95 protein-coding genes, 5 tRNA genes and 2 pseudogenes (1 of these 102 cut by a window edge) are annotated in these 115,343 nt (G+C 33.9%); 39 read left to right on the top strand and 63 right to left on the bottom strand.

Annotated features, from left to right (window positions below):
- Positions 1–88 precede the first annotated feature (88 nt).
- The 5 genes from BK054_RS08430 to BK054_RS08410 all read right to left on the bottom strand — a co-directional run bounded on the left by BK054_RS08430 (position 89) and on the right by BK054_RS08410 (position 4,713).
- A complete protein-coding gene (locus tag BK054_RS08430; protein WP_016650189.1) occupies positions 89–619 on the bottom strand; it encodes a YceI family protein in 531 nt (176 codons plus the stop codon).
- Positions 620–740: 121 nt separating this feature from the next.
- Complete coding sequence (locus BK054_RS08425; RefSeq protein WP_016650188.1) at positions 741–1,586, bottom strand: DUF3806 domain-containing protein; 846 nt, start codon at positions 1,584–1,586, stop codon at positions 741–743.
- 106 nt (positions 1,587–1,692) lie between these two features.
- Positions 1,693–2,745, bottom strand: coding sequence for a serine hydrolase domain-containing protein (locus tag BK054_RS08420; RefSeq protein WP_058699293.1), 1,053 nt, complete (start codon positions 2,743–2,745; stop codon positions 1,693–1,695).
- A gap of 104 nt (positions 2,746–2,849) precedes the next feature.
- Positions 2,850–3,791: a DUF3806 domain-containing protein gene (locus BK054_RS08415; protein WP_058700023.1), complete on the bottom strand. Its 942-nt coding sequence runs from the start codon at positions 3,789–3,791 to the stop codon at positions 2,850–2,852.
- 397 nt (positions 3,792–4,188) lie between these two features.
- Complete coding sequence (locus tag BK054_RS08410; RefSeq protein WP_006257295.1) at positions 4,189–4,713, bottom strand: RNA methyltransferase; 525 nt, start codon at positions 4,711–4,713, stop codon at positions 4,189–4,191.
- 232 nt (positions 4,714–4,945) lie between these two features.
- On the opposite strand from BK054_RS08410, the gene BK054_RS08405 reads away from it, so the two are divergent.
- The 7 genes from BK054_RS08405 (at position 4,946) to BK054_RS08375 (ending at position 9,668) form a co-directional block, all read left to right on the top strand.
- Positions 4,946–5,233 carry a hypothetical protein gene (locus BK054_RS08405; RefSeq protein ID WP_016650185.1) on the top strand — a complete coding sequence of 96 codons (288 nt, stop codon included), beginning with the start codon at positions 4,946–4,948 and terminating at the stop codon, positions 5,231–5,233.
- A gap of 164 nt (positions 5,234–5,397) precedes the next feature.
- Positions 5,398–5,916 (top strand): FUSC family protein, encoded by a 519-nt coding sequence (locus BK054_RS08400; RefSeq protein WP_058699292.1) that lies wholly within the window; start codon positions 5,398–5,400, stop codon positions 5,914–5,916.
- A 71-nt stretch (positions 5,917–5,987) separates the two neighbouring features.
- The gene (gene mutS / locus BK054_RS08395) at positions 5,988–8,585 is read left to right on the top strand and encodes a DNA mismatch repair protein MutS (protein ID WP_058699291.1); all 2,598 of its coding nucleotides are present in this window, start codon (positions 5,988–5,990) and stop codon (positions 8,583–8,585) included.
- A gap of 202 nt (positions 8,586–8,787) precedes the next feature.
- Positions 8,788–8,860 (top strand) — tRNA-Gly (locus tag BK054_RS08390).
- Between the two features lie 9 nt (positions 8,861–8,869).
- A tRNA-Leu gene (locus BK054_RS08385) sits at positions 8,870–8,955 on the top strand.
- Positions 8,956–9,063: 108 nt separating this feature from the next.
- On the top strand, positions 9,064–9,435 hold the full coding sequence (locus BK054_RS08380; protein WP_058699290.1) for a hypothetical protein: 372 nt from the start codon (positions 9,064–9,066) through the stop codon (positions 9,433–9,435).
- A gap of 147 nt (positions 9,436–9,582) precedes the next feature.
- A tRNA-Leu gene (locus BK054_RS08375) sits at positions 9,583–9,668 on the top strand.
- 89 nt (positions 9,669–9,757) lie between these two features.
- On the opposite strand, the gene BK054_RS08370 is transcribed toward BK054_RS08375, so the two are convergent.
- On the bottom strand, positions 9,758–10,744 hold the full coding sequence (locus tag BK054_RS08370; RefSeq protein WP_006262830.1) for a transposase: 987 nt from the start codon (positions 10,742–10,744) through the stop codon (positions 9,758–9,760).
- Entirely contained in the window at positions 10,731–11,084 is a 354-nt protein-coding gene (locus tag BK054_RS08365; protein WP_006260368.1) for a hypothetical protein, read from the bottom strand. The genes BK054_RS08370 and BK054_RS08365 overlap by 14 nt, the downstream gene beginning before the upstream one ends.
- Before the next feature lie 381 nt (positions 11,085–11,465).
- Here BK054_RS08365 and BK054_RS08360 point away from each other — a divergent pair.
- A tRNA-Leu gene (locus BK054_RS08360) sits at positions 11,466–11,551 on the top strand.
- Between the two features lie 341 nt (positions 11,552–11,892).
- A tRNA-Leu gene (locus BK054_RS08355) sits at positions 11,893–11,978 on the top strand.
- A gap of 742 nt (positions 11,979–12,720) precedes the next feature.
- Here BK054_RS08355 and BK054_RS18575 read toward each other — a convergent pair.
- Positions 12,721–13,503 (bottom strand): annotated as a pseudogene (locus tag BK054_RS18575) (recombinase family protein); the annotation flags it as partial.
- 61 nt (positions 13,504–13,564) lie between these two features.
- A complete protein-coding gene (locus BK054_RS18290) occupies positions 13,565–13,726 on the bottom strand; it encodes a hypothetical protein (protein ID WP_156860092.1) in 162 nt (53 codons plus the stop codon).
- A gap of 206 nt (positions 13,727–13,932) precedes the next feature.
- On the opposite strand from BK054_RS18290, the gene BK054_RS08350 reads away from it, so the two are divergent.
- The 3 genes and pseudogenes from BK054_RS08350 (at position 13,933) to BK054_RS18440 (ending at position 14,740) form a co-directional block, all read left to right on the top strand.
- Positions 13,933–14,331: a helix-turn-helix domain-containing protein gene (locus tag BK054_RS08350; RefSeq protein WP_071307215.1), complete on the top strand. Its 399-nt coding sequence runs from the start codon at positions 13,933–13,935 to the stop codon at positions 14,329–14,331.
- An 84-nt stretch (positions 14,332–14,415) separates the two neighbouring features.
- A pseudogene (locus tag BK054_RS18835) lies at positions 14,416–14,535 on the top strand (DUF6922 domain-containing protein); the annotation flags it as partial.
- A gap of 25 nt (positions 14,536–14,560) precedes the next feature.
- Positions 14,561–14,740, top strand: coding sequence for a hypothetical protein (locus BK054_RS18440; RefSeq protein ID WP_198032309.1), 180 nt, complete (start codon positions 14,561–14,563; stop codon positions 14,738–14,740).
- A gap of 56 nt (positions 14,741–14,796) precedes the next feature.
- On the opposite strand, the gene BK054_RS08345 is transcribed toward BK054_RS18440, so the two are convergent.
- A complete protein-coding gene (locus BK054_RS08345; RefSeq protein ID WP_071307214.1) occupies positions 14,797–15,339 on the bottom strand; it encodes a hypothetical protein in 543 nt (180 codons plus the stop codon).
- Positions 15,340–15,565: 226 nt separating this feature from the next.
- Here BK054_RS08345 and BK054_RS08340 point away from each other — a divergent pair, with 226 nt between their 5' ends.
- The 3 genes from BK054_RS08340 (at position 15,566) to BK054_RS08330 (ending at position 19,405) form a co-directional block, all read left to right on the top strand.
- Positions 15,566–17,200, top strand: coding sequence for a hypothetical protein (locus tag BK054_RS08340; protein WP_071307213.1), 1,635 nt, complete (start codon positions 15,566–15,568; stop codon positions 17,198–17,200).
- Between the two features lie 22 nt (positions 17,201–17,222).
- Positions 17,223–18,755, top strand: coding sequence for a hypothetical protein (locus BK054_RS08335; protein ID WP_071307212.1), 1,533 nt, complete (start codon positions 17,223–17,225; stop codon positions 18,753–18,755).
- 179 nt (positions 18,756–18,934) lie between these two features.
- Positions 18,935–19,405 (top strand): RadC family protein, encoded by a 471-nt coding sequence (locus BK054_RS08330; protein ID WP_071307211.1) that lies wholly within the window; start codon positions 18,935–18,937, stop codon positions 19,403–19,405.
- Positions 19,406–19,484: 79 nt separating this feature from the next.
- On the opposite strand, the gene BK054_RS08325 is transcribed toward BK054_RS08330, so the two are convergent.
- Positions 19,485–19,772, bottom strand: a complete 288-nt coding sequence (locus tag BK054_RS08325) for a DUF3408 domain-containing protein (protein WP_071307210.1) — start codon at positions 19,770–19,772, stop codon at positions 19,485–19,487.
- Complete coding sequence (locus tag BK054_RS08320; protein ID WP_083387844.1) at positions 19,772–20,206, bottom strand: DUF3408 domain-containing protein; 435 nt, start codon at positions 20,204–20,206, stop codon at positions 19,772–19,774. Before BK054_RS08320 ends, BK054_RS08325 begins: the two co-directional genes overlap by 1 nt.
- A 758-nt stretch (positions 20,207–20,964) precedes the next feature.
- On the opposite strand from BK054_RS08320, the gene BK054_RS08315 reads away from it, so the two are divergent.
- The 7 genes from BK054_RS08315 (at position 20,965) to BK054_RS08285 (ending at position 32,170) form a co-directional block, all read left to right on the top strand.
- Positions 20,965–21,951: a helix-turn-helix transcriptional regulator gene (locus BK054_RS08315; RefSeq protein WP_071307209.1), complete on the top strand. Its 987-nt coding sequence runs from the start codon at positions 20,965–20,967 to the stop codon at positions 21,949–21,951.
- Between the two features lie 213 nt (positions 21,952–22,164).
- Positions 22,165–23,727, top strand: coding sequence for a class I SAM-dependent DNA methyltransferase (locus tag BK054_RS08310; protein ID WP_071307208.1), 1,563 nt, complete (start codon positions 22,165–22,167; stop codon positions 23,725–23,727).
- Positions 23,727–24,830, top strand: coding sequence for a restriction endonuclease subunit S (locus BK054_RS08305; protein ID WP_071307207.1), 1,104 nt, complete (start codon positions 23,727–23,729; stop codon positions 24,828–24,830). Before BK054_RS08310 ends, BK054_RS08305 begins: the two co-directional genes overlap by 1 nt.
- A gap of 39 nt (positions 24,831–24,869) precedes the next feature.
- Positions 24,870–26,204 carry a hypothetical protein gene (locus tag BK054_RS08300; RefSeq protein WP_071307206.1) on the top strand — a complete coding sequence of 445 codons (1,335 nt, stop codon included), beginning with the start codon at positions 24,870–24,872 and terminating at the stop codon, positions 26,202–26,204.
- 151 nt (positions 26,205–26,355) lie between these two features.
- The gene (locus BK054_RS08295; RefSeq protein ID WP_071307205.1) at positions 26,356–29,814 is read left to right on the top strand and encodes a DEAD/DEAH box helicase family protein; all 3,459 of its coding nucleotides are present in this window, start codon (positions 26,356–26,358) and stop codon (positions 29,812–29,814) included.
- A gap of 330 nt (positions 29,815–30,144) precedes the next feature.
- A complete protein-coding gene (locus tag BK054_RS08290) occupies positions 30,145–31,227 on the top strand; it encodes a nucleotidyltransferase domain-containing protein (protein ID WP_071307204.1) in 1,083 nt (360 codons plus the stop codon).
- A 1-nt stretch (position 31,228) separates the two neighbouring features.
- Positions 31,229–32,170, top strand: coding sequence for an STING domain-containing protein (locus tag BK054_RS08285; RefSeq protein WP_071307203.1), 942 nt, complete (start codon positions 31,229–31,231; stop codon positions 32,168–32,170).
- A 447-nt stretch (positions 32,171–32,617) separates the two neighbouring features.
- On the opposite strand, the gene BK054_RS08280 is transcribed toward BK054_RS08285, so the two are convergent.
- Genes BK054_RS08280 through BK054_RS08270 form a run of 3 tightly spaced genes read right to left on the bottom strand, consistent with a single transcriptional unit; the run spans position 32,618 to position 36,613 of the window.
- A complete protein-coding gene (locus BK054_RS08280) occupies positions 32,618–34,213 on the bottom strand; it encodes a hypothetical protein (protein ID WP_006257301.1) in 1,596 nt (531 codons plus the stop codon).
- Entirely contained in the window at positions 34,203–35,276 is a 1,074-nt protein-coding gene (locus tag BK054_RS08275; protein WP_006257304.1) for an HlyD family secretion protein, read from the bottom strand. Before BK054_RS08275 ends, BK054_RS08280 begins: the two co-directional genes overlap by 11 nt.
- Positions 35,276–36,613 (bottom strand): TolC family protein, encoded by a 1,338-nt coding sequence (locus tag BK054_RS08270; protein WP_058699282.1) that lies wholly within the window; start codon positions 36,611–36,613, stop codon positions 35,276–35,278. Before BK054_RS08270 ends, BK054_RS08275 begins: the two co-directional genes overlap by 1 nt.
- Before the next feature lie 130 nt (positions 36,614–36,743).
- Here BK054_RS08270 and BK054_RS08265 point away from each other — a divergent pair, with 130 nt between their 5' ends.
- Entirely contained in the window at positions 36,744–37,532 is a 789-nt protein-coding gene (locus tag BK054_RS08265) for a helix-turn-helix domain-containing protein (protein WP_006257307.1), read from the top strand.
- Between the two features lie 490 nt (positions 37,533–38,022).
- Here BK054_RS08265 and BK054_RS08260 read toward each other — a convergent pair whose 3' ends face one another.
- Positions 38,023–38,955, bottom strand: a complete 933-nt coding sequence (locus BK054_RS08260) for a hypothetical protein (protein ID WP_058699281.1) — start codon at positions 38,953–38,955, stop codon at positions 38,023–38,025.
- Positions 38,956–39,217: 262 nt separating this feature from the next.
- Here BK054_RS08260 and BK054_RS08255 point away from each other — a divergent pair, with 262 nt between their 5' ends.
- From BK054_RS08255 to BK054_RS08240, 4 genes are all read left to right on the top strand, one after another.
- Positions 39,218–39,532 carry a hypothetical protein gene (locus BK054_RS08255; protein WP_058699280.1) on the top strand — a complete coding sequence of 105 codons (315 nt, stop codon included), beginning with the start codon at positions 39,218–39,220 and terminating at the stop codon, positions 39,530–39,532.
- A gap of 34 nt (positions 39,533–39,566) precedes the next feature.
- Positions 39,567–41,306 (top strand): tetratricopeptide repeat-containing sensor histidine kinase, encoded by a 1,740-nt coding sequence (locus BK054_RS08250; protein WP_058699279.1) that lies wholly within the window; start codon positions 39,567–39,569, stop codon positions 41,304–41,306.
- Positions 41,299–41,970: a response regulator gene (locus BK054_RS08245; protein ID WP_071307202.1), complete on the top strand. Its 672-nt coding sequence runs from the start codon at positions 41,299–41,301 to the stop codon at positions 41,968–41,970. The genes BK054_RS08250 and BK054_RS08245 overlap by 8 nt, the downstream gene beginning before the upstream one ends.
- Before the next feature lie 147 nt (positions 41,971–42,117).
- Positions 42,118–42,456, top strand: coding sequence for a hypothetical protein (locus BK054_RS08240; protein ID WP_006260559.1), 339 nt, complete (start codon positions 42,118–42,120; stop codon positions 42,454–42,456).
- 31 nt (positions 42,457–42,487) lie between these two features.
- Here the strand turns inward: BK054_RS08240 and clpX are convergent, their stop codons facing one another.
- From clpX to BK054_RS08170, 14 genes are all read right to left on the bottom strand, one after another.
- A complete protein-coding gene (gene clpX / locus BK054_RS08235; protein ID WP_006257314.1) occupies positions 42,488–43,729 on the bottom strand; it encodes an ATP-dependent Clp protease ATP-binding subunit ClpX in 1,242 nt (413 codons plus the stop codon).
- 3 nt (positions 43,730–43,732) lie between these two features.
- On the bottom strand, positions 43,733–44,392 hold the full coding sequence (gene clpP / locus BK054_RS08230) for an ATP-dependent Clp endopeptidase proteolytic subunit ClpP (RefSeq protein WP_006257315.1): 660 nt from the start codon (positions 44,390–44,392) through the stop codon (positions 43,733–43,735).
- A gap of 93 nt (positions 44,393–44,485) precedes the next feature.
- Positions 44,486–45,808, bottom strand: coding sequence for a trigger factor (gene tig / locus BK054_RS08225; protein ID WP_006257316.1), 1,323 nt, complete (start codon positions 45,806–45,808; stop codon positions 44,486–44,488).
- A gap of 97 nt (positions 45,809–45,905) precedes the next feature.
- Entirely contained in the window at positions 45,906–46,262 is a 357-nt protein-coding gene (locus BK054_RS08220; protein ID WP_006257317.1) for a phage holin family protein, read from the bottom strand.
- A 32-nt stretch (positions 46,263–46,294) separates the two neighbouring features.
- Positions 46,295–47,923: a hypothetical protein gene (locus tag BK054_RS08215; RefSeq protein WP_058699278.1), complete on the bottom strand. Its 1,629-nt coding sequence runs from the start codon at positions 47,921–47,923 to the stop codon at positions 46,295–46,297.
- 18 nt (positions 47,924–47,941) lie between these two features.
- On the bottom strand, positions 47,942–49,195 hold the full coding sequence (locus BK054_RS08210; protein ID WP_025125372.1) for an OmpP1/FadL family transporter: 1,254 nt from the start codon (positions 49,193–49,195) through the stop codon (positions 47,942–47,944).
- A 321-nt stretch (positions 49,196–49,516) separates the two neighbouring features.
- Positions 49,517–50,296: a glutamate racemase gene (gene murI / locus BK054_RS08205; protein ID WP_058699277.1), complete on the bottom strand. Its 780-nt coding sequence runs from the start codon at positions 50,294–50,296 to the stop codon at positions 49,517–49,519.
- Positions 50,297–50,365: 69 nt separating this feature from the next.
- Positions 50,366–50,881, bottom strand: coding sequence for an OmpH family outer membrane protein (locus tag BK054_RS08200; protein ID WP_006257321.1), 516 nt, complete (start codon positions 50,879–50,881; stop codon positions 50,366–50,368).
- 35 nt (positions 50,882–50,916) lie between these two features.
- Positions 50,917–52,176: an OmpH family outer membrane protein gene (locus BK054_RS08195; RefSeq protein ID WP_058699276.1), complete on the bottom strand. Its 1,260-nt coding sequence runs from the start codon at positions 52,174–52,176 to the stop codon at positions 50,917–50,919.
- A gap of 32 nt (positions 52,177–52,208) precedes the next feature.
- Positions 52,209–54,875, bottom strand: a complete 2,667-nt coding sequence (locus BK054_RS08190) for an outer membrane protein assembly factor (protein ID WP_006257323.1) — start codon at positions 54,873–54,875, stop codon at positions 52,209–52,211.
- Positions 54,876–54,887: 12 nt separating this feature from the next.
- Positions 54,888–55,628, bottom strand: a complete 741-nt coding sequence (locus BK054_RS08185; protein ID WP_006257324.1) for an isoprenyl transferase — start codon at positions 55,626–55,628, stop codon at positions 54,888–54,890.
- A complete protein-coding gene (locus BK054_RS08180) occupies positions 55,629–56,342 on the bottom strand; it encodes a DUF6089 family protein (protein ID WP_016650181.1) in 714 nt (237 codons plus the stop codon).
- A gap of 138 nt (positions 56,343–56,480) precedes the next feature.
- Positions 56,481–57,368: an NAD kinase gene (locus BK054_RS08175; RefSeq protein ID WP_006262819.1), complete on the bottom strand. Its 888-nt coding sequence runs from the start codon at positions 57,366–57,368 to the stop codon at positions 56,481–56,483.
- A gap of 1 nt (position 57,369) precedes the next feature.
- Complete coding sequence (locus BK054_RS08170; protein WP_058699274.1) at positions 57,370–58,038, bottom strand: CBS domain-containing protein; 669 nt, start codon at positions 58,036–58,038, stop codon at positions 57,370–57,372.
- Between the two features lie 94 nt (positions 58,039–58,132).
- Between BK054_RS08170 and BK054_RS08165 the strand changes: the two genes are divergently transcribed.
- Positions 58,133–58,846, top strand: coding sequence for a pyridoxine 5'-phosphate synthase (locus BK054_RS08165; protein WP_006262816.1), 714 nt, complete (start codon positions 58,133–58,135; stop codon positions 58,844–58,846).
- Positions 58,846–59,616, top strand: coding sequence for an alpha/beta fold hydrolase (locus tag BK054_RS08160; protein ID WP_006257331.1), 771 nt, complete (start codon positions 58,846–58,848; stop codon positions 59,614–59,616). Before BK054_RS08165 ends, BK054_RS08160 begins: the two co-directional genes overlap by 1 nt.
- Positions 59,617–59,828: 212 nt before the next feature.
- On the opposite strand, the gene BK054_RS08155 is transcribed toward BK054_RS08160, so the two are convergent.
- From BK054_RS08155 to BK054_RS08145, 3 genes are read right to left on the bottom strand one after another with little or no spacing between them, the layout of a single operon-like run.
- On the bottom strand, positions 59,829–60,338 hold the full coding sequence (locus BK054_RS08155; protein WP_006257332.1) for a gamma carbonic anhydrase family protein: 510 nt from the start codon (positions 60,336–60,338) through the stop codon (positions 59,829–59,831).
- A gap of 49 nt (positions 60,339–60,387) precedes the next feature.
- Positions 60,388–61,392 carry a type IX secretion system membrane protein PorP/SprF gene (locus tag BK054_RS08150; RefSeq protein ID WP_041888913.1) on the bottom strand — a complete coding sequence of 335 codons (1,005 nt, stop codon included), beginning with the start codon at positions 61,390–61,392 and terminating at the stop codon, positions 60,388–60,390.
- A 7-nt stretch (positions 61,393–61,399) separates the two neighbouring features.
- Positions 61,400–64,024: a T9SS type B sorting domain-containing protein gene (locus BK054_RS08145; protein WP_232234353.1), complete on the bottom strand. Its 2,625-nt coding sequence runs from the start codon at positions 64,022–64,024 to the stop codon at positions 61,400–61,402.
- Between the two features lie 114 nt (positions 64,025–64,138).
- Here BK054_RS08145 and BK054_RS08140 point away from each other — a divergent pair, with 114 nt between their 5' ends.
- Complete coding sequence (locus tag BK054_RS08140) at positions 64,139–65,038, top strand: NifU family protein (RefSeq protein WP_006257335.1); 900 nt, start codon at positions 64,139–64,141, stop codon at positions 65,036–65,038.
- A gap of 175 nt (positions 65,039–65,213) precedes the next feature.
- Here BK054_RS08140 and BK054_RS08135 read toward each other — a convergent pair whose 3' ends face one another.
- Positions 65,214–67,493 (bottom strand): inorganic phosphate transporter, encoded by a 2,280-nt coding sequence (locus BK054_RS08135; protein WP_016650176.1) that lies wholly within the window; start codon positions 67,491–67,493, stop codon positions 65,214–65,216.
- A 152-nt stretch (positions 67,494–67,645) separates the two neighbouring features.
- On the opposite strand from BK054_RS08135, the gene BK054_RS08130 reads away from it, so the two are divergent.
- Together BK054_RS08130 and BK054_RS08125 are read left to right on the top strand one after the other, a co-directional pair.
- Positions 67,646–69,649 (top strand): thioredoxin domain-containing protein, encoded by a 2,004-nt coding sequence (locus tag BK054_RS08130; protein WP_058699273.1) that lies wholly within the window; start codon positions 67,646–67,648, stop codon positions 69,647–69,649.
- Positions 69,650–69,652: 3 nt separating this feature from the next.
- Positions 69,653–70,420 carry a mechanosensitive ion channel family protein gene (locus BK054_RS08125; protein WP_006257338.1) on the top strand — a complete coding sequence of 256 codons (768 nt, stop codon included), beginning with the start codon at positions 69,653–69,655 and terminating at the stop codon, positions 70,418–70,420.
- A gap of 64 nt (positions 70,421–70,484) precedes the next feature.
- On the opposite strand, the gene tsaB is transcribed toward BK054_RS08125, so the two are convergent.
- The 27 genes from tsaB to BK054_RS07990 all read right to left on the bottom strand — a co-directional run bounded on the left by tsaB (position 70,485) and on the right by BK054_RS07990 (position 105,409).
- A complete protein-coding gene (tsaB, locus tag BK054_RS08120; RefSeq protein WP_058699272.1) occupies positions 70,485–71,156 on the bottom strand; it encodes a tRNA (adenosine(37)-N6)-threonylcarbamoyltransferase complex dimerization subunit type 1 TsaB in 672 nt (223 codons plus the stop codon).
- A 2-nt stretch (positions 71,157–71,158) separates the two neighbouring features.
- The gene (locus tag BK054_RS08115) at positions 71,159–72,409 is read right to left on the bottom strand and encodes an efflux RND transporter periplasmic adaptor subunit (RefSeq protein WP_058699271.1); all 1,251 of its coding nucleotides are present in this window, start codon (positions 72,407–72,409) and stop codon (positions 71,159–71,161) included.
- 4 nt (positions 72,410–72,413) lie between these two features.
- Positions 72,414–73,793 carry a TolC family protein gene (locus BK054_RS08110; protein ID WP_232234352.1) on the bottom strand — a complete coding sequence of 460 codons (1,380 nt, stop codon included), beginning with the start codon at positions 73,791–73,793 and terminating at the stop codon, positions 72,414–72,416.
- Between the two features lie 146 nt (positions 73,794–73,939).
- Positions 73,940–74,173, bottom strand: a complete 234-nt coding sequence (locus BK054_RS08105) for a hypothetical protein (protein WP_006257342.1) — start codon at positions 74,171–74,173, stop codon at positions 73,940–73,942.
- 12 nt (positions 74,174–74,185) lie between these two features.
- Positions 74,186–74,725 (bottom strand): DUF420 domain-containing protein, encoded by a 540-nt coding sequence (locus BK054_RS08100; protein WP_025125382.1) that lies wholly within the window; start codon positions 74,723–74,725, stop codon positions 74,186–74,188.
- A gap of 10 nt (positions 74,726–74,735) precedes the next feature.
- The gene (locus BK054_RS08095) at positions 74,736–75,359 is read right to left on the bottom strand and encodes an SCO family protein (RefSeq protein ID WP_006266309.1); all 624 of its coding nucleotides are present in this window, start codon (positions 75,357–75,359) and stop codon (positions 74,736–74,738) included.
- 1 nt (position 75,360) lies between these two features.
- Positions 75,361–75,981, bottom strand: a complete 621-nt coding sequence (locus BK054_RS08090) for a hypothetical protein (RefSeq protein WP_006262808.1) — start codon at positions 75,979–75,981, stop codon at positions 75,361–75,363.
- 116 nt (positions 75,982–76,097) lie between these two features.
- Positions 76,098–76,454, bottom strand: a complete 357-nt coding sequence (locus BK054_RS08085) for a cytochrome C oxidase subunit IV family protein (RefSeq protein WP_006257346.1) — start codon at positions 76,452–76,454, stop codon at positions 76,098–76,100.
- A gap of 18 nt (positions 76,455–76,472) precedes the next feature.
- Entirely contained in the window at positions 76,473–77,453 is a 981-nt protein-coding gene (locus BK054_RS08080; RefSeq protein ID WP_006257347.1) for a cytochrome c oxidase subunit 3, read from the bottom strand.
- Positions 77,454–77,497: 44 nt separating this feature from the next.
- Positions 77,498–78,079, bottom strand: coding sequence for a heme-copper oxidase subunit III (locus BK054_RS08075; RefSeq protein ID WP_006257348.1), 582 nt, complete (start codon positions 78,077–78,079; stop codon positions 77,498–77,500).
- A gap of 6 nt (positions 78,080–78,085) precedes the next feature.
- Positions 78,086–79,000: a heme o synthase gene (gene cyoE / locus BK054_RS08070; RefSeq protein ID WP_006257349.1), complete on the bottom strand. Its 915-nt coding sequence runs from the start codon at positions 78,998–79,000 to the stop codon at positions 78,086–78,088.
- Between the two features lie 952 nt (positions 79,001–79,952).
- Positions 79,953–80,699, bottom strand: a complete 747-nt coding sequence (gene deoC / locus BK054_RS08065; protein ID WP_006262806.1) for a deoxyribose-phosphate aldolase — start codon at positions 80,697–80,699, stop codon at positions 79,953–79,955.
- Positions 80,700–80,756: 57 nt separating this feature from the next.
- Positions 80,757–81,137: a VanZ family protein gene (locus BK054_RS08060; RefSeq protein ID WP_041888888.1), complete on the bottom strand. Its 381-nt coding sequence runs from the start codon at positions 81,135–81,137 to the stop codon at positions 80,757–80,759.
- Positions 81,127–81,507, bottom strand: a complete 381-nt coding sequence (gene gcvH / locus BK054_RS08055) for a glycine cleavage system protein GcvH (RefSeq protein ID WP_006257352.1) — start codon at positions 81,505–81,507, stop codon at positions 81,127–81,129. Before gcvH ends, BK054_RS08060 begins: the two co-directional genes overlap by 11 nt.
- Before the next feature lie 57 nt (positions 81,508–81,564).
- Positions 81,565–89,064, bottom strand: a complete 7,500-nt coding sequence (gene sprA / locus BK054_RS08050; protein ID WP_058699270.1) for a cell surface protein SprA — start codon at positions 89,062–89,064, stop codon at positions 81,565–81,567.
- A 3-nt stretch (positions 89,065–89,067) separates the two neighbouring features.
- A complete protein-coding gene (gene ruvA / locus BK054_RS08045; protein ID WP_006257354.1) occupies positions 89,068–89,649 on the bottom strand; it encodes a Holliday junction branch migration protein RuvA in 582 nt (193 codons plus the stop codon).
- A 95-nt stretch (positions 89,650–89,744) separates the two neighbouring features.
- Entirely contained in the window at positions 89,745–92,024 is a 2,280-nt protein-coding gene (locus BK054_RS08040; protein ID WP_058699269.1) for an NADP-dependent malic enzyme, read from the bottom strand.
- 64 nt (positions 92,025–92,088) lie between these two features.
- Positions 92,089–93,015, bottom strand: a complete 927-nt coding sequence (queG, locus tag BK054_RS08035; protein ID WP_058699268.1) for a tRNA epoxyqueuosine(34) reductase QueG — start codon at positions 93,013–93,015, stop codon at positions 92,089–92,091.
- Positions 93,016–93,034: 19 nt separating this feature from the next.
- Positions 93,035–94,063, bottom strand: a complete 1,029-nt coding sequence (gene ruvB, locus BK054_RS08030; RefSeq protein WP_006262802.1) for a Holliday junction branch migration DNA helicase RuvB — start codon at positions 94,061–94,063, stop codon at positions 93,035–93,037.
- A gap of 90 nt (positions 94,064–94,153) precedes the next feature.
- Positions 94,154–95,956 (bottom strand): cbb3-type cytochrome c oxidase subunit I, encoded by a 1,803-nt coding sequence (locus BK054_RS08025; RefSeq protein WP_006266304.1) that lies wholly within the window; start codon positions 95,954–95,956, stop codon positions 94,154–94,156.
- 29 nt (positions 95,957–95,985) lie between these two features.
- A complete protein-coding gene (locus BK054_RS08020) occupies positions 95,986–97,152 on the bottom strand; it encodes a cytochrome c oxidase subunit II (RefSeq protein WP_006257359.1) in 1,167 nt (388 codons plus the stop codon).
- Positions 97,153–97,169: 17 nt separating this feature from the next.
- Positions 97,170–98,483, bottom strand: a complete 1,314-nt coding sequence (locus tag BK054_RS08015) for a hypothetical protein (RefSeq protein ID WP_006257360.1) — start codon at positions 98,481–98,483, stop codon at positions 97,170–97,172.
- 31 nt (positions 98,484–98,514) lie between these two features.
- Entirely contained in the window at positions 98,515–99,063 is a 549-nt protein-coding gene (locus BK054_RS08010) for a c-type cytochrome (RefSeq protein ID WP_025125387.1), read from the bottom strand.
- A gap of 1 nt (position 99,064) precedes the next feature.
- Complete coding sequence (locus tag BK054_RS08005; RefSeq protein ID WP_006257362.1) at positions 99,065–99,592, bottom strand: DUF3341 domain-containing protein; 528 nt, start codon at positions 99,590–99,592, stop codon at positions 99,065–99,067.
- A 6-nt stretch (positions 99,593–99,598) separates the two neighbouring features.
- The gene (nrfD, locus tag BK054_RS08000; RefSeq protein ID WP_006257363.1) at positions 99,599–101,008 is read right to left on the bottom strand and encodes an NrfD/PsrC family molybdoenzyme membrane anchor subunit; all 1,410 of its coding nucleotides are present in this window, start codon (positions 101,006–101,008) and stop codon (positions 99,599–99,601) included.
- Positions 101,009–101,046: 38 nt separating this feature from the next.
- Positions 101,047–104,100, bottom strand: a complete 3,054-nt coding sequence (locus tag BK054_RS07995) for a TAT-variant-translocated molybdopterin oxidoreductase (RefSeq protein WP_006257364.1) — start codon at positions 104,098–104,100, stop codon at positions 101,047–101,049.
- A 34-nt stretch (positions 104,101–104,134) separates the two neighbouring features.
- Positions 104,135–105,409: a cytochrome c3 family protein gene (locus BK054_RS07990; protein ID WP_058699267.1), complete on the bottom strand. Its 1,275-nt coding sequence runs from the start codon at positions 105,407–105,409 to the stop codon at positions 104,135–104,137.
- Between the two features lie 217 nt (positions 105,410–105,626).
- On the opposite strand from BK054_RS07990, the gene BK054_RS07985 reads away from it, so the two are divergent.
- Positions 105,627–106,007, top strand: coding sequence for an SPOR domain-containing protein (locus tag BK054_RS07985; protein ID WP_006257366.1), 381 nt, complete (start codon positions 105,627–105,629; stop codon positions 106,005–106,007).
- Between the two features lie 141 nt (positions 106,008–106,148).
- Here BK054_RS07985 and leuS read toward each other — a convergent pair whose 3' ends face one another.
- Positions 106,149–108,962 carry a leucine--tRNA ligase gene (gene leuS, locus BK054_RS07980; protein ID WP_006257368.1) on the bottom strand — a complete coding sequence of 938 codons (2,814 nt, stop codon included), beginning with the start codon at positions 108,960–108,962 and terminating at the stop codon, positions 106,149–106,151.
- A 244-nt stretch (positions 108,963–109,206) separates the two neighbouring features.
- On the opposite strand from leuS, the gene BK054_RS07975 reads away from it, so the two are divergent.
- Genes BK054_RS07975 through truB form a run of 4 tightly spaced genes read left to right on the top strand, consistent with a single transcriptional unit; the run spans position 109,207 to position 111,873 of the window.
- Positions 109,207–110,088 carry a cell division protein FtsX gene (locus BK054_RS07975; RefSeq protein WP_006257369.1) on the top strand — a complete coding sequence of 294 codons (882 nt, stop codon included), beginning with the start codon at positions 109,207–109,209 and terminating at the stop codon, positions 110,086–110,088.
- A gap of 2 nt (positions 110,089–110,090) precedes the next feature.
- On the top strand, positions 110,091–110,333 hold the full coding sequence (locus tag BK054_RS07970) for a DUF3098 domain-containing protein (protein ID WP_006257370.1): 243 nt from the start codon (positions 110,091–110,093) through the stop codon (positions 110,331–110,333).
- 14 nt (positions 110,334–110,347) lie between these two features.
- A complete protein-coding gene (locus BK054_RS07965; protein ID WP_058699266.1) occupies positions 110,348–111,154 on the top strand; it encodes an undecaprenyl-diphosphate phosphatase in 807 nt (268 codons plus the stop codon).
- 2 nt (positions 111,155–111,156) lie between these two features.
- Positions 111,157–111,873: a tRNA pseudouridine(55) synthase TruB gene (truB, locus tag BK054_RS07960; RefSeq protein ID WP_058699265.1), complete on the top strand. Its 717-nt coding sequence runs from the start codon at positions 111,157–111,159 to the stop codon at positions 111,871–111,873.
- 181 nt (positions 111,874–112,054) lie between these two features.
- Here the strand turns inward: truB and BK054_RS07955 are convergent, their stop codons facing one another.
- Entirely contained in the window at positions 112,055–112,927 is an 873-nt protein-coding gene (locus BK054_RS07955) for an AraC family transcriptional regulator (RefSeq protein ID WP_058699264.1), read from the bottom strand.
- Between the two features lie 124 nt (positions 112,928–113,051).
- Between BK054_RS07955 and BK054_RS07950 the strand changes: the two genes are divergently transcribed.
- Entirely contained in the window at positions 113,052–114,101 is a 1,050-nt protein-coding gene (locus BK054_RS07950) for an MBL fold metallo-hydrolase (protein ID WP_006266294.1), read from the top strand.
- Positions 114,102–115,153: 1,052 nt separating this feature from the next.
- A protein-coding gene (locus BK054_RS07945) for a DUF6266 family protein (protein ID WP_058699263.1) crosses the window boundary here: on the top strand, positions 115,154–115,343 show its beginning. The gene runs 869 nt beyond the window's last position; 190 of the gene's 1,059 nt are visible here — the first part of the coding sequence; it begins with the start codon at positions 115,154–115,156; its stop codon lies off the right edge, out of view.

Here is a 115,343-nt window from a genome sequence, read left to right as displayed (position 1 = left end):
TTCTCAAATACAAAAAAAGCCTTCAAAGAGATCTCTTTTGAAGGCTTTTGCACTTGTATATTAAAAATTTACATCTATGAAGACATCATTAAACTTTAGCGAACTGTACTTCAGCGAATAACTTAATATCCTCACCTACTAACACTCCACCTGTTTCTAAACCAGCATTCCAAGTCAGTCCAAACTCTTTACGGTTAATCTTAGATTCTAAAGACAGTCCTATCTTAGTATTTCCCCATGGGTCTACTAGTACTCCACTATATTCCGCATTAAATGCCACCTCTTTTGTCTCTCCTTTTATCGTTAGCATACCAGTCACTACATAGTAGTTATCTGTTTTCTTCTGAATAGAAGTAGAAGTAAACACGATATCTTGATAAAGTTCTGTTTCGAAGAAATCTGCACTTTTTAGGTGAGTATCTCTATCTGCATTATTTGTATCTATAGAAGCTACCTTAGCTGTAAATGATATTTCTGAAGTTTCGAATGTTGCATCTACATTCTTAATTGTTGATGTGAAGTCATTAAACTTACCTGATACATTCGTAAACATCATGTGTTTTACTTTAAATCCTATTTCAGAATGTGTAGGGTCGATATTCCAAACTGTATTTGTCATAATAATTCTATTTTTTAAGGTTATAACCACTGTCTTATCAGTAGCGTTTTGTATGAGACAAATGTATAACCATATACACCCTCATACACTTAACCTAAATTAAGAACGTATATAACTACATTTATTCTTCCTCGAACTGATCTTCTACAGATTGAAATATTTTATCTAATAATCGAGGGATTTGGATATGTTCTCCTGCTTCTAGACGAGAGACTACTAAGCTAATCGGAAAAATAACGACCTCTGTATCCTTATACTGTAAGGCGTACTCATAACCTAGGTCACCTTCTACACCTACCCATTCAAAATCGATATAATAATAACGAAGTAACGCCCCGAATAACAATCCTAACTTACCTAGATATTCTTTATCCTTTAGATCAAAGCACTGCTCATCGAATAACCACTGAAGTATGTCCAACGCCTTACCAGAATCAAATACGGATTTTAACTCATATTGATTGGCTCCTAAGAGCGTACTTACACTAGACTCTATAAACTCGAGCTCTTCAGGAGTCAAGGCTTGACTACTATGATCTTCGTTAAGGACTATTCCTACATATTCTATCATCTGTACTGCCTCTTCTAGATAGTCTCTTGCTAACTCAGAATTTACATCTGACTGACTGATGAATAACTGTAGCTCAAAGCGTACATTGTTATACAATACAGAATACTCATAGATATGTAGATCTTCTAGCTCTAGCTCTGTCATATAATAGAACTTATCTCCTACTTCCTTTACCTCCTCTTCTATATGACTCGCTTCAGTAGTAAAGTCTTCTAACACCTGCTCGAAGTCAAAGTCCTCTCCTCCTACTGTCCTTATATCATACACAGAGATATAAGGTAGATAGCTCACTCCGTCTTTAGTCAAGATAAATCCTCCATAATCTGCTAACTCTACATCATACTCATCAGGTATTACCAATACTAACTTCTCTACTCCTAAATCTATATATTGCATACGCTTTACTTATTATCCTTAGATAAATATACCTTTTTTATTGTAGTCACAAAAGTTATATTATCATCTTATAAAAAAAGCTAACCATTACGTTAGCTTGTCTATTTTAGTCTTCTTCTTTCAGTATTTTATAGCCGTTAGGGTACAGCATATTCACTATCCCCTTAAACACCTGATCAGGTACCTGCTGAGCATTACTGCTATAAGCGATAGATACTTCATCATCGGGATTATATACTAGCATCGTATGCGTCCCTAGTGTGTCTCCACCATGCCCGTAAAAACTTACATTATCATAAACTAAATGCATTATACCTCTACCAAATTTACCTTCTATCTTTTGGGGCAACATTGATTCTAACGAGGCTGATGTAATTACTTTACCATGAAATAAATTATAAATAAAGATATTCAACTCTTTAGTCGTCGTGGTCAAATCTCCCACCCCTATAATATTCATCGGGTTGATGTCTATCATTTCTGCCCATTGTCCGTGTTTGAATTGATATGGTTTATGTACATAGATAGGCATCAATTTAGCAGAATATGTACTTTCTAACCTCAATGGATTCACGATATACTGATTGACTAATAAATGATAAGGTTTATCAGTCACCTCTTCTATTATTTTAGTCAATAGATAATAAGCCGAATTAGAATATGCTCGATCTGTATCAGGAGTGAACTTCACTCCTTGTTCTTTAATCAAGTTTAATATCTCCTGTTCTGTCACTTTCTCTGTCACCCACACTTCTCCATTTTTGACTACATAGCTCCCTAGTCCACTACTGTGATCTAGCAGATTCTTAATCGTGATACGATCAGCATTGGGCATATCTGGATAGAAGTCAGATAACTTAGTGGTCAACTCTAATTTGCCCTCTTCGATTAACTTAAATATAATCACAGCAGTATAAAGCTTAGTCACCGATCCTATCTGATACATCTTATTCTCATCAGACGAGGTATCGGGTAAATTCTCTTGTCCAAAGTTTTTATGATAGACTTCTACTCCTTTTTTAAAAATAGAGAGGCTGCCTGCTTCTGTATTATTCTTAGACAATTCGTTTAAATAATGATCTAACTTATATCCTTTTATTTCTTGTCCAAATACAACAGAAGATAACATCATCACAAATAATAGTATCTTGGTGTTCATCCTAATCGTTTTAATGTATTATCATTAATTAGTAGCTATCACACTACGACTGTTACAGTTATATATAAGTCAAAAGAAAGTCAATCTCTTGATGACTATTCTTATTAATAATTATACTCTAGTCGGGTGTACCCTTTATCACGCTCTATACCAGTCTCTATATGCTGTACCACTTCCTCCATTAAGGCTATAACATTGATCTCTACCTCATCTTCTATGCGCTTAGTAATCATCGTAATCGGAAAACATTGCAAGGCGTAATCTTGATACTGTAACGCCAACTCTCTGCCATACTGATCATGTACCACTATCCAATGAAAATCACTGTATCTATACTGAAAACAAGCTCCGAACAAGATACCTAGTGCCTGATGATATTCATAATCATTCACGGCATACTCTCTTAGATTCAGTATCTCCTGTAACTTCGTTATAGCGTCACCACTCTCGTGATAAGCCTGAAGGTCTTCTGACTCTATACCTAATACTTTAGCCGACGCTGTCTCTAGATGTACTAGGTCATCATACTTAGGTTCTAGTAATGGAAACTGTAGAGAAGATAGACTATCTATACTTCTGATCATCTCCTCTATCTCTTCTAGATAGACAGCTACCTCATCACTCCCTCTATCCTCCTTATTTACAATCAATGATGCTATGACAATATCATCACCATACATCACCTCGAATATATGCATATACAGCTCCTCCTGATCTTCATTATCATAAGAGAAATAACTTTTTCCTTTATACGTCACTGCCTCTGTATTCCTCTGATGAGCTTTATCCTTAAAGTCTTGAAGAAGGGCTTTCTGTGTCACTCCCTCAGCTCTCGTAAAAGAGATAACACTAAATCTAATCAGAGGTTCGTCATCATGTTCCCCTCTATATAGTATCACAGTACTATCCCCATCATTACAACTATAATAATGACTCGGCCCTTTTACAATGGTCTGTCCACTTCCTATTTCGAATACCTTCATTATTTCTCTTTTATTTATCTCAAAGATATTATTTAGTCCATTACTATAACGTGATAATATCATTAAATTATACATATTACCCTGCCCTCATTTGGTTATTTTGGCTACTTATGACCATGCTTTCTCTAGCTTATTATCATTCTTAAGTCAATGAAATTCAATATTTATACAAATGTTGTTCGGATACAGTTTTGCTATCCTTCGGTAAAAAGGTGTTTTTCCGAGCAAAACCAATGCTTTACCCAAATACTACCCGAACGATTCTAGTTAAAAACAAAATAAACAACTATATATCAACCAATTAATATAAATCATATTCTCCATACAAGGGCAATAACTCCATGATCACTCATTATCTCCACTAGAGGGCATTATAGGTCAATAATTTCTGTTATATAGACATAAAAAAAAGCTACTTCGTATAGAAGTAGCTCTTCGCTATATAAATATTGATAAGATATTACATCTGTTGGAATAAGTCCCAGATTACAATCCCTGCACTCACAGAGATATTTAAAGAATGCTTCGTACCTAGCTGCGGAATCTCGATCACTCCATCACTTAAGTTTACCACCTCTTGATTAACTCCTTTTACCTCATTACCGAATACTAATGCATATTTCGCTCCTTCTGTCACCTTAAAGTCATTTAGCATCACGCTATTCTCTACTTGCTCTACAGACTGTACAGATACACCACTCTCTTTTAATGACTTCACTACTTCTACTACATCCTTAGCATATTCCCACTCTACAGTTTCGGTAGCTCCTAGAGCTGTTTTGTGTATTTCTTTATTTGGAGGGGTAGCGGTGATACCACATAGATATACTTTCTCAACTAAAAAAGCATCGCACGTTCTGAATACAGACCCAATATTATGTAAACTTCTTACATCATCTAAAACTACAATAATAGGTGTTTTCTCAGAAGCTTTAAACTCTTCTACATTTTTACGATCCAATTCGCTATTGGCTAATTTACGCATGACTTAAAAATTTTAGCAAAAATACTATTTATCAAATGGATTACTCTCATCTAGGTTTTATTTTTAACTAATTATACCTTAATCAATATTATTACACACAATAAAAAAGCAATAGTATTCAAATATAACACACTCGATATTACACTTTTAAAACAAAGATTGCATCAAGTAGTGCTCCCTTTCTTCCTATACAATGGCTAACTTTGTTATAAACCAACAAAGCCACACCACCATGACTAAAAAACTACTCAATCAGCTGGCTCTGCTCACCATACTAAACAATATTGTCTTTGTGGTGATATATCAAGGGTCCCTTATTGCTGACTTTGCTCAGAGCCCTCAATACATACATTTGGTCGAATTGGCATGGATACTATGTCTAACAGGGCTTATTATCTTCCCTACAATTATCTGTACGTTATTAGAATCAAAACAAATCAGTGTTCAAAAATTCCCAATATTAGCTATTGCTCTATCCTTTATCTCTATTATATTTTTTGCATTTGCTAGTATTCCATAATTTTAAACTTGATATAGACTGAAATCTGTAATAGTTTTATTTCACATTGTTTTTGACGATTTTTTAACACTATTACATTCTTTTCATCTGTATAAAAAACAGAAACAAGATATTATTGCAATATCAAATGAGAGTTCCTACCTTTGCACACTCATAAAAAATCTATGGTAAGAACTCTCATAACTAGAATTATAACATCCCCAGTCATTATCTATACAACCAGATGCTTTATCGGGTTTTATATCGGATACCTGCTATTCTTAAAATATCCGAACTATGAAATCCTGTGGACTTTAATCTCGATTATGCTAGTTATCTCACCAGAAGGTCAGAATTCTAAAAAGCTATCTGTAGAACGATTTAAGTCAAATCTAGTGGGGTCTGCTGTCGGTTTAGTTTGTTTAGAAATCCATCCTAACCCTGATTTCTATATTGGTTTATTAGGTGTGTTCCTAACAATCATGACCTGCTACCTATTCAAGATATTAAATATGGCTCGCGTAGCCTTAGTAGCCCTTATCATTATACTTGTACAGCCACATACGGCTAGCTCAGTAGAGGCTACTCCCCTGTTTAGATGCTTAGCAGTGACCTTAGGGTGTGTGATCGGTCTGACGATAACAGTACTTACCTCTATGATCATACGCAGGCTAAAAAGATATTATGGCATACCGCTCTCTTAGAAGTTCATTAAGCAAATAGCGTTTGTAAAATGTATCTGTTATATTTGTAATTTGAAACACAAAACTACATTATGACTGCTAAAGCGAAAGCACCTAAGGAAACTCCATTAATGAAACAATACAACGATATAAAAGCCAAGTATCCTGATGCTTGTCTATTATTTCGCGTAGGAGATTTTTACGAGACATTCGGTGAAGACGCTGTCAGAGCATCTAAAATATTGGGCATTACATTAACCAAACGAAGTGCAGGTACAGCTAGTGAAACAGAATTAGCAGGTTTTCCTCATCACTCGATTAATGTTTACCTACCTAAGTTAGTCAAAGCTGGACTAAGAGTAGCTATCTGTGACCAGCTAGAAGACCCTAAAACAACTAAAACTATTGTCAAAAGAGGCGTTACTGAGTTAGTAACACCTGGTGTTGCCTTAAACGATGAAGTGTTACATTCTAAATCTAACAACTTCTTATGTGCAATACACTTTGCTAAAAAGACAATCGGTATATCATTCTTAGATGTTTCTACAGGAGAGTTTTTGACCACTGAAGGAGATCAAGATTATATAGATAAACTACTACAGAACTTTGCCCCTAGTGAGATTCTAGTACAGAAGAGTAATAAGACACACTTCTTACAGAACTACGGGACTACTTATAATCTATTCTTACTAGATGACTGGGTATTCAAGACTGACTTTGCATTTGAGTCTTTGACTACTCATTTTAAAACTAATTCCCTAAAAGGTTTTGGGGTAGAAGATTTAGTAGAAGGGACGATAGCCTGTGGAGCGATACTATATTACCTATCAGAGACACAGCACACTAGACTAGAGCATATCTCTAATATACAGCGTATCGCTGAAGATGCGTATGTGTGGATGGATCGTTTTACGATCAGAAACTTAGAGCTATACAACAGTGCTAACCTGAATGCGATAACGTTATTAGATGTGATAGATAAGACCTTATCTCCTATGGGAGGTCGTCTACTGAAGCGTTGGCTAGCATTACCACTGAAGGATACTAAGAAGATTACGGATAGACATAATATCGTAGAGATACTAAAAGAGAACAGTGAACTCCTAACACTCTTCCAAACCCAAATAAAGAAGATATCTGACTTAGAACGATTAATCTCTAAGATCGCTACTGGTAAGGTATCTCCTAGAGAGCTAATCTATCTGAACGATTCTCTAGATGCTATTATTCCGATCAAGGAGACTGCCCAAAAAAGTAGTAATGATTCTCTAAAACAAATGGGGAATACACTACATGGGTGTGAGCTACTTAGAGAAAAGATCAGAGGTACCATCAATGAAGATGCTCCTGTAGCGATAGCAAAAGGAAATGCAATAGCAGAGGGTGTACACCCAGAGTTAGACGAACTGCGCAAGATCTCTACTTCTGGTAAGGAACTGCTAGAGGCTATGGAGATCAGAGAGAGTGAGAAGACAGGTATTCCATCGCTTAAAATATCGTTTAACAACGTATTCGGGTACTATATAGAGGTTCGTAATACGCATAAAAACAAAGTACCTGCAGAGTGGATTAGAAAGCAGACGCTAGTGAATGCAGAACGTTATATCACGGAGGAGTTAAAAGAATACGAAACTAAAATACTAGGTGCAGAAGAGAAAATCTATAAGCTAGAGAACGAATTGTTCGAACAGTTCGTAGCTTGGTGCGCCCAATATATCAAACCTGTACAGCTAAATGCTAATCTTATCGCACAGCTAGACTGTCTGAGCTCTTTCGCTCAACAGGCTCTTGAGAATAACTATGTAAGACCACTGATAGATGACTCTTATGAACTAGATATAAAAGATGGTCGTCACCCTGTGATCGAGAAACAACTAGCGTATGACACACCTTATATCACGAATGATGTCTATCTAAACAATAAGGAACAACAAATCATCATGATCACTGGACCTAATATGTCTGGTAAGTCTGCTATCCTTAGACAGACAGCACTTATCGTGTTGTTAGCTCAGATGGGAAGTTTCGTTCCAGCTAGAGAAGTACGCATGGGGCCAGTAGATAAGATATTCACACGTGTGGGGGCATCAGATAATATCTCGATGGGAGAATCAACTTTCATGGTGGAGATGAACGAGACAGCCTCTATCTTAAATAATATCTCTGATAGAAGCTTAGTTCTATTAGACGAAATCGGAAGAGGTACTAGTACCTACGATGGTATCTCTATAGCCTGGGCTATCGCAGAGTACCTACACCAGCATCCTGGCAAGCCTAAGACCCTATTCGCTACTCACTATCACGAGCTCAATGATATGTCTCAGAACTTCGACGGAATAAAGAACTATAACGTCTCTGTCAAAGAACTTAAAGACAATGTGCTATTCTTGAGAAAACTAGTTCCTGGTGGTAGTGCACACAGTTTTGGTATTCATGTGGCGAAGATGGCAGGTATGCCTACTACAGTTCTAAAACGCGCTGAAAAGATGCTAAAACAACTAGAAAAAGGACATGCTAAAGATCAACAACCACTGAAAGCAGTAGAAAATGATCTACAACTAAGTTTCTTTAATCTAGATGATCCTCTATTAGAAGAATTAAAAGAAGATATCCTTGCTATAGATGTCAATAATATCACGCCAATAGAAGCGATTATGAAGATAAATGAATTAAAGAAAAAACTAAAATAATATGAAGAAGGAAGCTCGAATGAGCTTCCTTTCTCTTTTTTGGTAAAAACCTTTGTAAAAAGGCATGAACACAGGCTTTGTAAATCAATGAGTTAAAAAATATCTTTGTTTTTTAGCTGCTTTTTATTTGGATAAACAAAAAAACGTTCTATATTTGCACTCGCAATACAGAAGTAAAGCGAAGTTCTTAAAAAAACATTATGCGAAAATAGCTCAGTTGGTAGAGCGCAACCTTGCCAAGGTTGAGGTCGCGGGTTCGAACCCCGTTTTTCGCTCTATATCACGCTCGAGTGGTGGAAGTGGTAGACACGCTGGACTTAAAATCCAGTGAGCAGTAATGTTCGTGCGGGTTCAAGTCCCGCCTCGAGTACATAATCCCAAGTTAACGCTTGGGATTTTTTTTTGCCCCTTTAGAAATGTCATCCCCTTAGATATTTCTACAAAAAGTAAATTTCTTTAATTTTGTTTCTTAATTGATATGAGTGCATTCGTAATTAGTTTAAAAGATAACGGAAAGTATAAGTACACTTTTGAACACAGAAGAGGTAAAACATTAATGACAAGTGTAGAGTATCCTAGTGTAGAAGCTATTCATTCTACTATATCGTTCCTTAGAACCAACTATGATTCTCTAAACTTCATTAAGTTTAAAACCCCATCAGGTAAGTCTTACTTCAGACTCGCAATAGACAAAAAGATCTATGCCAACAGTAGAAGATTTAATACCGAACTAAGATTCGAAAAGGCAATGGAGGAGATTAAGTCAAACTTTGCTAACGCTGAAATACTAGATTTATCTCTAGATATCTTTGGAAGTTTTCCTTCAGACGATATATTTGACGCAGAGTAAGTATAATCTAGTTATTATAAAAAACTGATTTACAAGACTCCATAGAATAGTTTTAAAAAAACTAAAAAAGTCTTTTTATTTAATGGAAAAACATTCTATATTTGCCATCGCAATCACGAAAAAACGTGTGCAGTCAATGCCAATTGAGCTCGAGTGGTGGAAGTGGTAGACACGCTGGACTTAAAATCCAGTGGGTAGTAATGCCCGTGCGGGTTCAAGTCCCGCCTCGAGTACAAAGAATCCCAAGCTAACGCTTGGGATTTTTTTTGTTATTAAAGTTATATTTATCAACTAGATCAGGATCAGTGACAAAAGTTGGGGACTAGGCAAAAAGTCTAGTTAATCTAAAAAGGAAAAACTTCTTATCTCTAACACCTCTATACATCATACGGAAGTATTTAATTTTGGCATTAAATGATTCCGCAGAAGCATTTGTACTTCTATTAATAAAGTAATTGATGATTTCGTTATAGTGTACATTAAACGTCTTTAAAACAGTACTAAAGTGTTTGAGTGAAGCTTTTTCAATATCATTAAACCAATGAGCTAGCTTAGTCATAGCTATTTCTTTATCTATTTGTAGATTATATATCTGTCTAAGGTTATTAGCAAGTAGATAGGCTTGTTTAATCTCTGGGTATAATTCAAATAGTATCTTAGCTCTTTCTTGTTGGTCAGATGTCCAATTAATTTGGTTTTTATAAAGTAGAGAACGTGAGCGAACTAAAAGTTGCTTCTTAGTATCTCCATTACTAAGTATTTCAGGATTATATATAATGCCTTCTTCCTTAGCCTTTAAAACAGCAGTGTTCTCAGCGTCAAGCTCAGCCCATCTATATTTTATTCTAATATCTTGTACAGCTTCACTTACAAGCTTTTGTACATGAAAACGATCAATTACTTGCACAGCTTTAGGGAAGCACTTCTTAGCTATCTGTTTCATAGCCCCTGCCATATCTAAAGTAATCTCGGTAACTTTATCTCTAAGTTTTTTAGGTAGTTTAGATAGATGCTTTATTACAGTATCTGATTTTGTTCCTTTAACTATCGCTACAATGGTCTTTTTCTGACCTTTACCTGCTTTAGAAGTCAGTATAGTGTACAATTCTCCCATAGATAAACATACTTCATCTATGGAGAGTTGTTCAGTTATATTTTCTGGGTAGAGTAGCCAGTCTTGTGCATGTTCTTGTTGATCCCATTGTTTGAAACCACTAGTTTTATGTTTGTATTGGCGTTGAAACTTTTCACCTTTAACTCCAAATAATTCACCAATAGCCTTACAGCTAAGTACTTTAGTATCGGCCAATTTTTTTTAAGAACTCCGAGAACTCTGTAGTCATTCGTGTTCCTTCTGCGATGATATTCCAATCACGTGATATAATTTCTCCTGTTTGTTTATCTGTCCAACGACGACGTTGTACGTGTAGTTTAACTGATTTACCTCGTAACGGGAAGTCTTCAATAGTAATCATACTATGGAAACCTTTAGAAATAAGCTGTCTTTCAGCACATTGATTTCCGTAATCATTCTTCTCTTCAAAGTAGATATGTAGTTTGGTCTCTAATTCTTCTACTTTAGTAATATTGAAGTGTTCTACTAAGTAAGTAGGTAAGATTAGTTTTAGTATTTCTTGGCTATCCATCATAGCACAAAGATATTATTTTACACTTTCCTCCCCAACTTTTAACGTTGATCCCTAGATCATCTTATAACCTCCCTTCTACTAGCATCAATCTAAAAGTTGTTACTCTGCTTATGTGAAATATAGCCCAAGTAATATTTTTAATGAAAAAGAAAAAATTGTAGACATCATTTCAAATCAAACTAGTCATTCAAGTTGCGAAAAGGCATTAGCAAAATACATATATTAAAAACTCATTAAACTTACAGTAAATGAGTTAGAAGAATGGAAAAACAAAGTAGAATAATTTTCAGTAAAAAACACTCTATTTTTCTTGCACACTAAAAAACAATACTCTATTTTTGCACTCGCAATACAGAAATAGTATCGCAGTCTACAGAAGACGCTCGAGTGGTGGAAGTGGTAGACACGCTGGACTTAAAATCCAGTGGGTAGTAATGCCCGTGCGGGTTCAAGTCCCGCCTCGAGTACAGAGAATCCCAAGCTAACGCTTGGGATTTTTTATTTTATATACCCTGATCTCAATATCGACATCCGATAGAAAACGCAATACTACAATAGTATTGATTTCATAGAGCGAACACTCTTTCGCCTTACTAATTCCAATACATCAGTAATCATGATTAGAATTCAATTTCTGTTTATTAAATTATTTTCAAAAAGAACACTTAATAACCATCTATTAATCAACAAATAAGAATATTTTAATCTTTTTTATTTATAAAAACATCTTTTATTAGTTGTATAGTAAAAAATAATATTCTACATTTGCACTCGCAATACAGAAGTAGTATTGCAGTCTACAGAAGACGCTCGAGTGGTGGAAGTGGTAGACACGCTGGACTTAAAATCCAGTGGGTAGTAATGCCCGTGCGGGTTCAAGTCCCGCCTCGAGTACTAAACGGGAGAATTGAATTTTTTGTTCATTTCTCCCGTTTTCATTTTCAGCTATTTCATTATTTATCAACAGGATAGACCTTACTAAAACATTAATTCTATCGGTTCGATAAATTTCCCCATCAAAAACTACTTTCTCAGGAAAGATTGAACCTATTATTCTCCTTTTCATTGATATATCTGCCTGAGCGTAGAGTGTGCCTATGTTTGCAACTACTTCTATTGCTTTGTTCAATATTTTATTAATGTCAATCTTTACCTTGCTATTCTCTTTCATTAATTGTGTTTCTAACACTTCAAGTTCTGCTTTATTCGATTTTTTGATTTCAAGGTAATCCTCATCGTCAAGTGTTCCACTTAATAATTTTGTCCTTGCCATACTAAGTTGAACGTTTAGTCTTTCTATCTCATTTAGCAGTGTTTTCTTTTGATCAATTGGATTCTTTAATATCTTGTTATAGGTATCTAACAAATGTTTCTTTAAACGGGTTAAAAATGCTTCGTTTAATTGTAATTGATATAATCCCTCTTCAAATAATAAGTTTGCCTTGCTTGCACTATGTCTAAACCCACATGAGCCTATACAGTGATAGTAATAATAACTGTTATTTCTACCCTTTGACAAACTACCTGTTAAGTTTCTACTACACTTAGGGCAAACTAAAAATCCTCTTAGTGGCAAATTCTCATCTGATAGTACTTTTGTGTTTGGTAGTTCCTTTCTTACTTTCCCATCTAACACCTCTTGAACTTTATCAAACAATTCTGTTGTAATTAGTGCTTCGTGTAGTCCATCGACAAAGTGAGCTTCTTCGTCTTTGTGCTTAGGTATAAATATCTTACCACAATATAAAGGATTGCGAATCGCTACGTGAAAAGCACTCTTACTAAGACTACGAGGGCTAAACTTATTCATCTCTAAGCGTATCTGATTAGCGGCTAATAATCCCTTGGCGATTTCTTCAAAAGCCCAGACTAACGCTTTAGCTTCTAATTCCTTTACAGCAATATACTTTGTTCCATCTTCTTTACTCCTGTTTATATATCCAAAGGGAGCTTTACCCATCAATCTTCCTTCTCTCTTAGCTCTTCTCATACCGTGATATACATTAAGTGCTCTACGGTCATTCTCTACCTCTGGAGCCGCTAAATAAATCGCAAGCATTATTTTATTTTCGGGAATTGATAAATCTAAGGGTTGTTCTATAGCTTGTAATTCGATACCTAATTTGGTTAGTTCACTTAGCATTTGATACGCATCACCAGCGTTACGACTAAACCGATCCCACTTGGTAAATAACAACAAGTTCGTTTTATTGCTTCGCTTACGCAATTCTTTCATTAATGCAATCCAAGAGGGACGATTAAAACTTTTAGCTGAATGATCCTCTAAGATAACCTTGCCTACTTGAATATCGTTTGATTGGCAAAAGCGTCGAAGTCGCTCTTCTTGATCTCTTTGAGAATAACCTTTATCAGCTTGTTCATCCGTTGAAACACGGATATACAAATCTGCTATTTTCATAGGTTAATTATTTAATTTAACACAATTGTTTTGGTTGGAAGCGTATAAATATACAAATAACTTACTCTATATCAAAGTATTCCTTAAACACAAAGCGTGTTAATGTGTACATAAACTCCAATACAATAGCGGTTTCTTCTTCTGTTAAATCTATTCCCTCTTTCTTAAAGTAATTCCTCCCCTCTTCTATTGGAATTTTTGGAATTTCAAGTTTCATTGTCATAATATTGTCTTTTACTGAAAAATAGCCAGTGTATTATCTCAGTAAGATTATTTGGCAATCATTGGTTGTACTTGGTGTTATACTGTATCATTATTTCAACGATGCGAATTAAATTTCTATTCTTACAGGATATTTTATAACTTTACCTTTCAATCTTTTTTAATCTTTGGCTTTCTTTTGAGCCTTCTTAATTCTGCTAATCAATTATGGAACATAAAATACATCAAGGAAGAAACATAAAGCGTTTTAGAGAAATGCTTGGAATCAAGCAAGAGGTTCTTGCTTTTGATTTAGGAGATGATTGGAATCAAAAAAAGATATCTGTTTTAGAACAGAAAGAGGTAATTGATAATTCGCTGTTACAACAGATTTCTAAGGTACTTAAGATACCTGTTGAAGCAATTGAGAATTTTGATGAAGAGCAGGCGATTAATATTATTTCTAGCACATTTAATGATAATGCTGTTGGAGTTATCGTTAACAATAATAATCCTCTTGATGCAATTGTACAGCTACACAATGAAAAGATTGCCTTGTATGAGCGTATGCTTAAAGAGAAAGATGAAATGATGAATCGTTTAGAAAAGTTGATTCAAAGTAAGTAGATAAAACTTAATTATACTATAAAAGCTTAACCTTATGTTTAGGTTTTTGTCTTTTATTACCTTTAAAATCAGTATATTTAACGTATAAAAAAAGAACAGAAACTAACTGATATTTCATCTTTAAAAACTCAATTATTTTGGGATACTGATATTAATAAGCTTGATTATCAAAAAGCATATATTCCAATTATAGCACGAGTAATTGAACGTGGAGATCAAAGTGAAATAGATGAAATCGTTCGACTATATGGCAGAGAAAAGGTACTTCTTACAATATGCAAGGAGATTAAGTTTTTACCTAATTACGCTATTGAAAGAGCTATTAGATTTTTTCCAGACCTTCGAAAAGAAGATATGCTTTGTTATCAAAACAGAAAAGACGAATCTTATCATTGGATATAAACAATAAAAAAAGGTAGAATTACTATGGATGGTATTCTACCTTTTCTCTTTTTAGATAGATATTTATCTATAACTGGCTGTATCTCGTATTTGTATTAACAAGCAAGCTTCTAATAATCTGTGAAAAACGAGCATTGATACCTCACTATCATACTCTTTGTTAGATGCATTATTAGCCATTGTTGCTAAAACCAAATTGAAAAAAGAGTTCGTTATGCTATCTAATGTGAACTGCTCAAAAACACTTTTAAAGACTAAGTAAGGATCCTTAAACTCTTGTTCACTTATGTATTTCATTTCTTGTAGCTCTTCTTCAGATATTGTAGAAACAGTAAGTTCTTTCTCTATAAACACATTAGGGTTCAAAAAGATTCGGTAGCTTGCTTTAAACAAGGATTGTAAAACGGTTAAATCGAAAATAACTTCCGACACCTTTGCCTTATCATACATTTTATCACTAAGTAAATACCAACAATAATTGCGAATCTGTTCTTGAAAATAATCTATATGAGCAAGATCAGTTAACCAGTCTAATAGTTCATAAGGACACTCTATATCTTCTTTTGTCCATAAATGAGATTCTAAAGTAAAATCGTACGCTTTCATAATTCATGATTTTTAAGTTCTTCTAAAACTACCTTACTGTAAATCAGTAAACTATTCCTATAAACAGGTAAATTATCCATTTAAAAAAATAGGTAATGTAATTGAATAATGATAAATCCTGAGATTCCTAATAAAAACACAATCGAATATAATACCCTATAACCGAATAGATTACAGTAAATCAAGGTAAGAACTTGCAGTTGTTAACCTTAAACACTGTAAGCTTATGAAAACTAAATTAGAAATCAACGAATTACAAGGTATTCCTCTTGTCGTTCAAGAGAAACTACTCTATGAAATAAACAATGGGAATGTTGAATTAATTTTTGCAACAAGACCGCATTTCTCAGCAATCAAGCAAATAACGGTTGTTCTAAATAAGGATATACCAGATGCTAAAAAACAAGAGCTACAAGAATCTTCGTGGGCTAAAGAAGTGTTTGAACAGTTTGATGTAGTTGTAACGTTTTGTAAACACATTGTATTCCCTTTTGAAAGTGATTTTCACTTTACTTATTTATCTCTCTATCTAAACCCACAGTTTATAATCTATTCTCGCAAAGAAAGTAGTTGGGGAAGCTTATTGCAGAACTTTTATACTTTCTCTAGTAGAAGACAACTTATACAACTTGATAATTGGGTATTGGAGATAAAGCAAAAACACGATGATTACAAAAGTCGCTTTATTGATTCTCTTGTTAAACAGAAGCAATTTCAAGCTGTATTGATTATGTATGTGCATATTATACGCCTTTACCTTCACAGCGTTCAAAGCATGCTGTTTCCCAAAAGTGCTTTAATCTTTAATTCAGATGTAGAGTTATTGGAATCAATAGAAAATAATTACCCAGAACTAAGTCTAATCTTTATTAATAATGAAATTGATAAAGTGTATCTGTGCAATCTATTAAATATTGATAGCAATAGCGAGAGGACAATTGAAGAAAATGATCTTGCTAAAGTTGAAAGTCTATGTACTGTTATATGTGAACAATTCGAGAAAGGAGTCAATAACTTTTTTACTCCAAGAATTGAGTATCTGCTAAGTGATTTAAAGGGAAAGCAAATTTTCTCTAAAGTCGAATATGAACAGTTTATGTTAAATGCTGTGGTTAAAAGACTTCTTCAAAGCTATCGTATTGACTTAATCTATTTGATTGAAAGTAAAATTTCTAATGACTCTATAGAATTCCTCTTGTTTATAGTCGGTACTGATATCAAGATTCAAATGGAACAGCATATGTCAACCTTAATCAGAAATCACTTTAATCAACGAGTTGAAATCACTTGCCTATTACATAAAACCACTTGGACAGAACGTCATGGCATAAAGTTCTTGCCTTTTATCTATAAGCACATCACAGATGATAATGTCGTATACAGTAGAACTAAAAAGAAGCATTCTAAGTTTATTCTTCCTGTTTTTGAACTACCCGAAGATACTGATAGTTCTATTTGGCAAAAGGACTTTTGGAAACTATGTCAAGATAACTTAGAGAGTCAATGGTTACAAATGGATTTGTTCAGTTGTTCTACTTATCAAATCGGACACGTTGTACAGCTAGGAAGTATTTTCAAGCAATTATGCCTTTCATTCTTATATAAGAAGCTAAACTATGTCCCACATTTTGCTAGTCCTCGTTACTTGTGGAAACTTGTGCAATGGGCAGATAGAGACTATAGTAATCATTTAATGAGTACAGAACAATCAGAAGCTCTTTTCTATTTTCTAAATACAAAACTGCCTTACTTCCCAAGACGATCTACCTCTGTTAATACTCCTACACAAGAGCAGTATCTAAATACGCTACACATTTGTAATCACTTCTACAATCAAATCAAAGAATTATATACCAACTAATAACCGTTAAATATTTAAAATTATGGAAACTAAATTTCAATTATTACAAGAACAGAAGTTCCCTGAGAACCTCGAAAAGAAGCTAATAAACAGTGTAATAGATAAACATGTTACTACTATTTGGTATGGTGGTGTTTATACTTCATCCTATAACCTTGAAGTATTCTGGCTTCGCGTAAAAGACAAAGAAAAAGCCACTAAGGTATTTAGTAAAGAGTATACTAAAGAACTCTTAGAAGACAGTAATTTTCATATTGTTCTATTAGATGACAAAGATTTTGAATTACAAGATAAAGCAGGAAGAGCATTTATCAAATTATGTTTAGGTGATACTCTTTTACTCTACAAAGATGATAATATAGAATTGCCAAGCAGTTATTGTTATTCATCTGATGTAGAAAGCTTTAAGAAAAAATACATAGAAACCTATAATCTTTTATCATCTTATAGCAATAGTATGAATAAAGATGAAGAGTTTGGTGTTACTTATTTCTATTTAAAATTCTTTGAACATGATTTAGGTGTCATTGAAACAATGCTCTTCGGAACTATTAATGTACACTATAATCTTACAGAGAGATTGTTATTACTCGAAAGAGTCTTCCCTCAGATAAAAACACTATTTGTGAAAGACAAAGAGAACTTATTCTATATAATAGAAGCAATCGATAGAGATCCTGAATCAGCGCGATTTGATGATTGGGCATTGGCACTCGAGAAAGTTCAAGCGAAGTTACACACAATGGTTATTCAACTGCTTGATAAGTTTGAGTTTGACTCAAGACCTTATAAAATAAAGCCTAAGATAAAAGTAAAAAAGAAAAAGACATTCAAATATATAGACCAGCTATTACCTCTGACTAACACTAAAGGAGTGGAGGAAATCTATAAATTTCATGAAACCGTAACTTTTGAAAATGAAAGGGCAATTACACATTTCTACCTTTTAGTACTAACTACCAAAGAAGATGCTGAGGAAATACAAAAGGTTATTGATACTTTTAGTTGTAAAAATGACGATCTTAAATTTACAATTATTTCGCATACAAGACTCTTTATTCAAGAGTACAGTTTTGAAAACATACATTTTTTTGAAGATGTAGTCAAAGAGGAAAACATAATCTACTCAAACGGGTATTATCCTTCCATTCATTGGATGGACAACTATGATTGCGATTATGGAGAGAGTATATTTAGACTCAAATATCCACTTTCAAAGATTAATAAGTTTATTAAGAAAAAGATTCTTCATGCTAAAAAGCAAAGTTTTATCTCGACTAATAAACTACATAGGTGTCTATATATAAAACTACAGGTGTACATACTCGTTCACACAACCTATTTACCTCATACTTCAAATCTAAATACTTTACTCAGTTTAGCTTTGTATGCAGACAATGATAATGCACCTAAATTAAATGTGTTAATTAATCAACTAGATTCCTTTTTGCTTACTTATACTCAGAAGAATATCCAGCAGAAAGACAATAATTTAATTTTAGATAACTCTACTATTGATTCATTAAAGCAGTTCTTTGATTTTATAGATGCATAAAGTAAATGGGGGATATTTTTATTAAAAAATTGCACAAAGTTAGGCAATGCCTAGCGGTTCGCTAGCAAGAAATTCCCCCATAAATGCTTGACTAAAGTCTTCGCTTTATTGCGTTGCTTCTTGCGCTCGCTAAACCATTACCAATTGTGGCTCCATAATTAATTTAAAAATTTAATATTATGGAAACTACAGTTTTAAACACAGAATGGCTTATCGCATCAGAAGTAGAATTGATTTACAAATCAAAAGTAAAGGCTTCACAAAGACCTCAGATTACATCTTCTTATAGTGCATATCAAGTTGCATTAAAGGCTTGGGATAGTAATAAGATTGAATTATTAGAACAGTTTAAAGTACTTATGCTTTCAAACAACAATAAAGTACTTGGAGTATTAGAAGCTTCCACAGGAGGAATAACAGGAACAATAGTAGATTTACGAATCATCTTCTCAGCTCTATTAAAAGCGAATGCTACAGCGTTCATTATAGTTCATAATCATCCTTCAGGGAAATTAGCTCCAAGTAATGCAGATAGACAAATTACGAGAAAGATTAAAGAAGCAAGTAAGATACTTGATATTACGCTTTTAGATCATTTAATTATAACAGCGGAGAGTTACTACTCTTTTGCAGATGAAGGCATCTTATAAGGTGCCTTTGTTTTTTTTAAGAAGTAAAACTGTAAAGGTGCTTTTACAGTTTTACTTCTTTATTGTTTTATTGAAATGCTTAAAAAATAGGTTTATTCTTTTCATTAAAGCTTGTGGTTATCTCTTGTTCGAATTCGTTGAAGTGATGCTCTAATAGATTATTTAGATAAGTATAGACAGACACCTTATTTTCGCCTATTACTTGAACTATACGGTTTAACTTCTTATGGAACTCTGGGCGAATATAGACCGTTTTGCCATCTTTTGCTTTAGTAGATACTTCTTTTAAAAAAGTATCTACATAATTCTCTATACTCTTAGTCTTTTGTACTTGAGCTGATTCTCTTAATTGATTAAGTTTTTCCATTATAAAATAGGTTTGAATTTGTCATTAAAATATTGGGTAATCTCAGAGTTATACTGCTGTAGATGCTGTTTTAAGATATTGTCTAAATAAGAGTAAAGCGTAGTTTTTTCTTCTTTAGCCAGTTGAGTTATACGAAGTAATACTTCGTGATACTCAGGTCGGATATAAACAACCTTTCCTGCTCTTGATGAAGGAAATTCATTAATTAGAAAAAGCTCTTGGTATTTAGTAGTTGCTATTTCTTTCTTTGGCTTCTTCTCTTTGACTTTTGGTACTTCTTCATGGATTAGAGGTTCTTCTTTTTCTTCTACGATAGGCTTAGCTTGTTCTACAGACTTAACTTCTATATCACCACTCATGATATTCATTAAATAGTCTTCATCGAGTAACTCATTTTGACTGTCTTTTTTTGATGGTTGGTTTACTGTTCCCATATTGTACTTTTTTAAAGGTTTACATTTTACATTATGGATAGTTGTAAGCTTTAGCTTATTGGAAATATTATACTAATACGTTTTTACACCAAGAGCATTTTAAAACAGCTTTAAGACGCTATTTCAAAGACAATTATAAAACTTACCTTACTATCTTACAGCAAAGAAAGTATATATACAGTTTGAAAATTTTAAATGGAATTTTAAGGTTGCACTTGGCACTTTAGTGTCAAATAGTAAGTGATTTCTTAATATGAAATCACTGTGGATTTTACTTTGTAAAATTGGTAGATTTAGTAATCGAAAGATTAACAGCAAGTTATGTTTTGAGGCACTCGAAATTGAGATTCGGGCTTTCAAAACCACTTGCTCTTGCAGAGAGCTGGAAAACTACTCCGAAGTCGTTAGTTTTTAGTTGAAATAATAGATAAACTCAAAATATTTAGTGGTTTACGGATTTCCGTAATAAGATTAAAGAAAACCTTAATTGATTTGAATATAATATAGTAATACTTTTTTCATAGTAAGAAACTAAAGAGTTGTTTTATTTACAACCTGTTTTATTTTAATTAAAGAGAAATTTCAACCTTAATTACGCAGGTCTCAAAAATATCACAAATTGAAGAAAAAAATATTAGATGAAAGTTTTGAGCTAGATATAAAAAATAAGAATTCTATAAACTTAAGGCTTGAATAACGACATCTTATATTCCATTTAAATTTTACATTAGGTATATTTACATCAAACATTTTTAGTAATGGCAGTAAACAAAAACGCTTTAATTAGATACAAAACATTAGATAAATGCTTTTCAAATAGATATCGTCAATTTTATATTCAAGATTTAATCAATGAATGCTCAAATGTGCTTTCTGAATACTATGGTGAAGATTTTAGTGTTTCAAGACGACAAATTTTTGACGACATTACTTTTATGAAAAGTGACGCTGGTTATCAAGCTCCCATTGTTTCAGTTAAAGAGGGGAGAAAAGTATTTTATAGATATGATAATTTAACTTTCTCTATTCTTCATAAACCATTAACAAATGAAGAGCAAATGGCATTAGAAAATACCGTAGAACTTTTATCTCGTATTAAAGGTATACCTGGTTTAATTGCATTAGAAAGTTTACAAACAAAATTGATTGATGTAAAAAACAATCATATAGCTGATAGAAACATTATTTCATTTGAAGAAAATGAGTTTTTAGTGGGATTAGAATATTTAGTGCCTTTATATAATTACATTAAAAATGAACAAACTTTAAATATCAACTATCAAGCATTTACATACAATGAGCAACATACATACTTAATATCTCCCTATCATCTTAAACAGTACAACAATAGATGGTTTTTATTTGGATGGAATCATGAAAGTAAATTTCTTCAGAATTTAGCACTAGATCGTATTAAATCACTTGCACTAACAACTGAAAAACATCAAGATTTATTGATCGATTTCGACGAATATTTTGAGGATATAGTTGGTGTAACCAATGATAACACCAAAGAAGTATTTGATATAAAAATACAATTGTCAGAAAGTATCATACCTTATATCAAATCGAAACCAATACATGGTTCACAAAAAATAAATCAAAATATCTTACAATTAAAGGTAAAATTGAATTATGAATTAATTAGTTTAATTTTTTCATACGCTGAAAATATGAAAGTTATAGAACCTCAAGAATTAGTTGATATATTAAATGATAAAATGAATAAAATGCTCAATAAGTAATAGTGTACTTCAGCTGCACAGTTTATATTTATATTTGCTAAAAAAACAAAGCAACTTGTAAGCAGTAAGAAATTTAATTTATGAATTTCCTTTTGTGACCAATTCAGAAAATGCTATTTAAGGCTATTAATAATAACCCCTTTATTCAGGCAATGATAACTTTTCACTAATCAATTAAATAATACCTAATTTTACGGTCTTAATAAAACAATCATGATAACAGGAGAACTTAAATCTCAAATAGATAAAATATGGAACGACTTCTGGACAGGAGGTATTTCCAACCCATTAACGGTAATCGAACAATTTACTTACCTTATTTTTCTAAAACAGTTAGACGATAAGCAAATCTTAATTGAAAAAGAAATTGCCTTATTAGGTTCTTCTGTTAAAAAGAACATCTATACCGAGGCACAAGCTTCTTTACGTTGGAATTATTTCAAAGACAAAGATCCCGAAATAATGTTCAATATTTTTACACGTCCAAATCCAGAGTTAGATAATATCACAGCTTTCGATTTTATGAAAACTATAGGTGCGGATGGTGGTAAATTTTCAGAATACATGAAAGGTGCAACCTTTATGATTGCAACCCCTAAATTGTTAGACAAAGTGGTTCAACAAATCGACAAATTACCGCTCGATAAAAAAGATACCAAAGGAGATTTGTACGAATACATGTTGTCAAAAATTGCAGAAGCTGGCACCAATGGGCAATTCCGTACACCTCGTCATGTCATTCGTATGATGGTGGAGTTGATGCAACCTACAAAAGAAGATACCATTTGTGATCCTGCCATGGGAACTGCTGGTTTCTTGGTAAATGCAAGTCAATATTTGCACGAGGTACACAACGATTGGTTTTTAGATAAAGAATTCCGCGACCATTACAACGCCAAAATGTTCAACGGGATCGAGATAGATCCATCCATGATGCGTATTGCTACCATGAATTTACAATTGCATGGCATCGATAATCCTATTGCGATAAACGGAAGTGCATTAGCAGAAAGCAACGAACTTACCAATCAGTATTCGTTAATCTTAGCCAATCCACCTTTTAAAGGAGCGTTAGATTATGATGAAGTCGAAAAAAGTTTGTTGCAAACCACCAAAACCAAGAAAACGGAATTGCTTTTTCTTTCCCTTATTCTGCGTATGCTAAAATTAGGTGGTCGGGCAGCGGTTATTGTACCAGATGGCGTTTTATTCGGTAGTTCTACAGCACATAAAAACATTCGTAAAGAGTTGGTAGAAAACCAACAATTACAAGGAGTTATTTCTATGCCGAGTGGTGTTTTCAAACCATATGCAGGGGTAAGTACTGCTATTTTGTTATTTACTAAAACCAATTCGGGTGGTACAGATAACGTTTGGTTTTATGATATGAAAGCCGATGGCTATAGTTTGGACGATAAACGCAATCTATTAATTTCTGAAGAGACTTTAACACAAATTTTCTCGGAACCAGAAAATGTTTTAGACGAAGTAACAGGTAAATCTGATATTCCTTCTATTTTATTAGATTGGAAAAAGCTTTCTACTCAAAACTCAGAACTCAAAACTCAAGACTTTGCAGATCGTACCCAACAATCGTTCTTAGTGCCTAAAGCCGAAATTGTTGCCAACGCTTATGACCTAAGCATTAACCGATACAAAGAACTAATCTACGAAGAAGTACACTACGATGTACCAAAAGACATTATCACTGCCATAAAAGTCTTAGATGTCAAACGCCAAGCCGCTATTGTAGAACTGGAAAAACTATTGGGATAATGATAAATGTAAAATTAGGTGAGTTAATGAATATTAAAACAGGTAAATTAGATGTTAATGCTGAAAATCCTAATGGACGATATCCTTTTTTTACCTGTTCAAAGAATCATACTTATATTGATGATTATGCCTTTGATGGTGAAAGTATTTTAGTTGCAGGAAATGGGGATTTAAATGTTAAGTATTACAATGGAAAATTTAATGCATACCAAAGAACATATGTAATTCAACCAAAAGATAATTTGTTTGGTAAATATTTATATTATTTTTTAGATAATTATATTTATAAATTAAGAGAACAAGCTATTGGTGGAGTAATTAAGTATATAAAACTTGGAAATCTTACAGATGCAGAAATCCCGCTTCCTCCACTTGCCGAGCAAAAAGCCATTGTAGCCAAGCTGGACAAAGCCCAAGAAATTCTCCGTTACAACGAAGAAATTATTGCAAAATACGATGCCCTTACACAATCTTTGTTTTTAGAGATGTTCGGCGATCCCGTGAAAAACGAAAAAGGATGGGAGAAAGTGAAGTTAGGAGATTTAGGAGATTTTAAAAATGGTTTAAATTATACAAAATCAGAAAATGGAATAACATTAAAAGTTTTAGGGGTTGGTGATTTTAAAAATTATTGGAAAATAGATAATTTAGAAAATCTTTCTTTCGTTGAAATGAATATTATGCCTAATAAAGATTTTGCTTTGCAAAATGAAGATTTAATCTTTGTACGTTCAAATGGAAATAAAGATTTAGTAGGTAGATGTTTGGTTATTTACCCTAAAGAAGAAACAATTTCTTACAGTGGTTTTTGTATTAGATTTAGAAAGAATACATCTAGACTAAATGTTATTTATTTAGTACAATTATTACAGAGAACTGAATTTAAGAAACATATTTTTAAAAATGGACGTGGAGCAAATATTCAAAATATAAATCAAGAACTTTTGAATAATGTTGAAATCCAACTTCCTACAATCCAACTTCAAAACCAATTTGCAGAACGTGTTGCAGCAATAGAAGTACAAAAACAACTGGCGCAAGAATCTCTAGCCAAAAGCCAAGAATTGTTCCAAAGTTTGCTAAAGGAGAGCTTTAAGAATTAAAATACTCTAAAATACACGTTATCCTAATAAACATAAAATATGGAGACAAAGACAATTAATGAAATTAAAAGCTACAGAGATCAGATCAGAGAGAAGCAAAAGACTATTGATAAGTCGCTTTACGCATCTAAATATGGATCAGAAAGTGAATATTCTGGTAAAAGTATTTATTTAGGATTAGATTCATTACTTATTGATATTTCTTATCTCCTAAAAGCGCACAATCAATTTATTAAAATATCAACTCATTCTGAACGACAAAGTATTACAAATATTCTAGCTAATATTAATTCATATTTTGACAGACCTTCATCATTAGCGACATATATTGATCAATTAAAAGTAGCTATTAGGGTATATAATGTTGATAAAAATAAAGAACGTTGGGAATTATTTCAAGAGGTTAATAAAAATCTTTTAGAACAACGAAATGAGTTTATAGAAATTTTAGAAAACATTAATAAAACAGATAAAGACATTACTGAAACTAAAAATTCTATAGATTTAAAAGTTGAAGAATTTGAAAAAAAATATTCTGAGTTAGAAAATAAAATTGAAGAAGTAGAAAATACAAATAGAGAAATACAATCTAATGCTCAAAAACTTAAAGAAGTTAATGAAGAATTAGAATCGATGAAAAACGAATCAGAAGAGAAATTAAATACTATTTCTGATAGTTTGTTAGAGGTAAAGAATAATGAAAAAATCATAGATTCATTTGCTCAAAAAGTACATGAAAGAGATAATCGATTAGGTGAATTACAACAATTAACAGACGAAAACACCATTAAGTTGAATGAATATGAAACTGAAAGAAAAGCTATTTTGAATGAAGCTAAAAAATTAATAGAAGATGCAAAAACAGCCTTGCATTATTCTACTGCATCTGGTTTAAGTGCATCATTTGATACACAACATACAAATGCTAAGAATTGGAAATACTCAGTTTTGTGGATAATAGGTGCAGTCTTATTCGTAAGTACAGCCATTGCTCTTGGTGTTTGGATCGCTTGGGAACCAACAAATGATTTACATTTAGTTATTGGTAGAATAGCAATCATCCCATTGCCTATAATAGCAGCTATTTTTTGTGCAAATCAATATGTAAAACAAAAAAATATTATTGAAGATTATGCTTATAAAATGGTTTTAGCAAAGTCGATTGTAGGTTTTTCTGAACAGCTAAAAAAGGATCCTTCAGAAGATAAAGGTGAATATATTCATTATATAAAAGTAGCATTAGAAGAGATTCATAAAGATCCATTACGTAAAAGAAATCTAACTTCATCTAATCCTAAAGTTGTAGAAAAAATAGAAAGTATTTCGATTAAGGATGTTTTAGATTTACTTAAAGTTACTAAAGGTTCAGAATAATTAAATAAACTATTAACGGTTAAAATTCTCTATCAACAAAACATCAGGAAATGAATGATAAATGTTGATATAAAAGAAATTTTAATTCTTAATTTTTCGTTTTTGAAATGTTAAATTATAATTGTATTTTGGTCAAAATACTTATGAATACATGAATACTAATTTTACTTTTTTACAAGCTGAGTTTCCAGAGCTTTACATCGAAATGATCGAAGCAGAAAAATTTACGTTTACTGCTCCTCGACATGCTGCGGTGTTGTGTAGAATCGTATTAGAAAAATCTTTGTTTTGGTTGTATAAAAACGATGAAGATTTAGAATTGCCTTATGATACAAAATTAGCATCATTACTTCATGCCGATTCGTTTAAGCAAATCATCAAGCCTTTCATGTTTTCAGAGTTAGATGTGGTAAGACGCATTGGTAACGAAGCTGCACATGGTAAAAAAGTAAGAGCATTAGAGGCATTAAATGCGTTAAAAAATACGTTCCGATTTCTTTCGTGGTTAAGTAAATATTACAGCGAAACAAATCCAGATATCCCTGTTTTTGACGAACGTTTCATTCCGTATGGTGGCGAAAAAGACAAATCTGCAAAGCAATTAGAAGCTTTAGTTGCAGAAAATGATAAAAAACGTAGGGAAGCAGAGAAAGTTTTAAAAAGAAATGAACTTTTAGCTGAAGAAAACGAAGCACTAAAAGCACAATTAGGAGAGCAACTTCGTATCATTTCTGAGCGTAAACAAGAGCGTACAGAAGAATATAAAAATATCGAGCCTGTACCCGAATTAACTTCGGAACAAGAAACCCGAAAACAACTCATAGATCTATTATTAAAAGAAGCCGGTTGGAATAACTTTCAACAAGGTAGAGATGTTGAATTTGAAGTTTCGGACATTCCACTTTCTACAAATCCATCAGGTAAAGGTTTTGTAGATTATGTGTTGTGGGATGATAATGGTAAACCTTTAGCGGTTGTAGAAGCCAAAAGTACCTTATACGATGCCACAAAAGGAAAACACCAAGCCGTTTTGTATGCCGATGCTTTGGAAGTAAAGTTTAGTCAGCGCCCTTTAATTTTTTACAGCAATGGGTATAAAACCTATTTATGGGATGACCATTTTTACCCTTCAAGAGAAGTGTATGGTTTTTATACCAAAGAAGAATTGCAAGTTCTCATTCGTCGCCGATTAGAGCGTACCGATCTACGTAATTTTAAAATCAACCAACAAATTGCAGGTCGTCCGTATCAATTGCAAGCTATACAACGTATAGCAGAAGAAATGGTAACGATTAATCAAAACAAGTTAAGTGGTCGCCATCGTAAGGCTTTATTGGTAATGGCAACAGGTAGTGGTAAAACACGAACAGCAGCAGCAATGGTAGATATGTTCACCAAATGCAATTGGGCAAAGCGCATTTTGTTTTTAGCCGACCGTAATGCGTTGGTAACGCAAGCCAAAAATGCGTTCAAAGAATATTTACCACATCTTTCGGCAATAGATTTAACCAAAGAAAAAGAAGATACCGAAGCTCGTGTAGTTTTTTCTACCTATCCAACAATTCTCAACAGAATAGACGATACCAAAAATGATGACCAAAAATTGTTTAGCATCGGTCATTTTGATGTGATTATTATTGATGAGGCTCACCGTTCGGTGTATCAAAAATACAAAGCCATTTTCGATTATTTCGATGCCATTTTAATTGGTTTAACGGCTACACCTAAAAAGGATGTTGACAAAAACACCTATCAACTTTTCGAAATTGAAGACGATAATCCTACTTTTGCTTATGAATTAGATGCCGCTGTACAAGCAGGTTATTTAGTACCACCAAAAGCATTTACGGTTCCTGTTAAATTTCCGAGAGAAGGCTTAAAATACAGTGAATTATCAGAAAAAGATAAAAATCATTTCGAAGAATTATTTGGTATTACCACAGGCGAAAACGCTGAATTAGATCAAATTGAAATTCCAAAAAGCAAGATCAATAGTTTTTTATTTAATAAAAAAACAGTCGATTTAGTTTTAGAGTATTTAATGAATCACGGACTAAAAATTGAATCGGGTGATAAATTAGGTAAAACCATAATTTTCGCAAAAAATCATAAACATGCTAAGTTTATTGAAGAACGATTTAATAAGAATTATCCCGAATATGGTGGCTCTTTTTTACAAGTTATTGATAATTATTCAGACAAGACTCAAGACTTATTAGAACGTTTTTGCTTTGATAAAGGAAAAGAAAAAGACCCTCAAATTGCTGTTTCCGTTGATATGATGGATACAGGAGTTGATGCACCTAGAGTTTTGAATTTGGTGTTTTTTAAAGAAATTAAATCGTATGCTAAATATTGGCAAATGATTGGTAGAGGAACACGCTTATGTCCTAATATTTTTGGAATTGGACAAGACAAAGAATATTTTTTGATTTTTGATATTTGTGCTAATTTTGAGTTTTTTGAAGATAAACCAGAAGGATTTAGTTCTAAAACAACAAAACCTTTACAACAACGCTTATTTGAAGTACAGTTAGAAATTATTTTCACAATTCAAATCAATGCAAAAGCATCAGACGATGAAAAAGATTTGGAACAAATGTATATCGATCAATTACACGCTAAAATAGAATCGTTAGATGAAGCTCGTTTTGAAGTACGTAAAAATTGGGAGTATGTAAAAAAATATAAAAATAAAGAAAACTGGTATAACCTAAATAACTCAGCAATACTTGAAATTCAAAATCATTTGTCACATTTGATTTCCTATGCTGATGATCGGGACGAGATGGCTAAGAAATTTGATTTGATTATTTATCAACTTGAATTAGCCATATTGAATAATGAAAAAAAACAGCAAAGTATCATTGTAAACATTGCAAATATTGGAAATTCTTTGAAAAAGAAAATCAATATTCCAGCGATTAAGCAAAGAGAAACTATAATTAATAATGTAACCAATGATCAATTCTGGGCAACGATCACATTAGCTCGATTAGAAAATTTACGTGTAGAACTACGTGATTTGTTGCAATTTTTAAAAGATGAAGAAAAAGAAACACCTATTTATTCAAACTTTGAAGATTTCTTAGACGAACTAAGCGTAAAAGAGTATGATTTATTATCTAGTTATACTACGTTACAAAGTTATAAAGACCGTGTAGAAAGCTTTATTCGGAAAAATAAAAATCATTTGGTAATTGATAAATTGTATAAAAACATACCAATTACAGAAGTTGAACTAAAGCTTCTAGAAGAATTTTTGAACGAAGAAAAGTTTACCGTTTCTCAAATTGAAAAAGAATACAATGGTATTGCATTAGGGGTTTTTGTACGCAAAATTTTAGGATTAGATGTCGAAGTTGCAAATAAACATTTTGCACAATTTATTCAAGAAGAAAATCTGAATGCCAATCAAATGCTTTTCATACAAAAAATTATTGATTATCTTTCTAAAAATGGTGTTTTAGATAAATCCATGCTCACGCAACCTCCTTTTACAGACTATAGTGACCAAGGTGTTATGGGTGTTTTTAAAGACACCTCTAAAATTGTCAAAATAATTCAACTTATTGAAAAAGTAAATAATAACGCTCAACTAGTTTCTTAAAAAAATCCCTATAAAGGGATTTTTTTAATTTAAGCATGTTTTAAATACTGTGCAGTTGCACTGCACTTGTTGATTGTAAATTTGTATTATAATTAAATAAGCCCACTATTTGTAGGTTGTATTCATTATTTTTTAGAAGTAGTCAATTATTAATTAAAAAAGTACCTAAATCAAGACTAAGTTGAAATTCAGTTTAATAATTTGATACTGATTAAATTGATTTTGAATATTAACCATTCATTATTTAAGTTTTTAATAGTATAGCGACATAGTTTGGCATCATAGCGTAATATTTTAGTAAAAATCATTTATAACATTTATAAAAACTATATGGCAAAGAATTATTCTTTTTTAGTAGACCGAGTTAAATCAAGGTCAAATCCAGAAAATCTATCTTACACAAAATTGTTTGGTGAAGATTTTAACAGAGATTATTTAAATGTATCTGGGAACAAAATCTTAGAGTACATAAAACTATCAATGCAAGGTGTAGGTAAAGAATACACTGATAAAAGTTTTCAAGCTGGTGATGCGGTCAAAACTCATTTATCATCCGTACTATCGTCAGTTAATTATGAGTATCAAGGATCAGTAATGACCAACACGCATATTAAAGGAAACAGTGATATCGATTTATTAGTGATATCTAACAGATCGTATTTTTTTGATTATGATATTAAATCAAAATACGAGGAAACAATTAGGTATTTTAATCTAAATGAAAGTCAAAAACAACGAGTTAATGAACATTTAAATGCAACTTCCTATTCAGGTAATACATTACAAGATTTGCGAAATAATCGTATCAATTCTGAGACTAAATTAGAATCTGTTTATACAATCTTTAATAATGAAAAACCGAAATGTATTCAGATAACAAACCAAAATGTACATCGAGATGTAGATATTGTATTTGCTTCTTGGCATAAAACATTTGAAGGTCTTAAAGAAGCAAACAATAAAAAGAATAAGATTAAAATTTATGATTACCATCAGCATGAATTAGGTAGAGTCGAATCTCCTTTTATTAGTATTGATTTAATTAATACCAAAGACGCTTATGTAAATGGGAGATTAAAGAAAATGATTCGTTTCATTAAAACGATTAAAGCCGATAGTGAAGTTGATATCAATCTATCAAGCTTTGATATCAATGCTATTTGTTTCAATATTCCTATTGATAAATACCAAGATAAAATCTACTCCGAGTTAGTAAAAGTCATCTACGATGAATTCTGCAAAATAATTACTGATGAAAATTACAGAAATTCTATTAAGTCTGTTGATGGTAGTGAATTTATATTTTACGGCAAGGAAGATAAACTACTAAGGATAAGCCAAATTGTATCAGAAATTGATTATTTAAGAAAAGAGTTAGAAAAAAACACATTAATAACTAGAATTTATAGCTAATATGAAACCAAGAATATTTATAGGAAGTTCGTCAGAAGGATTAAAAATTGCTGAATACATTAAACATAAATTGTCGGAAGAAGAATTCGATGTTTTTATTTGGACAGATGATATTTTTAAAGCCAATAATAGTGTTTTAGAAACTTTGCTTAAAGAAGCTAGTTTATTTGATTTTGGCTTAATGATAGCAACAAAAGATGATTATACTACAAAGAAGGATATCGAATTCCAAACTCCTAGAGATAATGTTGTTTTCGAATTTGGTTTATTTCTTGGAAGATTAGGTGTTAATAGAGCTTTCGTATTACAAGAAAAAGGTTCTGAATTGCCATCGGATTTGTATGGTATAACTGTTCCTAGGTTTGATTTGACAGATAATTTTGAAAATAACTACACGCTAAACAAAGAAATAGATAAAATTATAAGTTCTATCAAAGAAAAGATTCATTTAGGCGAATTAGGACTTCTACCATCTACTGTTTTAGCAATCGGATATTTTGAGAATTTGGTAAATATTATCTGCGAATCACTAAATATGTTACCTAAATTGGAAGTTAGTGGTAAAGAATATAAAAAATTTAAATTCACTATTGTCATTCCTAAAGATTTAGATGCTAATATCAAAAAGAGAGCTAAAATTTATTTTAAACAAAAAAGTCTAATTGAAATTGAAATACCTACATCGTCAAGAAATTATCCAATACATATTCAATTTGATGAAAACTCTACAGATGATATTTTGCATTTATATGATATGCCTACAACTATAGGAGGTATAGATAAAGCTATTGAAATGTTTATGAGAAAAGGTCATATTGGAAAGACTGATCAACAAAAGTTATTAGAAGAAAGAGAGTTGAGAAATTTTAAAACAACCCTAGAAAATTTAATCGCTACCGATGCATTCGCAAAAGAAATGGTAGAAGTAATTATAGAAGAATAAATCTTATTAATCGTATTACTTTTGTATTAAATGGGATAAAACTTACGTAATCTGTTAAGAAAACCATTGATTTGCAGATGCTAAACCAGTTATTCAATGCAGAGTTTTAGAGTAAACTACAATGAAATTTCAGAAGTAATAGTAATATAAATTCTATATTTGCTTTATAATTAAATGATTCTAATCATAGTTTGAAACTTTCGTAATAAGGTGCTCACAACAATATAAGACCTACACCTAAAATCAAGGTGTAGGTTTTTCTATTTAATATCATTCTTAAAACAATTCCTGAAAACGTTCGACATCTTCAAGAAAATTGTTCGATATTTGTCCCCTCGGGAGTACAAAAAAATCCTAAGTTAACGCTTAGGATTTTTTTTTTGACCATAACTAAAAAGCAGAAGAGTACTAGACGACTCTCCTACTTTTTTGAAAAAAAATATAAAACTAAAAGGGTGAAACACTTTTTGATTTTAAGTAAACCCATGTTTTACTTAAATAAGGCGTGAAGAGTACTAAGATTATAATCACTAATAAAAGTAAACTAAGTATCTCGAAATAATCCATTGCATACCTCAACTCTATTTGTTTGCTAAGATCAGATAACATTATCTTTTCACTTGCTTTCTCAGCTATAGAACTGGGCATACCTCTACTTTTTAACTTCATAGTATTCTGAGTAAGCTTAGTCTCTAGTATAGGATTAGCTATATTTAAATAATCTGAGAAACGACTTAAATGACGATTAGAACTGTACAAACTATAATAATTCATAATCGCTATACTACATGTATAACCAAAGTAGCGTACACCTAAACATACAGCTGCTGCAGAAGCACTAAGTGATACAGGTACTGAAGTAACACAATAAACTATAATAGGCACCATTAACACTCCTACTCCTAAACCTTGACAAAACAAAAGAAGATAATAATCATCTGGATTAGCACTAGGGGCAAACTGCATATACATCCCCACGTGAAACAAAAACAGCGCAATAAATCCTAGACTCCATATAAAGCGCATAGGGCGACGATTAATCAACCAAACACATGCAAGTATCACTCCTGTCACAAGTCCTATTAGATTAAAGCTATTTAGATAAGAAAGGTGTCTCGGGTCTAAATGAAGTGAGTTAATAAAATGTGTATTTGTAATCCCTGATGCAAAACGACAGATATAAAGAATAAACAATAAGAATAACCCTATCTTAAAGTTGCGGTACTTCCATACATGCCAATTAATATAAGGTCTCTTCAGATGCTTTTGTCTCCATACAAAGAAGAATAAGGTAATCAAGATCGTCAATCCTATTAAACGAATATCGCGATCAGCAAACCAATAATACTGTTGCCCATAAATAGTAAGATATCCGAACAGTACTACCACTACAGCAAATAACACAAAGCTCTCCCAATCTAAGCTATACAATGGCAACTTACGCTGGAGACGTACAAAGCGCATAGTCAGCATAATTAATATTAACCCTGGTATAAAAGAAAAAGAAGCTATCTTATACAAAAAGGAATAATCGTACTGATCAACTAAATCTGAAGTAATTAATTGATTAAAGGGTGTTGCACAAATCAAAATACCGTAGAAGCACGAGAAGCTAATCTCCCTAGCTTTAGAACTATCTAAACGGACATATAATGTAGAAATAGATAGATTAACTGTACTAGCAAATAACATTCCTTGTAAAAAGCGAACAGGAAAAACAATGCATAGCGCTTGTACATTATACAGTACTATACAGCCTACTATCTGTAATACATTAAATAGAATAAAGTATTCTTTAGTCGCTAAATACGTAAAGAAACGTCGTTCTAAACTATAAAAAGAGACAAAACCTGCATACAATAGAGATACAGAAAACTGAATGTCTCGTGGATCACATCCAAAGTATCCTGCAGCTGCTGTAGCATTAGCAGCTGGCAGAAAAAACAAGACAATACTCGGCATTAAAAGTACAAAAAGAATGACGTGTATCATCCACTCTGGAATCCAATCAACGAATAACTGAGACGCTTCGTTATTTTGCATTAGATTGTTTTTTAGCTATAAAAACATTGACATTCATCCCCGCTTTTAATAATTCTTCCGAATCAGCAGGTGATATTATTTCTATACGTACAGGAATACGCTGTACAATCTTTACAAAGTTACCTGTGGCATTATCTGGTGGTAATAAAGAAAAACTAGAACCTGTAGCTGGGGCTATAGAAATAACCTTTCCTATAAACTGCCTATCAGGATAGGCATCTGCGACTACCTCTACCTGATGCCCTATCTGTATATTGCGTATTTGTGTTTCTTTAAAATTAGCAATAATCCACTTCGGTGTTTCATCATTAACGATATAGGTAAGCACCTGACCTACAGAAATCATCTGACCTAAGTCAATGCTCCTCTTCCCCATTCTCCCTCTATAAGGCGCAGTGATAACGGTATAACCTACAGTCAGATTCTTATACTTCTCAAGTTCTTGTAATCGAGTAATCTCTTTTAACAAAACTTGTTTCTGTGCTTCAATATCTGCTATACTAGCTGTAGCAGCTCGAGCGTGCTCTACACTAGTATTATAATCACTCTGTCCTATATTTAATTGTGCCTGCTTCTCCTCTAGCATTTGTGCAGTAGCTGCATCTTCTTCATAGAGTTTCTTATATCGCTGATAATCCAACTCCTGTTGATGATATTTAGATTCCCTCCCTTGAATTTGGCTCTTTGCGGCGGCGGCTGTTTGAGACAATGTATATTGACGAGCGTCTAATTCCTTTATCAATGCATACTGTTTCGCTATCTCAGCAGAAGTAGTCGCTTGATCATAAGTGTACTCTCGATTATCCACCACTAATAGGGTATCTCCTTTATTCACTATTTGATTCTCCTCAAAGCGCACTTCTGTTAAGAAACCTCCTACTCTAGAAATAACAGGATTAATATACTCTTGTACTTGAGCATCATTGGTTTGTTCATATTTCCAATACATCCATAGTGTGTGAATTCCCCAAAGACTTCCTATCAAAATAATAATAGAAGCTAGATAGCGCGTAATACGTGTGATTAGGCGATCTGTAATTTTAATACGAGTTTTAATATCCATTATAATAAGCCTTTAGCGAATTGAAGAGTATAGTATTTATAAATGCTGTCTAACTTGGCAGCTTCTAGTTCAAATTGTGTTTGTAAATGTTGTACATCAGCATCTAATAAATCTGTAAGCAAAGAGATTTTATTAAAATAAGTACTCTTAGTAATACGTGCATTCTCTGCCGCATGTTCTTTATTCTTCGTACATACCTCTATCTGTACCAATGATTCTTGATATCTTAAATATGCTTGTTGTACCTCTTCTTTTATTTGATCTTGTACATATTGATGTTGTAACTCCTCTTTCTCATGTTCTAAAGCACGACTGCGAACCTTGTGTACATTCTGATATAAATTAGAAATAGGAAATGATACCTGTACTCCAATAGTCCCTAAACTGTACCAACTAGGATTATACGGATACAAGAATATCTGTGGATTAGCCATAGTGAAGTTTCCTATTAAGCCAATACTAGGTTTAGTATTAGCTTTCACCTTTTTCTGTTCGATTTCACTTAATACCAAGCTCTCCTCTGACAGCAGGTGTTTAAACCCATGTTCTAAGGCAATATCTAAAGCCTCATCATAAGATTCTAAGAATAACTCTTCATTGAAGGAATCTTGTGGTTTAATAAAATCTGTATCCTTACGCCCTGTCAATATAACCAGCTTTTGGTTTTCTATAGAGAGATCATTTTGGAGTTGTACTAAGGTCATTTCTCTCTTCGAGATTTCCATAGTCGCACGAAGAACATCACTTTTTAACACTACTCCATTCTTATATAAATGTTCTATTTCGATTAACTGCTCTTTATGTTCGGCAATATCTTGTGTAATCACTTTTTTAAAACGAGTTAGCTTCGCTAAAGCCAAATAACTCTTGATCGCCTCTAACCGAACTTCTGATTTAGTCATATCTGCCTCAATATTCGCTTTAGCTTCTAAAGTTTTTCGCTCTTCTATTTCTAGATTTTGTCTATTGCCACTATATAGATTTAAGTACATAGACACTCCAGTATTATAGAGCGTATGTATCACATCATGTTGTTCGGGTTTATTAAATATTCCATTTGTATAGACAGGGATATTACTTGCCTTTTCTACTTTACCGAAGGCATTAAACACAGGATATCTACTGATGCGTGCATCATCCGTATTCTCTTTTCTAATCTGTAGTTCTTTGGCTTGAATCAAGCTTCTTTTACTACCAAGATCTGTTTGTTCCCAAATCTCTTGAATACTGAGTTGTATTGTATCCTTGTTGGAAATTGATAGAGTAGTACTCTGACAATACCCCATAGTAACACAGCTGGTGAGTACAGCTAATAAGTGGAAATCCCCAAGTTTCATACGTTGTTTTTAAAATCGGACAAAAGTAAAATGAGTACGATATATCTTGTATTTCTTAAATAGTCATTTTTTTATTCAAAACAGACAAAATCATTATATACTTTTGCGCTCATTAAAAAGAAACACTACAATGAAGATCATCGATTCCTTAGAGTTTATCGATAGTATAGAAGAAGGCGTATTTATCAATCATGAGAAATCGACAAAAAGATATCCTTTACATCAACATCAAAAAGGACAACTCACATATGTAGAAGGAGGGATAACTTATGTGACTGTAGACAATGTCACTTATGTTGTACCAGCGAAGTACTTCTTTTGGATCCCTGAGGGAGTACCACATATATTGAGATTAAGTAACTCTGCTACTGTTCTTCACTCCTTGTATTTTTATATCTCTGATGATGATAAAGATCCTTTTTATACTACACTAGGGATATATGCCGCTTCAGATCTATTAATAGAGATGATAGCTTATACGGTGTGTTGGCATGATAAGATGGTCAATCAAGACACGCCTAATTTTGTTTTTCTACAAGCTTTAAAAAATATTCTACCCACTTTTATCAATAAGAATATACAGTTACAACTTCCATTTAGTGATAATCCACGCATTACTAAGATAACAGACTATCTAGACAGTAGTTTTGGACTTCCATTAACATTGACTGATATCAGTAACAAGTTTAATATGAGTGAACGCTCTGTATCACGCCTCTTCCAAGCTGAATTACAAATCTCCTTCTTACAATACTTAAAAGCATTGCGTATCGTGAAAGCCATAGAACTACTGATGAAGACTGAGCACTCTGTCAGCGAAATAGCCAATACAGTAGGATATGTTACGCTAGGAGCGTTTAGTAATGCCTTCTGTGAGTTTACAGGAACACGTCCATTAGAGATGAGAAAGAATAAATAGTGATTCTACTATACTGTGTTTTTACTTACTTTAGAGTATTCAATCCTTATGAATAGGTTAAAGCAGAAATAAAAATTAAATTCTTTAAATAAATACACACGTTTTAATTTCGTTGTTAATGAATAGGAAAAGAGCGTTTCGCTTGCACTTCTTAGGGGATTGCTAGCACATTCCTAGGGGTTTCCTTGCCTAGAAGGTGCTTTTGTCGAAGGAATGTGCAAGAACCCCTCAAGCAATCCCCTAGCAGATCAAAACAAAACTATCTTTAACTCATCAATAAACACTGATCAGAAATAGAATTTTAAGTACTTTATTTTAAATTCGGTAATGAGAGATTTTATTATTCCGTTGTTTAAAATACTTTTATTTCACTTCTTCTGTACTTACAAAAAGCTAATTATTAATCAAACTTAGGTGATTATGTATCGGAATAATCGGAATCTACAATAAAAAGAGGTTAGACAGTCTTTAGTGATGTCTAACCTCTTTTTTATTTACACTTAGAGTAGATGTATTTATTTAGATGATATTGCGTGATTGGTCTTAAAGACTTACCAGAGATAGGATGTACCCCTGTTCCTGGGTTATTAAAATAATCATGTTTTCCCTCTCCAGTCTTGACAAACCATACCTTCGGTTTTCCTTTCCTAAAAAACTCGGTATCACAATCAACACTTATTTGTTTAAAATTCTTCAGTATGCTTTTATCATAAGGGACAGGCTCATTACTTACCCCTGCAAAACTCTTTATTGTAGCCTCACCACAGTCATAAGCCACATATCTATCTCCTTCCCACTTCATACATTCATCATTTGATAACATACTACTCACTAAACTACCAACACCTAATAAGCCTATTATAATCACTGTGACAATTAATAGATTGCGCTTAAGTTTATTCTTCGCTGTAGTAGTAGGCAGAGATTCTGCAAATGATTGAACAGGTGGTATATGATCTTCAATAGTTTTCTCTTCTACTGCTTCTCTTTTCTCTTCAACAATAATTGAATCTGTTTGTTCATCAGCTATAATCTCCTCTTCTATATCTACACTACTCTTTCTAAACTTGCCATAAGGCCGTAGTTCATAATCATACATTAAGGCCACCATTTCTAGTACAGCATGGTTCTTAGATGTATCAGTTTTTTTGCCTAAAAAACTCTGAATAGGTTTAAACCATCCTAATTCAAATCTATTAATACTCTTAACAATATCATTTAGCTCTGTGCTATCACCTCTAAAAAAATCTTTAAGAATTATTTTATCGTCAGGAGATAAATCTTCTTTACACAGTCCAATACAATAATTTCTCAATTGTGCAGGTGATGGAGATAACAGAACTGTGTACTGAGGTAAATCTTGAACTTTATTAATATGTTTTTTTAAACTATCTGTATAGTCATTAATCGTTAGTAAGGTCATAATTATAATTCAATGTAAAACGGAATTATCAGAATCATCGGAATCATCAGATTTACAACACATTGTACCCTAAAAGTCGCCTTTCCTTTGCTGTGTCGAAAATCAGATACGTGTTGTGATGTTTCAAAAGTACAAAACATTTATATGGGTTGTTTACTCGTGATACTAAAATAACAAGGAAGCCATTTTATGTCACTTAAACAACTCGCTTCCCTCAGCACCACATCTCTTTTTCAGGACTTAACTTTTTAATTACTAAACAATGAAAAAAACAGTAAAAGTAGCAATGCTATTAGGCGTAATCACATTATCAATGGTAAGCTGTGATAAAGATGATAACCAACTTCAAATGAAGAAAGAGGTTAAAGTGAATGGAGTGGATCAGGAGATGGATCATGACTGGGGACATCCACCTATTAAACCTCCTAAAACAAATAGTTTAAATATTGAACAAGAAGTAGATCATGACTGGGGACATCCACCTATTAAACCTCCTAAAACAAATAGTTTAAATATTGAACAAGAGGTAGATCATGACTGGGGACATCCACCTATTAAACCTCCTAAGATTCAATAATAATTTATTGAATAAATAGTACTAAATTCGAAGAATGAAAAGACAAATTCTTACTTTTTATTCTTCGAATATTGCTTTACTAGTAATAATTACATTACTCTTAACATCATGTTTTAAAAAAAACAATGATGTTAAGAGTAATGATAATATAACTTTAGGATACTATCATCAGCATCTTGGAGATAGTTTATATACTAAAAATCAATTAAATAATGCTTTCAAATCTTATTTAACATCCAACAATCATTTTAGTTTAGCAAAGAAAAAAGAAAGCATTACTTACAACAATCTACGCATAACTACAATATATTTAATTATTGGTGACCCAAATAGTGCTCAAGAATTAATTACTCAAGAACTATTTGATATCAAAAATAAAGACGAATCTTTTAAAACATATATTTATAATACATTAGGAATCTGTAACGCTGAATTAGAAGATTATTCAAACTCTATAAAATATTTTGATAACTCATTAAAATTCACCAATTCACCTGATTCTAAAAATATTATTTTAAACAATATCGCATCTAATTATATTAGTTTAAAAGAATACACTAAAGCAATTGATATTCTACAAGACATTCTTTCTTCTAATGTATTTAAAGAAATGCCGTTAGAGCAAGCACGAGTACTTAATAACTTAGGAAAAGCTCTTTACTTACAAGACAAATCACAAGGATTAAAAGAATTAGAAGAAGCCTTAGCTATAAGACTAAACGATATCAATCAAAATGACATCTATAGAAGCTATATCAACCTAGCAGAATATTATACCTTAAACAATAATTATCACTCTGCACACAACTATGCCTTAAAAGCTTATGAAATTACCACAACTAATAAAAATAAAAAAGACAAACTACAAGCTCTTGAATACCTCATCAAGTCTAGTACAGAAAGTCCCTCTAAGTATTATGCCGATTATATAGACCTTTCTAAAGAAATCGCCACTGAGACTCAGCAAGCGAAGAATCAATTCGCTAAAATACGTTATGACTTTGAACAACATGAACAAGAGAACATTAAGCTAAAACTTGATTTACAACACAGTGAACTAGTATCTGCTAGAAGTAAAAATGCTCTTTATATAAGCCTCCTTTGTTTATTAGCAGGTGGAGTGATTACATCTTTTATTTACAGAAGAATAAAACATCGTCATAGAATAGATAAGATTCAACAGTCTTACTTAACAGAAACTAAAATTGCTAAAAAGATACACGACGAATTAGCGAATGATGTATTCAATGCATTAACGTATACACAGAACTTTAATCTTGAAACTCCAGAAACAAAGAATCATTTACTATCTGATTTGGAGTCTATCTATAAAAAAGCAAGAAATATTTCTCTGCAACATAGCTCTATTGCAACGGATGAAACCTTTGTTACCCATTTGACTAATTTATTCAATGAATACACTACTGCCAACTGCCAGATTATCATCTCAGGACTTGACAACTTTGATTTTTCTCTACTTGATAAGAATCAAAAGATAACCATCTATCGAGTAATACAAGAATTATTAGTCAATATGAAGAAACATAGTATGGCCACTATAGTAGTATTCAAATTCAGTGAAGATAAAAAATACTTTAAAATATTCTATTCTGATAACGGCGTAGGAATCTTACAGGAAGATATTAAATCAAAAAATGGGCTTTCAAATGTGGAAAACCGTATTACTAATATTGAAGGAACATTTATATTTGATTCTACTAATAAACTGGGTGTAAAGTATAATATCCAATTACCGAAAAAAAATTATGTTTAAAAAGATATTAGTTGTCGAGGATTATGATAGTATCAATATTGGTATTGTACAAGCCCTAAGTGACAACATTCCGCAGGTCGAAGTATACAGTACTAAATACTGTGATGATGCTTGGCTAAAAATTCAAGGTGCTAAGAACAATAACTCACCGTTTGATTTAATCATCTCTGACTTGTCTTTTCAAGAAGACTATAGAGAAACTAAACTAAAGGGAGGAGCAGACTTAATCAAATTAATACGTGAACAAGATGACAATCTTAAAATCATTGTCTATTCTATAGAAAACAGATTTATAGAAGTAAGTGAATTAATAGATGCTTTAAAAGTCAATGCTTATATCAGCAAAGGGAGAAATAGTATTAAAGAACTACTAGCGGCTATCACCTATATCCAACAAGAGGAAAAACCTTATCTATCACCAGATATCAAGGATGTAAAAGATAATCCTGTCACACTAGTACTTCAAGAGGAAGATTTAACTATTCTCCGTCTACTAGCAGAAGGGTACTCTCAAAGTGAAATGAGCCATAAGTTTAAAGAAGATAATTTATCGATAGCAAGTACAAGTAGTATCGAAAAGAGAATAAGCCGTTTAAGAGTTTCTTTTAATGCTAAAAACACAACACACCTTATTGGTATTGTAAAAGATATGGGGATTATTTAAACCCGGACTCTCCTCCATTAGCCAAATACTGAAGTAAACTCTAGTATTCATAAATATTTTTGACATAAATATTCACTAAATGAGGTTTTCCGTAATACACTGTCATTTATAGCCAGTACTTTTACCTTCCATAAATCATGCTGTATTATGCAAAAATATGTTTATCTATTAGTTATCTCTTTCTTTCTTCTTTTTTCTGGTTGTAATGAAGGGCGATATACAGTAATGGAGCCTACAGAAGAAGATAAAGCTTACCAAGTAGAAATAGACTCTATACTGACTATTTACAGTCAACATGCTTCTATCTACTCAGAAATATACCCGAAAGCGCTATATGGTAATAAAGAGGCCTTAAAAAGATACTCTGATCTCATGTTAGATATTAATGTATTAGATAATAAATTAAATCTATTAATTAATCAGAACAGAATAACATCCAACCAACTTAAGAAATATATGAAATTGAGAAAACAATTTACTCAATAAAAAAAGCAGGAAGATCTTTCCTGCTTTTTTATTATGATGCAACTTCTAATCGTTGCAATAAGTTTTTATTTAATGCCTGAGCCGTGTAGTCTTTATCTACATTTAACTCTTTTACTCCATCTTGGCTAGGTAACTCGTACATAGCGTCTGTTAGAATAGCCTCACATAACGATCTCAATCCTCTAGCACCTAACTTATACTCTAGTGCTTTATCCACAATATAATCTAATGCCTCATCAGTAATAGAGAACTTAATACCATCCATTTCGAATAGCTTTTCATATTGTTTTATTAGAGCATTTTTAGGTTCCGTAAGAATTGCACGCAATGTCGTCTTATCTAATGGATCCATATGCGTTAATACAGGCAACCTTCCAATAATCTCAGGGATTAATCCATAGTCCTTAATGTCCTTTGGAATAATATACTGCATTAGGTTAGTACGATCTACTTGATCTCCTTCTACTGTAGACTTATATCCTACAGCTTGCATATTTAATCGTTTAGAAATAAGTCTTTCAATTCCGTCAAAAGCTCCTCCTGCTACGAAAAGAATATTCTTTGTGTTTACTTCAATAAACTTCTGATCTGGATGCTTTCTTCCTCCTTTAGGTGGTACATTTACTATACTTCCTTCTAGAAGCTTTAATAAAGCCTGCTGAACTCCTTCTCCTGACACATCACGTGTTATAGATGGGTTATCACTCTTACGCGCGATTTTATCTATCTCATCTATAAAGATGATACCACGTTCTGCTTTTTCTACATCGTAATCTGCAGCTTGTAAAAGTTTAGTAAGAATACCTTCTACGTCTTCTCCTACATAACCAGCCTCTGTTAATACTGTCGCATCTACAATAGCTAATGGTACATTCAACATTCTAGCAATTGTTTTTGCTACTAATGTTTTACCTGTACCTGTCTGTCCCACCATCAAGATATTACTCTTTTCGATTTCGATATCTTGATCATCTCCATTCATTTCTTGCAGAAGACGTTTATAGTGATTATAAACAGCTACAGACATTACTTTCTTAGTTTGATCTTGTCCTATGACATACTCATCTAAGAATGCTCTTATTTCCATTGGTTTCTTAAGTAATAAATCACTTGACAAATCACTTAAATGTTTTGACTGTTGTTCTTCTAATACTATACCATAAGCTTGCTCTACACAACGGTCACAAATATGAGCATCTATACCAGCAATTAGAATATTTGTATCAGATTTAGCACGCCCACAGAATGAACATGACATTTCTTCTTTAGCCATAAATTATTTTCTAATTAAAACCTCATCAATCATTCCATATTCTTTAGCCTCTTGTGCAATCATCCAGTAGTCACGATCACTATCATGATGTACTTTCTCCATAGATTGTCCAGAGTGCTTAGAGATGATTTCGTATAATTCATCTTTTAATTTTAATATCTCACGAGCTGTAATTTCGATATCAGAAGCCTGTCCTTGTGCTCCTCCTAATGGTTGGTGAATCATCACTCGTGAATGTGGTAATGCAGAACGTTTTCCTGCAGCTCCAGCACATAATAACACAGCTCCCATTGATGCTGCCATACCTGTACAAATCGTTGCTACATCAGGTTTGATTAACTGCATTGTATCATAGATACCTAATCCAGCATAAACACCTCCTCCAGGAGAGTTCACATAGATACTAATGTCTTTCTCGTTATCTACACTTTCTAAGAATAATAACTGCGCCTGTATAATATTCGCTACATAATCATCAATAGCTGTTCCCATAAAGATAATTCTATCCATCATTAATCGTGAGAACACATCCATAGAAGCAACGTTCATCTGTCTTTCTTCTATAATGTAAGGAGTCATACTACTAACGATTTTATCGTAGTACATACTATTTATTCCTTGGTGCTTTGTAGCAAATTTTTGAAACTCTTTACCAAAATCCATATTCTTCTTCAATTTATTTTAAATACTATATAAAAAAATAAGCGCCTCTCTTTAACAGAAAGACGCTCAAATATACTTATTTTTTTCCGGATATTATTCTCCGTACATTTCCTTAACGAAATCTTTGTAAGATACTTCTTTTACTTCAGCTTTTACTTTATCATTAAATAAAGCTAATACTTTTTCATTCATTACTTGCTCAGAAATACGTCTAACTTCATCTTGGTTAGTCATTACTCTAGCAACAATATCTTCAACTACTTTAGCTTCAGGATCCATTTGTCCAAACTGAGCCATTTGATCTTTAATCAACTTAGTAGTATATTCTTTAATTTCTTCGAAGTTTAATTGTAAGTCATATTGAGACATTACTTTTCCTTCTACTAACTGGTAACGTAAACCTTTTTCTGATTTTGTGTACTCAGCAGCAGCTTCTTCAGCAGTCATTGGAGTCTCACCTGCATCCATTAACCATTTAGTTAAGAAAGCAGCTGGTAATTCAAATGAAGTATTTTCTAATAAATGTTCGTAAACATCATTTAAGAATTTTTGATCTGCTTGACTAGCAAATTGCTTTTCAGCATCTTCTTTGATTTTTTCTTTTAATTGCTCAACAGAAGTAACAACTCCTTCTCCAAACAATTTATCGAATAACTCTTGGTTTAATTCAGCTTTCTCTGTTTCATTGATTTCGTTGATAGTAAATACTACATCAATTTCTAATCCGTGAACTTTATCATGATCAACAGCTAAAACTTCCATTAATTTATGGTCATCTTCGAATAAACCTTTAGTACTTACAGTAACTTGGTCACCTACTTTTTTACCAATAAATTTCTTTTGGTTCGTTTTAGTTCTGATATCGCTTACAGCAATCTTAACTTCATTATTGATTCCCTCTTCTTCGTTAGCGAAAGTACCTACCATTTCTGATGTTTCTTCTACTACCTCTTTAGAGATCATTTTTCCGTATTGTTTTTGAATAAACTCAACTTGCTCGTCAAGCATAGCGTCATCAGCTACAACTTTGAACTTCTTGATTTTATTTTTACCTTCTAAGTCTAAAGAAAACTCAGGAGCTAATCCTAATTCAAAATCAAATTTTAATACATCTGCATCCCAGTTAATATCATTAGCTACTGGTAATGGATTTCCTAAAATATCTAATTTTTCTTCTACAAGATAGTTACTTAATTTTTCTTGCAAAATTTTGTTTACTTCTTCGAACAATACAGCTTTACCATATTGTTTTACGATTAAACTCATTGGAACTGCACCTTTTCTAAATCCAGGAACGTTTGCGTTCTTTTTGTAGTTAGATAAAACGTTATCTACATTACCTTGGTAATCTTCTTTTGCAAGCTCAATAGTTACGATTGCATTAAGAGCATCTACATTATTTCTTGTAATATTCATTTTTGATGTATTTACATATAAAATTGGGTTGCAAAAATATATTATTTTTACAACCCAAACAACTTTTTAAGTAATTGTATTTCAACTATTAATTTTTTTATCCTCTTCTAGGCTCATCTTTTTGTAAAAACCCATTTACTACAGATTGACAAAATGTCAAGACAACACTAAATAGTAATGCAGTCCAAAATCCACTTACCGTAAATCCATTGACAAAATAGGCTGCTAACTGTATGATAACTGCGTTAATTACAAGTAAGAACAATCCCATAGTAACAATAGTCGCAGGTAATGTCATAAACACTAAAATAGGTCTTAAAAACATATTTAATATCCCTAGCGCTACTGCCACCCATAGTCCAGTAGTAAAACTCTCTACAAAAACTCCTGGTAAAATATTTGCTAATAAAACAACTAAACCAGTAGTAATTAATAATCTAATGATAAATCCCATATTTAATTTTTTGTTTAAAATTAAAAAGAATTTTACTTATTACCAACCATTAATGTTGGCCCAGGGTATACAGCAGGATTAACTAATGGTATACTAGCCTTATAATGTTTATTAATAGATCTTAAAATCTCTGAAGCTATAAATGCATATCCTCTTCCATTTAAATGTACTCCATCTAATGAAAACATAACGGTATTTAAATTCCCCATTCCTTGGAAATAATTAGCTGTATAGATTTGACCATCTTCTACTCTAAGTCCAGAAACTGCTTTATTTAAGATATCATTCATATCAGCTACAGCTAATCCTTTACTAGTAGCTGTTGCTTTAATAATACTATTAAATTGAACTGTAGCGTCTTTGATATTTGCTTGTTCTGTAGGGTTAAGTACAAAAGAATCACTGATAGGGAAACTAACTCCTTTTTTCAGCATAGCATCCATTGTAGGATTTCCCGTTGATTGAGGTAATGAAGCTCCAATCTGTGCCTTACTTGTTAACAGCATTAAGTCTTTTGCAGTAGCATGTCTAGCTTGTCCATAAGACATCGCGATAAACTTGATTTGCTCAGGTGTTAATTTTACAGGAAACAAACCTGCCCCTACTACTTGTGTTAACCCTCCTTCTAATAAAGCAGACATATCTGCCAAAGTTTTATCTTGAATCAAAAGTGGGTTAGCTGAAGTTTTAGATATCAACTGAAGTCTATCCCCTTGACCTCCTTTTGCTAAAATTTGCTTTAATAATCCTATTAGACTATTTAGTTGATCTATATTCCCTTCACCGATAAGTTTAGGAGATAATGGATTATAAGGTACTGTAGTGAAAAATGGAATAGCGGTCACATCAGGAATAGTAGCTACTATACCTTTTGCACCTTCAGAAGTTAGTGTATTTGTAATTTGCTCGTATACTTGCTTAAACACTCCTGCATGAGTAATATCATTTGAACCATACATAGCAGGATTAGTTCCCCCTGCTTTATTTTGATCCACACCTTCTCCTCCTGAAGTAGCATATGCTAATACATCATTAGCTCCAATCCAGTTCGTAAAGAATGTCGGTTTTAGGCTCATCGCATCACCTAATACTGTCGCATTATCAGCTGTAGCCGTACGTACAAAGTATGGGTTAGCGGTAGCAGGAGTAGTTAATAACCCTGATGGATTACCATAACCAGGCGCTATTAAATGGAAAGTCTTAGCACCAGGTACACCAGCATTGTGATATGCTTTTTTCTGTTGCTTAGTTGCTTCTATAGTTACTGCTCTATCAATATTCTGAGGCCCTATAGCTTGTCCATCTGCTCCAGGCATCATATTAACAATCATTCTTGTTGGAAAGCCCGGATTCGCTTGCCCTGCAAATAATAAACCTCCGACATCATTCATATCATCTTCAAATGATGGTTGAGTAAACTCGCCACCACCAACTATTTTAAATTGGGTTGCTAATATATTTGGAAATGAGTTCTTCTGTCCTGATTTGAAAACAGTACCGTCCATAAATCCAGCAGTAAGAGAGTTTCCAACAGCTACATACGAACTAAAGTCAGCTTCTCCTGCATAATATGTTCCTCCATCTATTTCATCTTTGATAGAAGGCTCACATGATGCTAATAAAGCAATGGCAGGTAATAATAATAAATATCTTTTTTTCATGATTTCTTTTTAATTAAATTAAAAACTATAGCTCACACCAAGGCCTCCACTAATCACAGAAGACTTATAAGTTCCTCCAAAAGACACATTCTGACCATCTTCCATAAAATAATCATAAGAACTATTTGTATCACTAAAGTGTAAGTAAGTCAATGACATATCGATTGCTATACCATTCTTAAACTTATAACTAAACCCTCCTGTATAAGCACGAGAATCATTACGTGGCGTTTCTGGGGCAAAGTATCCCTCTTGTACAGGACTTTCGTCATAATACCAACCAGCTCTAAGTGTTAACTGATCATTCATTGTATACTGTAATCCTAAACGATATGTACTTGAATCTTTATAATTACGAGGATTTACAGATGTTCCAATTGTAGGGTTATCCACAAATTCTATCTCTAATGCTTTATATGCATTCCAGAATGTTCTATTATAATCAAAAGCAAATAACCACTTATCCCAAGTATAAGATGCCCCTACTGCTAATTCTGCTGGCAAAGGCATTTCTGCTTTAATTTTTCCATTTTTAAACAATCCTTGACCATATCCTGGTACATCATAGAATTTTGACTTACCGCTCTTTTCATCCATGACAATTTTAGAACGATAGTTTAATCCTAATCTTAGATGATCATCTACATTCACCATATATCCAGCTGTCCATCCCCAAGCAGTAACGTTTTTAGCTTCTACTGTTACATTCGTTCTATTTCCTTGCTCATCAGTCATGCTACGAGACAAGTTTTTATTAAATGTCACTCCACCATTTACGAAAATAGGTCCCCCTCCAAAACTGAAGTGTTTACTAACTTTAATAGCTACAGTTGGTTGAAAATAGATTGCTTTTAAATCAATATTATTAACTAAGTGTGAACCTTGCCAATCTTTATCCCATTCTACTTTACTACCGTATGGCGAATAGATAGCTAGACCAACTGTCATCCAATCAGTAGCCTTATAAGTACCATATGCATAGAATGGTGTTCCTGGATTACGAGTTTCATTCTCCCATCCATAAGTTTTATTCTGAAATTTAGTATCAGCGACTAAAACACTAACACCTCCTGAAAAATTAAACTTATCTTCCAAATAAACAGATGCAGCAGGGTTGAAGAATAAAGATTCCGCACCACTACTTATGACTGCTACTCCCGTATGTCCCATTGCAAGTTGTTTATTTCCTTGCATTGCAACTCTATACCCCCCAGCAAAAGCTGAAGTCGATATCAAAGTAAGTAGAGACAGTGATAATATTTTTCTTATCATAATTAACTGTTATTTATAATTCGTTTATTTCAAATATATACAGTTCTATTAGTTTTACAAATATTTAAGCCTATTTTTAACATTCATATTTTCACTTTTTAATTATTATTAAAATATAACTCAAATAAACTCATTTTAATACAATACAATTAACAAATTAAAAGAATTATGCATGCATACATTAACAGCACATATATTTAAAAATCAACAACATCTTGCATTTTTATCAAACCATTGATTATCTAACAACAAAAACAGTCAATAAAAAAGAGATATACACTCGGTATATCTCTTTTTACAATATTTCTTAATTTACATAGACTAAAATTTTCTATACTCCACTATCCCATTATTAGGAACAAATGTTTTAAGAATAGAGGTATCTGTATTACTAAAAAAGTAATTAGTTCCTTTACTTTCTCGTGTTGTAAGTAAGTCTAATTCTTCAAGTATTTTTTTCGTTTGTTTAGCAACTGCTTTACCAGAATCTATAATCTTTATTTCTTTAGGAATAATAGTTTCTATAATAGGAATTAGATAAGGATAATGTGTACAACCTAAAACTAGAGTATCTATTCCTTTCTCTACCATTGGTTCTAAATAAGAACGAAGTAAATCCTTCATCTCTTGAGAATGAATTCCTCCATTTTCTATCAAATTAACTAGATTATAACCTATTTGCTCAATGATTTCTATATCAGGATACATCTTAACCTTAGAAGTAAAGAAGTCGCTTGTAATTGTTCCTTTAGTGGCCAATATACCTATTTTAGAAGTCTTCGTTAGGATAGTAGCTGGTTTAATAGCTGGTTCGATTCCGATAATAGGAATATGACATCTAGCTCTCATCTCGCTTATTGCATTGGTCGTTGCTGTATTACATGCTACTACTACAATCTTACAATTCAGAGAGACTAAATACTCAACATTTTTAAGAGATAAATCTATTATTTCTTGTTTTGTCTTGATTCCATAAGGAGCATAAAGCTGATCACCTATAAAGATAGTATCTTCGTTTGGCATCAAGAGATTAATCTCTTGCCAGATAGTTGTTCCTCCTATTCCAGAGTCAAATAAACCTATAGGGTTGTTCTTAGTCATATACAAATATAAAAAAAACCACTCTTTAACAAGAGCGGTTTTGATTATGATTATCTAGTTAAACTAAAATTAATTAGCTCCTAATTCTTTTTTTACATCAGCTAAAAGGTCTGCACCTCCAGCTAATAAAACTCCAGAACCATTAGAAGAATCTAATACATAGTCAAATCCTTTAGATTTTCCTACTTTCTGAATAGCTGCCAAAGCTTTTTCTACGATAGGTTGAGTTAACTCTAATTCTTTCTTACCGTAATCTTGTTGAGCTGTTGTTTGGAATTGTTGAATTCTTTGTTGTAATTCATCGATTTCTTTAGCTCTTTCTTCATTTTTAGCATCTCCTGCAGTAGCAGCTTCTGCTTGGTATTGTTGAATCTTAGTTTGGTAAGTAGACATCATTGTAGAAATTTCTTTCTCGTATCCCTCACCTATTTTCTTTAATTCAGCATTAGCATTTTTCATCGCTGGTAATTCTGTCATTAAAGCTCTTACGTCGATATGTGCTACTTTAGATTGAGCCATTACCGCTGTAGTACTAACTCCGAAAAACATTGTAGCTGCAATTAATAAAGATTTCATTTTTCTCATCTTTCTCGATTTTTGATTTATATTTTATTGTTATTCTACTTTTTATTAGCTTCTTCAGCTTTCTTTCTCGCTTCTTCTTGCTTTTGCAAGATTAATAACTTTCGGTCCTCTTGTTCCTTTAAGATACGCTGTCTTCGCTCTTCTTGCTTACGTAGAGACTCATCTATTAACTCTTGTCTCCTTTTCAACGCCTCTTCCTGCTTACGCTTTTGCTCTGCTTCTCTTTTTTCTTGAGCTATTCTACGTTCTTCTTGTAATTTCTCGATATCCACAGAAGATTTTTTCGACTGTTGATCTAAAGCTTGTTGTTTTCTTCTCTCTAACTCCTCTTGTATCAGTCTATCTCTTTCTGCTTTACGTCTATCTGACTCAGCTTGTTGCTCCTCCATCATTTTTAGACGCTCTTGAGTTGCCTGCTCTCTGTTCTTCTCATTTTGAAGACGTTTATCCTCTGCTTGCTGTTGACGCTCTTGAATCAACTTCTTCTGAGCTTCGATCTTATCCGCTTTTTCTTGTTTCAGCTTCTCTTGCTTCTCTATCTGCTGTTTGATTTGTTCCTCTTTTCTTCTCTGAAGTTCTTGCTCTCTCTGATAGTTAACATCGTTTGCTAGCTCTTCTTTTCTCTTCTTCTCTTCAATTCGCATGATACGTTCAGCTTCTTCTTTACGTCTCTGTTGCTCTTCACGTCTACTCTGCCTTAGAGACATTGCATCCTCTTTCTGTTCTTCTTCTTCGACAGCTTGTGCTTCTGATTTAGTCATACCTTGCTTTCTACGGGCAGTAGCTAGTCTACGTAAAACTAAGTCGCTAATATCGTGTTTTTTTGTAGCAATCACCATAGTAGCTTCAGAATTTTTATCTAAAACGTAATCAAATTTACGAGCTTCAGCAATATCTTCCACTACAGCAAAAACTTGATCTTGTATTGGTTTGGCCAACATGATCTTTTGTGTAATCAGATCACCTGACGTTCCAAATCTTTTTTGTTGATATTGAAAAAGCTCTTCCTCTAATATTGATATCTCCTCTTCTTTCTCTTCTATCAAATCTCTAGTTAAAAGAATTCGTTCAGCAGCTAAATTATCTTTTAGCTTTTTGATTTCAGCCTTTTTTTTATCAACATCTCCTTTCCACGTATTCGCTCTCTCATCTAATTGGGTAGTAGCCTGTAGGTACTCAGGTGTCTGACTTAAGATATACTCCATATCGATATAGGCTACACGAGCGCTACCACCTTGAGCCACTACTGATACTATTCCAAAAATACTAAATAATAAAGTTAAATACGTTTTCATTCTAAATCAAGTTTTATGATGTAACTAGTACATTAAAACGATTGCCCAAGAATAAAATGTGTTTGGAATCCACTCTTCTGAGTAGTACCTGGTACAGAATCGAATCCATATCCAAAGTCAATACCTAACAATCCGAACATTGGCATGAACACACGAACACCAAAACCAGCAGAACGTTTTAACTCAAACGGACTATAGTCTTTAAATGATGCAAATGAGTTCCCTGCTTCTGCGAAAGTCAACACATAAACTGATGCACTTGGCTTTAATGTAATAGGGTAACGTAATTCTAACGAAAATTTATTATAAATAGTACCTCCGATTTGTTCTCCTCTATCATTATATGGAGTTAATGTCTGATTTTGGTATCCTCTTAACTGAATTACCTCACGACCATCTAATGAATAATTCGCTAGTCCATCACCTCCTACATAGAATCTTTCAAACGGAACTACTCCTCTATTATTGTTATAAGCTCCCATATATCCAAATTCTCCTAGTGCACGAACTACTAATTTATCATAGATAGTTGTATACCAATCTCCTTTGAATTTTAATTTATAGTATTCTAACCAATTAAATTTCTTTTGGTCTACTTTAGCCACATCTGCTGTAGCATCTTCCCAATTATTAACTGGTCTATAGCTAGAATCTAAATAAGTTCCTACAGGGATAGTCGCTCCAGTTACTGGATCTATCGCTCCTGCTTTTGCTCTTAATTTATATTCTTGTTGATCACCAAGATTTTTATAATCCACATTGTTAAACAACGAATATGGAGCAGTAAACTTACCACTAACACTAAAGAATGAACCAAACGTTGGGAAAATCGGGTCATTACCACGATTATCACGTCTTAATTCAATCTGATAAGCTAAGTTACGAGAGTCTCCATCTCCGAATGTAAATAATCCTGTATTATAATTTTTCATATTATAATATTGAAAACTCAAAGTATGAGATAATACAAAGTTATCATCTGGCACACTTAATTGTTTAGCAATACCAAATTGCAATGTTGTAATATCAAATCCTCTACTTCTATCTGTACGACGATTTACATAATCATAAAGATTCTGTGTACTATATGCTACTGTACCAAAGAAGTTAATAGGCTTACGTCCTCCGAACCATGGCTCAGAGAAACTTATACTATAGGTTTGATAGTAAGTACTTCCTTGTAGACGTAGTGATAAAGATTGTCCATCTCCCATTGGGAAAGGCTTATAAGACTTCTTATTAAATATATTTCTCAACGAGAAGTTATTAAATGATAGTCCTAATGTACCGATGAATCCTCCACCACCGTATCCTCCTTGTAACTCAACCTGGCTTGATCCTTTTTCAGTTACTTGCCAATCGATATCAACTGTTCCAGAGTTTGGATCAGCATTTTTCACATCTGGAATAATAGCTTGTGCATCAAAAATATTTAATCCTCCTAATCGTCGGATTGTTTCCATCACTAAAGATTTACTCCATATCTCCCCTGGACGAGTTCTTATATCTCTATGAACTACGTGGTCATGTGTATTATCATTACCAGAAACTGTAATATTATTAAACCTTGCGATAGGTCCTTCCACAATTCTTACCTCGAAATCAATTGTATCATTAGCTGTTCTAACCTCAACTGGGTTTACGTTAGAGAATAAATATCCATTATTCTGATACACATTTGATATATAATACCCATCAGGATCAGTCTTATCATCTATACGTTTATCCAGTAAGACTCCGTTATAAACATCTCCTTTTTCGATACCCAATACCTGTTTTAATTGGCTATTTGTATAAACAGTATTACCAATAAAACGAATATCACCGAAGTAATACTTATTCCCCTCAGTAACATCAATATTTATACTTATTCTATTGGTTTCAGGATTATAACTTGTTGTATCAGCAATTATACGAGCATCTCTATAACCATTCTCTTTATATTTACTAACAAGCTTATCTAAATCCTCTTCATATTTAGCTTTGATAAACTTAGAAGGTTTGAAAATGCGCAATGGATTGAAAGGACTACGTTGCTTAGTCTCCTTCATTGCTTTTTTCAATTTCTTATCACTTAATTGCGTATTACCACTAAAAGCTATCTCTTCTATACGAACTTTCTTCCCCTTATCTATTCCAACTAATAGTTCTACTGTTCGGCCTGTCGAGTCAGCTGGAATAGTATTTAACGTTACTTTTGTATTATAATAACCATCTTTCTTATACTTATTTAGTAAGAAATACTTAGTAGTAGACAGAAAGTTATCATTAACAATTTTACCTCTATTCAGTTTTGCTTCTTTGATAAGAGCTTCAGACTTTGCCTTTTTAAAACCTTTAATCTTTACACTTTTTAAACGAGGCAGCTCATTTAAAGTTAGTTCTAGATTAATAGTGTCATTTACAACAGATGTTTCGTAGAAGTTAATATCAGTAAATGAACCAACCTTCCATAACTTTGTAAGAGCATGCGAAAGCTCTTCTCCAGGCACAGCTATTTTTTGGCCTTTAGAAAGCCCTGTAAAAGTAACTATCGTTTGTGGGTTTAAGCTATATTTTCCTGTCACTGTTATATCTCCTAAGGTATAGATTTTAGGAGCTTCAAAAGAAGGAGCTTTTATACTGTCCTGTGCATGCACATGAGAGTATACTAGACCAGCAATAAACAGTGCAAAAAGAGATGTACCTTTTTGAAACATTAGATTCGTTTTTTATTTTATTTGTTCACTTGTTTTTCCAAACCTTCTTTCTCTATTCTGATAAGTAAGAAGGGCTTTATAAAGTTCCTCTTCCGTAAAGTCCGGCCAGAGTACCTCTGTAAAATAAAGCTCAGAATAAGCGATTTGCCATAACAAAAAGTTACTTATTCGTTGCTCTCCACTTGTTCTAACTAATAGGTCAACATCAGGTAGATCACTCGTGTAAAGATGATTATTTATAACTGATTCATCTATATCAGCCTCCGAAATTAAGTTATTTTTAACTTTAAATGAAATTTCTTTTACAGCTTTTATTAGTTCAGCTCTAGAACCATAGCTCAACGCTAATGTTAAAGTCATTTGAGTATTGTCTTTAGTCTGATCCAATACGTCTCTTAATTGAGCTTGTACTTTTTCTGGTAATAAAGATAAATCACCAATAGCATTAAGTTTAATATTATTTTTCGTAAAAGTAGGGAGTTCCTTTTTTAGTGACTTCACTAATAATTTCATTAACATATCTACTTCCAATTTGGGACGATTCCAATTCTCAGTAGAAAACGCATATAAAGTTAAATGCTTAATTCCTAACGTAACGCATGTGCTAATAGTAGTACGCACGGACTTAACACCATTCTCATGGCCTAGCGTTCTTAGAAATCCTTTTTGTTTTGCCCATCTACCGTTACCATCCATAATGATGGCTAAGTGATTAGGTAAGTTGTCTGTGTTAATCTGTTCTTTCAAATTCATTTAATCTGCACAATAACATGGGTTATTTCCAAAAGTATAACTTATCGATATACCTGAGTAAAAAAACCAATCATTTCCGTTTTTACCAAAACCATAAGACTTTTTATTTGCTTCTGTAGGACTACTTCCATCTAAATTATTAGTGAAAGTATAATGTGCAGCTACTTCAGCATTCAGATTTATCTTAGGCGTAAGTCTTAATTTTAACCCACCCGCAAAAGGTATAGTCATTGAATTTTTCTTACCTCCTTTTACTAAATCTACACTTGTCGACTCAAATCCTTCTACAGGTGTACTTGGTCTAAAGTAAATATCGTTATATCTTATACCTGATACGCCAACAAAAAGGTATGGTGTAAAACCAAAATTCTCTTGGTGTAAATCGAATTCAAAAAAATTAAATTCAATACCTACCGACAATTGTTGAACAGTATTTGTAAAACTATATCCTCTTTCTTTTCGGCTTCCCATATCAGATTTAGCATCATCTCCTCCTATTTTATGGTGAGAATAACTAACTCTAAAAGAGTGCCTAGGGCTTCTATTCCAACGATAAAAAACATTGTACCCCATATCCTTTGGTGCTATATATTGAGTAGAACCAATATCTCCTACATAATTAGAACCACCAAGCCCTACACCGAATTCGTGAATCTGAGCTTTAGCTATAACTGTTGTAAGTAGCAGTAATAGAGATATAAGAATTTTATTCATTCTGTTAAAATAATTTACAAATATAGTAATATAGACCTTTCAAAATCTATTTTTTTCTCACGGATTGCCCAAATGAGGTTAAGCTATTTTGTTCTAAACGTAGAAAACCCTTAAAAAGTATATAGTTTGTTGACTTTTTTAATTTCTCTTATCCTCTCCCCACAGTAATTTATTTCTCAATGTCTTAATAAAACTTTGAGTAGGAAACTCCACTAAATCTACTGTGAAAGGAGCTTTAGTAATAATTAATTCTGTATCGTTGTCCACAGCTTTTGTAGTCGTGTCAAGTGACACTAAGAACTGTTTCTCTCTAGAACTTACTTTTAACTTAATTGTTAAATTATCTCGGATAACCAACGGTCTCACATTTAAATTATGCGGTGCCAACGGAGTTAACACAAAACATCCCGTCTCAGGTTCTATTATCGGCCCTCCACAGCTTAATGAATAACCAGTAGACCCTGAAGGTGTAGATATAATCAATCCATCTGCCCAATAAGTAGCTAAAAACTCATCATCTAAATAAGTTTCTACTGTAATCATAGAGGTTGTATTCTTTCTTGATACAGTCACCTCGTTTAAAGCATACTGAATATCAAAAGCATTATTTTCTTGAGGTAAACAATTTAAGCTCAACAAAGATCTTTTTGATCTCTTAAACTTATTTTCAAACAACAAAGGAATATGCTCCTCTAAATTATCGTGTTGTACATTAGCTAAAAAACCTAACCTTCCTGCATTAATTCCCACAATCGGGATATCCGTATTTTTAATAAAATTAGCGGCGCGCAGCATTGTCCCATCACCTCCCACGCTAATAAAAAAATCCACTTCACTAGTCAATGGATTATTCGTTCCAAACGTTTGGTATTCTTTATCAAGAATATCTTGTTCATTCAATAGACTGTAAAACTTTTCTTCAAATACGACCTCTGTGTTTTCGTATTTTTGAAATAAGTTAAATAACCTACGTACTATATTTTGTACTATAGGTTTGGCAGTCTGTCCATAAATCGCAAACTTCATATTATATGTTTAGATATTTATTAAGGTATTCTGTTCTTTCCTTTAGATCATTAATATGCGTATCTTCAGAAAGTGTACTGACTATCTCATAACCATAACGTCTTAAGTCATCTAAAATAACCTTTGTATTGACACTATTAGTTTTAACTAATAGTTGAGTATTATGATTGTTGTTAGACAATAGTAATAGACCTATCATTTTAGCATTGTTACCTTCTACTATTTGTGTTATTTCTGAGAAGCTGTAATCTAAATGTCCTTTTTCAATGACAAAAGTAGTACCCTTTTCATCAAAAAACATTGTTTTACTCCATTCATTTAACAAATATTCTTTAGAATATATTCCTTTTATTTTACCTTCTTCGTCTAATAGCGGAATAGTATTCGTATCACACTGACTAAACAAATCAAAAAAATCAAAAGGATTCAAATTCGAAGACTCTAAAAGGTAGAACTTATCTAAATCATACATAACATCCTGAATAGTGCTATCGAGATCAGCTGTATAAATATCCTCTGTATTGATATTGCCAATCCAGATTTCATCTTTATTCACCACAGGAAGATGAGAATAATTACTTTTTTCTAGATAAGGAAATACATCTTTAATAAGCGTATTCAATTTACAGATAGGATAATCTGTGAGTAGAAAGAAGTCAGGAGATAACATAATTCAAGGTTATTATTTAGAAGTGCAAAATAATCAAAAATAAAACAATAGACGTTAATTATAGTTTGTATTTTTGTCTTTAAAACTTAATTTTATGACTAAGCTATCTGTTAATATCAACAAAATTGCTACTCTAAGAAACTCAAGAGGAGGAGATGTTCCTAATTTATTGCAAGTAGCCAAAGATGTACAAAAATTCGGAGCTCAAGGAGTAACTATACACCCTAGACCTGACGAAAGACATATTCGTTATCAAGATGCACGTGATTTAGTAGACGTAGTCTACACTGAATATAATATAGAAGGTAATCCTATGGATAACTTCTTAAACTTAGTATATGAGTGCAAACCTACCCAAGTAACATTAGTTCCCGATGCTGTAGATGCACTTACTTCTAATGCTGGATGGGATACCATTAAACACAAAGCATTCTTACAAGAAGTAATTCAAGAGTGTAAATCACGTAATATTCGTACTTCTATTTTCGTAGATCCAGTATTAGAAATGGTAGAAGGTGCTAAAGTTGTAGGTGCTGACCGCATTGAGTTATATACTGAAAACTTTGCTGCTGAATATGCAAAAGGAAATGAAAACGCTATCATACCTTATACTCAAGCTGCTGAATTAGCAAACCAACTTGGATTAGGAATTAATGCAGGACACGATTTAAGTCTTGACAACATTGAATTCTTTAAAAACAATATTCCTAACCTACTAGAGGTTTCTATAGGTCATGCCTTAATATCTGAATCTCTTTACCTAGGATTAGAAAATGTAGTAAATATGTACATCAGAAAATTACAATAATGGCAGATATATTATACTCTAAAATAGAAGGCGAAGGTATCCCTTTAATTGTTATGCATGGATATATGGGAATGTCTGACAACTGGAATACTTTTGGTAAACAAATGGCAGAAGTAGGTTACGAAGTACACCTATTAGATCTTAGAAATCACGGTCGCAGTTTTCATTCTGACGATTGGTCTTATGATTTTATGGTAGAGGACATCGTTCGTTATATGGATTATCACGCTATATGTGATGCTATCATATTAGGACACTCTATGGGAGGAAAAGTAGCGATGAAGTTAGCCACTCGTTACCCAGCTAAAGTAGAAAAACTAATTGTAGCAGATATTTCACCGCGCAGCTACGCCCCACATCATCAGGATATATTAGCAGCGCTTAACGCTGTTGACTTCTCTACTAAACCAAGTCGAAAAGAAGTAGAAGAAACCATCGCTTCTCATATTCCCGAAATCGGTACACGACTATTCTTATTAAAAAGTTTATACTGGGTAGAACCAGGACAACTAGGTTTCAGATTCAATCTGAATGCTTTTAATCAAAATGAAGATGTAGTAGGTGAAGGTGTAGAAGAAGGTGCTGAATACACAGGAGACACGTTATTCATTAGAGGGGGAAACTCTAAGTACATTCAAGAAAAGGATGAAGTTCTTATCCAAGAACACTTCCCTAATGCAATCATTAAAACGATTCCAAATACAGGACATTGGTTACATGCAGAGAACCCACAAATGTTCTTCGATATCGTTAAAGAGTTTCTAGGATAGACAAAAAAATATCACTTATAATAAAGGTCTAATACTTCGTCAGTATTAGACCTTTATTTATATATAAATTATAGTTCTCATTCGCCTTGTTCTCGTTACCGCGACTTTATGTATACTACCTACAACTTGTATATAATTGTACAAATTCTTAATTCTTAATTCTTAATTCTTAATTCTTAATTCTTAATTCTTAATTCTTAATTCTTAATTAATCATTTGTACCAGCTAGAATACATCACATAATTATCTGCTATACGCTCTACCTCACCCCCAAAATCTGATGCACTTATGTCTTTTACCTTTTTAGCGGGCATACCAGCATATATAGAACCTGCCTCTACTACCGTATTCTGAGTAACAACAGCACCAGCAGCAATTATTGTATTACTGTGTACAACACAATTATCCATTACAATAGCTCCCATACCGATTAACACATTATCATGTATCGTACATCCATGTACCATAGCATTATGCCCTATAGAAACATTATTTCCAATCACAGTCGGATGCTTTAAGTAGGTACAATGAACAATAGCCCCATCTTGTATATTCACTTTATCTCCTATCGTAATAGAATTCACATCACCACGAATGACAGCATTAAACCATACACTACACTTCTCTCCGAATGTAACATCACCTACTATAGTGGCATTCTCTGCCACATAGCAGTCCTCAGGTATTTGAGGATATTTTCCTCTTATTTCTTTTATAATCATAATATATCGCAATAAAAAATCCCGATAAATATCGGGATTTTTTTATTATTTAATCTTTTACAGTCGGACAATTACACTCTAAACTTGTACGTTTCGGAAATATATTAAACCCTACTGTAAACTGATGGAAAGCACCATCACCGAAAGTAAGATCTCCCATTAATTTAGTATAAGAGTATGCAAAACTAACATTCTTATAATTTCCTCCTAGCATTGGAGAGATATATTGATAACGTTGTGTTTTAGATTTCCCATTCTCGAAATAGTCTGTTCCATTAAAGTTAGATCTAAAAGACGCTCCAGCCCAAATCTTACCAAAATCAAACTGTCTATAAACCTTCATATTAACATCTAGTGCAAAATCCTCACGCTCTTCAGTATACTGAGCTAATATAGATGGCTCATAGATCCAACCTGTTCCATATCTCGTATTTCCAAATGCATACCCTGCACCTAAAATATATTTTCTAAAGTTATTACTCTCTGTATCCGAGTATAATTTACTAGAACTCGTTACCGCATTCTTCACTGTAAACATAGAGAAGAAATTTTGATAGTGATAAGCAGCACCAAAATCAACTGAAAAATAAGAATCTTTTAATTCTAATCCTCCTGCTACATTAGGGTCAAATCCTCCAAACTCACTCTCATCTAACTTCGTCTGAGCAAAACCTGCACTCAATCCAAATGACAATTGGTTTAAATCATAACGTGATTCACTAAAGGTAATATGGTGAGCATACGTCGCTTTAAAACCAGTCTGTGAGTGATAACCATTCTTATCATTGAATCCGATAATTCCGATAGCTGATTGATCAGTTAGACGAGTACTAGCATTCATCGTCATAAGACGAGGAGCGTCATCTACACCACTCCACTGCTGTCTTACAGTCAATCTAACATTCGTACTATTCTTAATACCTGCCATAGCAGGATGTAAAAGATAATAGTTATCTGCTAAATATTCAGAATTTACCGTTAGTCCTTCTTGTGCAAAACCAATTTGAGAAATCAATAATGCTATAGCTAAATAGCGCTTCTTTATTATATTCATAACTTAATTATCTTTTTAAAGAAAAGTGTCCTTTATAACTTACCTTACGTCCATTCATATCATTCGGAGCTTTAAAATCATTTACAAACTCCACAGTGAACCAATAATCTGTAGACGGCATCGGTTTTCCATTCCATGTTCCATCCCATCCCTCTGTATGTGGGCTTAACTGTTTTAACAATCTACCTGAACGATCATAGATATAAATACGAGCCTCATTGTGTCCTTTTAGACCTGGTATATTCCATGTATCATTATATCCATCTCCATTAGGAGTAAAATACTTAGGATAACCAAACACTGAGAATTTAACTGATGTAGAACATCCTGTTACTCTATTTCTTGCATAAGCAATATGTTCTCCGATTGGTATATTATAAAACTGACTTGAAGGTTGGAATGCACTATTATCAATAGCAAAATCATAACCATCTGTAATAGGACTTGTTCCTCCATCTAATACACCTAAGCGCACCATCGTCTCTCCTTTTTCATCAATCTCCATACTGTTCAGCATTCCTGTTGCATCTACTCCTTCCACTACCGCTACTGGTGGTGCTTTTACTGTCCATACTATCGTCTCTGTTGAACAAGACTGTACTCCAGGATAAGGAGAAGTAGCATAGCTTGCTATTGCTCTATAATTACCAGATTTATCTATCTTAATCGAAGTCTGGTTCCCACTTCCAGGTACTGTATTATACACTATCCACCCATTCTCTCGACTTACTTCATATTGCCATGTTATAACAATAGGTCTACCTTTTACATCCTTATTCTCCACACTTAATACGACAGGAGCTATTTCATTCGTCTCTGTATTAATACAAAGTTGTTGAGTGCTTTCTTTAGGGAAATAATCTATAGCTAATTCTACCCCAAGAGAAACTTTAAAAGAAGAGTAATTATCCGCCTTACAATCGAAACCTTCCGTCATGATCACTCTAGTATAAATCGGTCCTTTTACTTCTCCCATCTTAATAGGGTAAGCCGTTACTTTACTCTCAGGCATACGGTTTACATCAGCTTCTGCATCCTTTTCATTTTCATAATATACAGTTGTTATTTTATCTGTAGGATTTAAGTTTGGTGTATTTGTAATAGAAGTTTTCCCCATTACAGTCCCCTCATATCTTCTTAAATTCACAGTAGATTCTCCTATATTATTTTCTACTTGACAGTAATGAAAAACTTGAGTTGACACTTCTGCTGTCTTTAAATTATCATATCCTAAAGAAGCGTAGAAAAAAGCAGTATTGAAATTCTTATCTTCTAAATTCGTTAAACGAGCCCATATCTTGCGAGTCTCATTTAACTTCACTGTTATCTCTACTCCTACTATTTTATTTGTATTCGCAATTGCATCTTCCTCTGAATTAAAATATCCAATAGAATATTTTCCCTTAGGATCAAATCCTTCTGCTGCTTGTTCTTCATCTGTAGCTATGGTACGCCCATCAGCTATTACTTTTGTTTGACCATCTATAGTCAAACTGTATGAAGCAATCTTACTATCACAATAAGAAACATTCTGAAGAGGAGGAATAATTGGTTTGTCTATTACTTTGAACACTATTTTCTGACTTGTTGATACAAGAGGATTAGCTGATTTAGCCAACTTATAAAAAATGCGTGCAGTAGCATCTGTCCCATGCGCTCCCTCATAAGGTTTAGAGATATCTATTGGATTCTCATTTCTCTGAGCATCATAAGCAGTCTTGTGAAAAGTAATCGTATAATAATCTGGATTTTCTCCAGTGGCTAATAAAGCTGGTATTGTCTTTTTCAAGTCGTAATCACCATATCTATTTGTATCGTCTTTTCTTGTTTCTACAGATTCTAATACTGGGTTAACGCCACTCACCTTTAACTTCTCTACAAAAAGCGTGAACTGACGTGTAGCAGTCTCTCCATCAAGAACAATCTTTGCTTCAATTAATTGGTTTTTATTTGTAGTAAACTTATTAATCTCAGCATCTGTTAGCTTCGTTTTACTAGTACCATCTACTTTGAAAAGCTCTGTATTAGAATTTCCGTAGTACAACTGGTTTTTATCCTCTAACAAAACAAATGTAGCATTACCATCTTTATCAGCATTTTGATATTGATCAGGACGTCCTGTAACTCTATCATTTAATGTAGCTCCTTCTTCTGGCTTCACTTTAATTAAAAATGGGCTAACCGTTACTTTAGTAGCATCTACTACAGATTGCACTCTAAGAAACCTAGTCAATGGTGCTGTAGTAGGATTAAACTTATCTACATAAAGGATTTCTTTTTGCTTATTAGTATTGCGATTAGCTTCATCTTGAGTGTTGTGAAAACTATAGATATATCCTTCAGGAACAATAGCATTTCCTTCAGCATCTACAACTAATCCAGTTGTTTTGTTTTTTATTGCCTCACCTAAGAATACTCTAAAATTCCCTGATGTGCTATTCTTTGGAAGAGCCTGTTCTATATCATGAGGTTTCCCAACTTTCACCTCAGGTTTTGGCTCATCTTGGTCATTATATACCTCAACTATCTCTCTATTAACTAGATATTCAAAAGGGTTTATACCTCCAGCTACAGCTCCTACTGACAGAACTCCTGAAAATACAAATAATGAAAGCCACATTCTTTTGCCCATTTTATCGCTATATTAAATTGTTAGTGCTTACTAATGTTAATTAATTGTTTAAAAATCTTATCTTCGTGACGCTTAGCATTTTTCTTTGCTAATTTTGAAAAAAACTAAATTAACATGTCAAAAATACAAATTCAAAATACGTCAAACCCAACAATTATAAAATTTGTTTTACCAGATTTTATAGCTAAGGGAGAAAACCACGAGTTCAAAAATATTGATGAGACTGCAGAATCACCTTTAGCGAAGGAATTATTCTATCTTCCTTTTGTTAAAACGGTTTATATCTCAAATAATTTTATCGCCATCGAAAAATTTTCAATTGTCGAGTGGGATGATGTAAAAGAAACCGTTGCAGATCAGATAGAACTATTCTTGGCTAAAGGTAAGAAAATCTTAATAGATTCTAAAAAAGAAATAAAAAAGCAACCAATTACTATTTACGCTGAATCAACACCAAATCCTTCAGTAATTAAATTCGTTGCCAATAAATTATTAACAAAAAAAGGTGTAGAGTTTAAAAATATAGATGAAGCTAGTGCTTCTCCTCTTGCTAAAGAGCTTTTTAAACAATCTTTCGTTAAAGAAGTATTCATTGATGAGAACTATGTTTCTATTTCTAAATATGACTCTTTCGAATGGGATCAATTAGTACAGGTTACTCGTGCCTTTATCAAAGAGTTCTTAGAAAATGGTAATCTAGCAGTAGACGAATCGCTTATTCATGATGTTAAAGCAATTGAGGCGGCAGCTGACGAACACTTTGACTCTTTAGATGAAAAGTCTCAACGCATCATTAATATCCTTGAAGAAAACGTAAAACCTGCTGTACAAGCTGATGGTGGTAATATCGCTTTCCAAAAATATGACCAGGAGTCTAATATTGTACATGTACTTTTACAAGGAGCATGTAGCGGATGTCCTTCTTCTACATTCACTTTAAAGAATGGTATAGAAGGAATGCTAAGACATATGCTTAACGATGAGAAAATCATTGTAGAAGCTTATAACGGATAGTAAACAACTAGATATAAAGAAAAAGGTAGCATTATAAATGCTACCTTTTTTTGTGCTTTATTATCTAAGTAGAAGGTAGAAAATCAGAAATCTACTTCATTACACTCCTAAATATCATAAAAACAAAATGAGGTTGCCTAGGCAACCTCATTTCTTCACTTAAATTAAATATAGATTAGCTCATTCTTTTGAATGACTTCCTCTTAACATCAATTTCGAAATCTCGAAACAATTCTAACAATCCAATTGTAGACTTGATTAGATCATCAGTCTCAAATAAAATAGAGAAGTATAACTTACTATTTTTAGGACTTGTCTCTGTCGTACGAATACGAATGATTTGTTTCTGGATTAACTTATCTACAGTAGCGATTAAATCATCTTTTTCCTGTAGGATTTCTTCTATCTCAGAGAATTTTTCTTCTGTAAATAGTACAATTACTTTATCGAATAATACTTGAAGCTTTTTATCTATTAGTTTTAAATCTCTAATTTGATTAAACTTCAGTTTCTTATGGTTATTGTCAATATGCGTATAACTATTCTGAGCAATAAAATTGATAGACTTAATCATATCTTGTAGATACCCTAGTGTCAATACATAGAATTTACTTGCTTCTACAGAAGTTTCATCTAGATTTTTAATAAAGAAGTACACATTACCACGTAAGTTATCCACTTCTTTTTCTAGCTTCTTAAGCTGCTTTCTACTTTTCTTTAATTCTGTCAATTCTTGCAGAGCCACACCATCTATCACCGAAGTATATAATTCATTTGCTCTTGTAATCACATTAGCGATTTGAGAAGAACTTTCTGAAGCTACCCCTTGGATAGTCATAATATCAACGCTATCTAACTTCGCTTCATTATCTGCTTTTTCTTTTGTCTTCTTATTATACATTTTATTACTTCTGTATAATAAAATTCCCACTAGAATTAACATTCCTACTAAAGCGTAGATCTCTCCTATTTTTAATACATAAGCGATCACAAAAGAAGCAATAAATGCTACAATAGCTGTTACGAACCAACCACCTATCACATTAAACACCCCTGCTACACGATACACAGCTGAGTCTCTATCCCATGCTCTATCCGCAAATGATGTACCCATCGCCACCATAAAAGTCACATAAGTAGTTGATAGTGGTAATTTCATAGAAGTACCGATAGAGATCAAGATACTCGCCACAATAAGGTTCACTGAAGCACGTACCATATCGAATGCTGGTTCATCCTTTGGAGTTCTACTCTTTGGTTTCTTAGGAATCTCAAAGCGCTTATCCATTTTGAGCTGTAGTGATTTTGGCAAGAAGTAATTCACTCCCATACCGATTAACACCATACCTCTAACGATAACCTTAGACAGAATATTAGGTGAGAATTTCTCCTCTGTACTTCCTGTATCTTGTCTTGCCAAGCTCATTTCTGTCTCGATTACATTCTTCGCTTTCTTAGATGTCCATAAAGTATACACCATGATAATACCTGCAATGGCTAAAAAATAGAAAGGAGCAACTACACTCTCTTCTGCTAACTTATGCATCATATAAGTATCAGGAGACTGACCCGATGCCATAAAGAACTCAAATGATTGGAATGCTGCAATAGGCACACCTATAAAGTTCACTAAGTCATTACCTGCAAAAGCCAATGCTAATGCAAATGTTCCGATAACGATAATTACTCTAAGTATATTTAACTTAAAGATACTCATCAGTAATTGAGAGAATATAGTCCAAAACACTAAACTAATCCCTATAATAGTTAACTGATTATCTCCAATCCAGTTACTAGTTTCTTTTGTAATAAAACTTGCACCTTTTAATCCTTTTACCAAGATAAAGAAAGTAATAGCAGTAATAGCTACCCCTCCGAATATCGCTCCGAAGTATTTCAACTTTTGTTCCACTTGGAAGGTAAAGATCAACCTAGAAACGTATTGTACTAAAGTACCTAACGTAAAAGAAAGTATTACTGACAGTAATATACTGACTACAATCTCGGTGGCCTTCTCCGTATTGATATAATCTGGCAACATAGACCAGCTATCGTTATTAGATACGATTTTGATTACAGCAAGACATACTGCAGAACCTAATAATTCGAAAACAATAGATACTGTAGTAGATGTTGGCAACCCTAAAGAGTTAAACACATCCAGAAGTAGTACATCGGTAATCATCACCGCGAGGAAGATGACCATCACATCATTAAAGGAGAACATACTAGGGACGAATATACCACTTCGGGCTATCTCCATCATCCCTCCTGAAAATATCGCTCCTACTAGAATACCTAGTGAAGCTACAATCATAATTGTCTTAAAAGTAACCGCTTTTGAACCCAATGCTGAATTCAAGAAGTTCACCGCATCGTTACTTACTCCAACAGTTAAATCGATAATAGCTAATACCCCAAGGGCTATAAGCATTACAATAAAAATCTGTTCCATTTATAAATTCTATTTAAATTAAGTGTGCCGCAAAATTGATTATAATAATTCACACCTATGTTAACTTAACGTTATTAATCCTTCTGCTTCTTTTTATAGTTAAAATACATTTGAGTACTTTTGTTAAGCAACAACAATATCAGAATCTCATCATGAATTTATTACACTTAGAATCAAGCCCTTACTTATTACAACATGCCAATAACCCTATTTATTGGAAAGCATGGAATAAAGAAACTTTAACACGAGCTGAGCAGGAAGACAAACTTATTATTATCAGCATAGGATACTCTACTTGTCACTGGTGTCATGTTATGGAAAAAGAAAGTTTTGAGAACCAAGAGGTAGCAGATATTATGAATCAACATTTTATCTCTATCAAGGTTGATCGTGAAGAGCTTCCTCATCTAGATAACTTCTATATGAAAGCAATCCAAATTATGACGAAACAAGGAGGATGGCCTTTAAATGTAGTTTGCCTACCAGATGGTAGACCTATCTGGGGTGGTACTTATTTTAAGAAAGAAGCATGGATGGATTCATTAGCACAACTACACCGTTTATATATAGAGAAACGCGATACTGTACTAGATTTCGCAACTCAACTACAAGAAGGAATCTCTATTCTAAGTCAAGCACCTATAGCACAAGAGGAATCTAGATTCAATACAGACCTTGTATTAGAGAATTGGAAAAAGAGTTTTGATTGGGAATATGGAGGGTATACACGAGCGCCAAAGTTCATGATGCCTACTAATTTAATATACTTACAGAAAAAAGGAGTATTACACCGAGATCAACAACTATTAGAATACATAGACCTTACGTTGACTAGAATGGCATGGGGAGGTCTATTCGATACAGTAGAAGGTGGTTTCTCAAGATATTCTGTCGATCATAAATGGCATATTCCTCACTTCGAAAAAATGCTTTATGACAATGCACAACTGTTATCTGTATATGCAGATGGATATAAACGTACTCACAATAAACTCTACAAAGAAGTTATTGACAAGACAATTAATTTTATTACTAACAATTGGGCTAATGGTGAAGGAGGATATTATTCAGCACTAGATGCAGACAGTTTAGACAGTCACAACCAGCTGGAAGAAGGTGCTTTCTATATTTGGACAATAGAAGAATTAAAAGAATTAGTCCAACAAGATTTCCCTTTATTCAGTACTGTATTTAATATCAATTCTTTTGGACATTGGGAGAACAACCAATATGTATTAATCCAAACCCGTGAATTAATAGATATCGCTAACGAGAATAATATCCCTCTTGAAGACTTAGAAAATAAAAAAAAGCAATGGGAAACAGCTCTAAGACAGTATAGAGCGAATAGACCTAAGCCACGCCTAGATGACAAAACACTCACTTCGTGGAATGCTATGTACATCACAGGATTATTAGATGCATACACGGCTACTCAAAACACAGCTTATCTAGAACAAGCTAAAGCATTACACCTATTCATCCACAATAACCTATGGTGTGAAGAGCGTGGACTATTGCGTACGTATAAAGATGGAAATGCCAAGATAGAAGCTTTCTTAGACGATTATGCCTTTTATATACAAGGATTAATTTATCTATTTGAACACACAGAAGAACAACAATACATCACAGAAGCCAAAAATCTTATGGACTACTCTTTAGACCACTTCTTAGATCACGAGAGCAAGTTCTTTTATTTTAGCAAGCATAACCAAGAAGATACTATTACACCAGCGATAGAAACAGAGGATAATGTTATCCCTTCTTCTAACGCGATTATGGCTATAAATTTATACAAACTCGGTTTGCTATACGAGAATAGTTACTACAGTGATCTCACAATTAATATGATGAATACTGTACTCTCTACTGTTGATTATCCTTCAGCATACTCACATTGGCTATTGCTACAACTATATTTAGAGCAACCACTTGAGTTAACATGGGTGGGTGCAGATGCTCTTCAACACAATCTATCGAGAAGAGAAAACATAATAACGAGAGCTTCTGTATTCTCAGTATCCTCACCATCGACTGTCCCTTACTTAGCTAAGTATACACCTACAGAAGAGACTTTACATTATATTTGTATAGAGAGAGCGTGCTTAGCACCTGATACAGATCATACACAGATAGATAATTATACTTTATAAAATATGCAAAAATTAGATACTTTATTATCTAGATACATTGAAGATATTATTACATATATACCTGAGATAGTGACTTCACTTATCATCTTAGGTATAGGTCTATGGGTTATTCGCTTCTTACAGAGATTAGCAAAAAGAATATTCTTAAAAAAGAATATAGACCCTACTTTCTCTAGCTTTATTCTAGATGTATTAATCTGGGGAATGCGAATACTCTTATTTGTTATCATCGCCTCAAAGCTTGGTATACAAACTAGTTCTTTTGTAGCCATTATTGGTGCAATGAGTTTAGCCATTGGTCTTTCATTACAAGGATCATTGAGTAACTTCGCTGGAGGTGTATTAATTATTCTATTTAAACCATTTAGAATAGGAGATATTATAGAGGCACAGGGAGAAACAGGTAAAGTACTAACCATACATATCTTCTCCACTCAGGTACTAACTTATCAGAACAATATAGTGTATATCCCTAACGGAGTACTATCTAATGGTAAGATTAAAAATATTACACAGAACAACCTTAGAAGAGCTGAAATAGCAGTGCAAACAACTCTACTTAAAAACACAACAGTCTTTATAGAAAAACTACAAGAGGAACTAGATTCCTATGACAAAGTACTTTCACAACCAAGACCTAGAATATTAATCAGAGAGTTATTAGATACTAAGATTACGTACACCGTACAGATATGGGTAGAGAATGATAACTTTACCGTTGCTACATCTTATGTACTCTTAAAAGCGAGAGAAATTAGTGATGCGCTATAATAGATAATTATTCAATAAATAAGGGCTGCTAATTTATAGATTAGCAGCCCTTATTTATTATTATTTATTTCTTCTTTTGAATGAGAACAAAGTCTTTAAGATAGAAAGGCTCAAAGTAAGCCACATCCACAAACTCTTCTTTCACATACTTATCATAAGCCATCACTCCCATTTCACTTGCAGAAGGATATGTAATCTCAGGATAGTACATAAAACCTTCTGTACCTAATGTTTCCTTACACTTCATTGCTCCATCCCCTATCAGATGTAATTTTGTTCCTTTATATTGATTAAAAGAGTTTTCATCAATAACGATTGCCTCTATTTCACTTAATTTATTATACTCTTTATCAAAGACTGCGGAGAACACTTCCATACGTTTAGCATCTAGCATTGGTACGATCAGTCCTTCTGTCACCTCCACCTGTCTTGCTAATATCTCTAAAGTGTCTAATGCTATTAAAGGAATCGACAATCCATAACAAAGTCCCTTCACTGAAGATACTCCTATGCGCAAGCCTGTATATGACCCAGGTCCTTGACTAATCGCTATAGCCGAAAGATCTTTTAAAGTCTTGTTATTCTCTTTTAATATTTCTTCTACAAAAACGTGTAGCTTCTCAGCATGAGAGAAATTCTCTTCTGCTATCTCCTTACACGCTATTACTTCACCAGTCACTGATAATGAGACAGAACAGTTCTTAGTAGCTGTCTCAATAGATAAAATCGTTATCATTATTATTTTTTACTTTCTACTTCTACTTTATCTCCATGTTGAAGGATTCTACTTACAGTCGAATATGGTCCTGTAATAATCACATCCTCAGCATGAAGCCCTTCTATTATTTGAATATTCGAGTCGTCTTTTATTCCAGTTTTCACAAATTTAAGCTTTGCTGTACCGCCATCATTAACGAATATAGCTTCTCTCATAAGCTCTTTATCGAATATCTTCTTTCCTTCTGTTTTATTCATAACAGTATCAGTAGGTGTTTTCATTACCACAGCACTAATAGGTACCGCATAAATATCATTCTTAACATCAGTAATAATATCTACAGCTGCAGTCATACCTGGTCTAAATGGAGAGTAATTCTCTATCTCCTTTTTCACCAAGTCTTCATATGATTCTGCTAAGATTTTAATCTTTACTTTAAAAGTCGTTACCTGATCAGCTGATACTGTCTGATTAGAAGCAGAATTAGAAATACTAGTAACTACACCTCTAAACTCTTTTTTTAGATATGCATCGACACTGATTCTTGTCTCATCCCCTAATTTCACTTTTACGATATCATTTTCATTAATATCGACTTCCACCTCCATACCACTAAGATTAGCGACTCTTAAGATCTCTGTACCTGCCATCTGCTGTGTACCTAATACTCGCTCTCCTAATTCTACATTCACTCTAGAGATTGTACCATAAGCTGGAGCATATATTGTAGTTCGAAGAAGATTTGCCTTTGATTCTGCTAAAGCAGCCCTAGAACTCTCTACATTATAATAAGCAGAAGACTGAGCTGCTTTAGCCACTTCATACGTTCGCACTACTAGATCCCATTCAGAGCGCGAAATCACTCCCTTGTCATACAGCCTACTATTTCGGTCATAATTAGACTTAGCCTCTTTTAACTGAGCTTCTGCTTGTGATAATCCAGCTTTACTCGTCGCTAACATCGCCTCCACTCTCTCCATAGCAGAAGTATATAAGTCTGGATTAATTACTACTAATAGATCTCCCTTATTAACGACCTGTCCTTCTTTGATTGGCAAATTTATGATTTCTCCAGATACTTCTGAAGATATTTTAATCTCTATTTCGGGTTGTATCTTTCCTGTACCTGATACAGTCTCGATAATATTCGTCTTTTCTAATTCTATCGTTTCTACTTTAGTACGATCTTCTTCTTTACCAAAGACAAACTTTCCAATAAGTAAGACAGCTACTATAAGGATACCAACTACTATGATGTATTTTTTCTTCATCTCTCTAATGTTTAAAAAGTGGGATACCAAAATAATACTCTAGTATCTTGGTTTTAAAAATGTATTCATATTTAGACTTTAATAAATCTGACTGTGCCGTCACAAATAAAGTCTGATTTTGATTTAATTCAAAGATATTAATTAAGCCAACAGAATAACGCTCCTTTGAGTACTCTAGAGACAGCTTCCTTGCTTCAAGACTTGCATTACTAGCCTCATACTTCTGATAAGCACTCTCCGTATCTGTATAAGCCTTAAACACGAGCTGCTCTAAATTCAGTGCAATTACCTCTCTTTCATTCTCTATCTGTTGTAGCGTAAGTTTTTTTAATTTGATACTATTTCGAGTAGAGAAACCATTAAAAATAGGTATCGTTAGACTTAAACCAAAATTCGAATTAAAGTTATCACTAAACTGATTGAAAAAAGAATTAGGACCACCGTATACAGCCATACTATTCTGTCGCAATACACGCTGATTAGATCCTTCTACATACCCTACTTCAGAAGTAGATTCTAATAAGCGATTTCCTACTAATCGATCTTGGTAATTCATATTCGTACCTAGATTATAAAATGCTTGTAGAGTAGGGCTATAAGCAGACTTAGCTATACTTACATCTTTTTCTGCCATCAGCACATTCGTTTCTGCTGTTTTGATATCTGTCAATACTTCAGTAGCTCTATTAGTAATATCTTGAGGGCTATAGCTAAGCATACTTGACTCTGACACTTCATAGTCCGTATCTACAATATCAAAAGATTCATAGGACTTGATTTGAAGCAATTGAGCTAAGTTTAAACGAGCCATCACTAGTTCATTCTGTGAAATAATTAATCGCTGTGTATCTATAGCCACAGTCGCTTTGGCTTCTAACAAATCACCTGCTGGTACAACACCTTCATTCACTAACTCTTGCGTACGCTCCTGCTGACTCTTGTCATATTCTAATTGCGTTTGATTCGTCTTTACCAATTCTTTATTAAACAAAATCTGCAAATAAGAATTAATCACATTCAACGCAATATCCTCCTTCATCTTTTGCAACTTATACTGAGAAGCTAGATGTGATAATCTAGCCTTGACCAACATATTCTGTTTCTTCAGTCCTCCGTATAAATCTACTTTCATACCCAGACCTAAATTTGTCGCTTGAATAGTCTTACTATCTACCATACCCGTAAACTGATCTGGCTGATCTGCAATAGTCCACGAATGGCTTCCAGTTAGATTGACATTAGGCATAAAACTGCCGATCGCGATATCCTTATTAATCTCTGCGCTTTGTTCATCTAACTCATACTGCTTAATACGAATATTATTCTCTATTGCATAGTCAATACACTTCTCTAATGACCATAGAGTACGTTCTTGTCCTTTCACAAAAGAACAATATAAACACAGTACTATACAAGTACCTTTTAGAAAGTAGCGATTAACCATATTCGATATACTCTTCTGAAATTAATAATAAATTATAACTCAAGTATAAAGTAATAAAAAAAACCGCTACTATTAGCGGTTTTCTGTTATGATTTTGTACTTTTTTTGTTTTTATATACTCTATAACTAAAATACATAGCAAAAGCAACAAGCAAATACGGAAATATCATTAGGTACACTATTCCGTCGTTTACAGCTTCTGCTTTCACTCCTCCGTCTTCTGTCTCTAATGTAGCTCGACACATCGCACACTGAGCAAATGCCTCACCCGAAAAGAAAAATACAGAAAACAGTAGACCCCAAACTAACTTTTTCATCATTACTTAATTGTATTAGTTAATATAATAAGGCGAAATCATCAAGTAAACGATAACTCCTGTCACAGCTACATACAACCACATAGGGTAAGTAATACGAGCTAACTTCTTATGTCTCTCATAAGACCCTGATATACCACGTACAAATGTGAACAATACAAAAGGAATAATGATAATAGACAATAAAATATGGGTAATCAAAATAAAGAAATAGATAGGACGTATAATTCCCTCTCCTCCAAACTTCGTCTCAATAGAAGTCATGTGATAAGCCACATACATCGCTAAAAAAGCTACTGAACATGCAATACACAATTTGATTAAACGCTCGTGTAATTGCTTATTTCCTTTTTTAATAGCCATTACTGCCCATACTAATAATACAGCGGTAAGTCCATTAATAGTAGCGTAGATTGGAGGTAAAAATGATAACGGTTTTACATCATATCCTAGTTTCTGTAGATTAACTCCAAATAGGATAGCTACTACCACAGGTATTGCGATAGAAAGTATCCATATCCACTTATTGTACTTTTGTTCAATATTGTTTTCCATTTTAATAATATTATTCTTCTAATAATGCTTTTATATCCTCCTTTAACCAAGCAACACCTTCATCACTGGTCCCATCGTAATAAACTACAGGATTACCATGCTCATCTTTACGAGAACGAATATTCCCTTCCTTATCTATCAGGGCAAATAAACCTGAATGTTCAAAACCACCTGGTGCATCAGGGTTAACTCCTGTGTATAAATTAAACTTCTTCGCTAAATCATAAATATACTTAGCATCTCCCGTCATCATATGCCAATATGGATTCTTCACTCCTAATCCTTCTGCATGAGCATGTAGAGCCTCTACAGTATCACGAGTAGGGTCTATCGTAATAGAAGCAATACCAAAATCTAATTTTCCATAGAATGTATCTTGTATTTTCAACATATTCGCATTCATAATAGGACAGATAGTAGGACAGTTAGCAAAGAAGAACTCTACTAAATATACTTTACCTTTATAATTGTCATTTGTAATCGTTTTATTATTGTGATCCACTAATTCGAACTTAGGTGCAGTACCTATAATTTCTAAATCAGCTTTCTCAAACTTTTTAATAATCTTAGGCACAGCCCAAATTCCAAATATTAAAATAATAAGTGAGATCCAGATATACGACTTGTCTTTCATATTATTCGTTTGTATTAATTCGTTTATATTTTTTTAATGCTAATCGATACTCAGCTAAAAGCACTTTTACATCATCCATCATATCATTATTTAACTCTGCTGCTGATATCGTTGAGTAACCTTCCTTATACTCATAATTCCCTATTTTATTCTCTCCTTTACGCCCACGTACATTTCGGTCTTTATCCACTAGATATACATTGCTACTAGCTAAGTCACTATCTAACTTGCCAACAAGACCCAATGAATTAAAGAACTCTTGTATCTCCTCTGGTTTTAAGAATAGATAATTCCAATTAGACATATCAGAGATCGGGCTTAACTCATCCACTACCTTCTGAGCGGCTTCCTCACTTCCATAAGGCAATACCATCACCAACTGAAAATCTTCAAAATCTTTATATCGCTTATATATCTTCTGATTTAAATTAAAGGCATCTCCACGATCACGGAACAAATGCGCTCCTGGGAAACCTAATACGGTAATCTTACCGTCTAAAGAAGGCATCTTCTCCAAGGACGAAGTTCCTTTCGGAAAATCCTGAACACCTTCAGTAATTATAGGCAAACGCTTAAATTGATTAACACCTGTTGCAAAGAATAAGTATGCACAAATAGGCATCACAAACAGCAACGTTAGAATTAAATATTTTTTCATTTTTACACAATGTTGACTAACTAACAAAAATAAAAAAAGGCGGTCAATAAACCGCCTTTAAAATATATAATAATATGTTATTAAAATATCCACTTATATTGTGAGTTTTGGAATACATCGAAGATGTAATTACCTTCTGTCAATACTAAAGTGATTAAATACACACATAAGAAAGTAAGAACTCCAGCTACAGACCATCTGAATGCCGATTTCTCTTGTTCTAAGTGCATAAACGCCCACATAATGTAGTATGCCTTAACAATCGTTAAGATAATGAAGATATAGTTCAATAAACTCAATCCAAAAATATGTACGTGATGTAGAGATTCTGGTTTAATAATACCTAAGATAACCTCTACTAGAGTAACTACAGACATGATTACGAATACTGTCCATATTCTCTTTGTATTTGAATGATGTGCTCCTTCTGCTGCCATTTTACTTTATTTTTAAAATTAAACTAAATAGAAGAATGTAAATACGAACACCCATACTAAATCCACAAAGTGCCAGTATAATCCTCCTTTTTCAACCATTTCGTAAGAACCTCTTCTTTGGTAAGTTCCTAATAATACGTTGAAGAAAATTACTACATTAATTAAAATCCCTGTAAATACGTGGAATCCGTGGAATCCAGTAATGAAGAAGAAGAAATCTGCAAATACTTTATGTCCGTACTCATTGCGGATTAAGTTAGCTCCTTCTACTACTAATACAGCATCTTCTAAACGTTTAACTGATTGCTCTCTAGTTAAAATTTCTTTGTGCTTAGCATCTGTAGTTAATTGAGTTCTAATTCTTACGTTAGGATTAGCTTCAAAACCTGCTTTTACTTCTGCTAAAGAATATGTAGGTGCATTCTCTCCTTTTACAAACCAAGTAGCTTTAGCTCTTGTTAAAGTAGCCTCATCTCTGTTTGGATCTACTTTTGCAAAATCACCTAATGCAATCTGTTTACCATCTTCTCCTACGAACTGTAAGATAGATCCTCCACGAGTCTCTACTGCTCCGTAAGTTCCGTTAATAAAGTTTTTCCACTCCCATGCTTGTGATCCTAAGAATACTAAACCTCCTATGATCGTTAAGAACATGTACACTGCTACTTTATTCTTTTTCATTTGATGTCCAGCATCTACAGCTAATACCATAGTAACTGAAGAGAAAATTAAAATAAAAGTCATCAATGCCACATAGAACATCGGCGCATCTACACCGTGTAAAAATGGAAAGTGATTAAATACTTCGTCCGCAATCGGCCAAGTATCCATGAATTTGTAACGAGTAAACCCGTATCCTACAAGGAATCCACAAAAAGTTAATGAATCTGATAATATGAAATACCACATCATCATTTTACCATAGCTTACTTTAAGAGGCTCATTTCCTCCACCCCAAGTAGTTTCTTTAGTAGCTGCTGTAGTAACTGTCGCTCCCATAAAATGTTGTTAGTTATAAAGTTTTCAAATTTAGTTTATTTTTTTTATTTAAAGAATGTAAAAAATAAAAACAAATAAATCCACAATAAATCCAAAAAGTGCCAAAACCATGCACACAATTCAATTCCAATATATTGCTGTGAATTATACTTTTGTTTAAAATGATTATAAATTACATACAATAGTGATAAAACCCCTCCAGCTAAGTGAGCGATGTGCACTATTACGATCACATATAAAAATGATGTCGTAATCGTACTCTCACTCCCAGTGAAGAAATATCCCATAGATATTACCTCATTAAAGCCTTTGAACTGCAAAAAAACGAATAACAATCCTAATATCAAAGTAGAAACTAGATAAGTAGTTGTTTTATTGCGATCATTTTGTTTTATAGCCTTATATGCTAAGTGCATAGTAACGCTACTTATTGCGATTGCTAATGTACTATATAAAAAAGAATTTGGCAATTGAAACTCTGCTAACCAGTCTGGACGTGACTTACTTACTACATAAGCACTCGTTAGACCAGCGAAGACCATCATAATACTACCTATCCCGAAAAGCATCATCACCTTTAATGCCTTTCCTTTTCTTTCGTATTGTTCTTGAGCTGTTATATCCATTTATTGTTATCTTAAAATTTTATCAAGTATATAGATTATCTGTATTAGCGAAATATACGTCACACTCACTAACATCAGTGAACGTGCTGCCTTATCTGTTCTTTTCTTATACAGTTTTATTCCTGCCCATAACATCCATAATCCTGCTAATAACACTAGTACAGCTGATACAGGTGTTAGGTATAATCTACCTGTAACTCCAAATGCAGGGAATACAGATGCAATGATTAACCAAATCGTGTATAAGATAATCTGTGTTGCAGTCTTAGAATCCTTCTCTCCTGTTGGTAACATAGAGAACCCTCCTTTTTTATAGTCATCGTATAAGAACCATCCTATAGCCCAGAAGTGTGGAAACTGCCAGAAAAACTGAATAATAAATAATGTTCCTGCCTCTATACCAAAGTTATTAGTAGCCGCTACCCATCCTAACATGAAAGGAATAGCACCTGGGAAAGCTCCTACGAAAACTGATAGAGGGGTAATAGTCTTTAACGGTGTATATACACTCGTGTACAAAAAGATAGAGATAGCACCGAACATAGCCGTCTTAGGATTCACTACATAAAGGATAGCGATACCTAATACTGTAAGCGTACAAGCTAAAATAAAAGCTGCACTAGGCTTAACTCTTCCAGACGCGATAGGACGATTCATAGTACGAGTCATCTTCGCATCTAGCTCTCTCTCTATAATTTGATTAAATACATTAGAAGCACCTACCATACAGTATCCTCCTATAGCAAGAGCTAGTACTGTAAGAATGTCAATACTTCCTAAATCGGGTATAGCTAAAAAGTAACCAGCTATGGTAGAAAAAACTACGCTGAGTGCCAACCCCATTTTAGTCATTTCTTTAAACTCCGTCAACACAGAAGTTGACGTATTTTTTTCAGACGATAAATTCAAAGCTGTTTTCATTTGTTTTTAATGATGTGCAAATATAGTTCAATTTTTAAAACAATACCTAAAAACAAACGTTACAGCCTTTAATATAACCTTTTTTTAAATATCCTCAGTCTTTAGTGTTCTAAAAAAAAAACATTCAAATAAATCAGCACTTTCACAAAAGAAACATTGATGATAATCACAAACAACTAAGATTGCTATGACTATCAAAACGAATTAAATACGTTTTTTAACAATTCTTACTCTTATACCAACAACTACTAAGTCAATTTAATGCAATTCACAACCAAAATAATACAACTTGTATTCTTCTCTTTTTCTAAATTCCAACACTAAAATATAGAAACAAAAGGATAATCCTCTTCAAAAAACACCCCATAAAACAGAACCAAAGTTATCTCCTTTCTGACTAAAAAATAAAAACTCTACAAGGCATTATAGTTATTCAACAACAATAAAATAGAATGCAACCATCCCATCAAAGTAATCCTGATAACAAAACACCTTTTTAGAAAAAATACAACGCTATTCATTCCAACATTAATACGCTATGCAGCTTTATTATCAATTCAAAAACAGGCATAAATAAACAGCATTACAAAAAAAACAACAATCCACTTATTTACAACTTAAACCTTTCTAATCGGCAGTTATCGCATAGTGGTCGCATAGTGTTGCCATACTGCTCGCATATTTTTGGCTAGTTTTAATGCGATCACTACCCTATCATTATTCCATAACCATCTCATCGTACCCATAATGATTCCTTATGCATATACGATATTATAACTCTCTTCGCTATTTCTAATCAAAAACAATAAGTTTAAAAGCCTATCTAAACATTCAATGCCCTTACCTAGTACTTGTGATAAAACTCCTTAAAATCGCAAAAAAGCATCTCACAACAAGGCACAAAAAAAGAGCATCTAAACTAGATGCTCTTATATAGAACTAAAATGTAATCTTAGTAATTATCTACTGTACCTGATCCGTCAACAATGATCTTAGCAGAAGAAGTTCCTAGACGTTTCACTCCTAAATCAATTAATTTGATCGCGAAGTCTTTATCACGTACTCCTCCAGAAGCTTTTACAGGTAGAGGCCCAGCGTTCTCTAACATTAAAATCATTGCTTCTAGTGTAGCACCATTCGGCTTACCACCTTCTGTTTTATAGAATCCTGTAGAAGATTTTACAAACACTTTATCATAATCTTTCTCATTGAACTTTGATAACACTACATTTTTAATCAATGCTGTCAACTGTACAATTTGATTATCTGTCAAAGCAGCAGTCTCTATAATCCACTTCACTACTTTTCCAGCATCAAGACCTAGCTTCGTACACTCTGCTACTTCTTTTTTTACTTGTTCTACTTCTCCTTTTTGGAAAGCAGTATAATCAACTACATAGTCGATTTCATCCACCCCATCAGCAATGGCTTGTTTAGCTTCAGCTAACTTCGCCTCTAGACCGCGGTTCCCTTCTGGAAAATCTATAACTGTACCGATCGCCACCTTTGAGTTAGCAGCATCCACCATTTTTCGTCCCATCTTTACTTGATCAGGGCGAATCATTGCTAATTTAAATTTCTCATCAATTGCTTCTTGAATTAAATCAGCTACTACCTGATTATTTTCTACTTCAGTTAAACCAGCTTGATCAGCTAATTTTAAATAAGTAGAATCCATAAATTCCCTTAAGTCTCTCATAATCTAAATATATTTAAAACAAAAAAAATGACCCCATGATGGGGTCATTTTTAAATCTTATTTCTTTCTTCTAAAAAGAGTCAAACATAGTAATACCCCAAATAAACTACCTAGACAGTTTGCTAATTCGTCAGCCCATTCTGCACTTCTCGAAGAAGTGAAGTAATACTGTAATAACTCTACAGTGGCTCCCATTAAACTAGCAATAGTAAAGATAAGAATACTTACCCAAATTCTAGACCTATTTGGCTTACTTTTCACTAAATATACAAACCAAATTATGGAAAATACAAAATAAAAAGTAAAATGTGCTACTTTGTCTTTATATGGGATATCAAATCTTGGTGCTTTTGCAATAGTATCACTATCCAACAGGCAACCTGCTAACACAAGACCTGTCCATAGTATTCCTAATACAAAAAAAGTTTTACGCCCCAATCAATTCTTTATATTGTGCATCTGATAATAAAGATGATACTTCATCCATATTAGACACTTTTACTTTAATCATCCATCCTGCTCCGTAAGGATCAGTATTCACTAACTCTGGCTCTGTATCTAAACCTTCGTTAAACTCGATCACCTCTCCTGACAATGGTAAGAATAAGTCAGAAACGGTTTTTACTGCTTCTACAGTTCCGAAAACTTCATCTCTATCTAAAGTTTGATCCAATGTCTCAACTTCTACATAAACGATATCTCCAAGTTCTCTCTGAGCGAAGTCAGTAATTCCAATTGTAGCAACATCTCCTTCGATAGCTACCCACTCGTGATCTTTAGTGTACTTTAAATTAGCTGGTATATTCATTATAATAAGTTTTTAGCAAATGTATAATATTATTACATAATGTGGAACCAATATCCGTTAATTTCCAAAATTATATCGCATTGTAAAACCTGCTCGAATATTCGTGATTGGATACATAGTCGAAATAACGGCTTTAGAGAATGAATGGTCATAGAAGAAGATCGCTGTAAGGTTCTTACTCAACATATAATCTGCTGTCAATCTTAACGACCACATATCTTGTCCTCCACCAGTCTGGCTGTTTCCATAATCTAAATAACGCACTACTGTCTCTCTCTTCGTCAATGTGAAGTCTGCCTTAATATTAATATCACTAGCGATTCTTCCTCCCATTCCATTGTTAGCATACATCGAGTTAAATCCTACGTCTTTTACACGGTACCCCAGTCCTAATACAAAGTCATTTCCATTCGTCTCTGTCAATAAATTGTTGTCAAAGCTCAACGATAGCATTCTATCTTTTCTCATCTCTAAAGACATTCTGATCGAAGATTTCGTCTCAACATCAAAGCGAATCAAAGGATTAAACTGCTCAAATAATGTAGCGTTGTTTACAACATATTCACTAGGATAATTACCAAATTTATTTACTTCATTCGGAGCTTTATAATACTCCGTATTATAACTGTAAGACCCCAATGTATAAGAGGCTCTATATCCATGGTTAATAGAGAAGTTCTTGAAATTATCTTTAAACCATCCTATTCTCATCAGTCCTCTGTACTTCAAGTTCCAGTTAGGCAAAGGCATTCCTTTAAACAATCCTGTCGAAACCTTATTTGCATCTTTACCTGTATACGCCGCCACAAAAGATGGTAATAATACAGACTGACTTCCTTTACTATACCCTATAGGGAATCCTTCTCTATCTAAGTTGGCTGGATTAGTAATATCAATACCGCGCTCTACAGCTAATCTATTTGCTACGATAATACGATTATCCAACATTCTGTCAAAAGTAGCCGAACTCATTAAGTCACTACTAGAGAAAGCTGTACTTAACATCACCGTAGACATACTGAAGTTTCCATAACTATAAGGTGCCTGTCCTATATACTCATTGTTCTCTACCACGAATTGTTCTGAATAGTTATCAGACTTCATACGTTCAGCATAAAGATCAATAGTCAAATCAGGTATTAAAGATACTGAAGCATTCAGGTTAAGTGTCTTATTACTAATCGTAGTATAAGGTTGATTCATCTCTGGGTAATCTGTTAAATACCCTTTGCGAGCAGCATCATATCTAATATCTACTTGGTTACCGAATACGAACCCTAAATCAGGTTTAGACGTACCAAAGAAACCTACAGTAGGTAAGAAGCCTGGTAACATCGTACCACTATTCTCAGAATAATTAATCTGGATATTCTTAACAGATGTTAATACCCCTATTAATAAATCTTTCGTAGCAGTACCAAATGCAGATGGCTCCCCTTTCTCCTTGTTGTCTTTTTTCTTAGTATCTTCTTTCGCTTGTACTACTTTCTGTCCAGGAACGATAGTTGCTTTTTTCGCTTTAGAAGGCGTTCTTCTGCGATCAGAGCTTTTCACCAACCCTAAATAACGATACAAAGTCTCCATACCTAAAGTAGTATTCAGACGTTGTGTTCTCGCATTCTGAATCGTGTTCCCCAAAGAATAATTAATACCGTCTATGTCAATATTAGAATAAGCGTCTGATGCACGTTGCCAGTTAAAGCTACCTGTATAAGCATAGTTAGAACGGATAAAAGACAATACTGGAATCTTACTAAAAGGCAATTCATAATTCACCGTTAACTGTTGGGTAAACTGATTAGGCTCACCAATATTAAAGTAATCATCCCATATTGTATTCGTATTATCTACGATTCCATTTACACTGTCATAATAGTTTCGAACGATATTATTACTACCCCCGATATAACTTAGACGAAGAGATTTAGTCAAGTCAAAATTGAATCCAAAGTTATAATTGAAGAAATAGTTTCTTCTATACAATGGATCTAAACCTATCCCTTCTACATCTATTAGTCTAAACTCTTGTCTATTATACTGACGCATAATATTAGAACTAAACGATATATTAGTCGGTAGATAATTAAAGTTAAAGTCTCTCAATAGTCCCCAATATTGCCCTTTCATAAAACCTATGTTTTTAAAAGGCTCTACAGACTTCGTTTCGAAAGCATAAGTATAATCAAGTGATGATCTCACTTGTTGTTCTAACATTGACTCTATTTCAAAATCGTGGTGTCTCACCTCATTATACGAGTGAGATACTGTAATATTCTCTATATCATAGATACGATTCTTTTGTTCTGGTCCTCTCTGCTTATTAACACCAATAAAGTTTATACTCTTACGCTTCGTGTAGTCCATCGCTCTCTTCTCCGCCTCTTCTGCCTCAGCTGATGTCTTCGCTCCAGACTTGATATAACTAAGCTTTAAATCAGGATTCATCGGATCGTACTCAGGTGTAATAAACTCTTCACTGATAACATAATTAAATGGCAGTGTGATTCCCCAACGTTTAGGTAACAGTTGTCCTAAGTTTACGTTAGTCATAACACTATACGACTTTCTATCTTCACGACTGCGGTCATGAGGTCCTTGTTCTAATCCTCCAAAACCAATAGTAGACTTCATTCCTGTCAAAGAGATATTGGCAAAGTCAGCTATATTAGCATCAATAGTACCTGTAGCTGCCCATCCTCCTTTATTATCCATGTCTGACATACGTAATTCATCAAACCAGAACTCTCCTGATAAGGCTTCTGCTCCTGGCGAGATATTACGTATCCCTATCATCATCATCCTTACTTTTCCAAAGTTTGGATTCCCTTTTATCCCTAGTCTTACTTTATTAGGTTTATCTCCTGCACTTGGATTTAACTCCTCTTCATTCACATAAAATATCTTAGAACTGTCAAAACCAGGACGAGATACTTCTCCCATCTTCATCACTTTTAACTTCGCAAGTAAGTCTATAGGAAGATTTAGTTCATTCTCTTCTGGCCAAATCGCATCTGGATTAGTTTCTCCACCATTTGTTATTTTTAGTGGTATCTCTACTTCATAGAAGTTTTCAATAACATCACTACCTATACGGATGAATGCTGCCATCTCATAATCTTGTAAACGTCTCGATGCGCCACCTTCTAATGACTCTCCATGGATAAACATTCTCAGCTTTTTATACTGACGCATGTCTACATTAAAATTCTTAAACACCCCTCTAGCATCATTCGAAAGTAAACCTGACGGATAAGCATTTAAATCTTTTGGATATATCTTTAATGAAAGTGATTGTTCATTCTGATTAATCAATGTATTATTCATATAAACCTGTTCTCTTCTTACTCCAGGAGGAGTTACATAAGGAATAGGTTTACGATCATAATTATCTGTTAGATTCACAGAAGACACATCGATTCCTGTATTAGAGTACCTCTCATCATTAGTCCCTGAATTATCTTCCATAAGGTTTCTGTCATATCGCTTCCAATCCGATCGAACTAAGTTTAAAGTTCCAAAACGAAGTGTTACTTGTTTCTCGAAACCTGTAAGATACATTCTCATAAACTTCATTGATCTCGTATCTTCTATAGCTCCTACTTTTTTCCCTTTAGTGTCAATTGGAATTTTGTACTGAATCCATCTTACATCAGATACAGATCCATCAGGTAACTGTACTTTAGTTTCTCTGACATCTGTAACATATTTATCACCTACTATAGTATTAGGCTTCACTTTTACCTTATACTCAAAGTATGCATCAATAGTATTCATGGTATTATCCCCATCGATATCTTCTGCATCAGGCTGATTATTTCCTGCTCTCCCACCGCCTGCTGGGCTGTTATTTTCTAATCCATTATAATCTCTATAACGTTCTAATATTCCACCTTGAGCATCTAAATAATGTACAAAGTTATCTGCTGCTGGATCACTAAATCCTGCAAAATCTTTAAAGAAAGCTCTTTCTTCTTCGTCATTTAAACCATCAAGTCCAACGTCTTGTAATCTTCTGTTCTCAGCATTATTATCAAATGCATAAACTAGTGAAGGAGCTGAAGGTACTTTCCCCCAAACAGTATTAATCGTTGTAACAGCATTAGCTCCTGTATCAGGTAGTCCGTTCTCATACTGCTTATGTCCATCTCTTAAAATATCTTCAGAGATAAAACCTAAGTTTAATCTAAGCTCTCCTGTATTCTGAACAGTCAATGCATCACCACTCTTTCCTACATAAGGATCCATTACCCAAAACTCTACAAACTCTATATTCGCTTGTTCAAAGTTGGTAGTCGTTAAACCACGCATAATACCTGCCCAGTTTTTTCTAGGTGTTAAAGAGCGAGGATTCGTTAGATAACTTCTATTAAAGTTATAAGGTCCTCTCTCCTCTGGATAATAAGTCAAGTCTAGTGTATTAATCACTCGACTCTCTCCATAAGCAATATCTTTGTCAGGGAATAACTCCTCACTATAAATTCTACGTGTTCTATTAGATGATAAATCATACTCACTTACCCCATCTGGTTTGCTCCCTACATAGAAAGTAGGGTCTATCGAATACCATGACATCTTAGATCTTCTATACCCATCCTCTAAAGAATATGCTGGTAATGTAACAATGTCCTTATCTACATCACTATCTAGTTCATTCAGCCCATGGAATCCTACTGGTACACTCGACAACTTCCATGAAAGAGGTGACTTAACATCAATAACAGATTGCATTCCTTCAAAATCATCAATATAAGAAGTCGCTTCACCATTCATCTGATCTAATTTAGATGAACCTGGTTTTAAATAAGCAAATTCTCCTCTAAACGAAATTCTAGATTCTACATCTGTATCTATATTAGGTAGTTTATTAACCATTCTAGTTAAGAAAGGTACTTCAGTAGAATACTGAGCATTCAGTCCCCAGATTGTATTATTCACCGCTTCTTGACCATAACTCGACTTATGAGTAAATGGACGTTCTGACATCTGTAAGAATGTACCTCCTAATATAAAGTCTTTGCTAAACTTATGCTCTACGTGCATTCCAAAGAAACGCTTAGTCTGCTGACCAAACATCGTATTATTCTCTACAGAAACTTCGATCGGTGTATTAGATGCTTGTAATCCTGGATCTAATATCATCACTCGACCTCTACTGTAATCTACTGTATAATCTACTCCTTCTACTAATACTCTACCTGCTGCTCTTACAATAACTGATCCTGGAGCGACATTAAATGATCCAATAGGAATACCTTCTCCCATTGAACTCGAGAATTTACCTTTTAACTGGAACTTATTCTTCTCGTTTTGGCTTCGTAGAGCTTCTGCTTTAGTAGTACGATACATACTTCTAAAGACATACTTTGATTGGTTCTTATTATACGAACTAGATTGGTTATAATCTTCACTTAACTGATTCGTTGAAAGCTTCTTAAATAAGTGCTCTCCAAAAGGCTCGACAGTCGTAAAAATAATACGACCATACATTGGGTCTATCGTAATCCCATCAAATGTATTGCTGTTGTATTGGTTATTATTATTTCCGTATCCTCCACTGTTGCCATACCCTCCATTATTCCCGTATCCGCCGTTATTTCCAAAACCACCATTGTTTCCAAAGCCTCCATTATTACCGCCATATCCTCCATTACCACCATAGCCACCATTGTTATTATTACCATAACCATTATTCATATTACCTGCATTAGTAGGATCAAACGTGTTTTGCATTCCTCCATTAGGCAAAAAGTCAAAGAAACCATCTCCTCCTTGCTGAGGGTCATTCGTATAATTCAATCGGTCTAAATGGAATACTTTTAATAATGGTGTGCGCTCTACATCTGGAGGCAATGGCTTTCCATCCACAGAACTAATATAATTCAGTGGACTCGGATCTGTATAAAGAATATTGAATCTAAACTTATCTTGTGAGATATACATCGCATTCGGAATCTGATAGATATTCTTCATCATCAGTTTCCATACTGGTTGCCCTACCAAAGTAAAATTACTTTTTAATAACTTCAGAATAAGCGATTGGCTCTGTGGCACATCTGGGTTTGCCTCATCTACACCAGGAGGCAATACCGTCATACCTCCGTCTGTACCAAACTCCCCCACTTGATATATCTTATCTCCAATAGAGTACTGGAACGCTACAGCAAGAACTTCATCATTAGAAAGTTTTTGTTGTAATGATATGTATCCTAACTGAGGATGGAATGTAAACTCATTGGCACTTAACTTACGTGCTCCCTCTAAACGTACAAAATCTCGTCCTTCTTGTACAGATACATTAAATCCACTTGCACCTGATGTGTTTAATCGAATAGAGGAATTTAAATAATTACCCCCAATATTTCCTGGGTCATATTGGTTATTCGCATTATCAGGGTATGCATTAGGTACTCCATTAATAGTAAAGAAATCAGGCTCTGGTTTAGAAACAACATCTGCATTAGGTCTTCCTAATTTATTCTGTCCTTCTCCTAAATCCTGTATAGCTATAATATTACGTGCATTATTACCTGTTTGATTAACGCGTCCATATCGATTGGTTATCCATACTTCTACACGAGTAATACGTACTCTACTTTTTATAAATGGATATTTCTCTAAAGCCTCATCATAGTTATTTCTAAAATAATGAGATAAAAAGAAGTGTCTATCCTCGTCATAATCTAACGCATCTAATTCAAACTCTTCTAATGTTCCTGCACCGTCAGCACGAATAGAAGTCGTCTGAGACTTCTGCTCCGAGAACACTCCTGTAATAGTGGTTCTACCGAATTGTAGTTCTGTCTTTACTCCAAATAAACTCTGTGCTCCTCTAACAAGTGAACCACTAATAGGCATACTTACATTACCTACTTCTACTTTACGTACGATATCATCTTCGTCTGGTGCGAAAGATAATTTCATCATATTCTGGAAGTCAAAAGTAGCCTGGGTATCATAATTAATATTCACAGCTAATCTAGTACCCACCATACCTTGTAATCCCATACTAATGCGTTGATTAAAATCAAACGCCATATTCTTACGATTACGCGTAGATACTACAGGGTTATCCTGTTTACTATAACGAACTCCCATATCAAACTCTACAGATCCTGTAGGTTTAACATCAATAGTATTCGATCCAAAAATAGTACTGAACAACTTCGAATTCACATAATAACGCGGTAACATATCACGCTTGATCTCTTCGTTCTCCTCACGTCCATGCATTACATTAAATCGCTGCTGAAAATACTTACGCAACTCTGCACGCATAATAAGCTCTTCAAACTCTTTACGAGTTAATACAAGAGGATAATTAACATTAAATCCGTCAAAGGTTTTAGTAAAGTAGTAACTATCCGTTAAAGGATCATAGGAATATGCTTCCTTAATAAGATTAGGATCAGGTATGACAATTTTCCCAATATCATATTGAGTTTGTAAACTATCAGCTACTTGTTCATCTGGATCTTGAGCATACATCCCATGTACGCTCAAAAAAAGAACAACTAGCCAAAAAAAAATTGACTTTGATATAGGAAATTGCCCCCTCAAAATTTATAAGTTTTTTAAAGCTTGCTTAATGATGAATTCAACAGATGCATCAGGTGTTTGCTTCATAATCTTATCAACAACTTTCTCAGCTGATTTACGTACAAAACCTAATACCTCTAAAGCTGATAACGCTTCATCTGCATTTGTATTGTTAATAACAGGAGAAACTTCATCAATATTATACAATTTTATTACCTTTTCTTGTAAGTCAAGTATAACACGCTGAGCAGTTTTAGCACCAATCCCTTTTACAGACTGGATCGTTTTTACATCAGCAGAAGCAATAGCTTGTAGAAGCTCTTTAGGAGCAATAGATGAAAGCATATTACGCGCAGTATTACCACCAATACCAGAAACTGATATCAATAGTTTAAATAATTCACGTTCTATTTTGTCTATAAAACCGAACAGAGTATGTCCGTCTTCTTTTATTTGTAGGTAAGTATATAATCTCAAATTTTCTGAGGAACCAATTTGAGAAAAAGTATGCAGGGAAATATGGATAAGGTATCCTACTCCCCCGCAATCTATTACCACTTCTGTGGCTGTTTTTTCTACTAGGCGTCCTTGAATATGTGCTATCATTATTATATCAAATTTTACTTCAAAAATAACAATAAATATTAACTATTTACTAACAAATAACTAATCGCACAACTACTATTCAGAGTACCAGTATATTATTTCTTTTTGCGATTCTCGCGTACTTGAGCATCTACTACAGCTACAGCTGTCATATTAACCATCTCATCAACACTAGCACCTAGTTGGAATACGTGAACAGCTTTATCTAAACCTAAAATAATAGGACCAATAGATGTCGCTTTATTCAATTCTTTCAACATTTTATAAGTGATATTAGCAGAATCTAGGTTAGGGAAAATAAGTGTATTTACTTTCTTATCTACTAACTTAGAAAAAGGGAATTTCTTCTTCAACATTTCACTATTTAAAGCGAAGTCGATCTGAATTTCACCATCTACAATCATCTCTGGATGTTGCTCATGTAAGATACTAACTGCCTCTTTCATTTTTGTTGGAGAAGCATTAGGTGCAGACCCAAAGTTAGCATATGATAACATTGCAACAACAGGTTCCATACCGAACATACGTACAGTCTTCTCTGTCATCACTGCTATTTTAGCTAAATCTTCAGCTGTAGGATCAGGGTTAATAGCAGTATCTGCTAAGAACATTGGACCTCTCTTAGTCATCATTAAGTTCGTTGTAGCTACTCTGCTTACACCTTGTGCACGAGGTATTAATTCTAAGATAGGTTTAACTACATTAGGATAACTACGAGAATATCCTGTCAACATAGCATCTGCCTGTCCTTCATTCACTAACATAGATGCAAAGTAGTTTCTTTCTAACATTAGTTTACCTGCATCGTATAAAGTAACTCCTTTGCGCTTTCTAGTTGCCCAATAAGCATTAGCAAAAGCAGCTCTTCTTTCTTTTTGCTCATCAGACTTAGGATCAATAATTTCTACATCATCATTAAACTCTATTTCTTTCTTAAGCTCTTGAATAGTTTCTTTATCTCCTAATAAGATTGGGGTCACCATTCCTTCTTCATAAGCAATCTGAGCAGCTTTTAATACATCTAAATGGTCAGCTTCAGCATATACCACACGTTTTGGTTCAGTCTTAGCACGGTTGATTAACATACGTACTAATTTATTATCTGACCCCATTCTTTCTTCTAAAGAAGATTTATATTCTTCCCAATCTGTAATTGGAGCAAGTGCTATTCCACTTTCCATTGCTGCTTTAGCAACTGCTGGAGGAACAACAGATATCAATCTAGGGTCAAATGGTTTTGGGATAATATACTCTCTACCGAAAGTAAACTTAGTCTCTCCGTAAGCAATATTTACTTGCTCTGGCACTGGCTCTTTAGCTAACTTAGCTAAAGCTACTACAGCAGCCATCTTCATTTCTTCGTTAATCTTAGTAGCACGTACGTCTAATGCTCCTCTAAAGATATAAGGGAAACCTAATACGTTATTAACTTGGTTAGGGAAGTCAGAACGACCAGTAGCCATAATAACATCCTTACGTGTAGAAGTTGCAAGGTTATAGTCAATTTCAGGTCTTGGATTAGCCATCGCAAACACGATTGGGTTATCTGCCATCCCTAAAAGCATTTCTGGTTTTAATACATCCGCAGTAGACAATCCGATAAATACATCAGTCCCTTTTAAAGCATCTGCTAAAGAAATATCATTATCAACAGCAAACTCTCTTTGTAAATCTGAAATACGTGTATCGTCTTTCTTTAAAACACCTTTACTGTTAAACATTTTTATATTCTCTTGTTTAACACCAAAAGCTACATATAACTTAGCACATGCAATAGCAGCTGAACCTGCACCTGAAACTACCATCGTAATTTCTTCCATCTTCTTACCAGCTAACTCTACTGCATTTAGCAGAGCTGCTGCTGAGATAATAGCAGTACCATGTTGGTCATCGTGCATTACAGGAATATCTAACTCTTCTTTCAATCTTCTTTCGATTTCAAAAGATTCAGGAGCTTTGATATCCTCTAAGTTAATTCCTCCGAAAGTTGGAGAAATGTTTTTTACAGTTTCGATAAACTTATCTACATCAGTAGTATCTACCTCAATGTCAAAAACATCAATATCAGCAAAAATCTTAAACAGCAATCCTTTTCCTTCCATTACTGGCTTAGATGCTTCAGCTCCGATATCTCCAAGTCCTAGTACAGCAGTACCGTTAGAGATAACAGCAACTAAATTTCCTTTTGCTGTATATTTATATACATTATTTACATCGCTTGCAATTTCCAGACAAGGCTCTGCTACACCTGGTGAATATGCTAAGGCTAAGTCTCTTTGTGATGAATACTTCTTCGTAGGAACAACTTGTATCTTACCAGGCGTTGGTTCAGCATGGTATTTAAGTGCTTCTCTACGTAAACTATCTTTATTCATATATTTACATTTAACGTGATGAACAAAGATAACCTTTTTGTAATATAATTCGGATTTACGAAATTCACTCCCCTAAAAATTGCATATTTCGCAACAAGCCCTCATATTTCGTCCTTTTAATTGCGGATTTTTTAAAAATTTCATTAAAAGTCTCCTTCGTAAGTTCTTTCCATTCGTGCTTTGAATACTCTATTAACGCATTATTAGGAATAAATCTTTGCTCTTTATGGGGAGATGCAAAGCGATTCCACGGACAAACATCTTGACACACATCGCAACCAAACATCCAATCATCTAATTTCCCACTAAAGTCGGTTGGAATATCATCTTTCAATTCTATGGTGAGATAAGAAATACATTTACTCCCGTTTACAATATGAGGACTTTCAATTGCTTCTGTAGGACAAGCGTCTATACATTTAGTACAGGTTCCACAATGATCAGTAGTAGGGCCGTCTTCTTCTAATTCTAAATCAATTATTAATTCAGCAATAAAAAAGAAAGAACCACTTTTCCTATTAATCAAATTGTTATTCTTACCTACCCATCCTAAGCCAGCCTTAGCTGCCCAAGCTTTATCTAAAACAGGGGCAGAATCAACAAATACACGTCCATCTACAGCCCCTATTTCACTTTCTATAAAGTGCAGAAGCTCTTTCAACTTATCTTTAATCACATGGTGATAATCCTCTCCATAAGCATACTTTGATATTTTATAACTATCGCTAACCTGCCTTTCTTCTGGATAGTAATTTAAAGTTAATGACACCACACTTTTTGCTCCTTCAACAAGTAGTCTAGGATCAAGGCGTTTATCGAAATGATTCTCCATATAAGACATCTGCCCATGCATCTGTTTATTCAACCACTGCTCTAAACGAGGAGCCTCTACTTCTAAGAAATCAGCTTTAGAAATACCACAAGACGAAAAGCCAAGGCGTTTGGCCTCGGCTTTTATAATATTAGAATATTTACTTTTATTTTCAATCATTTAATCACTTCTATGACCACTACATATCAAAAAGCCCACCTTGTGGATGAATTCTTTCTCTACCTAAGTGTTTATAAGCTTTGTCAGTTACCTCACGCCCTCTTGGAGTTCGAACAATAAAACCTTCTTGAATTAAATAAGGCTCATAAACTTCCTCTATTGTTTCACCATTCTCAGAAACAGCAGTCGCTAAGGTAGATAATCCTACTGGTCCTCCCTTAAACTTATCAATAATCGTACTCAATATCTTATTATCCATTTCATCTAATCCAAAAGAATCTACATTCAATGAATTTAAGGCGTATTTAGAAATCTCGATATCAATATCACCATTCCCTTTTATCTGTGCGAAATCACGTACACGTCTCAACAATGCGTTTGCAATACGAGGTGTTCCTCTACTTCTTCCCGCTATTTCTATAGCAGCTTCTAGATCAATATGAACACCTAATATAGAAGCACTACGTTCAATAATAGTCGCTAATAGTTCCTTATTGTAATACTGAAGGCGACTTTGAATACCAAAACGAGCACGCATAGGTGAAGTCAATAAACCAGAACGAGTAGTCGCACCTACTAATGTAAAAGGATTTAAATGAATCTGAACCGTACGTGCATTCGGACCAGACTCTATCATAATATCAATCTTAAAGTCCTCCATAGCAGAATACAAATACTCTTCTACTATAGGGCTTAAACGATGAATCTCATCAATAAATAAAACATCACGTTCCTCAAGATTAGTTAATAATCCAGCTAAATCACCTGGTTTATCTAAAACTGGCCCAGAAGTGATCTTAATTCCCACATCAAGTTCATTAGCTAAAATATTAGCTAACGTAGTCTTACCAAGTCCTGGAGGTCCATGAAACAAAGTATGATCTAAAGCTTCTCCCCTTTGATTAGCAGCTTCAACGAAAATCTTTAAATTCTCTAATACCTGATCTTGCCCAGCAAAATCATCAAAAGACAGCGGGCGTAACTTCTTCTCAACATCTAATTCATCAGAAGAAAAGTGCTTATTAGTTGGGTTTAAATTCTCATTCATAGTACAAATATAATTCAAATATCAGAGTCTACACTAACAAAAAAAGTCATCCTTTCGGATGACTTTTTAATATCTATAAGAAATATAATCTTAGTGATGTAATTCCTCTTCACCTGCAACGAATGGCATGTTTTGAGGAGCGTAATCTTCTGGTAATCCAGGTTTACTATAGTCATAAGGCCATCTGTAAACAACTGGTAATTCACCAGGCCAGTTACCATGAATATGTTCAACTGGTGTAGTCCACTCAAGAGAGTTACTTCTCCAAGGGTTCTGAGTAGCTTTCTTACCATAGAAAATACTATAGAAGAAGTTCCATAAGAACACTAATTGGAAAGCAGATCCTACTAAAGCGAATACTGTAATTAACACGTTTACATCGTAGAACTCATCAAATAATGGGAATGCAGTATTTGAATAATAACGACGTGGTAAACCAGCTAATCCGATGAAGTGCATTGGGAAGAATACTCCGTAAGCACAAACTGCAGTTACCCAGAAGTGGATATAACCTAAGTTTTTGTTCATCATACGTCCAAACATTTTAGGGAACCAGTGGTAGATACCAGCAAACATTCCGTAAAGAGCAGAAATACCCATTACTAAGTGGAAGTGAGCAATAACGAAATATGTATCGTGAACGTTGATATCTAATGTTGAATCTCCTAAAATAATCCCTGTTAAACCTCCTGTAATAAACGTAGATACGAATCCAATACAGAATAACATTGCAGGGTTCATTTGGATATTACCACTCCAAATTGTAGTGATATAGTTGAATGCTTTTACTGCAGAAGGAATAGCAATCAACAATGTAGTAAATGTAAATACAGATCCTAAGAATGGGTTCATACCAGATACGAACATGTGGTGTCCCCATACAATTGTTGATAAGAAAGCAATACCTAAGATAGAAGCAATCATCGCACGGTAACCGAAAATTGGTTTACGAGCGTTACAAGCAATAATTTCTGACGTAATACCCATCGCTGGTAAAATTACGATATATACCTCAGGGTGACCTAAGAACCAGAATAAGTGCTCATATAATACAGGAGAACCTCCTTGGTAATGTAATACCTCTCCAGCTAAATAAATATCTGATAAGAAGAATGATGTTCCAAAACTTCTATCGAATAACAATAATAAAGCTGCTGATAATAAAACTGGGAATGATACGATACCAATAATAGCTGTAGTAAATAAAGCCCACACTGTTAATGGTAATCTTGTCATAGACATTCCTTTAGTTCTTAAGTTAATTACTGTAGCAACATAGTTTAACGATCCCATTAAAGAAGATGCGATAAAGATTGCCATAGATACTAACCATAATGTCATCCCCATTCCTGAACCAGGAATAGCCTGTGGTAATGCACTCAACGGAGGATATACTGTCCATCCAGAAGATGCTGGTCCTCCTTCTACAAATAATGAAATAATCATTAATACTGCAGAGATGAAGAATAACCAATAAGATAACATATTTAAGAATCCTGAAGCCATATCACGTGCTCCAATCTGCAATGGAATAAGTAAGTTCGAGAACGTACCACTTAATCCAGCAGTTAAAACGAAGAATACCATTATGGTACCGTGCATCGTTACTAGGGCAAGATAAGCATCATTTTTCATAACTCCATCAGGAGCCATTTTATCACCTAAAAACCATTTGAATACTGTGAAAGATTCTTCTGGCCAAGCAATTTGCATTCTAAATAACAGAGACATTCCAATCCCGATGATTCCCATAATAATACCTGTAATCAAGTATTGTTTAGCAATCATCTTGTGGTCTAAACTAAACACATATTTAGTAAAGAAGTTCCCTTTATCGTGATGATCATGATCATTTGAGTGATCGTGATTGTTTTCGTGTCCTTCTACTGACATAGTTATAGATTGATTTTAATATGTGAGTTTTATTTTCCTACTTGAGCGATAGCTTCAGTTTCAACTTCTTCAACTGCTGCAGGAACTTCCTCTACTGCTGGAGCAGGTGCGTTGCTAGCTTTTTCAGCAGCAACTTGCTCTTTTAATGTAGGAAGCTCTTTTAACCAAGATTCGAATTCTTCAGGAGTCTCTACAACAACTTTCATTTGCATGTTATAGTGAGAAGCTCCACAAATCTTATTACATAAAATTAAATAATCAAATGAATAAGGTTCTAATGCCTCTTCTCCTTTAGCGATTAACTCTTGGCTTCTTTCAGCTCTAATATCGTTAATATTACTAACTTTTTTTACAATCGCCTCACGCTCTCTCATTTCTGCTGTAGTAACAGTAGGAACGAAAGCAAACTGAGTAACCATACCAGGAACACAGTTCATTTGTGCTCTAAAGTGAGGTAAGTAAGCTGAGTGAAGTACGTCTTGAGAACGGAATTTCAATACTACTTTTTTACCTTTTGGTAAGTGTAATTCTTTTGCCATTTTATCATCAGCAGCATTCGGGTCAGACATATCTACCCCAACTAAATTGATACCTTCTATAAAACGAACGTTAGCTTTACCTAAAGTGTTATCTGTTCCAGAGTAACGAACATCCCATCCGAATTGTTTAGCATATACTTCAACAATAAGAACGTCTTCTTCTTCATCTACAAACATAATATCATTCCAAGCAAATAATCCATAAAGAATTAAACCTGATAATGTAATTACAGGAATAATTGTCCAAAGAGCTTCTAACTTATCATTATCTGAATAGAAACGAGCTTTTCTACCGTTTATTCCACGTCCTTTGAATGCAAAGTAGTGTAATAAGAACTGAGTAAAAATTTGAACAACAAAAATTAACCCCATTGAGATCCACATTAAATTGTCAACCTCTTTTCCGTGCTCTGACGCAGGGTTATCCATCAAAGGAAAGCTTCCATACTCAACTAAACAGAATATAGTAAAGATATAGATGAATCCTAAGAAAGCGAAAGTCAAATAACCATTGATGTTATTATCCTTCTCATTAGCGATCTCTGTAGAAATATCATCAGGGTGAGAACCTACTTGAGTTAAATCAAATATTTTCGTCAATTGCCATACAGCAACTCCTAATAATACAACCGCAGCTAATATTAATAAACTTGTCATTTGTTTATTTTTAAATATTAATAGTGAAAATGTTTACTCTCTTCAATCAATGGGTTATTCTTAGCTAATAATGGCGCTTTAGCAATTGCACTAAATCCTACATAGATAAATAATCCGATGAAGAAAATAAGTGAAGCTATCTCAGAAACACCAATAAACCAAGAACCTCCAACTGTACCAGGAGAGATCATCATAAAGAAGTCAATATAGTGACCTACGATGATACAAGATCCTGCCATTACAACAATCCAAGTTAAACGTTTGAAATCTGTATTGATCAATAATAATAATGGCAATAAGAAATTCAATACTAACATTCCGAAGAATGGTAAGTTATACTCTTGAATTCTGAAGATGAAGTAAGTTACCTCCTCTGGAATATTAGAATACCACTGTAACATGAATTGAGAGAACCAAAGATAAGTCCAGAATATACTTAATCCAAACATAAATTTAGCTAAATCGTGAATATGACTAGTATTAACATATTCTAAGTATCCTTTGTTCTTTAAATAAAGAGTAACAAAAGCGATAGTTGTAATAGCTGTTACGAAGAAACTAGCGAATACATACCATCCGAATAATGTACTATACCAGTGAGTATCAATCGACATAATCCAATCCCAAGATGCCATAGACTCAGTAACAATAAAGAATACTAAGAAAGCAGCTGAAGCTTTAAATATCTTTTTGTAGTAAGTTTGATCACCACTCTCATCTAAAGCTAAAGATTGTTTACGAGCATAAATTCTATAAAAGTTCCATCCTGCTAAATAGATAACTGTTCTAATTAAGAAGAAAGGCACGTTTAAGTATCCAGCTTTTCCTTGAATAATTGGATCTGCATCAACTACTGCTTGGTCAGCCCATATAAATAAATGGTTTCCTCCCAATACAGAAATTAATAAAATCACGAAGAATATAACTGATCCTGGTAATACATAAGCAGATAATCCTTCCATTACTCTGAATAATACTGGAGACCATCCAGCACTAGCAGCATTGTTAATAGCATAAAAAGTTAAAATACCAACAGCTACTAACATAACGAAAATACAAGCTACATATAACGCTGTCCAAGGTTTATTTTGCATTTGACCAAGAACATGTTCTAAATGTTTTTGATGTTCAGCATGATCAGCGTCAGACACAGAGTGGTCTGCAGCAGATACATGATGCTCACCACCATCATGATGAGCTTGCTCAGTTAAGATCTGCTCTACTTCAGCAGTTGTCTTAGGGGCACTGAAGAAACCATATGCAATCCCTACAAGTCCAAGAACCATAAGGACGATTGCAAAAGTCTTCAAATTTTTTGAAAATGTGTACATATCTAAACTTTCAAATAAGTTTTACAATTTATTATTCTGATTTCAATTTTAATACGTAATCTGTTACTAACCAACGTTCATGTTGAGTTAATTGGTTAGCATGAGATCCCATTGAATTCAAACCATAAGTAATTACGTGGTAGATTCCTCCTTCTGTAAGTTCTCTATCTTTATAGTTAGGAACCCCTAAGAATTTTTCTTTCTTCACTAAATTACCTTTTCCATCCCCAGCTCCTCCGTGACAAACTGAGCAGTAAATTGTATATAACTCTTTACCTTTTTCTAAATCTTTCTCCTCAGCAGATAATGGTGATTTTAGATTTAATCTAGCCATTGCTAAACCTTCTGTAGTATTCTCATACTCCTCAGGTGAAAATCCGCGTGGTATAGATCCTTCAGCAGGTAACTGACCTTCTTTACCATTTTTAAAAACTGTAGTAGGAACTTCAGAATATGTCTCATATGCAGATGACTCATACATATTTGGCATGAATTGATAGTTTGAACGTTCTTTATTAAAACAAGAAGTAGTCAAAACTGATACCCCTACTAAAGCTACTATTTTATATATCGTTTTCATTCTACAATTGCTTTTCAATTACTTTAACTTCAACTGCTCCCGTTTGTTTGAAGAACTCAATCGCTGCTGCTTCATCAGTTTTCAAAGCTACTTCCATTAAGAAGTGATCATCTGTAGTTCTTACATCAGGATTTTCAGCTTTCTTGAAAGGCCATAATTTACTTCTCATAAAGAAAGTAAGAACCATTAAGTGAGCTGCAAATAATACAGTCATCTCAAACATAATTGGAACGAATGATGGCATATTCTGAATGAAGCTAAAACTTGGTTTACCTCCAATATCTTGTGGCCAATCTACAATCATAATATAATACATCATGAATGTACCAAAAGAAAGTCCAACTAAACCATACAAGAAAGCACAGATAGCTAATCTTGTAGGTTTTAATCCCATAGCCTTATCTAGACCGTGTACTGGGAATGGTGTATAGATTTCTTCAATATGATGATGAGCATCTCGTGTTTCTTTTACAGCATGTAACAACACATCATCATCGTTGTATAGTGCGTGAATTACTTTATTACTCATAATATATTAATGATTTAAAGATTGATGATTCTCTTTGCTGTCTCTTTCTTTTTTGTAAAACTCTCCTGAAGATTTCAAGATTGTTTTTACCTCTGCTTGTGCAATTACAGGGAAACTTCTTGAATATAATAAGAATAATACGAAGAAGAAACCAATTGTACCGATGTAAATACCAGCATCTACGAATGTAGGTTGGAACATTGTCCATGAAGATGGTAAGTAATCTCTGTGTAATGATGTAACGATAATTACGAAACGCTCAAACCACATCCCCACGTTTACTACTAAAGAGATAACAAACGATGCTAAGATATTAGTTCTAATTTTCTTGAACCACATTACCTGTGGAGAAATTACGTTACAAGTCATCATTAACCAGTAAGACCACCAGTAAGGTCCTGTTGCACGGTTTAAGAAAGCGTATTGTTCATACTCTACTCCTGAATACCAAGCAACCCATAACTCAGTAATATATGCTACCCCAACGATAGAACCAGTGATCATTACAATGATGTTCATTAATTCAATATGTTGTACAGTAATATAATCTTCTAAGTTAGAAACTTTTCTCATGATGATAAGCAGGGTATTTACCATTGCGAATCCAGAGAAGATAGCTCCTGCTACGAAGTATGGAGGTAAGATTGTAGTGTGCCATCCAGGAATAACTGAAGTGGCAAAGTCAAAAGATACAATCGTGTGTACAGAAAGTACAAGAGGAGTAGCTAAACCAGCTAATACTAATGACACTTCCTCAAAACGTTGCCAGTCTTTTGCACGACCTGACCAACCAAATGATAAGATTGAGTATATTCTTTTTGTAAATGGCGTTATAGCTCTATCACGTAACATAGCGAAGTCAGGTAGTAAACCAGTCCACCAGAAAACTAATGATACTGATAAATACGTAGAAATCGCGAATACGTCCCATAATAATGGTGAGTTAAAGTTAACCCATAACGATCCGAACTGGTTAGGAATAGGTAATACCCAATATGCTAACCATGGACGTCCCATGTGAATGATAGGGAATAAACCAGCCTGAACTACTGAGAAAATTGTCATTGCCTCAGCAGAACGGTTGATCGCCATTCTCCATTTTTGTCTAAATAATAATAATACTGCAGAAATTAACGTACCAGCGTGACCGATACCTACCCACCAAACGAAATTGGTAATATCCCAAGCCCATCCAATGGTTTTATTTAATCCCCAAGTTCCAATACCTGTACCTACAGTGTAAGCCATACAACCTACTCCCCATAGAAACGCTAATAAAGCTAAAGTAAAAACTCTCCACCATAGTTTATTCGCTCTCCCTTCTACAGGTCTAGCCACATCCACAGTTATATCGTGATATGATTTCTCACCAATAACTAAAGGTTTTCTAATGGGTGCTTCGTAATGTGACGACATAATCCTTTATATGTTTCTTTAATTAATAATTCTTTTAACTAGATATTTCTAACCTTAACGTGATAGAATACATTTGGTTTTGTTCCAATGTGCTCTAATAAATGGTAAGCTCTATCTGACTCAGCTAATTTAGTAATTTCTGACTCTTTATCATTTACATCACCAAATACCATCGCTCCACTTGAACAAGCTGCAGAACATGCAGTTTCAAATTCATTTGGACGAATTGCTCTACCTTCATTCTTAGCTTTTAAGATTGTAGATTGAGTCATTTGGATACATAATGAACATTTCTCCATTACCCCTCTTGAACGAACTACAACGTCTGGGTTTAATACCATACGTCCTAAATCATCATTCATGTTGTAATCGAAAGCATCGTTCTGAGAATATAAGAACCAGTTGAAACGTCTAACTTTGTAAGGACAGTTGTTTGCACAGTATCTTGTACCAACACAACGGTTATAAGCCATATGGTTTTGTCCTTGACGACCATGAGATGTAGCAGCTACTGGACACACAGTCTCACATGGAGCGTGATTACAGTGTTGACACATTACAGGTTGGAAAGCCACTTGTGGGTTTTCAGCTGGATGTTCTAATTCTTGGAACACTTCACGGTATTCTCCGAATCCACTTGCATTAACTTTTTTCTCAATATCTCCTGCGAATGTATCTTCTGAAGAGTAGTATCTATCGATACGTAACCAGTGCATATCTCTACTTCTTCTCACTTCTGACTTACCTACTACAGGTACGTTATTTTCAGCGTGACAAGAGATAACACAAGCACCACATCCAGTACATGCATTTAAATCAATTGATAAGTTGAAGTGATGTCCAACTGATCTATCAAATGATTCCCAGATATCAATAGTAGAAGCTTGTACAGTCTGGTGATCGTAAGAAACCACAGGTTTAATATTCCAGTCTTCAGCATCTTTTGTATTGAAGATCTCTAATGTAGTATCTTTTAAGATATCACCTCTACTCATTAAAGTGTTTTGTAACTGAACACAAGCGAACTCGTGATCACCACCTACTTGAGTAATTGCAGCACCTTGTACTCCATTACAGTCTTTGTATAATGTGTAAGCATTAACACCTACTTGCATTTCTTCTTTTAATGCAGCTTTTCTACCGTAACCGAATGCTAAACCGATAGTTCCTTGAGCTTGTCCTGGTTGGATAAGAGCTGGCACTTTTTCTAATTTAACACCGTTAGCTTCGATAGTCACATAGCTACCATTAAGACCTCCATTAGCAACGTGGTAGTTCTTGATTCCTAATGACTCAGCATCAGCTTGAGCTACAGTTACGTAGTTATCCCAAGATACACGAGTGATAGGATCTGGGAACTCTTGTAACCATGGGTTATTAGCTTGTTGTCCATCTCCCATACCAGTTTTAGTATAGAATACTAACTCTAAACCATCTACTTTCTTAGCAGAAGCTAATGCAGATGCAGCAGCTGAAAAATCAGCAGAAGCACTTACTTTAGAGTTTGTTCCAACAACAGCAAAACCATCGTGTACTAATTGATTCCAAGTTTTATCAGCTACATAAGACTTACCTACATTCTTAACATAGTCATAGTATGCAGTATTGCTTCCTGACCATAATAATAATGAATCTTGTAATTGTCTAGTATCAAACAATGGACGGATTGTAGGTTGAGTTACAGAGTAGTGACCTTTTCTGATCATTACATCCCCCCAAGACTCTAAGTAGTGTGGAGCTGCTGCAGCAACAGTAGAAAGTAAAGCTGTTTCATCTTCTTTCAATGAGAAAGAAACTGAAGTTTTTACTTTTTTCAATCCTTCTACGAAAGCAGCAGAATCAGCTAAAGTATACACTGGGTTAACACCTGACATAATCAACGTGTGAACTTTACCAGCGTTCATATCTTTTACTAATTGTCCTACTTGAGTAGCATTACCTTGTCTAACATATTTTGTTTGCTCTGGTAAGAAAGCTTCTGACTGTAACGCTTCGTTGATTGCAAATACTAATAATTGAGCATTTACATCATCAAGACCTGTTACAACAACTCCTTTATTTCCAGCAGATTTAAGTTGACTAGCTGCTTTTTTAATAGCATCTTCGTACTTATCTACAGCTGGAGCAGAAGCACTTCCTCCTACGATAGCATTGTATAACTTAACTAAAGCAGCTTTTTGATTAGCTACAGTTAATGGAATTCTCACGTCAGCATTAGCTCCTGATAAAGACATATTTGCCTCCATTTGGATATGCTTAGACATTTTTCCATTTTTAGGAATACGTTTTTGAGCATAAGCTGAATCGTATCCTCCACCTTGCCAATCTCCTAAGATATCAGCACCTACAGAAACGATTACATCAGCAGCACCGAAATCGTAATCTGCTAATCCACGTACACCATAAGCTTTCTCATAAGCATCTGCAGCAGCAGATGAAGATACAGCATCATATACAACGTGTTTAGCCGTTGGGTTAGCAGCGATAAACTCTGCTATAATTTTATCAGTAGATGGGCTAGCCATTGTATTCGTTAATAATACAACGTTTCCTCCATTTGCTTTTGCATCTTGTAGACTTGCTCTAACTTTTGCATCTACTTCATCCCATGAAGCACTTTTACCTCCGATTTTAGAACCTTTCAAACGAAGGCTATCATACATCGATAAAACTGATGCGTTCACACGAGCGTTAGCTCCTGAGTAAGCATTAGCTAGTCTGTTATTATCAACTTTGATTGGACGCCCCTCACGAGTTTTGATCAGAACGTTTACAAAGTCAAATCCATCAGCAATAGTTGTTGCATAATAATCTGCAACACCAGGAATGATCTCCTCTGGCTGTACTACATACGGAATAGATTTCACAACAGGTCCCTCACATGCAGCTAAAGTTGCTGCTGCAGTAGAAAAACCTACATATTTCAAAAAGTCTCGACGAGTAGTTGATGAAGAAGACAATTTACTTTGATCTCCAAGAAATTCATCAGTAGGAATTTCTTCAACAAACTCATTGTTTCTTAGCGACTCAACAATAGAACTATTTTCATTCAGCTCCTCAACACTTTTCCAGTATTTTTTGTTTGATGCCATTGTATATATATATTAGCTTCTTATTCTTAATTTATTAATAGTGACATTTACCACACTCTAAACCTCCCATTTGAGCTACAGTCAATTTCTCAACTCCGTACTTCTCTGATAATTCTTTGTGAATTTTAGCGTAGTACTCATTGCTCTCTAACTTAACGTCAGTTTTTCTGTGACAGTCAATACACCATCCCATTGTTAATGGAGAGTGTTGTCTCATAATTTCCATTTCTTCAACTGGTCCGTGACAAGTTTGACATTCTAAACCTGCAACATTTACGTGTTGAGAGTGGTTGTAGTATGCGAAGTCAGGAAGATTGTGAATTCTAACCCACTTAACTGGTTTCTCTTTTCCAGTATATTTATTTGTCGAAGGATCCCATCCTACTGCATCATATAATTTTTGAATCTCTGCAGTATAGAATTCTGGAGTGTACTTACCGTAGTCTTTTCCAGCTTCACCTGTAAACTCATTGATATTCTCATGACAGTTCATACAAACGTTCAATGAAGGAATACCTGAAGTTTTACTAGATCTTGCAGCAGAGTGACAGTATTTACAGTCAATACCGTTATCTCCAGCGTGAATCTTGTGAGAGAAGTGAATTGGTTGTACTGGCTCATACCCTTGGTCAACACCTACTTGCATCATCCATCCATACGCGAAGTACGATCCGAATAACACTAATACGATAACAGAAACAATCACTAAAAATTTATTTTTAACGAATGCTGTACACAATGGAATTGATTTACGTACTTCAGGAGTTAATCCATTAACCTCTACTACTTTGTTTAATACTCTCTTAACGAAGAATAACATAGTTACTAGAAGCATCAATACAACAACTAAAGCTCCTAATACAATAATATTAGAAACACCATCATTGTTAGCTTGACTAGTAGCTCCACCTTGCCCATCAGTTGGAGGTGCAGGAGCAGCTTTCTCTTCTGAAGTATAAGCTAAGATATTATCAATGTCTTCGTCTGACAATCCAGGGAAGTCATTCATAACAACCTTATTCCAGTCGTTAAATAATTTAACAGCAGCAGCATCTCCAGATTTAATCAATGAAGAACTACTTTTAATCCACTTGTGTAGCCAAGCTACATCATGTCGTTCAACTACTCCACGAAGAGCTGGTCCAGTAGAATTTCCATCCAACTTGTGACATGCCGCACAGTTAGAGTTAAACAATTCCTTACCTTTTGCTACATCTTGAGCAAACGAAATTGTAGTAAACGATAGCATTAACGCTAAACAAAAGAATAAAATCTTTGAAAACGAATTATGGTTACCCACTTTTTTCATAGTTATAAAATGATTTTCAACTAAACTTGGTCTTATTTAACAGCCAATTAGACCGCTATCTTATACACCTTATTTACAAACTCCGACAAAAATACAATTTATGAGTTACTCTTAAAACCTTTACTATGCTTAAAATACAATTTATATACGTTCTAAATAACATACGATTACCTCATTATCAAGATAATTTGTAAATTTGCCATAAACATTATTCATTATGAGATTTTTAAGAAATTTTCTTGTCTTAATTCTAGTTCTATTTACTAATCACGTAATTATAGCTCAATCGTCTAAAACCACTTTAAACGAACCCTCAGCCATAAAAGAACTACTAAATAAGAAGAAAAATACAAATACGTCAACAACTGTTAACGATAAATACAAAATTCAGATTTTTTACGGCAAAAACGCAGAAGCGAGAGTTGCCTTAAACAACTTTAGAAGACTTTATCCAGATGTTAATGCTACGATAATTTATACCAATCCTTCTTACAAAGTTTTAGTAGGAAATTATAAAACTAGACTAGAAGCAGAACGCAACCTGAGAGCTATTCAAAAAGACTTTGAACTCTCACTTTTATTGCGCCCAGGCAAATAAATCACACCATATAATACAAAGGGTTATTAGTTAAATCTAATAACCTTTTTTTAATTAAAAAGAAAGCCCCAACATCACTGTTGAGGCTTCTTATTTATCTGTGATTCTAAGTACACTTTAAGACTTAAATCATTCCGTAATTTATCCAACTAAGTTAATAATCTTACCAGGAACAATAATTACTTTCTTAGGCTCTCTACCCTGAAGTTGAGCTACTGTTCTTTCGTCTGCTAAGATGATTGCTTTAATCTCTTCTTCTGATAAATCTAATGGTAACTCAATCTTAAATCTCATCTTTCCATTAAACGACACAGGATACTCTTTTGCACTCTCTACTAAGTAAGATGCATTGAATTCTGGAAACTCTGCATACGTCACAGATGTAGTATGTCCTAACATAGACCATAACTCCTCTGCAATATGTGGAGCATAAGGAGACACCACAATTGCCAATGGTTCTAAAATAGCTCTGTGATTACATTTTAGCTGTGACAATTCATTTACACAAATCATAAACTGTGAAACTGAAGTATTGAAAGAGAAATTCTCTATATCCTCAGTCACTTTCTTAATCGTTTTATGAAGTGATTTATACATCTCTGCTGTTGGTTCATCATTCGTCACGATTACACCATTATCATCAGCATATAATCTCCATAATTTCTTTAAGAAACCAGCTACACCTGAGATACCAGCTGTATTCCATGGTTTAGCTTGTTCTAATGGTCCTAAGAACATTTCGTACAGACGAAGTGTATCCGCTCCATATTCATCACAGATATCATCCGGATTCACTACATTGAAGTACGACTTAGACATCTTCTCTACTTCGTGTCCTACGATATACTTACCACTCGCATTTAATACAAACTCTGCATTTGCATAATCAGGTCTCCATGCTTTAAATCCTTCTGTATCTAATTCTGATGAAGAATTAACTAATCCAACATAAGCATATAGCTGTTGAACCTTCTCATCCTTGATCATATCTTTAGAAATGAATTTATTTGTGCCCTCTATTCTATAAACAAAGGCAGAAGTACCTAAAATCATTCCTTGATTAATCAATTTCTTGAAAGGCTCTTCTGTGGGAGCTACTCCCATATCTTTTAAGAATTTGTTCCAGAAACGGCTATATAATAAGTGTCCAGTAGCATGTTCACTACCTCCTATATATAAATCTACATTTTGCCAATACGCTAATGCTTCTGGAGAAGCGATATCTTCTGTATTCTGAGGATCCATATAACGCATCCAGTACCAAGAAGAACCAGCCCAACCAGGCATTGTATTTAACTCTAGAGGGAATACCGTTACCCCGTCTATCTTTTCATTTTCTACTACTTTATTATTAGCAGTATCCCACGCCCATACAGCAGCATTACCTAAAGGTGGTTGACCATCTTCTGTAGGCAAATACTTTTCTACTTCAGGAAGAACGATTGGCAAATATTTTTTATCAATCATCTTAGGAAGGTTATTCACATAGTACACTGGGAATGGTTCACCCCAATAACGCTGACGTGAAAATACCGCATCGCGCAAACGGTAGTTTGTTTTCCCCTTTCCTTGTCCTATTTTCTCTAATGCCTCGATAGCCTTAAGAGTAGCTTCTTTAAATCCTAATCCATTTAAAAAATCAGATTCAATTAATAAGAAACCTTCTTTCTCTGCATACGCCTCTTCTGAGATATCTTGGTCAAAGATATTTTTGATTGTAATACCAAAGTGTTTTGCAAAAGCATAATCTCTTGTATCACCAGATGGAACAGCCATTACCGCTCCTGTACCGTATCCAGCTAACACATAATCACCTATCCAGATTTCGATAGGTTCTTTCGTGAACGGATGCTCAGCATACGCTCCAGTAAACACACCAGAGATAGTCTTCACATCAGCCATACGGTCACGCTCACTTCTCTTAGAAGTAGCATCTATATACGCTTCTACAGCTTCTTTTTGTTCTGCAGTAGTAATCTTTCTTACTAAATCGTGCTCTGGAGCAAGAGTCATAAAACTCACCCCAAAGATAGTATCAGGTCTAGTAGTGAACACTTCTATTGTATCATCACTTTCTTTTAAGTTAAATACTACAGATGCTCCCACAGATTTCCCTATCCAGTTTCTTTGGCTCTCTTTAATACTCTCTGTCCAGTCGATATCTTCTAGCCCTTGAAGTAGACGTTCTGCATAAGCAGAAATACGCATACTCCACTGCTTCATTTTTTTTCTAACTACAGGGTGTCCACCTCTTTCAGACAGACCATCTTTAATCTCATCATTCGCTAATACCGTTCCTAAAGCAGGACACCAGTTTACTTCAGTTTCTGCTAAGTAAGTCATTCTATATTTTAATAGAATCACCTCTTTCTCATCAGCTGATAACGCATTCCACTGAGCAGCGCTAAAGATCTCGATTGCATCATCAGACACAGCTTGTACATTTGCATTCCCCTCTTTTTCGAAGATAGCTACTAATGTATCTATAGATTCTGCTTTATCACTTACTTTATTATACCACGAATTGAACAATTGGATAAATATCCATTGTGTGTGTTTATAATAATCCGCATTCGAAGTACGCACCTCTCTACTCCAGTCAAATGAAAAACCGATCTTATCTAATTGTTCTCTATAACGATCAATATTTACTTCTGTAGTCACAGCAGGGTGTTGTCCTGTCTGGATAGCATATTGCTCAGCTGGCAACCCGAAGCTATCATATCCTTGTGGATGAAGAACATTAAAACCTTTTTGACGTTTATAACGAGTAAAAATATCCGAAGCTATGTATCCGAGTGGGTGCCCCACATGTAATCCTGCTCCAGATGGGTAAGGAAACATATCTAATACGTAATACTTAGGCTTGTCAACATTATTCTCTGTTTTGAAAGTTTGGTTTTCTTTCCAAAATTTCTGCCATTTAGCTTCAATTTCGTTTGGATAATACTTCATACTATTATATATATCAATTTTTATACTTTGGTTAGTTCTTCGATCACACTGTAATAATCTAGAAAACTCATCTTGAATCCTAAATAAACAAAACTAATTTTCTAGCACTATTCTAAGTTTGACAAAAAAAACCGTCAATTCAGGCAAAAATAAACTATATTTATAACAATTAGAAAACTTTAATCGTTATTGTCTCAATAAAAACATTTTTGTTTGTTATTTTTACGCACTTAAAATTTGATATATGGCTAGCTCTTATGAAAAATATCAAAAGCGAAAACTAATTTCGTCTTATTTTTCAGTTATACTTAGTATTTTCTTGGTCCTATTCCTATTAGGATCGCTAAGTCTATTCGTTATTAATTCTAAAAAAATCTCTGACAACTTTAGAGAGAATATACCTATGACTATATTCTTTGAGAAGAATACTTCTAAAGCTGAATTAGAGAAATTTGGAAAGAAACTAGAAAAGCACACCTATATAAAGGAACATCGTTTCGTATCTAAAGAAGATGCTGCCAAAGAACACCAAGAGACATTAGGTGAAGACTTCGTCGATTACTTAGGATTCAACCCGCTACAAGACTCTTACGACATTCACTTAAAAGGAGAATATGTCGTTAATGACAGTATAGATATTATCCTTAAAGAATTCAATGCTAATACAGCGATAAGCGATATAAAATATGACAAACAACTAGTAGATCTAGTCAATGAGAATGTAGATAAGATCACGAAGTGGGTGCTTATTATAGCAGCTTTTCTTACGGTTATATCTATGCTATTAATCAATAGTTCTCTACGTCTATTAATTTTCTCTAGTCGTTTTACGATTAAGACCATGCAAATGGTAGGAGCGACAAAGCGCTTCATCAGACGCCCATTTATCAGACATAGTATGAAGCTAGGGCTAATAGGCTCTCTGCTAGCTATCATGGCTATTACTGCCCTAACATTCTATGCAGACAGTAAACTACCTGATCTAAATATCAACCCTAAAGAAGATTATATGCCTCTAGTGATCGTATCCTGTGGAATATTAATCTTAGGAGGAATCATCACTAGTATCAGTACATTCTTTGCAACACAAAGATTCTTAAACCTAAAATCAGACGAACTTTATTAAATATGAAAGATCAAGATCAAAACCAGAATGTACTTCTTTTTACGAAGAAGAACTATATTATACTACTGGTAAGTATAGCCTTAATTGCACTTAGTTTTTTCTTAATGGCTGGTGCTACTAACGATGTTCCTACAGAGTTTAATGAAGACATCTATAGCTTTAGACGTATTCATCTAGCTCCTACAGTATTCTTTATCGGGATAGGGGTAGCAGTTTATGCAATATTTAAAAAAGACAATAAATAATATAACTACATTAAATGGATTTAATACAAGCTATCCTCCTAGCCATAGTAGAGGGATTAACAGAGTATCTACCAGTATCTTCTACTGCACATATGATATTCGTAAGTTCTGCTTATGGTATTCAAGAAGACGAATTCGTAAAATTATTTCAAACAGCTATACAGTTTGGAGCTATTCTAGCCGTAGTGGCACTATACTGGAGAAAGTTCTTTGACTTCAGTAAACTGAACTTCTATAAAAAACTAGTCTTAGCAGTTATCCCTGCTCTAGTATTAGGTAAGCTATTTGACGAAGCCATTGACAAGGTATTAGGAGAGACTATCTATATCGCGATTATGTTGATTATTGGTGGTTTTGTATTAATCTTTATAGACAAATACTTTAAGAACCCTAAGACAGTTCGCGAAGAAGACATTACTGTTAAACAAGCTGTTACTATTGGGTTTTGGCAGTGTCTTGCGATGATGCCAGGTACGAGCCGTTCTGCTGCATCTATCATTGGAGGTATGCAACAAGGACTTTCTAGACAAGTAGCTGCAGAGTTCTCATTCTTCTTAGCTGTGCCTACGATGGCAGCTGTGACTGTGTACTCTATTGTACTAAAAAAATATGAATCAGGAAGAATCGGATATGAGATACTACTTGACAATCCTGATAATATGAAGTTATTCTTATTAGGGAATGTATTAGCTTTTATTGTATCAATTGTTGCTATTAAATTCTTCATCGGAATCATTAAAAAGTACGGTTTTAAACCTTGGGGATACTACAGAATTATAGCTGGAGCTATACTATTATTATACTTCGGATACCTTAAATAAGAATGATACAATACAATACAGAAGCCTTTCAGAGTGGGCAAATACTATTAATAGACAAACCGCTGCACTGGTCATCATTTCAGGCAGTAAACAAAATTAAATGGCTATTAAAAAAGCACTTTGACTTAAAAAAGATTAAAGTAGGACATGCTGGGACTTTAGACCCTTTAGCCTCAGGACTTCTTATCATCTGTACAGGTAAAGCCACAAAACAAATCAGTGAATTACAGGGACAAATAAAAGAATATACAGGGACGATCACACTAGGGGGTACTACTCCATCTTATGACTTAGAGACAGAGATAGACCAGACCTTCCCTACAGAGCATATTACAGAGGCTCTACTAGAAGAAGCTAGACTATCCTTTATGGGAACTACAGAACAGCGTCCTCCTATCTTCTCTGCACTTAAGAAAGATGGTAAACGTCTGTATGAGCACGCTCGTAAAGGAGAAGAAGTAGAGATAGCGACTAGACCTATCACCATAGAAGAGTTTGAATTAACGAAAACAGCTCTTCCTAATGTTGATTTTAGAGTTATGTGTTCTAAAGGAACTTATATCCGTTCTCTAGCTTATGACTTTGGAAACAAAGTAAACTCTGGAGCTCACCTAAGTGCCCTACGCAGAACCAAAATCGGGGACTTCGATGTCATCAACGCAGTCACTCCAGAAGAGTTCGAAGAACAAGTATTAAAAGCAATTGCTGACAATATATAATCAAAAAGCTACAAGATATCTTGTAGCTTTTTTGTTTTTCTGTGAAATCGTATTTCTGTAAAACTGTGAAATCGTTTTTTTTTATCGTTTAATCTACTATATTAATCATTTAAGTACATGATGCCCAAAGGGCAAAACTGTAAACCGTAAACCCTCTACTGTAAACTGTCAACCAAAAAACTCACACTTTAAGTCCTCGATATTGGTTAGGTGTCATATCAGCATAACGTTTAAAATAACGACAGAACAACGTCGTCTCCTTAAAGCCCAATTCTTCAGATATCTCATTAATACTCATCCTAGAAGACTTCAACAGTGACTTCGCATACAATACAACAGCTTCACTTATCCAATACAGAATAGAATGCCCTGTCTGTTTGCGAATAGTGGTTGTCAAATAAGCAGTCGAAATACTTAATCTATCCGCATAAAAACTTACCGCCTTCTCCCTCTTATAGTGTTTATACAGCAACACAAAGAAATCCTCTGTAATACACTCTGCACGACTACTACTTTTTGCCTTAGATGTCAGGGTTTTCATTAATTGACTAATCTGAATAATCAATGCATAAAGCAAATGTTCTAACACATCATGCGGAGTAAAATTAACTGTGTCATAATAGCATTGGCTAATCAGCTTATAAAGTCTCTTTACAACACTATAATTTGCCTCATTTAAAGTAATCACTGGAGATTTATACAGCTGTAGATCAATACTAAAATCGTGTATCAAAGCGAGTGGAGCCACAAAGTCAAAAGTAAACATGATAGACTTCATCTTTAGATCTTCTGTAAAACTAATCGGCACCACTATAGCATTAGGCGGCAGTACGATTAGCATTCCTTTCTTTAGATGATATTCTCTCAAATTAATACTTACTTGTGCCTCACCAGCTGTCACTAACCCAATAACACAAGCATCTATACTATGAGGAATAAGCGCAAAATAGTCTTTTATATCTTCCTCTCCATTCGTTATAAAGACGCCAGACGCAGTTAAATCTGTATGATTCTTTATTATCGAATTAAAACTATATCTCTCTATTTTTTTCATCTTACTCAAATATAAATCCCATAACTACAAGATAACAAATTGCATATTATTAACCATTATATTGTGCATTTCTTTTCTAATTATCATCTTAATTTTGTATTACAAATCATTTAAACATATAGCTATGAACAACTTAAAGAAAAGAGGAAGAGTTATCCAAAAACAAAGGATAAAAGTCTACGAAATAGCAGATAATGTATTCGCTGCTATATCACCATACAGAGGAATAAGTTGGGCTAATGCTGGTTTCATTAACCGTGGAAAAGGTCTGGTATACGATACGTTCTTTGACCTATTTCATGCACAAGAAATGAAAGAGGCATATACCGAAATAAGTAATAATAAAACTCCTGCTTATGTAGTAAACTCTCACTACAATAGTGATCATACATGGGGAAACAAGGTATTTGAAGACTCGTGTATCATTATGCATCACAACGCAGTACAAGAGCGTCTGACAGAGAATATTCAATGGATGGATGCTGTCATTAAACGCGGTAAAGACTCATTAGAGTCTACTATTGGGGAACGCTTCTTCGCTGCCGAATTTGAAGGTTTTGATTTGACAGGAGTTGAATGGATAAATCCAGATATACAAATAACTGATGACACGATTATCAACCTTGGCAACACTGAGTTACAATTACTAAATGTAGCTCCATCCCACTCTAATAGTGATGTACTCTTATGGATGCCAAAGGAGAAAGTACTCTTCGCAGGAGATGTGGTATTCAATGGATGTTCTGCTTATAGTGAAAAAGGCATCATAAATTGGGTAAAAGTATTAGATCGTATTATCAATGAGATCAAACCCGAAATAGTAGTTCCTGGTCATGGCGCTATATGTGGCGTAGACTTTGTACAAGAACAATACAGTTATCTAATGAATATTCTAGATACCATAGACAAACACTACACGGAAGATATTGATGCTCTGACTATGTCTAAACTAATCGACATCACTCCTTTTACTCATTGGATACAACCAGAGCGTATCTATGCTAGTGTAGATGCTATCTTAAAAGGCAAACGCAATCAATCTGCAATACCCAACTGGAATGAAATACCAGAGAAATTAAAACTAATGCAGGCGTATCAAAAAGAAAAATATGGAGACAGCCTAATAAACTGGAATCCTAAGTCTACATGGGAACACGAGTATTATGAGATATAAAGTAGAATGGAGAACGCCTCACTTAATTAGGAATTAAGGATATTTATCTTCGCCATAATGTACTGAAATGACGAGACAGACTAACTATTGATATGATAGGCTAAGTGACTTATATCTAATCTCTAGTTTATGACTTTGGAAACAAAGTAACCTCTGAAGTACCTCTGAGCGCCTTACCCAAAAGCAAAATCAGAGACTTTGATATCATCATTCAAGTCATTCCTAAAAAGTTCGAAGAACAGGTATTAAAAGCAATCGCTGACAATATATAATCAAAAAGCTACAAGATATCTTGTAGCTTTTTTTTGTATCGTATCGTTTACACCTATTGTATTTCTGAGCCTGCGAAGAATCCCATCCTACATGATTGTAGCGTTACGTGTGAGACCCTTCCTATCGTCAGTGTGACATAGATAACGAATGAGTAAACTTAAATCACTGACTTACAGAATTAACTCAATAGACTCGTTGGCGCGGATTTATAATCCGCGACATCACATTACCCAAAAATTTAAAAACACTTTTTCTCTTTATCTCTCTGATTACAATCAAAAAATAAGAATACCCTCTCTAATTTCTCTTCTTTCCTTCATTGGTTTCCATTTAGAGAAGGGCAATCCTACTAAAGGTTCCTTTTTTCTAATTTTTTTTAATTACATAAAAACATTACAACCTGTATATCAATCATTTATTAAAAATCCTAATTATACCAACCATTCGACAAAGTCAGTAAAACTACACCATAGAAGCCTTTCCTTGGACAATTATAGGACAATACTAGGATGATAACGGGGGTAAAGCAATTTTTGCCCAATAATACTCCTTTTATACTTCTTCTATTCTTCTTTTATGAAAACGATAGGTGATCATAAGATATTCAAAATAGGTTCTATAGAAGGCAAAATCACTCTCTTTGATATTCTTCATTTTAGGTTCTCATTTTTATAAAGTGTGATGTACACTATGATGGCTTCTTTTATCGATTGTTTGAACAGTTAAATAATCATGTATCAGTATTTTATACCTTGTAATAACCAAAAAAAGAGATAATCATGGCAGAAATCAAAGAAGGAATATTAGGTACTGTAGTAGGAAAGGTAGGAACCGTAGTAGGGGTACTCTGGAGAGGGAGAAATATACTCCGCGCTAAGCCGCTAAAATCAAGCAAAAAAGCGACAGAAGCCCAGCTAAAACAATGGGATAAGATGAGTCTCGTATCTACCTTTGCTAGTAAATTCAAGG

Origin of the sequence: Myroides sp. ZB35, from assembly GCF_001865835.1 — a bacterium.
In the GTDB taxonomy this organism is placed as follows: Bacteria; Bacteroidota; Bacteroidia; order Flavobacteriales; family Flavobacteriaceae; genus Flavobacterium; species Flavobacterium odoratimimum.
The sequence above is the reverse complement of the archived record's forward strand: the minus strand, read 5'-3'. Positions and strand labels throughout refer to the sequence as shown.

Coding starts and splice junctions, on each gene's coding strand:
- BK054_RS08430 (WP_016650189.1), bottom strand. CDS start 619: ATGACAAATACAGTTTGGAATATCGACCCTACACATTCTGAAATAGGA.
- BK054_RS08425 (WP_016650188.1), bottom strand. CDS start 1,586: ATGCAATATATAGATTTAGGAGTAGAGAAGTTAGTATTGGTAATACCT.
- BK054_RS08420 (WP_058699293.1), bottom strand. CDS start 2,745: ATGAACACCAAGATACTATTATTTGTGATGATGTTATCTTCTGTTGTA.
- BK054_RS08415 (WP_058700023.1), bottom strand. CDS start 3,791: ATGATATTATCACGTTATAGTAATGGACTAAATAATATCTTTGAGATA.
- BK054_RS08410 (WP_006257295.1), bottom strand. CDS start 4,713: ATGCGTAAATTAGCCAATAGCGAATTGGATCGTAAAAATGTAGAAGAG.
- BK054_RS08405 (WP_016650185.1), top strand. CDS start 4,946: ATGACTAAAAAACTACTCAATCAGCTGGCTCTGCTCACCATACTAAAC.
- BK054_RS08400 (WP_058699292.1), top strand. CDS start 5,398: ATGGTAAGAACTCTCATAACTAGAATTATAACATCCCCAGTCATTATC.
- mutS (WP_058699291.1), top strand. CDS start 5,988: ATGACTGCTAAAGCGAAAGCACCTAAGGAAACTCCATTAATGAAACAA.
- BK054_RS08380 (WP_058699290.1), top strand. CDS start 9,064: ATGAGTGCATTCGTAATTAGTTTAAAAGATAACGGAAAGTATAAGTAC.
- BK054_RS08365 (WP_006260368.1), bottom strand. CDS start 11,084: ATGATGGATAGCCAAGAAATACTAAAACTAATCTTACCTACTTACTTA.
- BK054_RS18290 (WP_156860092.1), bottom strand. CDS start 13,726: ATGACAATGAAACTTGAAATTCCAAAAATTCCAATAGAAGAGGGGAGG.
- BK054_RS08350 (WP_071307215.1), top strand. CDS start 13,933: ATGGAACATAAAATACATCAAGGAAGAAACATAAAGCGTTTTAGAGAA.
- BK054_RS18440 (WP_198032309.1), top strand. CDS start 14,561: ATGAAATCGTTCGACTATATGGCAGAGAAAAGGTACTTCTTACAATAT.
- BK054_RS08345 (WP_071307214.1), bottom strand. CDS start 15,339: ATGAAAGCGTACGATTTTACTTTAGAATCTCATTTATGGACAAAAGAA.
- BK054_RS08340 (WP_071307213.1), top strand. CDS start 15,566: ATGAAAACTAAATTAGAAATCAACGAATTACAAGGTATTCCTCTTGTC.
- BK054_RS08335 (WP_071307212.1), top strand. CDS start 17,223: ATGGAAACTAAATTTCAATTATTACAAGAACAGAAGTTCCCTGAGAAC.
- BK054_RS08330 (WP_071307211.1), top strand. CDS start 18,935: ATGGAAACTACAGTTTTAAACACAGAATGGCTTATCGCATCAGAAGTA.
- BK054_RS08325 (WP_071307210.1), bottom strand. CDS start 19,772: ATGGAAAAACTTAATCAATTAAGAGAATCAGCTCAAGTACAAAAGACT.
- BK054_RS08320 (WP_083387844.1), bottom strand. CDS start 20,206: ATGGGAACAGTAAACCAACCATCAAAAAAAGACAGTCAAAATGAGTTA.
- BK054_RS08315 (WP_071307209.1), top strand. CDS start 20,965: ATGGCAGTAAACAAAAACGCTTTAATTAGATACAAAACATTAGATAAA.
- BK054_RS08310 (WP_071307208.1), top strand. CDS start 22,165: ATGATAACAGGAGAACTTAAATCTCAAATAGATAAAATATGGAACGAC.
- BK054_RS08305 (WP_071307207.1), top strand. CDS start 23,727: ATGATAAATGTAAAATTAGGTGAGTTAATGAATATTAAAACAGGTAAA.
- BK054_RS08300 (WP_071307206.1), top strand. CDS start 24,870: ATGGAGACAAAGACAATTAATGAAATTAAAAGCTACAGAGATCAGATC.
- BK054_RS08295 (WP_071307205.1), top strand. CDS start 26,356: ATGAATACTAATTTTACTTTTTTACAAGCTGAGTTTCCAGAGCTTTAC.
- BK054_RS08290 (WP_071307204.1), top strand. CDS start 30,145: ATGGCAAAGAATTATTCTTTTTTAGTAGACCGAGTTAAATCAAGGTCA.
- BK054_RS08285 (WP_071307203.1), top strand. CDS start 31,229: ATGAAACCAAGAATATTTATAGGAAGTTCGTCAGAAGGATTAAAAATT.
- BK054_RS08280 (WP_006257301.1), bottom strand. CDS start 34,213: ATGCAAAATAACGAAGCGTCTCAGTTATTCGTTGATTGGATTCCAGAG.
- BK054_RS08275 (WP_006257304.1), bottom strand. CDS start 35,276: ATGGATATTAAAACTCGTATTAAAATTACAGATCGCCTAATCACACGT.
- BK054_RS08270 (WP_058699282.1), bottom strand. CDS start 36,613: ATGAAACTTGGGGATTTCCACTTATTAGCTGTACTCACCAGCTGTGTT.
- BK054_RS08265 (WP_006257307.1), top strand. CDS start 36,744: ATGAAGATCATCGATTCCTTAGAGTTTATCGATAGTATAGAAGAAGGC.
- BK054_RS08260 (WP_058699281.1), bottom strand. CDS start 38,955: ATGACCTTACTAACGATTAATGACTATACAGATAGTTTAAAAAAACAT.
- BK054_RS08255 (WP_058699280.1), top strand. CDS start 39,218: ATGAAAAAAACAGTAAAAGTAGCAATGCTATTAGGCGTAATCACATTA.
- BK054_RS08250 (WP_058699279.1), top strand. CDS start 39,567: ATGAAAAGACAAATTCTTACTTTTTATTCTTCGAATATTGCTTTACTA.
- BK054_RS08245 (WP_071307202.1), top strand. CDS start 41,299: ATGTTTAAAAAGATATTAGTTGTCGAGGATTATGATAGTATCAATATT.
- BK054_RS08240 (WP_006260559.1), top strand. CDS start 42,118: ATGCAAAAATATGTTTATCTATTAGTTATCTCTTTCTTTCTTCTTTTT.
- clpX (WP_006257314.1), bottom strand. CDS start 43,729: ATGGCTAAAGAAGAAATGTCATGTTCATTCTGTGGGCGTGCTAAATCT.
- clpP (WP_006257315.1), bottom strand. CDS start 44,392: ATGGATTTTGGTAAAGAGTTTCAAAAATTTGCTACAAAGCACCAAGGA.
- tig (WP_006257316.1), bottom strand. CDS start 45,808: ATGAATATTACAAGAAATAATGTAGATGCTCTTAATGCAATCGTAACT.
- BK054_RS08220 (WP_006257317.1), bottom strand. CDS start 46,262: ATGGGATTTATCATTAGATTATTAATTACTACTGGTTTAGTTGTTTTA.
- BK054_RS08215 (WP_058699278.1), bottom strand. CDS start 47,923: ATGAAAAAAAGATATTTATTATTATTACCTGCCATTGCTTTATTAGCA.
- BK054_RS08210 (WP_025125372.1), bottom strand. CDS start 49,195: ATGATAAGAAAAATATTATCACTGTCTCTACTTACTTTGATATCGACT.
- murI (WP_058699277.1), bottom strand. CDS start 50,296: ATGACTAAGAACAACCCTATAGGTTTATTTGACTCTGGAATAGGAGGA.
- BK054_RS08200 (WP_006257321.1), bottom strand. CDS start 50,881: ATGAGAAAAATGAAATCTTTATTAATTGCAGCTACAATGTTTTTCGGA.
- BK054_RS08195 (WP_058699276.1), bottom strand. CDS start 52,176: ATGAAAACGTATTTAACTTTATTATTTAGTATTTTTGGAATAGTATCA.
- BK054_RS08190 (WP_006257323.1), bottom strand. CDS start 54,875: ATGTTTCAAAAAGGTACATCTCTTTTTGCACTGTTTATTGCTGGTCTA.
- BK054_RS08185 (WP_006257324.1), bottom strand. CDS start 55,628: ATGAATTTGAAAGAACAGATTAACACAGACAACTTACCTAATCACTTA.
- BK054_RS08180 (WP_016650181.1), bottom strand. CDS start 56,342: ATGAATAAAATTCTTATATCTCTATTACTGCTACTTACAACAGTTATA.
- BK054_RS08175 (WP_006262819.1), bottom strand. CDS start 57,368: ATGAAGTTTGCGATTTATGGACAGACTGCCAAACCTATAGTACAAAAT.
- BK054_RS08170 (WP_058699274.1), bottom strand. CDS start 58,038: ATGTTATCTCCTGACTTCTTTCTACTCACAGATTATCCTATCTGTAAA.
- BK054_RS08165 (WP_006262816.1), top strand. CDS start 58,133: ATGACTAAGCTATCTGTTAATATCAACAAAATTGCTACTCTAAGAAAC.
- BK054_RS08160 (WP_006257331.1), top strand. CDS start 58,846: ATGGCAGATATATTATACTCTAAAATAGAAGGCGAAGGTATCCCTTTA.
- BK054_RS08155 (WP_006257332.1), bottom strand. CDS start 60,338: ATGATTATAAAAGAAATAAGAGGAAAATATCCTCAAATACCTGAGGAC.
- BK054_RS08150 (WP_041888913.1), bottom strand. CDS start 61,392: ATGAATATAATAAAGAAGCGCTATTTAGCTATAGCATTATTGATTTCT.
- BK054_RS08145 (WP_232234353.1), bottom strand. CDS start 64,024: ATGGGCAAAAGAATGTGGCTTTCATTATTTGTATTTTCAGGAGTTCTG.
- BK054_RS08140 (WP_006257335.1), top strand. CDS start 64,139: ATGTCAAAAATACAAATTCAAAATACGTCAAACCCAACAATTATAAAA.
- BK054_RS08135 (WP_016650176.1), bottom strand. CDS start 67,493: ATGGAACAGATTTTTATTGTAATGCTTATAGCCCTTGGGGTATTAGCT.
- BK054_RS08130 (WP_058699273.1), top strand. CDS start 67,646: ATGAATTTATTACACTTAGAATCAAGCCCTTACTTATTACAACATGCC.
- BK054_RS08125 (WP_006257338.1), top strand. CDS start 69,653: ATGCAAAAATTAGATACTTTATTATCTAGATACATTGAAGATATTATT.
- tsaB (WP_058699272.1), bottom strand. CDS start 71,156: ATGATAACGATTTTATCTATTGAGACAGCTACTAAGAACTGTTCTGTC.
- BK054_RS08115 (WP_058699271.1), bottom strand. CDS start 72,409: ATGAAGAAAAAATACATCATAGTAGTTGGTATCCTTATAGTAGCTGTC.
- BK054_RS08105 (WP_006257342.1), bottom strand. CDS start 74,173: ATGATGAAAAAGTTAGTTTGGGGTCTACTGTTTTCTGTATTTTTCTTT.
- BK054_RS08100 (WP_025125382.1), bottom strand. CDS start 74,725: ATGGAAAACAATATTGAACAAAAGTACAATAAGTGGATATGGATACTT.
- BK054_RS08095 (WP_006266309.1), bottom strand. CDS start 75,359: ATGAAAGACAAGTCGTATATCTGGATCTCACTTATTATTTTAATATTT.
- BK054_RS08090 (WP_006262808.1), bottom strand. CDS start 75,981: ATGCCTATTTGTGCATACTTATTCTTTGCAACAGGTGTTAATCAATTT.
- BK054_RS08085 (WP_006257346.1), bottom strand. CDS start 76,454: ATGGCAGCAGAAGGAGCACATCATTCAAATACAAAGAGAATATGGACA.
- BK054_RS08080 (WP_006257347.1), bottom strand. CDS start 77,453: ATGGGAGCGACAGTTACTACAGCAGCTACTAAAGAAACTACTTGGGGT.
- BK054_RS08075 (WP_006257348.1), bottom strand. CDS start 78,079: ATGGATATAACAGCTCAAGAACAATACGAAAGAAAAGGAAAGGCATTA.
- cyoE (WP_006257349.1), bottom strand. CDS start 79,000: ATGAAAACAGCTTTGAATTTATCGTCTGAAAAAAATACGTCAACTTCT.
- deoC (WP_006262806.1), bottom strand. CDS start 80,699: ATGAGAGACTTAAGGGAATTTATGGATTCTACTTATTTAAAATTAGCT.
- gcvH (WP_006257352.1), bottom strand. CDS start 81,507: ATGAATATACCAGCTAATTTAAAGTACACTAAAGATCACGAGTGGGTA.
- ruvA (WP_006257354.1), bottom strand. CDS start 89,649: ATGATAGCACATATTCAAGGACGCCTAGTAGAAAAAACAGCCACAGAA.
- BK054_RS08040 (WP_058699269.1), bottom strand. CDS start 92,024: ATGAATAAAGATAGTTTACGTAGAGAAGCACTTAAATACCATGCTGAA.
- queG (WP_058699268.1), bottom strand. CDS start 93,015: ATGATTGAAAATAAAAGTAAATATTCTAATATTATAAAAGCCGAGGCC.
- ruvB (WP_006262802.1), bottom strand. CDS start 94,063: ATGAATGAGAATTTAAACCCAACTAATAAGCACTTTTCTTCTGATGAA.
- BK054_RS08025 (WP_006266304.1), bottom strand. CDS start 95,956: ATGTCAGTAGAAGGACACGAAAACAATCACGATCACTCAAATGATCAT.
- BK054_RS08020 (WP_006257359.1), bottom strand. CDS start 97,152: ATGACAAGTTTATTAATATTAGCTGCGGTTGTATTATTAGGAGTTGCT.
- BK054_RS08015 (WP_006257360.1), bottom strand. CDS start 98,483: ATGTACACATTTTCAAAAAATTTGAAGACTTTTGCAATCGTCCTTATG.
- BK054_RS08010 (WP_025125387.1), bottom strand. CDS start 99,063: ATGAAAACGATATATAAAATAGTAGCTTTAGTAGGGGTATCAGTTTTG.
- BK054_RS08005 (WP_006257362.1), bottom strand. CDS start 99,592: ATGAGTAATAAAGTAATTCACGCACTATACAACGATGATGATGTGTTG.
- nrfD (WP_006257363.1), bottom strand. CDS start 101,008: ATGTCGTCACATTACGAAGCACCCATTAGAAAACCTTTAGTTATTGGT.
- BK054_RS07995 (WP_006257364.1), bottom strand. CDS start 104,100: ATGGCATCAAACAAAAAATACTGGAAAAGTGTTGAGGAGCTGAATGAA.
- BK054_RS07990 (WP_058699267.1), bottom strand. CDS start 105,409: ATGAAAAAAGTGGGTAACCATAATTCGTTTTCAAAGATTTTATTCTTT.
- BK054_RS07985 (WP_006257366.1), top strand. CDS start 105,627: ATGAGATTTTTAAGAAATTTTCTTGTCTTAATTCTAGTTCTATTTACT.
- leuS (WP_006257368.1), bottom strand. CDS start 108,962: ATGAAGTATTATCCAAACGAAATTGAAGCTAAATGGCAGAAATTTTGG.
- BK054_RS07975 (WP_006257369.1), top strand. CDS start 109,207: ATGGCTAGCTCTTATGAAAAATATCAAAAGCGAAAACTAATTTCGTCT.
- BK054_RS07970 (WP_006257370.1), top strand. CDS start 110,091: ATGAAAGATCAAGATCAAAACCAGAATGTACTTCTTTTTACGAAGAAG.
- BK054_RS07965 (WP_058699266.1), top strand. CDS start 110,348: ATGGATTTAATACAAGCTATCCTCCTAGCCATAGTAGAGGGATTAACA.
- truB (WP_058699265.1), top strand. CDS start 111,157: ATGATACAATACAATACAGAAGCCTTTCAGAGTGGGCAAATACTATTA.
- BK054_RS07955 (WP_058699264.1), bottom strand. CDS start 112,927: ATGAAAAAAATAGAGAGATATAGTTTTAATTCGATAATAAAGAATCAT.
- BK054_RS07950 (WP_006266294.1), top strand. CDS start 113,052: ATGAACAACTTAAAGAAAAGAGGAAGAGTTATCCAAAAACAAAGGATA.